Genomic DNA, 103,581 nt, shown 5'->3' with positions numbered 1-103,581 from the left:
TGCGGGCACGCGCGCGACTCGAAAGAAAATGGTGTCGCCGTCAGCAGGCGATCCACCCACGGTAATGGCCGGCGTCTCCGATGTCACGTACAGGCGGCTGGTAGTGCCGCCTGTGTCTGCAATCTGCTGGGCGGTTCCGTAGGCCACGGCGATGGCCTCGTTGTCGCTCACGGCCACGGCCTGCAGGCTCCACACCACGCCGAAATTGGTGGTAGTCGCGGGGTGGCTCCAACGAAAGCGCGCGGTGATCGTGCCCCGGTCCCAGCGCTTGGGGAGCGGGATGGCGAATTGTGCGAACTGCTGGGTGGTCTGGCTGAAGTTCAGCGACACGATGTCGGGCTGATTGGCCGCACTGGCGATGGTGGCCAGCGGAGAACAGCCACCTGTCTGGCTGGGGCCCATGGACCCCGCCGTCACGGGGATCATGTGCTTGCCGGCCGTGCCGCCACCACCGCCACCGGCTGCAGGCGCCCAGGCGGTCCCGTTCCATGTCACTACCTGGCCAGTCGTGGCCCCGCCTTGAGCCAGCAGACTGAGCGCGACAGAGCCCGTGGTCAGGATATCCTGCTTCGCGTCGATCTGCGCCTTGGTAGCGACATCCGTGCTCGCAGAATAGAGGCCAAGGTGCTTCACTGGTTACCCCACCACGGTCACGCGGTACTGGCCGGTGGTCGGGGCCGTGCCGAACGTGACCTGGGCGGTGTTCACGCCGTTGGCCACCCAATCCGCAATCACAGCCTCGTTCGTGCTGGTCACACGCACACCCAGGATGATGTCCACGGTGTTCAGGTTGTGGGTGACGGTGAGCGTGGTGCTCACGTTGTCGCCGATGGTGGCGCTGTACTTGCGGGCGGTCACGGCAGGATCCACCGCGATCACGCCGCTGCTGATGGTGATGCCGTTGCCTGCCGTGTAGCTGGAGCCGCCACCGATCTGCGTCCACACCAGCGCGGTCGAGCCCACGGTGATGGGGCCGTCGGTGCTCATCAGCCACACCGTATTCCCCAGGGTCGTGCCTTCGGAAACGAACGCAGCCGCACCCAGGAATTCCGCAGCCACATCCATGTCCGTGGCGCGCGCCCAGGCGCCCGATGCGGCCACGTAGATGCCGTTGGCGCTGCCCGTGCTCTGGTTCTTCACCAGCACGCGGTCCCCTGCAATCACGCTCACGCCATCGATGGTCTGCGCACCGGACAGGGTGATGTTGGCCGTGGTGGCTGCGCGCACCGGGGCTTTCCATGCGTAGCCTTGCACTGCCGAATTGAGCTGCGCCAGCGTGACCGCGTCCTGCGGGTTGGTCCCGTCAGCGAGCTGCGTGAGCTTGAAGCCGCCAGCGTCGAGGGTGTTCGTGAATTTCATGGTCGGTCCTCAGTTGCAGTAGGCAAAGCCAGTCATGGCGGCGCCGTGGGTGATTTGCACGATGTTGGTGTCGATGTACTGGGTGTCGGCAATCACCAGGTTGCCGAGGTGGTCCGTGACGGCCACAGTGGGATGGCGGCCCAGGTTGTGGGGAACGGTCCACACGGCCGCCGCAATGGTCTGGGGGTGCTCGTAGTTGCCGCCGCCGGCTGGCCCCGGTGGTCCTTGCTCTGCATCGGTGATGATCTCGGTGACCTCGATCTGCTCCAGGATCACATCGTCCGAGCCCTCGACCGTGAGGACTTCGATCTCTTCGACCACCACCAGATCAGTCACGGGTGACCTCCGGCGAGACGGAGACGGAGCCCTGCGCCAGGCGCGTGACCTCGCCGCCTGGATGCACTATCTCCAGGTCCCACACCCCGCCGTCCCACGTCATATCGGAGGTCTCGTCCTCTGCCGATAGGAGGTCGATGGTCCCTGCTGTGCCACCGAGCGTGATGCCGCCGTTTTCGGTGGTGAGATTGAGCAGCACTGTGGCCGACTCAATTTCGGCGCGCACCTGCATGCGGGCCGTGCAGCCGGTCAGGTCCACAGGAACAGCCGGCGTGCCAGCCTTCCACGTCAGCCGCTTGCGGAACGTGGCGCCCTGGTAGATGGTGAGTTTGAGCTTGGCCGGCTTGGTCATGCCCTGCAGTGTTCAGCTTGCAGGGCCAGCGCTGAAACCCTACCGGGGGGCCTAGAACGGCGCCCGCGACCTCAGGACCACCACCGGCGCCGGGCCCTGGTAGATCACCTCGTTCGTCGCCAGCAGGTAGACCGTCGCCAGGGTGCCGTGCTCCTGCACCTCGTAGTGGTCGGGCGGCAGCGGTAGGACGCGCTCGCCCCGGTTCTTGGTGCGCAGCAAGGTCGGGTTGCTCGGCAGCAGCGGCCCGGGGGCGAAGGGAACCCGCGCCACGATCTCCACCGGCCCGGCGCCGTCGTACATCAGGGTGCCCGTGCGGGCGAGCGTGACGATCCAGCGCGCGCCCTCCTGGCGGATCAGGTACTCGCCGGCTTTGCATCGCAGTTTCGTCTCCTGCCGCGCGCCGTGCCCAGGTAGCGGGGGCGAGAGCAGGATCGCAGGGCATGGCCCGATTGCGCCGGACTGGTGTCCGTGCAGGTCGAACTCGCAAGGTTGATCCAGGACCTTTGCCTCTTCGCGCGAGCCCTCGATGCGTACCCCGCCTGGAATGCGCTGCGCCGCCTCTTCCTCGGTCAAGGCCAACGGGTAGGCGTACGTGCTGGCGCGCCCCGTGCGCGTCTTCTTCGGCACGCGCCACCGATACCTGATTTCCAACTTCACGATGACCCCGCATCCATATCAAACACTGGATGAATTTACAGTGTTTTGGGCTTGAAAGGCGTTACATCGGGGCCGGAGAGCGGTGCGGACCGGCCCCCTCGGGCTGCACAGCTACGGTTTTGCGAGCAGGAAACCCGAGTGCGGCTGAAGGGCTTCGGGCAAGAAAAAGCCCGCTCGGGGCGGGCTGGTGGTCAGAACGGGCATTCGTCATCAGAACGGTAGCGCAGGTACCGGGGCCGCTTGAGCGGGTCATCCCCCTGCGGGTGCGCCTCCCACAGTTCGCGGTACCGGCGCACCAGCGAGGGCTCGCCGTGGTGCATGAAGCATTGGCCGAAGTACATGCGCGCCTCGCGGTGGGCCTGGCGGTACTTGGCGCGGGTCCAGCGGAAGCGGCGGCGGGCCATCATGCGCCGCCTTTCTCGATCACCACCGCCATCCCCTTGTCGCCGATCTGCAGGCACAGCCGGGACACGCCCACAGGGTCCTCGCTGTCGTAGATCGCGCGCCATGCGTTCCCCGGGTCTGGAATGCCATGCAGGCGCACCGCGGTGAAGGTCTGGCCGCTGACCGGGTGCCACATGCGGTCGCCGTGGTGGATGGGGTTGCCGTTGAAGTCCGGCCAGGGGCACAGGTCGGGGTCGGTCATCACACGCCTCCCTTGCGCAGGTTCTCGGCCAACCGGCGCGCCATTCGAGGAGCGATTTCGCGCTCAAGGATGCGAGCCAGATCGCGAGGTCTCCCGCCCATGCTGCGCAGCGCAGGACCAGACATGCAATAGGCGGTTTCTCCGCTGGCCAGACGCACATAGCAGTGCATCTCATCGCGCGCCCGGTCGATTTCCACGCGCGCGAGCAACTCGTACATGCGGGCTACGTTCATCTTGGCCGTTGACCGTCGATCCATGTTCTGCAGAAGCTCAAACGAAATGGGTTCCGGTGGGGCGAAATCGAAGTCACCGCCCTTCTGGTGCGGGTGGGCGCCGGTGACCAGAGGCGGCAGCGCAGGATGGTTGCCCAGCAGATGCCGCGCCTCAGTCAAAGTGTCCCGGTAGGCATCACGCTGCTCTCTCACGTCCTGCAGCAGGCCCAGGGTCATTGCGTTGGCCTGCTTCAGCGCCTCGACCTCGGCGAAGCTGGCCGCCAGCGCTTGTCGCGCCCGGCGTCGCTGGAGCCGCAGGGCGAAGGAAAAAGGGCCGGCGGGCCGCGTCACAGCCACCTGGCGCCGCAGCGCATCCCGCCAGTCCTCGCCCGGGCGTGGCGCTATGGCGGTATTGAAGATCACGGCGCGCATGCGCTCCTTGGACTCAGCGCTCAGGGTTGGCAACATGGCTCAGCCCTCCCCGCCAGGCACGGTATGCAGAAACGTCAGCTGGTTGGCGGCGCAATACCGGCGGAACGCTTCCTCGTGCATTTCCCCCGGCAGCATCTCGATGCCATGGCCCAGCGTGCCGCCCTTCCAAGATCCTTTACGCCGGCCCACCTCTTTCGTGAATGTGAGGTCCAGAGACGTGCGCACGCGCGGCCGGCGGAAGAAGCTCAGCCACTTGCACCAGCCCGTGCCGAAGCGCCATTCGCGTTCTTCGATGTGGGTCTTGGCGTGGATCACCTCGCCATCGAAGTCCTTGAACTCGAAAACCACTTTGGGCAGGGTCTTTTCGAACTCCCAACGCCAGTCGCGCTGGGCCTTGGCCACCTCGCGGTGACTGGTGTCGAACAACTCTCCCAGCACTTCACCCCCTGGGCCGTACCAGCTTTGGCGGACGTGCCGCCACTGCGTCCACGGAAGGAAGCAACTCCAGCTCTGGGTGGTTGTGCTGTCATTCGTCTGCGCACCGAGGTAAGCGTAAAAATGCCCTTCCCAGATGTAGAACCCGTAGGCCCTTGGCGAGAACGATTCGTAGTAGTTGCGGCCGAGGCGCGCGACAGTGGCCGCGTCCCAGTTTGCTTGGTGGCGTTCACTGTACGGTTTGAGCCAGGCCGGGAAGTGCACGCGCAGCAGCCACTTGGAGACCTGCAGGTGCAGCACGTTGAACTTGGCGTCGCTATCCTCGTCGGTGCAGGCCTCGAAATAAGCAGCAGCAGTGCGTTCCCCGCCGGACTTGGCCCACAGGAAAGGGCCCCAGATGTGGTCGTTGTCGGTGTAGCGTTCGCGGCGGGTCATGACTGCACCTCCACGCCCAGCAGCCGCTTCAGGTCCGCCACTGGCCAGGCCAGCCGGCCCCCCACACGCAGAGGCTTGATGGGCCCGGTGTCCTTGCAAGCCCAGAGCTGCAGGGTCTTGGTGGAGCGGTTCAGGTGGTGGGCCGCCGCCGCTGTGGGCACGGCAGTTCGGGTCTCTTGGGCCAAGGGGGTGATGGGAGGGGAAGCCATGCGATGCACCTTCGGGTGGTTGGACATGGAAGCCCATTCTTCGCATATGCCGCATTTCACCTATCCCTACTGGGGGTCGCCGTGCATTGCCCTTCTTTGCCCCGCCCTGCTACAGTGCTCTGCAGGAGGAGATATGCAACACCTGCCCCACACCCTCGCAGCGCTGGTCCTGGCCGCCGCCTGCATCCCGGCCACGGCCCAGAACGACTGGCAGTCGCGCAAAGACCGCGAGAACGCGGCAACGTCGGCCGGCAGCATCACCCGGAACGGCGGGCGCTTCGACGCGAATGCCGAAGCCGCGCGAGCGCAGGAAAGGCGCAACGCTGCGCGCCAGCTGGAAGCCCAGCAGTCGGCACCGTCCATGATCACGCACTGCAATGGTGGGGCGTGCTACGACAATATGGGCGGGGTCTACCACCGCCAGGGCGACAACCTCACAGGGCCACAGGGCCAGGTGTGCACAAGGCAAGGCCCGAACTGGCGCTGCTAAGCCAGAAACAACAAAGCCCGCCGAAGCGGGCCGTGTGAGCGGACGGGTGCTACTTTCGGTCGTGCCAGATCAGCACTGCCACTACAAAGGCGACGACAGCCACGATGGGCCCGGCCACCGCCGCCACGCCCAGCAGCCCGAGCACCGCGCCGCCAATGGCCACGATCACCAGGGCCAGTATGCCGAAATCGGCCGCCCACCCGCGCTTGGTCGCCTCCCAGTTGTCAGCGCTGCGTAGCAGGTTCTCGGACTCGCCGAGCGACATGGGGCGTTGGTAGGGGTCGTGTGCCATGGGCGGAATGTAGCAGTTATCGGGGTTGGACGGCAAACCCGCCGGGCACCGGCACGACCACGCCGCCGGAGGCACGGGCAGCGGCGCCAGCCTGCAGGCGGTTGCGGAACTGCGGCTGCTCATCGGGCTGCCCTGCCCGGCTGGCGACACCCGCAGCGATGGCGGCCGGCGCTTCTGGCGTGCGGCGCAGCTCGGTACCGGCGTTGCGGATGGCTAAGCGTTGAATGGGACCAGATAGCAGGCCGGCGCGCACAGCTGGGCGCGCGGCCACGGCAGCCAGAGGCAAAACGTTGCCCGTGCCGGCAGCCGCAGCGGTGCCACCGAACCAGTCCAATGGGCTGGTGGCATTGGGCGCCTCCTTCAAGAACTGGTTCGCCCGGGGGAACGCCTGCGCCACCTCCGCCACAGTTCGTAGTTCGCCATTCAGCGGCTTGCCCTTGGCAAGATCGGCGCCCAGCTTGATCGCGTTGATGTTCCCGGTTTGGGGGTTCAGGGCGCCCTGCACGGTGTAGGTCTTGGCGATGGTCTGCCGGGCGTTGCGGAAGTTCTTCAGCAGCTCGCCACCGGGCTGGCCCAGGCCCTTGAGGTGCCCCTCTATGGCGTCTTCGAGCGCACCGGCCGCGCCCTTGTAGGCCTTGCCGGCCTGGTTCTCGCCGGCCCGGTAGGCGATGTCCGCCGACTCGCGCATGCTGCGCACCATGTTCAAGGCGTCCCCAGCATCGAACTGGCCCGTGCGCAAAGCGTTGATGTCGTCCACCACCTTCGGCACGCGCGCGCCGGGGAATGATCCGGCCTGGCTGGTGAATGGGCTCAACACCTGGTCGAGTGCGGCGGTGTAGGACTTACCGGGCGTCACCACGCCAGAGCCCGCCACCGGAGCGTATGCCTGCGAGGCGGTGCGCCGGATCCCTTCGAGCGTGTCCACGTTCAGGTCGACGTCATCGCCAAGGCCCAGTGCCTTGCGCGCCAAGCTGTTGGACACGGTCTGATTTCGCGCACTGGCAACCTGTGGCGTCTTCAACTTCCCGCTGAATCCCGACAGGCCTTCCAGCACGCCCCCGGGGCTGAGGTCGACCGGCGGGATGACATACCCCGCCTCGTTGGCCATTTGCGCGCTGGCACGAGTCTGGCGACCAGCATCGGTCAACACGCGACGCGGCGCTACGACGCCAGGGAGAATCGCTCCGGCCACGCCTGCAGCGAGTTGCGCCGCCTCACCGCCGCCTGCCTCCCGGGTCGCGCCTGCCGCGCCTGCACTGCTTGCCCCCGCAGTGAGTTGCGCACCAGGGCCCTTGGCGAGTGCCTCGCCGACCTCCTTGGTGATGGATGGCGCGGCGTTCTTCGCCAAAGCCTGACCGACTTTGACAACGCCAGCGCCGCCAGCAAGCGCCGAAGTCGCATCCCCCACCACGCGCTCCTGGGCCGTCTCGGGCTTGGGCAGGCCGATATTGGTCAGGGTGCCGTCCAGTGCCTTGGCGCTGCTGCCGAAGCGCGGGCCGGTGCCCTGCCCTACCGTGGCGTCAAGGCCAGCATTCACTACGCCGGTGACTGCATCGGCGGCCATGGCCGGGATGGCGGCCACGCCGTTGATGCCGTGGCGCACGGTCAGCCCGACCTGGCGGCCCAACTCTGCGCCCATGGAGCGCTGCGGCTGCGCAGGTGCGACGGCCGCGCGCGGTGTCAGCCCCGACAGCAACTCGTCGTCGCTCATCTTGGAATAGTCGGGAGCCGCCGATGGCGTTGGGCTGGCTGCGGCGGCTGCAGGTGCTGGAGCGCGCGGCTTGACCTGGGCCAGCAGGTCATCGTCGCTCATGGCCGAGTAGTCGGTCGTGGCCATCTCAATACCCCATCTCTTTCAGGCGCGCGGCCAGCGCGGGATTGTTGGCGGCGCGGCGCTGCAGCTCTGCGATTTGCGGGGGTGCTGCAGGCGCTGCTGCCGTTGTCGCACCAGGCGCCGAGTTGGCGTTGGCAGCGGTCAGCACCTGGCCCACTCGCTTTTCGCTGTCCGGCACTTCGGCCAGAATGCCCGCCGTGGCGATCTCGCGGTTGCGCCGCTTCTGCGCCTGCACCTCTGGCGAGTCACCTGGCTGGATGAAGTACTGCTTGTTGGCGTTGGAAAACTCGCTGTCGGCGATGGCCGCACCGGACTCGCGGCGCAGCACGGCGTTGATGAAGTCGCGCTGGGCTTGCTCGACCTGCTGCTGTTCCGGGCTCTGCGTGAAGTTGGCCACGCCGCCAAGACCGATCGCATCGGCGCCGCGCTTGATCAGGCCGGACTGCGTGACGCCGGCTGTAGCAAGCTTGTCGATGATCGAACCAGCCTCCTGCATGCGGGTGCCGAACTGCAGCGCTTTGCTTTGCACGTCATTCAGCGGCGCCTTGTTCCCGCGCACGCTCGGGTCGGCCGGGCCGCCAGGGATGTGCGTCAGCCCACCACCTGGTGCCCACTGGTAGCCGGCGGGCGGTTGCTGCCCACGTGCCGCCGTGATTGCCGCGCGCTGGTTCTGGCCGCGCTCACCAATCAGCGCACGCTGCGTTGCCCCGGCATCTGCTGCTGCGGCTCGGCGGCTCGCGCCAGTCTCCTGCATGGCCGCCAGGTCGGCGCCAGTTTGCGCACCACGCGCAGCAGCATCGGCGCGCAGCAGAACATTGAGCTCGGCCTGGTCGGGGTTGTTCTCTGCACCCCTGCCGCCCCATCGACGGGTGTTCGTGATGCTGCTGGCCGACGTGCGCGCGTTCTCCAGCTCTTTGCGCAGGGCCCAGTCGTTGGTGCTGTTGCGAACAGTTGGTGCCTGGAAGCCTGCGGGCGCGGCCGGCATTTGGCCCAGCACCCGCGCCGCGGACTCCTGCGCCTGACGGCCGGCCAGGGAATCGGCGGCTGCCATGTTCTGCGCACTGATCTGCCCGCCGTTGCGCGGGGCGGCGCCATTGATGGACACGTCCCCAGCAATATTGGCCGGGCCGCTGTAGCTGTTGCCGTCGCGCGTGACCATGCCAGTCGGGGCGGGCATCTGGCTCATTGCTGCGGCGGCCGGCGCTGGGCCTTGGGCGGGCGCAGCCAGCGCGTTCGGCGCGAAGCCAGCCGGCTGGGTGGGCATGGCCCCAGTCTCACCAGTCGCGCCTGCCAGCATGGCGGTGGCGCCCAGGCCTGCTGCCCCTGCCGCGTAGCGGCCGAGGTTGGAACCACCGGCACTGGCGGCCTGACCAGCACCAGCAGCGGCTGGGGCGACTTCGGCCATCTGCGCTGCCCCACGGCTGGCCAGGCCCACGGGCTGCGCGCCCAGAGTGGCCACCTGTCCACCTGGTGCTGCGAGAGCCGGGGCGGCCTGCTGCGGGGCCATAGTCGCTGCGCGCGCCAGTGGGCCGCCGGCAGCGCCCGGCAGCTGGCCGAGTTGCTGCGCGGCGGGTGCTGCTGCTCGGCTGGCCAGCGCCCCGCCCTCCTGCACGACTTCCCAGGTCGCAGGGATCGCGCGCTCGGTGTTGGCTACCGCGCCGCCAGCACGCGCAGCGGTTGCCCCAGCTCGGGCCGGTGCGCCGACGCCTGGCAGTGCGGACAGGGTGTTCGTGACGTTGCGGCCCAGGTCTGTGTTCAGCGGGTTGGACTGGCTGCCGTCCGCTGCGGGTGCCATCTGTCCACCGGTGGGGATCTGCGCCAGACGGCGGCGCTCATCTTCGACGCTGCCGCCGTCGGCGTAGCTGCGCACGGGCAGGCCTGCAGGTGCTGGCATTTGGCCCAGCCGCTGCTGCGCCGCCGCGCGCTCGGGGCTGGCCATGATCGAGGAAGCCGTGACCTCCAGATTGCGCTGGTCGTTGCGAGCCTGCCAGCCCATAGGCGCGGCGGCTGGTGGCGGAGCGCTGGCCAGGGCCGTCGCCGCCAGCCCGGGGCGCGTGGCCACCTGGGTCGTGTTTGGGTCCACCGTGGCCGCTGTTGCATCCCCGAAGCTGTTGCGCGCAGTGAGCGGTGCGGGTGCAGGCGGCTGGCCCATTTCCACGATGCCCCTGCTGCCCTGTTGGCCGGCAAACCCGGCTTGCAGCGCGCTGTTGCCGGCGGCGTAGGGGTTCGCGCTGTAGGTGGTGCTGCGTGGGTCGGTGGCGGCTGTCATGCGGCCCATGGCGCTGGGCTGGTATGGGGCCGGTCGTGGCGCGGGGGCCGGGGCGGGCCGGCCGTAGGGGTCTGCGCGACCGGTGTTGACCTGCATCACGCCAGGGTCGCGAGCCACCGCAGCGGCGTCGCCGAAGCTGTTGGGGCGGCGGGTTGGGTCCACCAGGCCGCCGTCGGCAAAGCGCTGCTCGGGCGGCGCGGCCAGTTGCTCCTGTGCCGATGGCGCGAAGCCTGCAGGCTCGGCCAACTCGGCATCCGACTGCCCACCGTCCATGCCGTTCACGGGCGCGTGCGTGGCGTCCTTCATCAGTTTCAGCACTGCCTCACCGATGGCCATCACCTGTTCCGGGGGCATCTGGTACTCGCCATCGCTCAGCCGCACGGGCATCGTGCCCATCTGCTCGAGCGCGCTGGGGCCGATTGCCTCGGTGCTGTCGGCCGGCATGATGAAGGTGCCGGGCTCGGCCTCGGTCTCGATGCTGTCGCTGGTGCCGGTACCGGGCCCGCGCACCACGCCGCCCCGAGCGAAGTATTGCGGCGCCGGGGCGCTGGCCTGCTTGTAGCCCATCGCCTCGACCTGCGGGATCATCGCGCGCAGGCCGGCCGCGCCACGTGGGTCAGCTGCAGGTGCTGGGGCCGGTGCGGCAGCCTGGGGGTAGCCCATGGCGGCCATCTTGGGCACCAGGTCACGGAGGCCGGCAAGGCCACGGGCGCCGAAGCCCACGGGCCCGCCGTCTGCCAGGTGTTGCGGGGAGTTGGGGAGTTGCGCGAGACGGTGCGCTGCGGACGGGAAGCCTTGCATGGATGGCCTTTCGGGTATCAATGCAGGCAGTCTTCCCGCGCGCGCGGCGGGTGCCAAACCTTACTGGGGGTTGGACTCAGGAGAGGCGCTCTTCCCAATCGGTCTTGTCGCGCTCGCTGCCCTGGTAGCTGCCGCTGGCCCGGACCTGGTTCAACAGGGTGGTGACCATGTTGCCGAACAGGTCGACCACCTCCTGGCCGTTGGCCACCTTCATGCGGCCCATCTCCATGTCCTTGTCGTAGGCCTGGTAGCCTTTCACCACGGTGCCGTGGCGGCGCGCTGCGGTCGTGCGCAGCAGCTCCACCAGGCGGGAATCGAACTGGGCGCTCATGACGTAGCGCTGCGCATCGGTTTCGAGTACAGCGTCTTGGTCTCCAATCCAGAGCCCGCGCGCGCGCACCTTCTGTTTGAATGCTTCGGCGGCCTGCTGGTGCAGCTTGCGGATGCGCTGCAGGTGCGTGCCCAGGCTGGCGGCCACAAGGCGGATCTTCTGGCTGCGCTCTTCGGCTGCGCGTGCTGCGAAGGTGGCGGCCAGTTGGTCGGTGGATGGCTTCACGCTGTCGGCATGCATGCGGGCCAGGCCTTCAAGCACCACCCCAGGGGCGAAGCGGTGGCCGGCAGCAGCCGTGGCGTCCAGCGCGGTGCGCTCCTGCGCGAAGGCGTCCTTGCGGGCCAGCAGGAATGCGGCGGCGGCTGGCTGGTAGTCCACAAACTCGATGTACGACACACCCATGGACGATGCCAGCGCGTTCTGCACGAACGCATCGGCGTCCGCGCCGGCGGCGCCCAGGCCGGGAAACAGGCGGTTCAGCTCGGTGGTGTAGTCGGCGAAGAACGATCCGATGGTCTGGTCCAGGATGGCGGGCAGCGTGGGCACCTTGGGGTTTTCCCCTTCCAGGTTCGCATCGGCAAGCGCTTTTTGTGCCGCCGTGAGGCTGTCCACGTATTGGGACTTCATCATCTCGGGCTGGTTGCTGATGTCGTTCAGCGGCTTGTTGATGTTCGGGCCCAGCTGCGCGGCCATGTTGGCATCGGCCTCTACCAGCATGTCGCTGATTTTGGTGATGGCCTGGTACACGATGGCAGCGCTGATGCCCTGCTGCGCGGTACCGCCGGTTGGGTAGGTGGTTGCCATGGCTGGTTACCCTTCTGCGTCGATTTCGTTGGATTCTTGGGCGCTCGAATTGACCGACACGCCCGCGCTGTTGATGGCCGAGGCCGCGCGCGAAGAGTACCGGCGGAGCATCTTGATCTGCGCCTCGGCCTCCATCTCCAGCTTGGCCACCTGGCGCTTGTTGAATTCCTCGCTGCGCTGGACGGTGGCCTGGCGGCGGTCGTCCAACTGCTGCACGCGCGCCTCCCAATCGGAAAGCTCGGCGCCGCGCACGGCCATGCGGTTGCGCATCGCCCCCACATCGCGCTGCAGCTTCGTCAGGTAGTTGTTGTTGCGGCCGAACACGTCGAACATCAGCGTCATCTCGGTGAACAGGTAGTCCAGCGTGGCGTCCAGGGCATCATCGCGGGCCTTGATCAGCGCCTCGGCCGCGTCAATGCGCAGGCGCTGGGCCTCCTGCAGCGCCGTGGCCGTCATGGCGTTGTTCAAGTTGCCGTAGTGGGTGGACATCACGCTGATGCCGGTGGCGCGCAGCGCGGCCATGGCGCCGGGCGGCGTGGGCAGGCCGCGCTCGTTCAGGCCGGCGTCGATGGCAATGCCGTAGTTCAACGCCTGCTGGCTGCGGTGGTCCTGGCCGATGTAGCCCAGGCCGTCACCACCGTTGACCACGGTGCGCAGCCACTCCACGGCGTTCAGGAAACCGGGGCCGATGGGGGCCACGATGTCGATCAGGCCCTTGAACTCCGCGGCCCAGTCGTCGGCCAGCGCCTGCAGTTGCCGGTTCAGCGCCTGGTCGTGCGCCTGCACCAGGGCCGCCGACTCGTCGCCCTCGTACTTGCTCAGGAATTTGGCTATCGCGTAGCTGCCATCTGCCACGCCGGGGTCGTACACCAGGTTCTCCGGGCCCAGAGTGTTGGCGTTGGCCTGGCTGACAAGGGCGAGGCTCCACGCCCGGCCCAAGAGCCAGTCGTAGAGCAGAGCGGAAGGTAGTGCGCGTCCGTTTGGCATGGTCAGATCCTCCGCGTGCTGGCGGCCAGGTGGAAGGTGATGTTGTCCAGCTCGAATTGCTGGCCGTCCTGTGCAAGCAGCTCGAAGGTGAAGTAGTTCGCGCGCAGGCCCTTGCCGGGGTCGAAGCGCTGCACCTTCATGCGGTCGTCGGCCCGCCGGGCGCGGTAGTCGTAGCTGTTCACGCCATCGCTGACCCGCAGCACCAGGTTGCCGGTGCTAGTCACCCCTGCGTAAACCGCCTCGATGCGCTTGAACACCTGGGTGCCGAAGTCGTTCTTTCCCAAGGAAACGCCGGCCTGCGTGGCCACTCCGGCGTCGGTGCCACCCTCCAACAGGTACACGCCCTGCGGCTTCACGCCGAACGGCTTGCCCTTGATGGTCATCAGGCTGTTGAACAGGTAGTTGTCGTAGCGCGTGGAGCCGTTCGTTTCAGCGTTCACGGCCCAGGCCTCGCCGGGCTCCACGGGCGTGATGACCTGGCCCGGCCCGCTGCCCGTCACCCGGTAGACCAGGGTGGTGTACTTCTCGAAAACACCCAGTTGCTCCACCAGGGTGGCCAGGATGCGCGCCACCACACTGGTCTCGTCCTCCACCCCGATGGTTTCCGATGCGTCGGCCAGCACGGCCACGGCGTCGATGGTGATGGTGCCCGCGGCGCTCAACGTCTCAGCGATCACCACGGCGATGTACTGCAGGCCCTGCAGCGTGGGCACGGCGCCCAGCAGCTCCTGGGACTTCAGCACGTTCGTGACCGTCTCCATGTCGCCCACGCCGGTGATTGGCAGCATGGCCAGGCGGGATTCGCCATAGGCGCTCTGCGATGCCATCAGGTCCAGGGCTCGCAGCTGCAGCTCGTAGTGGTGGTTCTGGCCGCCCAGTACGGCGCCCACGCCCACCACCGGCAGGAAGCCCATGGCGCCGATGGAGTATTTGGGGATCCAAGCGTCATCGCCGCCGCCCATGTAGCCCAGGGCCTCCATGCGGCGCATCACCGGGCGGGCGAAACCGTTCTGGCGCTGCTCGGCCGCGCTCACGTACAGCCCGCGCAGCTTTGCGCCGCGCATCTCGCCGTTGCCGCGCTCCACGGGCACACGCAGGGGCCGCATCACCAGATTGCCCTGGCAGATCGCGTCCTCGCTGGCCAGCATCTTCATGGCGCCCATGCGGTTGGTGAAGTTCCACTGGCTGCCCATGGCGGCGTTCAGTTTCAGGGCGGCCATCATCAGGTGCGCGCCGTCGGGCTCCGCCTCCACCTCGTCGGTCAGGATGGGGTTGGCCACCTCGTCGTTGCCGGCATAGAGCACGGCGTCCAGGTAGTAGGCACTCTCCATCACGAAGGGCCCGCGATAGAGCAACGTGTCGTTGCGGTACCACTCGATGGTTCGGCCGAACACCATGGCCTTGATCTGGTCGGCGCCCGTCATGCTGCCCAGCGTCTGCAGCGTCTGGCCGTCCTCGCGCAGGCGGATGATGCCGTCGCCGAAAACCAGGCCGAACTTGATGTGGTAGCTGCTGCTGCGCTCGGCAGTGGGGGTGACGGCCACGGGGGCGAAGCCCACCACCGCACCCACGGGCTTGCCGATGTCGAACTGTGCGGTGCCCAGCCAGTCCGCTGGCAGCAGGTCCAAGCTGTGTGCGCCCGCGTTCCACCCGAAATGAAAGTCGTACACCGCGCGCGCGGGCCGTGCGGCTGTCGGAGGGCGTGGCGGGATGGCGGGCTTGGCGGGTTCCTCTACCTTCACCTTCACGGTCTGCATGATCCAGGCGCTGGTCCAGGACGCAGGGGCGCGGAAGGTCCGGCCCCCGAATGAGGCGGTTCCCCACGAATCGGAGTAGTGCGCAGCCGTCGCGGTCAGCCCAGGATTGCCCACCAGGTTGCGCAGCACGTCCAGCGGCGTCATCCACTCAATTTGCACGCTCGACCGGGAGGCTGGCGGCACGTTGGAGAAGGAATCGGCAGACATGGTCACGCCGTTCACGCTGTAGTAAAACACCGGCTGCATGCTGGATGCAGGGGCCTCCACGCGCTGCTCGACCGTGCGGTAGGTGGTGCGCGCGGGCACAGCTGGGGAGCCAGGGTAGCCAGGGTCTGCCGGCGTGCCCGGCGTGTAGCTGAGCAGATCGCGGTCTTTGATGAGGGTGTTTGGCATCAGGGCGCCTCCTTGCGCGCGTCGGCAATCCAGGGCCGACCGGGGTTCATGGGCAGCACGTCACCGCGCGGGCCGCGCACGGCCACCAGGGGGAAAAGCTCGCCGCGGTTGTAGTCAAAGCGGAAGTCGTCAATGTCGTATTCGGGCTCATCGGGCAGCAGCTGGCCATCGGTGTTGGCCTGCCAGGGCAAGGTGAACCGGAAGGTCTTGGCCTTCCAGGTGGTGCCGCCGTCCTTGGACTCGTGCAGCTTGAAGGACACCGGCTGCAGATAGCCCTCGTCGTCCACACGCCGGGGGGCAGAGACGGGCACCAGCATGGTGGTCTGGTCCCAGGACACCGTGAACCCGGCGCGCTGCTGCCACTCCACCGGCAGGAATCGGCGGCTCCAGGTCACGCCGCCATCGTCGGACACCATGAGCATCGGCCGCGCATTGGGATACGCCAGGCTGCCCGGGTTGCCCTCGGCCTGCACTGCAAAGGGGTCGAATTGCATCCACAGGCGCTGCACAGGCACCTCGCCCACCCGGATGCGCACGCCGCCGCCGAAGCCCACGGGGTAGTACTTCGGGTAGTAGCGCACGCCGCTGATCAGGTTGCCCTCGTCCAGCCCCGCGCTGAACACTGAGCCGTTGATTGTGCCGATGGTGCTGGGCCCGGCCGCCGTCAGCTCGTGCACCACGACCATTGCGGTGTCGCGCGCCTCGGCCAGGTCGGTGCCGCTGGTGAACAGAAGAGCCTTGCCGGTGCCGGTGGCCATCATGCCAGTGGGGCGCTGCAGTATGGTCAGGTGGAACTCAATGGAGGACAGGTCCAGCAGGCCCCACGTGATGCCGCTGTCCGCGCTCCAGTAGAAGGCATAGGCGTTGCCGCCCTGCGTTCCGCCCAACTGCGTGCCGGGCTTGAGCACCCCGGCCATCAGCACGCGCAGCAGCAGAGCCGTGGGCGACACGCGCAGCAGCTCCACCTCGCACACCGACCAGTCATTTTTCTCGTCGCCGTGGGCTGGCAGGCTGATGGTGCTGGTAGCGGGCTCGTCGCTCTTGCGCGTGCGGGTGCAGGTCAGCGTGCGGATGATGGAGGATTGCGGGTTGGGGTTGTCGGATGGCCGCGCGTGCACCACCACCAGCGACAGGAACCCATCCGGGTGCCACGCTGGCTCGGCCACAGCATAGGTGGCGCTGGGGTCCATGCGCAGGCCTGCGTTGGTATACCGGCCCCAGGTGTGCCCTGCTCGGCCGGTGAACACGTTGCTCGCGTCGAACAGGGCTTCGCTGCCGGTGCCGTCCACCACCTGGATGGCGCGCGTACCCGGGTCGAAGCCCAGGCCGCTGAAGGTGTCGAAGGAAAGCAGCGTGTCGCGCACCTTGCCCGTCTCGCCCACCACGCGCACCAGATCCACGCTGCTGAGGCGCGTGCGTCGGGTCGTGAAGCCTGCAGCCGTCACGCCCATGAAGTAGCGGGGGTCGCTCTCGGTGAAGTTCTCGCGCACCACCAGCAGGCTTTCGCCGTCGCCCAGGTGCCAGAATCGCCCGCGCCCGGCCTGCGTGGTGTGGTCAACGTCGTGCACACGCTCGGGCAGTTTCGTGAATCGGGGCTGCCGCACGTTCTGGCGCTTTCCACTGACCAGGTCGGGACCGCGCGTGCCGCCCGTTTCATCGAAAAAGCCATCGAACAGGCGGGTTCGGGTGAATGGCTTGTAACCGCCGGAGCGGTCCACGTTGTCGGCCAGCACGGTGGTGTTGCCGGCCTCGTCCACAGAACGCGCATCGGCCAGCTCGAAAAGCGCGCACAACTGCAGCGTCTCGCCAGTGGGGATGCGGCGCATGCTGGCGAACTCGCCGGAAACCTGCACTTCGCTATCGGCATCGCGCTCGGTTATGAACTCGTTGCCGGTGCGCAGCATGCCGTTCAGGATGGTGTTTTCCTTGCCGTCACCCTGACCGTTCAGGTCTTTGTAGAGGAGCATCAAGCCTCCTCGGATGCAAGGTAGAAATCAGTCCAGAAGGTGGAGGCGCCGGCCAGGCCATCGTAGATCACGTCGATCATCGCATCGCCGCCGTCGGTGTGTGCAGCAGATTCGTTGCCGGTGGCGATGGTCGTAGCGGCAAAGCCCAGCGGGGCCATGACATCGGGGTCATACACCACCGGTGTGCTGTCGGCCCACAGGTTGTCATTGGCGTCGATGTGGTCCTGCAGCATCGTGGGCGTGATGTCCACCTGCACAACTCCCAGTGCATCCACCAACTGGTAGCTGCCGGCCGACACGCGCATGGACAGCGGCTCGACCATGGCGCCACCCGGTAGCTCAACTTGCATCAGCCCACCAGCCAAGCGCAGGGCCATGCGGGGTGAACCGGCTCCTGGCTCGGGCACGTAGGTGAAGCGTATCTGCATCACCTTCGCATCCATGCCGCTCAGCAGGTTGGACCAGCCGGTGATGATGGAGGCGCTCACCGTGCCCGCCTCAAAAATCATCTGGCAGTTCGGGGCTGGGTCGATGGGGTAGCTTGGCGGTACCGGTGTGCCGGCGTCACTGCCCGCCCCGATGGCGAACGGGTCTTCGCCGGGAGTCTCGTAGTTCACCAGCAGGATGCCCAGGGGGGACAGCTCTGCGGGAACTGGGAGGGAGCCTTGCAGCGTCCCGCCTTGGATCAGGTACACCGCCATGGCAGATTAGAAGCTCGGGAGCTGCAGCGTGTAGTAGTTCACTGCCTGGGGCGCGGCCGCCACCAGATCCACGTCGGACAGGTTCAGCTCTGCGCCGGCGCGGGCCACGGTGCCTTGCAGGCGCGGCTGGGTGGTGGACAGGGCGCCGGTGTCAGCGCTGCCGACGTGGCGGAACCAGGCGGCCGTGCCCGTGGCAAGCACAGGGCCGCCCCAGGTTTCGCTGCCCAGTTTCTCGATGAAGCCATCAGCCGCTGCAGCGGCCAGGTTCAGCCCGTCGCTCACGTTGTCGCCGTAGACGGTAAGCAGCAGGGTGGCGCCGCCAATCGCGGCATCGGCCGTGGCCGGCTCGGCGCCCGAATAGATGTGGATGAAACCATCGGCCAGCGCGGCCTTGGCAGAGCCAGTGGCCAGCATGTAGTTGCGCAGCCCGGTAGATGCTTTGAGGGTCATGGTGATGGTTCCTTACATGGAAACGAGTTGAAAGGCGGCGAGGGCATCCATGTAGATGGAGTTGTCCACCGACCGGGCCGTGGGGAAGCGCACGATGGAATACAGGATGCCGGTGCTGCCGCCCTTGGCCGACGTGGTGCTGATGAAAGCGCCGTTGACGGTCAGGGTGGCGTTGAACTGGTAGCGGGCCATGGCGTCGGCATTGGACAGGCCGCCATCGGTCACGCTGCCCAGCGTCACGGCCTTGCGCGTGGCGCCGTCGTAGCCGGTCACCTCGGTGACGATGGACTGCAGGGTGGCCGCCGTCTCGGTGCCGTCGGGCACGTGCGCACCGGACCACAGGCCCATGTACAGGTTGGCCGGGCCGGTGCCGGCCTTGAAGAACTGCGCAATGGCGTTCAGGCCTTCCATCGGCACGCGGTTCTTGAGGGAGTCGCGCCACGCCTTCATGCCGGTGTGGCGGTCGCGTGCCGTCATCTCGTAGACGAAGCCGCAAGGCAGGAATGCGTTCATGGGGTAGCCTTTCGGTGAATGGTTGCCTCGATGTAGGAGCCGACACCGGCACCTGCACTACTGGGGGTGGAGAGCGCGGACAGGATGGTTTTCATGCCATCCGTCTCGCGGAAGAGAGTGGAGGCTGCGCCTTCGACCTCGATGGCCACATGCGCCTCCTGCAGGTTGGCCAGCTCGCCGGCCGCGTTGCTGCCCATCAGTCCGCGCAGGGACATCCAGTGCGCGGCCCCGTCATTCTGGTAGCTGGGCTGCTGCAGCGGGCCGCCGTATTCCTTGACCGCGCGCAGGGCCTGGGCAGGCAATCCGCCAGGCAGCCAGTACGTTTTGTCGGACAGCACGAACACGCCAGCCTCCACGGCGATGATGGCCGTGATGGGCATGGGGAAGATCGCCCAGTTCTTGGCCTCGTCGCGCAGGCCCGGCGTGAATGGTTCGCTGTACAGCAAGTAGCGGCCCACGGCCACCAGCAGCCGGGCGCCCTGGTGCGCAATGCAGGCGCCTGGTGGCATCTGGGCCAGCTGCACGTCGCCCACCATGCGGGGGGCAGCATCCAGCCAGCGTGGGGTTGGGCCGCCTGCTACAGGATGGTAGGAGCCGACCCGAATGCCGTCCGTGAAGTAGATGGCCTCGTTCACCTCGCAATACACCACGGGGGTCACGCGGCCGTAGCCAGTGGCGACCTGGGTGCGCGCCGTGGTTCCATCAGCGGCCACGTCGATACGGTAGATGTCGCCACTGTCGCAATACAGGCCATAGGCCCCGCTGCGTGGGCTCCAGCCAGAATGGCAGTCCAGCCCGGATTCGCTCAATGCGTAGCCGGGGCGGGTCTTGATGACGCCCTGCTGGGTGACATCCACATTCACCGCGTCGCGCAGAAGGTGGCCGCCGTCAGGCAGCGCCAGGGCGAAGTCTGGGGCGCGGTTGTCCATGCCCAAGGGGAAGGGACCGATGCGGGGAGGTTTTGCGGGCGTCGTAGCCATGGCGGCCAGTGTTCCTGCGGGCAGGGTTCAGGGCGAACCCTACCGGGGGGCGAGAATTACCAGCTGCAGCGCACGATTGGTGGCCGCTTGTCGCGCTGCTTGCGCTGCACGTTGGCGTCCGGCCGGGCGCCGAAGGATGCTTCAAACAGGGCCCCGTACTCTGCTGCCTTGACCGGGTTCAAGGTTTCAGGGTCTGCTTTGAGGCAGGCGCAGCGATACACCCAGTTCTTCAAGGCCTCATGGAAGCGCTCGGGCAGCTCGGGCTTCTGGGTGTCGAGGTCGGCGCTAAGCTTCTTGAGGGCCCCGCGGTACACGGTGAGGGTCAGGGTGCCGTTCTCTGGCGGCACGCGCACCAGGCGGATGGCAGCCGGGTTGGAACCGCTGGCCTGCTGGAAGATGTACTCGCGGGCCGTGCCGGTGCGAGTCTCCCAGCCGCTGGGGCCGCAGGCGTCCAGGGCCTCCACGCTGGTTTCCTCGATCTTGCGGCCGTTGAGGGCCACGCGCTTGACCTGGAAGACCGACGGGTGCAGCGGGTAGACAGCGGTACCGGCCACCACGGCGATGGTGCACACCGATGCGGTGGTGCTGTCCTCGGTCAGCTTGGCCCGCTCGTTGGCCTCCTGCACCGCCGCGTTCAGCCATCCAACGATCTCGGCGTCGGACCACAGTGGTGGATCCTCGGCGTCCGAGAGGTCGGAGCGGAAGTCGGCGATGAAGTCGGCAACGTTCATGGCAATCAGGCGCCGGTAGCGCCGCCTTCGGTCTTCTCGCCGCCGGCGTCCAAGTTCTTGGAGACTTCGGCCCAGACAGCGTCCACTTCCTCGCGGGATGCCTGAAATCCGATTCGGGCGTTCACCTCGCGAAGGTTCGGCTTGCCATCCTTGTTGAAGTCTTCCTCATTGGCACCTTCCAGCATGGCGTTCATGGCGCCCGCAATCAGGGCTTTCCGGTCGAAACCGGTCGCCAGCACTGGCTTCTCGTCTTCGGTGATCGATCCAGGGATCGCGCCGCGCGAAATGGCTTCGCGGTGGAAAATCTGGTCGATCTCAGCGCCTTCAGGAGGCACCACACAGGTGTGGCCGGTCGTCAGAGCCACGTGCAGCGGCTGGGCAGTGGGAGAGCGGAATTTCATGATCGTGTCCTTCAAAAAACCCGGCGGTGATCAGGCCGCCGGGTGCAAAAGGCCATCGCTGGCCTGACCACTGAGAAAGGATTTAGCCCTGGGTGAAGGCTGCGCGGCCGTCCACGATGTACAGGACGGTCAAGCGGCCCGCGCCAGCCGATGGGGCCGTGCCGGCGCCAGTCCAAACCACGCCGACCGTGCTGGCCTCGGTGGACTTCTTGCCGGTTGGGACGATGGGTACCGCGCCCACGGCAGTGATGTCTGCGGACTGGGCCGCATAGGTGGTATTGCCTGCCGAAGCTGCGCCCACCTTGTCACCAATGGAGAACTGGTCCGTGGTGGCAGAGTTGAACAACGTGGTGATGGCCAGGTGACCACCCACGACGATGGCGCCGCCTGGCAGGTCAACCGCTGCAGCGTAGGTGCCGCTGACGAGGTCGGAGTAGACGAAGTCGGCAGTGGCCGCGATGACTTCCTGGCGGCCGGATTTCTTGGTGATAGGCATGATGAGATTCCTTCAACATCAGGGGAAAGAGGAAGGACGGCGCCCGAAGGCCCCGCCCCGAAGCGCTGCTTACTGCAGGTAGTGGTCGATGGAAACCACCGAGAAGTCTTCGACCGACTTGTCGTAGATGCTGTAGAACTTGGGCTTGAGGAAGCCCAGCATCTTGTCGATGTTGATACCGACGCTGGAGTCGTACTGGAACTTCTTCTCCACCCAGTCGCCGTCACCGATTTCGGCCATGCCCAGGGCTTGAGCACCGCACAGCAGGGTGCGCGAGCCGTCCACCAGGCCACCGGAACCCCACTTGGCGCCAGAGGCTGCGCCCTTCGTGTTGTAGACCAGGTTGTGCTCGTGGATCACGGCACCGTCCACGGTCACGGTCGCACCGGTGAACCATGGGGAGTCCATGCCGGCCTTCGTGGCGACGGCCACCACAGCGCGCTGGTAGTCGGGATCCTTCTTGAGGGCCGCCAGCGTCTGGGGGTGCACGAACATCACGTAGTACTCCTTGCCACCGGCCCGGATAGGCTTGACGTAGTGCGACTTCGCGTAGGCGATGGCGTCCACGATCATGGTGTACTTGGGCACGTAGGCCGTGGTGATCGAGCCGGTGGCCGAGATCTGCAGGCTGGTGCCGTCGAACATCAGCGAGCGCTTGGCCGAGGGGGCCGACACGTCGGAGGCGAACTCCAGGTTTGGGAACGGAGAGTTCACGCGGGCGGCGCCGTTGTTCTCGAAGGCGTAGCTGATGCCCGAGAGCGTCAGGAATGCCAACTGATCCATACGGGAGCCCAGCCACTGCGCCAGCTTGTCGCGGCCCTGGTCGCGGAAGTTGATGACCGAGCGCTGATCCGACAGCTTGCCCTTGTTGCGCACGCTGTTGGTCATCAGATCAATCGAGATGATCTGCTCGTAGTTCTTCATCGTTTCTTCGTTGCCTTCGCGCTCGTTGTCCCCGATCACGCCATCGCTGGTGAGGTCGGCCACGAGTTGGAACAGGCACTGGTCGCCCTTTTCAGTGGCGGTCAGTTCGGTGATGCGATGGATCACGTTGTTGTCACCGGTGCCGGTGAACTTGGTGATGAAAGCCTGGTCGCGGGCGGCTTTCCATACGACGCGACTCCACAGCACTTTCTGCTGCGAGTTGAGTTCGGAAAAGGCGGTAAATGCCATGTCATGCTCCTTGGATTGCGGTCTCGGGACATGACGCCGCCCAGCTGCGAGGAACATGACTTTTGAGGCGGTCAAGAGCGCCGGGGCTTAACGTCCCCCAGACGGAATCACCTGTTTACTGAGCCTGCGGGGCGGTGGTTCCCCGCAGGACTTGGCTTACTCAGGCGTTACCCAGAGCCTTGCGCAGTTCGTCTTTGGGCACTGCTGCGAACTGGTCGTCATCCAGTGCTTTCCAGTCAATGCGGTTGGGCGTTGCGCGGTTGCCGATCCCAGCCTGCACAGCGGGTGGCTGCCGATCTGCATCTGCAGTGCCACGGGCGATTGCTGCTGGTGTGCGCAAGTCTTTCGCAGGTGCCGGCTTCTCAGAAACCCTACTGGGGGTGTCCGGGTCAGGCGCGAACTTCGGGGCGATCTTTGCGGCCGCTTGCTGCAGGGCGAGGTGCAGCGGCACCCCTTCGCGGTGGAGCTTGTCGCGGTATGCCACGATCATGCTGGTGGCCTCGGCGCCCTCAGGCTCGTTCAGCCATGGGTATGCGGCCATGGTGGTATCAACGGCCGCCTTCAGCAGGGTCTTTGTTTCGCGGGTGGTGAACTCGGTAGCCGCAACTTCGCGGGCCCGGGTGGTGGCTTGGTCCACCAAGTGCGCGTTGATCTCGCGGCGAATGGCGGCGGCCTTCTTGCCGTCACCTGCGTACAGGGCCTCGGCGTATTCCTCCTCCTTGGCGTCCACATCCATCGCATCCTGGGCGGCCTTTGCCGCTGCCGGGGCTGCGGCCGGGTTCGCGGCAGTGCGCAGGCGCTCGATTTCTTCCTGGGCTTCCTGCAGCTTGCGGAGTGCTTCCTTCTTCTCCTCGTTCACCTCATTGAAGCGGGCCTTGGGGATGCCTACGGTACGGCGCCCGCCTTGCCCATCGGCGCCTTCTTCGCCTTCGGCCTCGGTGGCACTGCCTGCTGGTGGGTCGCCGCCGTCGCCACCGGCCCCGCCAGCGTCTGCGGCATCGGCCTGGGCTCCAGATGGCTCTGGATCGGGGTCGTTGCCGAAGTCGGGCTTCTCTTCGACGGCAGCACCGCCGCTATCGGCCCCGCCATCTTCGGCGGGCTTCATGTAGCCGCTGTAGGGTTGCAGGCGGCGCTTGAGTTCTCGGATGTTCATGGTGGTTGCTTTCTCAGTGGTGGTGGGAAATCAGCGGGTTTGCTCGCGGGCAATGGCGTGCACGACCCCATGGAAGACATAGGCCGCCGCGCGCTGGCTGGCCGACAGCGTGGCCACCATGGGCCCGTGCTGCGCGGTGGGGTGCAAGTCGGGGTTGTTCAGGAATGCCGAGACCTTGGCCCGGGCGTGCGCGCGCTCCTTCTCGGGCAAGCGCTCCCAGGGCGGGGCCGTGTAGTCGCCGTAAGCCGAGTTGTGGGCGGCGACCGTTTCGTGTGCCACGCGGGCGATGGCCAGCACGAGGCCGTCGTCAGCGCTATTCGGTCCGGCCGGTTCCTCCGTTTCAGCCTCGGCAGCCAGGCGGTCCTTCCGCCAGCATTCGGCGCATTGGTGCATGCCGCCCTGCCCTTCCTGGCCGCAAATGTCGGCTTCGCCGTGGCCCGTTGTCCTTCGATCTCCGCAATAGGTGGTCATGGTCTTCTTTCTCTCGGTGGTGGTCATTGGTGCCGGGCCTTGTCCTTGGCCACGGCTGCGCGCCAGATGGCTCGGGCATCCTCCAGCGCGTTGTGCGGAATGGCCGACGCCTCGCTGTCCAGGTCGCGGCGCACCTCCATGCTCAGCGGCGGGGTGTCGATGCGCATGCCGGGTCCGGTGATCAACGCTCGGCAGAAGTGCGCGATGTCCTCAGGCCAGTCGGCCACGATGAGCACACACCGGTAAACGGCAAGCCAGGCTTCCATGCGGGTCTGAAGCATGCGCAGTGATGCGTGGGGGCGGCCCAGCACCGGCATGACGTTGGCAGCCACCCACGGCGAGGGGTTGGGGCAGTTCAGGACCGCGTAGAACTCGCGGCCGTTCTCGTCCACCATGGCCAGGGAGATCAACTCCCCGCCGAAGTCGTTGAACTCGGTGTCGATGTAGATGTTCATGCCACTACTCCGTCCACTGCGGGCGTCTCGATCCCGGCCTCAAACCCCAGTGCCGGGCTGGTGGGCGTGAGCGGGTCGGTGTTGTTGGGCACGCCGTCGTCGGCCTGGGCGCCGACAACCGCAGCGGGGTCGGGCATGTCGACGTATGGCGCGGCGTCCTGGTCCTGGAACCCGATGGTCCCCAGCAGCTGGTCGGCCGTGGGCGTCACCAGCGGATTGGCGGCCACAACCTGGGCGCTCTGCATCGTGCTGTACACCGTGCGGCCGCGCACCTCGGTGGTTTCGGCGCGGGTCTTGTCGGCCTTGGCCAGGGTGAGCTCGGCATCGGCCTCTGCCTTCGGGTCGGGCGCTGGTGCACCGGCCCCGGCCATCTCTTCGAGGATGGCCTGCTTGTCCGTGAGGTTGGAGTAGCGCACGACCGTGGTGTCCGGCAGGCGAACGCCCTCGCGGCGCATCTCGATGGCCTGCTTGAACTGGCTGTTCTCGAAGGTCACCTGCATCGGCTGCTCGGAGATCACCACGTCATAGGTGCCCACCGTCACATCGTTGATGTAGGCGCCGGTTTCGGGGTCGAACTTGTTGATCTCCAGCACCTCGACCTTCTTCTTACCAGTCATCGGGTCCGTCTCGGTGATGCGGAAGATCCGGTAGCTGTCGTAGTACCGCTGGATCAGTTTCAGGACGCGAATGGCCAGAAGCTTGCGGGTGTAGGCCAGGTTGTCCAAGGGCGTGGCCAGCTGCTGCTGGCTGGCGAACTGCTTGGACTGGATTGCCACCCCGGCTTCGTCGTTGCCCCCCATGCCGCGCATGGCCTCGGGCACCGTAACGTCCTTGAGCGCCTGGGTGGAGCGGTCGATCAGGCGGTCCACGCCGGTGGGTACCTGGTTGGGCTGGATCTTTTGGGGTGGTTTGGAGCCGACCTTGTACTCCAGCACCAGCCCAGTCTGGGCCCCGACCTCCTGCAACTCGTCGGTGTCCATGTTGGTCAGCGAGTTCTCCTCCACGACCCATCCGCTGTTCGCGCTGGTGTTGATGATGTGGACGAACTGGCTCACGCCCTTGTTCAAGGCTTCCTGCGGCCCGATGGCGTTGTCGACCATGCCCCGGGTTTTGCCTCGGCGGAAGTAGGCAAAGTACGGCACCACGGTGAAATGCTCGTAGGGGCTGAACTCGTCGTGCAGCGTCTTGCTGAAGGTGGACACGGTCCACTTCACGCGGCGGCGCATGCGGCGGGTTTGGATCGCCCCCTTCTCCAGTGCATCCTTGATGGAGTCGGCCGCCATGTGTTCCATCACGTGGATGTCGCCGGTGTCCGGAAATACCAGGCAATCGGTCATCGTGTATTCCCACCGCTGGCGGTCGATCACGCGGTAGCGATTGCGGCCATCACCTTCAGCGCCGTAGGCGTCGTACAGGGCGGTGTCGTTGTTGCCGAACTTGTTGCGCCGGCCGTCATCGTCGGCATCGCCAAAGTCCTGGCCCTGGTCGTTGGATTCCTCGGCCTTGATCCGGGCGGGCTTCTTGTACAGCTGCTCGATCTCGTCCAGCGTGAGCCAGCGCGTGATGATCACATCGCTCCACTTGTCGGGGTCGTAGCTCTTGGCGTCGGGGTCCGGGATCACATCGCGGGGGTCCAAGTCGCTGACCGCCACCTCGCCCTTGATGTTGTTGTCGAAATCCATGCGGACGTCGTAGTAGCCGCGCTGCTCGATCAGCCCGTCGCTGAAGACCTTCGTCTCCACCCAGTGGAGGCTCGACGAGTCGGCGATCTGCATTGCCACCTTCTGCAGGATGGTGGCCACCTCCATATCGCCCTTCGCCCCGCGCGGCTTGAACGCGATGTCCATGCGGTTCTGGATCTGGTAGCCGATGGCACTGTTGACGCTCGGCAGGATCTCGTTGAACTCGTAGAACGGGCGCTTCTGCGCGGTCAGGATGTCTTTGTCGGCCGCGCTCCACTGCTCGCCGCCGCCCAGGTACATGCCTTCGCACCGGGCGGCCTGCTCGGTGTAGTCAACGTGACCACGGTCTTTCCCGTGGCAGTACCGTTGCCAGTTCTCGCGCGCTGCCTGGTCTTCGGATGTGGAAGAGGTTGCCATGGTTGTCATGCGGCCTGGGCCGATCCCTGTGTTTTGTTACGGACGCCGAGGCGGTCGCGCCAGCTCTTGGCCGGGGTCGCGGTGGTGGATGCGATGGGGCTGGCGAAGGTCAGCAGCAGCGAGTCGGCGCAGTCCGGGCTGGACAGGCCGCGCGACTTCATGTCGTCCTTGCTCTCGATCACGATGCGCATGCGGTTGTCGTAGCCGTATTGCGGGCCCGTGAGGTCCGTTTCCATCTCGGGGTCTTCCGGCAGGCATCCGCCCTCGCTGAGCCAGTCGCGGCCCAAGCTCCACAGCTCGGAGCGCTTGTTCCAGTACCTGTTCTCGCTGACAGCCTTCTCGCCGACCTGCACGGGGAAGATGAGCTTGCCGAAGCCCATCTGGCGCAAGCGGTCGATCAGGCCCCAGCCCAGGCCTGTGGCGTCAATGAACACGGCGTCGGGCTTGAACTCGTGGATTTCGCCAGCCACAACGTCGGCCAGCTCCATCAAGTCCTTGATCCGGTACTTGCGTTGGGGCCACACGTGCTTGCCCTGGCGGCGGGTGATCACGCTTTGGTCATCACCATGGCGAGCAACGTCCACGCCCATGGTCTTGGCGAAGTGCTGGTAGCCCTCTGCCTTGCGGCGCATGGCGGCGGCCACCACGTCCAGGCCGATGAACTGCAGGTTGCCGGCGCGTGGGAAGACTCCACGGACGCGCACGCGCACGAAATCGTGGTCTTCGCCGTAGTCGTCGATCCACTTCTGGATCTGCGCCTTGTTGGCCATCTTGGCCGTGCGGCTGTCAATCTGACGGGTGGCCCAACGGTGCTTGAACTTGCCGAAGCACTGGGCAAAGCGGCCAGTGGTCTGGGTGGGGTTGCCGAAGGCCAGCCACATCGCGCCAGGCGTGGTCATGGCGCCCTCGGTCACTTCCCAAATCTTGTCGGCGATGGCGGATGCCTCATCGAACACCACCAACACGTGCTTTTCATGGGTTCCGGCGAAGGCTTCGCTGTTGTGCTCGGTCCAGGGGATGGCGGCAGCGAACCAGACTTCGGGGTACAGGACGTGGGCGAACTTCGTGGCTGTCCAAGTGAACCAGTCCTTGTTGATGCTCAGGTTGTGCCACTTCGACAGCTCGCGCCAAGTCTTGGTGGTCAGCTGTGTCTTGGTGTTGGCAGTCACCACCACCTGCGGGAACTCCCGCGTGCTCATGAACCACAGGATGATCCAGGCCACGAAGCCGGTCTTGCCGATGCCGTGGCCGCTGGATACCGCGATCTGGATGGCGGTCTGCAGCGCAGCGTCAGCAGACTGCCCAGCCAGCAGAGCCTTGCGGATCTCGCCCATGACATCGCACTGCCAGACGTCGGGGCCCGTCTCATTCGCCAGAGGCGTTCCAGCCTGCCCCCAAGGGAAGACGTAGCGCACGAACCCCTCGGGGTCGTTGTAAAAGGCGGCGATGTCCTCGATCAGCTCGATGTCGAGCTTCGTGAGGCTGGAGAGCCGGCCCTTACCGCTTGGCTGCGCGTGCGCGGGCATTGAGCATGGCCTCCAGGAATGTTGCGTCAGGGCGGTTCTGCTCGTTGTCCTTCTCGTACATGCCCAGGATCTTGGAAGCCTGGTCGAGGGCCACGTTCTTGTTGGCGATCTTGTATTTCTTGACGTAGCCGCGCAGCACTCGGGACTCGCCCACGCCGTCCCACTCTTCCAGAACATCCAGGCCCACGATGCACGAGGCGGTGTCGTCGTCCAGCTCAGTGACTTCCTTGGGCCGGCCGTCCGGGTGAAACATCTTGCGGGGGTCGAAGAAGGCGATACGGGCGATCTCGCGCTCCACCCGATCCTTGGTCAGCTCCATGGCGGCCAAGCGCTCATCCTGGCGCGCAGCGATCTCCGAGTGCTTTTGTTCCAGCAGGGAAGCGATCTGAGGTTTCCGGAGGTTCTCGGCCCCGATCTTGTAGGCCGTCTTGGCGCTGTAACCCGCAGCCAGAGCGGCTTGCGTGGCATTTCCCGAAATCAGGTATTCCGCTACGAACTTCGCCTGTTTCGGCAGCAAACCATCCACGCGCAGGGGCGCGGAGTCCACCTTTTTGGCGGGCTTGGAAGTCTTTGGGGTGGTTGCGGCAGCTTTTGCTACCTTTTTTGCTGGCATGCCCGGCAGTCTTCCGGGTGCGGGTGTGTAGGTCTAACCCTACTGGGGGGGGCGCATCTACCCGCCTGCAGCCATGGCAGCCCACCAATGGAAACGGGCCCGAAGGCCCGTGGTGTGGTCAGCGCGGTGGCTCAGATGGCTCGAAGATGGGGCCGCCCTGCATGACGCGCGCCTGTATCTCGTCGACCCGTGCATGGAGATGCGCGTGTAGGCGGTCGTTCATTTCTTGGCCTATCAAGGTGTAGAGCTCGTCCAGCATCCGCCGCAGGTGCTGGCGCGCGATGCGGGCGCCCCTTACCCGTTGCTCGCTGGAGCCGTCGTGCTCGCAGCGGACGATGTGCCGCCAGATCTTTCCGCCTGGCAGGGTGGCGGTGCCCATGACCTCTGTCCACTTCCGGCGGGGCCCGAGGGGGATGTGGGTGCTGAAGGTGATGGATTCACCGGGCATAGCGGCCTCTCTTGGATGGTGGGTATGGCAACGGCTGGGCGCCGGGGACCGCGGGCCGGTGTCTCCGGTCATGCTCTTCCAGCAGGCGCAGCGCCGGGTGCACCGCGATTGGAATCGGCTCCAACAGGCCAGGCACGTCTTCAGGGGCGAACCCGTATTTCGCCAGCACGGCGTCCCGCAACTCCTTGCAAACCACCAGCACCCAGCGGTCGGGGCCGACCATGGCCAGGATTTCGTTGCGCTCGTCCTCGAAGGACATTTCGCGCAAGGGCTGCTCGATCATGCATCGCTCCCCAGCAGATCCATCTGCGCATGCGGGTCAGGCTTTCCCTGCAGGCGGCGCACCTCGCCTTCCAGCGCCCGGTTTGCACGCTGCAGCTTGCGCAGTTCGGCCAGCATCTCGGCCAGGGCCACGCTGGTTTCCCGGCCGTATTCGATGTTGCTGAACTGCACGACGTCGCCAGAGAGGCGCTTGGCCAGGGCGCGGCGCTCCTGGGGCCACATCCGCATTTCGTGGTCGCCGAGCTCCACGATGGTCATGCCGTCGGGCAGGTCGGTGATGGACAGCGGGCGCGGCGGTGGGAGCTGGTCGATGATCTCCACCACGCCAGGCACGGGCCGGCGCAGCTTGCCGTCGTCCACCCAGCGGTTCACGTGGTCGTCGATGGTGGTCAGCTTGAAGCCGGTCACGTCGGCCAGGACCTGGCGGCTGGCGATCTGTGCCTGGGCCCGGAGGTCCACCAGGGCGCCCCAGATGATCTGGCCGGTGTTGCGTTTCTCGTCGGGTGCGGTGCTCATCATTCCCCTTTCGGCCAGCGCGGCGTGGCGTTCTTGGTCGCTGCGACGTGGGCCGCGAACTCGCTGATTGCCTCACGGTGCTCCGGCCGTGTCTCGGGGCCCGTGGCCTTGTAGCGACGGGAATAGGCTGCCTCGCATGCCCGGCACTTGCCGCAGCGGCCGTCCTTCATGCGCCGCGCCGCACGGTAGTCTTCGGCGGGCTTCTCTTGCTTGCAGCTGATGCAGGTTTTCATCATCAATCCCCCTTTCCTTGCAATGCCCGTAGCCGGGCGTGTTCTGCCTTGATCTCTCGGTGCGCCTCTGCTGCGCCTTCGGCTCCAAATGCGGCCGCCAGTTCCGCCCGGTAGGCGCCGGTGAGGGCGCCGGCCTGGTGCGATGCCCAGAACTGCGGCCCGGTGGCCAGGGCCCGCACCTTGCACCCGCGGCAGTTGGCGTGGTACAGCGGGCTGTGGGGGCGGGTCTGGGCGGCCTGGCAGGAGGTGCAGGTGCTGCTCAGATCAACCTCCGCAGCGTTTCCATCTGGCGCGTGGACCACAACGCTGCACGGTCTGCAATGCCGTGGCGGTCCATGGCGATCAGGGCGTCCATCACGTCGGCGGCGTTCAGGGCGATCTGCAGCTCGGCGCCGCTGAGCCCTGCCCGGCCGGTCTTGCGGTACCGCGCGCAGACTGCCGGGTAGGTGTCCAACTGGCGCACCAGAGCGGCCTCGGCCTCGGGCGTGAACTGCTCGCCGTCCTCGTGCAGGAGCCGCATCATCTGGCTGTATGTGAAGCCTGTTTCCATCCAGTCCCAGAGGGATTCCCGGTCGGCTGTGCCGTCAGCGAAGCGGCTCACCAGATCGCGGTGCACGATCTGGCAGTCCCGCAGCTGCGCACCAACGACTTTGGGCCGCCAGAACTTCGGCAGGTTGGACGTGTTCACCGGCTGGCGCTGGGCCATGTGGAAGCGGATCATGCTGCTGCCCTCGCCTGTTCCTCTGGCAGTCGCCAGGTGGTGTGCACATCTGGGCGCACGGCGCGCGCGGCAGCCAGCAGCGCCGGGTCGGGCTTGTGCCGCCATGGCGATGGTGTTGGGGGTTGCGGAGGCGCTGGCGTCCCGTGGAGCGCCATGTGCCCCAGGCCGCGTAGCTTCTCGTTGCGGGCCTCGATGTACTGGGCGAACCGCTCGCGCCAGTCCGGCACCACGGAGTAGATCGCCGGGCGGACGGTTGTGTCGATAGCCATGACCCCGATGGGCATCAGCCGCTTGATCCAGTCGCCCACGCCCTGCGTGGTCTTTCCCCAGGCGGTGGCTAGGCCGCGCCGGCTCGCGCCGCCCATGTCCTCCAGTCGTTCCAGGGCGGCGAAGCGGTTGGCGTCGCCGGTGTAGCGGATTGGGCTCTTGCTCACGGTGCTTCTCCTGTCGGTGTTGCGTTCAGCCGCTCCAGGGCCCATTGCGCGGCGGCGCGGTCCTTGGGTGCGCTGCGGGTGTCGAATGCGATGGCGCGCCAGGCTCGGACCTGCGCCAGGTGCGCGGTCATGAATGCCATCTCGCGCTGGGCGGCGCTGCCCTTGCCCTGGTCGAGCCAGCGGTGATGCTCGTCGCCCAGCCAAGCGCTGTAAAAATCGTCTGCCTTGCGGGACATGCCTTTGCCATGGCAGCCCAAGTTGGAATGCGCGGCCACGGTGCTGCCGGGCGTGCACAGGGCAACCCCATGCTCTTGGCACAGAAGGCAGGGCTTGCCCTTGGCCATGGCCAGGAGGTGGGGATTGCGGTGGGCCTCGGTCTTGGGGGCCGGCACCGGCCGGGCAGTCACCGCCCTCGGCGCGCGGAACTCGCCGGGCACTGCGGTGGGCGTGGCGCGCACGCGGTCAGGGTCGCGGTCCACGTGGCGGGGCGCGCGGGAGCGGAAGCCAGTGCGCTTCATGGCAACACCTCCAGGCGCGACACGTGCCAGGTCATCGCGTCGTACCACTTGAGGCTGCGACTGAAGGCTGCCCAGCCCTTGCCCATGTGTAGATGGGTGTTCTTGACGGAACGATCTTCCACGCACATGGCGTACTGGTGGGCGATCATGGCCTTGAAAGCGCCCCTCTTCGTCGCGTGCAGGCTCACCAGGCGCGGCGCCGACTCGTGATAGCAGTCGTTGTGAAAGAAGCCGTAGACGTTCATGCCCGGCTCCCCTCTTCCCGGTCAGCAAGCACGCTCTCCAGCATGGCGGCGCGGCCTCCGGCATCCAGGTGCGGCCACAGGAACCGCTGCGCGTGCGGCGTGTGCAGGAACGCCACCATGGCCTCGTGCACCTCCCGCATTTCATCGTCGCTGCAGGCGTCGTAGCTGGTGCTGCGCGGCGTGGCCACGATGCCGCCCTTCTTGCAGGGGTGCCACTCCACCCAGCCGGCGCCCGTTTTCAGCCAGTCCCGCATGGCGGTCTGGGAGATCCAGCGCTCCTGGTGGTCGAACAGGCGCTGCTCCAGCGCCATGTGGCGGCGGTGGAACGGCGCGGAGCGCTGTACCACGCTGTCCAACTGGAACACCTCGCCCGGCTCGGCCTGCAACAGGCGGTTGATGAAGCGGCGCCACCGGCTGTTGTGGGTGCTGTCCAGGCCGCCCACGGCGTCGAGCATGACGTGGCGCACGGTGGCGCGCTGCGGCTCGGGCAGCAGGGCCAGGGATGCGCGCTTGGTGATGAGGATGGGGCTGGCCTTGGTCATGTGGACACTTCCGCTGTTGTGCGCTGGGCATGGCCAGCCTCCAGAATCTCCAGGCCCAGACCCACGGCGATCTGGTGCTCCAGGCACGCGCCGCGCGACTTCGACCAGCCCTGCAGCAGGTGGATGGCGTCGCAGGTCACCAGGCGGGCAATGTCCTTGCGCATGCAGTCCTGCCAGCCGGCCGTGGGGTCGGCGTTGATCTCGGCCGGGTTCTCGACGTGGTGGCCAGCAGAGCGCAGCACGGCCGCCGCGGCGTGGAAGGCTGGAAAGTTCAGTTCGGGCAGCCCTGTCATGGGCCCGGCGACGTAGATGCGCTTCTGCATGGCTGGCGGCGTCCTCAGTCTTCGGTACTGGCGTCGAAAAGCGGGCGGGTGTCCGGCTCGCCGGCCAGCTCCGCATCGGGGATGGCCAGCAGCTCGTCCAGCGATTCGATTACCACGGTGACGAAGCCGCCGGCCATGTCTGCCAGGGCGTGAGTCTCGGGGCCGCTCACCAGCTTCAGCGTGGCCTTGATGTCGCTCGGTCCCTTGAACTGCACGGAGTCGACCTCGGCCCGGAATGTGACGCGGCCATTCGCGGAGATGATGCGAACGGCGGTCTTGATCTCTTCCTTGAGGTCGTCATGCAAGCCAGACAGCAGGCGGCCCTGCTCCTGCTCGCTCAGCTTGTTGAAGGGTTCCACCAGGTTGGCGAAGCGGCGCTTGCACACCCGCATCAGGTTGCCCAGCATGAAAGCTTCTGCATGGCCCGCAGTGCCCCACTCTGGGTCCTCAGACACCAGGGTTTGAGGGTCGGCAGCTTCGGTGCCTTGTTGCAGCGCGGCGGTAGTGTTGTCGGTCATCTATCTCTCCAGGGTGTGGTTGGGTTCCGCGCTCACGGCGCGCGGCTTGGCCGGCTCACAGTGAGCGGATGCAGACCTCGACGCCGGGCGTCGCGGAGTAGCGCTTGCGCTTGTTGACGCTGACCACCTGGACGTCGTCCTTCCAGGTGATGCCGTTCAGGCCGTCGAAGATCGCCTTCTCGACGTTGTCGATGTCGGGTTTCGTGGTGGGCCGTACGTTGCCTGCCAGGGCCTGGTCGCGTTTGCGCTGCGACCAGCTGGCGGGGATCGGCACGCAGATATCGAGATCCACGTGCACGGCGTCCAGCACCAGGACTCGGCCTTCCATGGCCCGGTGCCCGGCCAGCTTCACAAGGCTTTCGTAGCTGGCGGTCTTTTCCGGGGTGTAGAGCTGGGCGAAGCGGCCACGGGTGGCAACGCGGGGCCTGCCTTTGCCTACAGGGTTGCCGGGCACAACGAAATGGATGGCGGCGCGGGTGGGCGGTACCACTGGCGCGGGGAGGCTGGCGAGCTCAAGCATGGGCACCTCCGAAAGCGGTGGCGCGCGCTGGCGCCGTCAGGCGGTACCGGCACCGGAAGTGCTTGGGACCGCCCGGCATCTGCAGCTCGCCGGCTCTTTTCAGTTCCGCGATAGCCTGCAGTACGTGCAGCCGGTGGCCGCCCATCACCTCGAAGATCTCATCGGGGTACAGCGGCTCAACGGCCAGCAACTTGCGAAGGGCTGGGGCGCGGCTCATACACCGGACTCCTTGCGGGCGCGCAACCGATAGCTCTCGCCCTCGAAGGTCACGATCCGGCCGGTTTCAGTCAGGCGGTCGTACACCCGCTCGCCCAGTACCTCGCGCAGGCCTGCGGGGTCTTCCGCCTTCTCGCGCTTGAGCTTCAGGTTGGCCAACAGGATCGTGGGCATCATGTCCCGGTAGCGGCGGTCCAGCACCTCGAACAGGATGTTCTGCTCGCTGTCGGTGCCGTACTGCACCCCGACCTCATCGATGACCAACAGCGGAACCTCCGCCAGCATGGCCAGCACCTGTCCTTCGGAGCGCTCGGCGTCCTTGCGCCACGTGTTGCGCACGGAGCGGATCAACCCGGAGCAGGTGATGTACAGGCCGCAGTGCTTCGGCATGATCGCCTGCAGGATGGCGGCCGCCAGATGGCTTTTGCCGGTGCCCGGGGCGCCCAGCAGGATCAACGACTCGCCGCGGCGTCGGCGCTCATCGAAGTCCAGCGCGAAATCGGCGGCCACCTTGAGGGCGCGTACCTGTTCGGGCGTCTCGGCATTGAAGCTGGCCAGCGTCCGGCCGGCGAAGCGCGCGGGGATGGCCGCCTCGTTCAGCATGGCCTCCAGGCGCTGGCGGGCCATGGCTGCGGCCTTCTCTGCCTCGGCCTGGCGCTCGGCGGACAGGCGGGCCTCTTCGCAGTCGGGGCATGGGGTCCACACCTCCTTTTGCATGCGGCCGATGTTGTAGCGGACGCCGGTGGACGTGTAGGTGCCGTGCAGCTCGCAGGTGCTGACGACTTCGCCCAGGCCCTCGCGGGACGACTTGAGCAGGTTGCCCACGGGCTGAGCCGTGGTGTTTTCAGGCGAATGATCCATCTGCGTTGACTCCCTCGGAGTAGTTCAGGTTTGCCAGGCCGGCATGGCGGCTGGGTTTGGGTTGCGGTGGCGCGGAGCCACCGGGCGGAAGAGCGGCAGCGAGCCACTCCAGCGGCTGCAGCGGCTTGGCCTTGGCGCATTCGCGCAGCTTGTCGATGAGGGCGGAATCGCCGTGGTGCTTGCGCAGGCCACCGAGGAACGACCGGGCTTGCTTCTCCGCTGTGCCGGCGTTGGTGAGCAGCGCCAGCCCGTAGCCAAAAATGATTTCGTTGGGGTCCGTGATGAGCGGCGGCTTGCCGCCCGTTCCGGTAGGAACGGAATTAAGGTCTCCCTGTCCCTGTCCCTGTCCCTCTCTCTTGGAGTCAATGTCACGGTCCAAATCACCCGATGTCACGCGTGACTGCTGCGTGACGTGGATTGACGGAGTTGCGGGACAACCTGCAGCAATCCATGCGTCAAAGGACGGGGTGTCACGCTTGTCATTGGGGTTGCGTTCGTTGTGCTTTCGGACGGCTGCGCCGAATGTGCGGTGCCGCTGGTGCAGCTTGCTGTCCCATGCGGCCAGCACCTGCTCGGCCACCACCGGGTGGTACAGACGCTCGTCGCTGCACTTCACCCAGCCGCGCATCGCCCCGCCCTTGTGCTTGCGGAACGTCTTGATGTCACGGCCCAGGCCCAACAACTTCGCCAGCACCACATCGTTGTCAGGAAGACTGCCAGCCGGCAACTGGTGCCAAGACGCCGACCACAGAAGAACTGCGTACCAGCAGGCTTCCGGATCTTCTTCCGCTGCCAGGTCGCTGTCGCGCAACCGCGCAACATGCAAAGGCATGAACGGAAAGTCCTGCAGGTCGCAGTTGCCCGGGGTCATGGGGGCAACGCTGGCTTCGGTCATGCAGCCCCCGTTTCCGTTGCTTCTGCTGCCTCAATGGACAACTTCACGAGGGCCGCAGAGCCCTTCCTGGTGCGGGCAAATCGAAGGTGGATGCCACGCTTCTCGATGAAGCCCTTGGTGATCAGGAAGTTGACGTGCGTATCAGCCGCGTTCGGGCTGCGCCAGCCGAAATGCGCGGCGATGTCCGTGCGGGTCGGCAGTCGGTCTTCCTCAATGAAGAAGCGACGCATGAAGGCCAGCACGGCCCACTGGCGATGCGTGGGGGCGCGCGCGGCCCGGGTGGCGGTGGAGACGGATGTGTGCATTACGCTGCCTCCGCAAACAGGTCCACGGTCTTGCGCTTCACGGCCGCCACGTTCGCCACCATCTGGCGGTAGTAGCTGTCCTTGAGCTCCACGGCCACGGCGCGGCGTCCCATCTCCAGGGCCACGTATGGCTCGCTGCCGATGCCACCAAAGGGCGTCAGCACGATATCGCCGGGGTTCGTCCACAGCATCACGCCGCGGCGGATCACCTCCAGCTGCAGCGGGCAGATGTGGCGCTCGTCGTCGTGATCGCGCGCGGATCGGAACTGCAGGGTGTCCGAGGGGTTGATATCCATCCATACCGGGCTGGCGATCTGCTGCCACAGCGACACGGGGAATTCCTCGGCGGTGTGGGTGACGTGCTCGGATTCACCTGGTGCACGCACGGTGATGAGGTAGTCGGGGATGCCCATGCGGGTCATTTCCGAGCGCTCGCGGATGCTCTTGTGCAGCAGGCCCAGGGCCTTGGTGCGCGTCATGGCCGTGACGGGGTCCTTCCAGATCGTGGCTTTGGCGTGGAAGATGAAGCCATGGCGCTGGAAGGCGCGCAGCAGATCTCCGGGGAAGTCTTTGAGGCCGATCACGCCGTCCCGCTCCTTGCTGCTGGGCATGTCCATGCAGTGGAACGAGACGTTGCGGCCGGGCTTCATCACGCGGCGCAGCTCGGCGATCAGGTAGTCGAAATGCTCGAAGAACTCGGCGTCGTTGCGCACGTTGCCCATGTCGCGCGGGCTGTTCGAGTAGGTGTACAGGCTGGCGAATGGCGGGGAGAAGATGGAGTAGCCCACCGATGCGTCGGGCAGCCCGCGCAGCACCTCCACGCAATCGCCGTGGTACAGGGCGTAGTCGTCGGTGACGACCTGGTCGATGCAGTTCATGCGGCCTCCAGGAATGCCGGCACGGTGACGCGCTGGCTGTTGTTGTGGGAGTTGGTCTCGCGCGTGGTGCCGATCACCTCGGCCATCACGGCGGACTGGGTTTCAGCGCTCAGGGCGTCGGCCATGGCTCCGGCCTCGCGCTCCTTGCGCTTGAGGTTGGCCACCACGGCGCCCTCGGCCTTGCTGGCGAAGATGTGCACATGCACGTCACGGCTCTGGCCGAAGCGCCAGCAGCGGCGCACGGCCTGGTAATAGGCTTCGTAGCTGTCGGTGACGCCCACGAAGGCCATGCGCGCGGCGTGTTGCCAGTTCAGGCCCCAGCCGGCAATGGATGGCTTCGTGACCAGCACGCGGGTGCGGCCTTCGGCGAAGTCGGCCAGGCGCTTTTCCTTCACGTCGGTGCTGTCGGCGCCAGCGATCTGCACGGCGCCGTTGATGGCCGCCGTCAGGGCGTCGCCTTCGGAGTTCAGGTCACACCACACCACCCATGGCTCGGCCGCATCGGCGTTCACCAAGGCGGCGCAGGCGCTGACCCGTTCCTCGATGGATGCGCGGCGGGCGTCTCGGCGCTCGCTCAGGCTCTGCGCCTCTGCCGCGAACAGCATGCCGTTCAAGGGCAGTTCGTAGGCAACGTGGTGCTCCTGCAGGTGCAGGGCCGGCAGGTTGTAAGCGCCGTCGTCAAAGCCCAGGTTCGAGGGTTTGCGGATCATTGCGCCCCAGGTGGCCACCCAGCGCCAGAAGATCTCCTTGGCGTGGCCCTTGAGGCGCCACACGCTGGTGTCGCCGCCGTCGTGAGTGAAGAACTCGGCCAGCATTTCGGCGCGAGTGCAGACGCCCAGGAACTCGGCATGCGTGCCCAGTTCGGTCCAGTCGTTCGGGGCCGGCGTGGCCGTGCCCGGCAGCTTGAAAGGGGTGTGCTCGTATGCGGCGGTCAGCGCCTGGAACGTGCGGGTGTCGTGGTGCTTGATGCAGCCGGACTCGTCCAGCGCCACGCCGCCAAAGATCGAACTGTCGAATTTGTGCAGGCGCTCGTAGTTTGCGATGTTGATGCCGGGCGTGACGTCGGAGGCTTCGCGGCAGACCGTGGCGGTGATGCCCATCTTGGCCGCCTCGGCCGCAAGTTGCGATGCCACAGCCAGCGGCGTGTGGATCATCACAGGCATGCCGGTGTACTTGTTGACCACGTCCGACCACACCAGCTCCATGCGCATCTTGCCCAGGCCGGTGTCCGCGAAGATGGCGGCGCGCCCGCGGCGCAGGGCCCAGCGGGTCAGCGCAGCCTGGTGGGGGAACAGGGACTCGGGCAGCACCAGGTCGCCGGTCACGCCCGTGGGCGGCACCGTGCTCAGCTTCGTTGCCACGAAGTCGTCGTAAGCACCCATCACGCCACCTCAGCCTGCAGCGCCGCACGATAGAACCCGTCGAACTGCTCCCGCAGCGTCGAGTCGTGCGCCAGGTGGGCGTGCGCTTCTTCCAGCGGAACGCCCTGCTCTGCTGCCTCGCGCGCCTGCTGCTGCAGCACGGCGGTGGTCAGGGGGAATATGGTGGTGGCCATCAGTCGGCTCCTAGTGCAATGCGGCGGCGCTTGTTGCGGTTCGCCGCGCTCTCCACCTGGCCTTCGATGTGGTGGAGCTGGTTGGTGGTGCGTGGGGCCAGGCCCACGGTGGGGCGGCCGTTGCGGTCCAGGGCCATCCGCTCGGGCATCACCGTCATGGGGACGCCATGGCCGGCCTTCTTGCGTGCAGGCTTGGCGGGGATGTCGAGGTCTGGGCCGCGTGGCTTCACGGACTCGAATGCGTTCTGCGCGCTCATGCCGAAGCCTTCAGCGATGCCATCGCAGTGGACAGTTCTTCGGCCAAGCGCTCCACCTTCGACAGCACGCGGGCTTTGCGGGCATCAGGGCTGTCCATGAACTTGGCGGCCAGGTACTCGATGACGGCCGGCGCATCACCGGTCGATTCAAGGAAGGCCTCCATGTCGTCCAGGTTGAAGCGCTGGGTGTCGCCGTCGGACGGATTCAGCTTGCGGCTCAGGGTGGACGGGCTCATGTCCATGTCGGCCGCGATCACCTTGGCCGGCTTGTTCAGCAGCGGCGTGCGGTGCGCGATGTAGGCCCGCAGCGTGGGGAAACGCTCGGGCAACGAGGGCTCAAAACTGAGCGTGAGCTGGGAGGGCGCAATAGATGGCATGTCGTGTTGCGGTCTGTTGCCGTCTCAAAAAAGGGCAAAAAAAGGAGACTGCTTTCCATGGCTGAAAAACACATCACCGAGAGAAAAGCGCTCCCGACCGGAGCCGGGAGCAAAGGCCGCGCTGGCTGTAACAGCGCGGCAGGAGAACTGGGAAAAGAAGCCCCTGGCGGTGAGGCCAGGGGCAAAGCCCGCGCCGCTCTTGGGAGCGCGGTAGGAAGTGCTGTTGATGTGTCCGCTCTGGACTGGGACGGCTGGCTGGCCGATAAGGCTCTGCAGCGCGCCGCCTGGCGGGCACGGGGTGGGTGAGCGATGAAAGGCGCCCGCCCTCTTCCGGCACAAAATGGAAGCTCCTACACAACCATTGCCGGAAGGGGCAGACATGCAGTTCAAAGGATTGGACATAGCAGGGGAAATCGTTCAGACGGAGGTCAAACACATCGACGCGGGAGATCCGCCGACTCGGTTTCTGGCTCTTCGGTTGACGACAGAGGACCAGAAGGGGATTCAGACGCAGGGGGAGTGGATGGTTCTTGCGACTCCGCTGGGCCAGCAATTCGTTGCAGGGTTGCGAACCAGCTTGGAGTCCCCTTCGCAATCCGCGACTTGGACCACGAAGGTCCACTGAGGGGCGCTGCGCTCAGCGCGAGCAAGGCCGGGGTGGGTGAGGTGGGCATGTCAGGCCGCCTCAACGAAAGGCGCGCGGCTCAGGACGACCGCGATAGCCCTGACCTCTTCACATGTCAGGGCCATCGTTTGATAGCCGAGGTTCAGCAGGGCGCCGCCGTCTGCCAACCACGTGACGGAGACTGTTTGCTCCGTGCCGGCCATCTCCACAAGGCGCAAACCAAGGCTGTAGGCAGGATCCGAGGTCTCACCCCTCGCCAGCGAACTGATGTTCTGCTGGGTCACACCACACAGCGAGGCGATCTGCGTCTGGGTCAAGCCGCGTGCCATGACTCGGCTGATCACGAGGGGCCAATTGGTTTGGGACTTCGCCACGGCTCAGCCCCCCGCCTTCGGCTCGGCCGCGTGGCAGAACAGGCATTCGCGGCCGCGACCAATGCCGATAAAGTCCCGGCTCTTCGCGTAAACGTGCCCGATCCCGCCGCACTGGCGTTGGATATCGTCGCGCTTGGCGTCCAGCTCCGCCTTGGCAGCGTTGTAGGTGGCGAGGTACTGCGGAGACAGGCGCTCGATGGCATCAACGATCTCTTGGTGAGTCGTTGCCACTGGCGCGACTTCCGCCTGTTCGGTGACGCCGAAGGCCGCAGCCTCCATGTTCTGCAGCAGTTCGCGCATCGCCACGACTTGCTCAGTCATCGCGACGATCCGCTCGCTTTGCTGCCCGAGGTGGTCCAGTGCCGACTTCAGCATGGACTCGACGGTGATCCTTGGGGTGCCGTAGAGGTTTGTCATGGCTCAGCCCTCTGCCTTGGCTGGCTCAGCGGCGGCTGGCGTGCGGTCCTGAACGAGCGACTCCAAGGGCACTTCTCCCTTGGTGTAGTCGCGGATCGCCAGCATGTACTTAGGCGGGACACCGTCGTCAGCCATCTGGCTGATGCGGCCCAGCGTAAGTTTGAGATGGGCGGCCAGGGAGGTGGCGCGCCCCCGTTCTGCCGAAAGCCAAGTTTTGAGGTCCATGCCTCTACTTTAGATCATTCTAAAGATAAAGGTCAAGATATTTCTAAAGTCACATTCTTTACCATGCTCTAAACATGGACGAGATGACACTGCACAGGAAGCGCCGCTTGCGCGCGCTGATCGAGGCTGCCCCGTACAACGGCAGTCAGCTTGCCTTCGCCCAGGCCGCCAAACTTAGCGAGGGGCGGGTGTCCCAACTGGTGGACCCAAAACACAGCTTTGGGGAAAGGTCTGCCAGAAACATAGCGAATGAGCTCCGCTTGGACGGGCGGTACTTTGAGCAGGGCTACTCCGCAGATGCCGAATCCATCACCATCCCTCGGCTCGATGTCATCGTGGCGGCCGGCGACGGACGGGTCACTACATCAGAGGAAGTCGTCGAAGGCCTAGCCTTTCGGGCGGACTTCTTGCGCGAGTGTGGGATCTATGCCGCCGAAGACGGCGTCGTCCTGAATGTGCGCGGTGAAAGCATGGGCCTAACCGTGCCAGACGGTGCCGTGCTTCTGGTCAACAAAAAGGGGCGCGAGCCGCTGAAGAAGAAAGTCTTCGTGTTTCTCAGCGGCGAAGGCCCTGTGGTTAAGCGTGTGCTGTATGAGGGTGGGCGTTGGATGGCCAGGTCTGACAATGAGGACAAGTCCACTTACCCCGATTTCCCATTTGACGATGGCCATGCGCTAATAGGGCGAGCGGTTTGGATGGGCGCAAAGCTTTAGGAAAAAGAAACCACAACAATCATTGGGAGGGAGCATGGCGCCAAACATTGAAGACGCTGAAGTTCGCGAAATAATTCAGGACTCGAATGCCAAGCACGTCAGTTATGAAACTGCAATCGGAAAACGCTCGACTGCGTACTACTCCGAAATTTTCCGGCTTTTCGACGAAAACCCTTCCTTTATAAACACCTCGTTCAACTGGGCGGCATTTTTCTTTAGCGCCTACTGGGCTTTTTATCGAAAGCTTTACGGCCCGGCATGCCTAGGACTGGCGGTTCTGATCCTCGTGCCAAGCGCGTTCGGCGAGGGAACTTTGCCCATCACCTATCTGGTGGTCATGATCGTGTTCGGTGTACTTGGCAACTCGCTGTACCACCGCAAGGTAAAGCGGCTCCTGTCCTTGGCACGGATCCGGCATCGGTCGGAAGAGTCGCAAGAGTTGATGGTGCGCCTGAAAGGCGGGGTGAACATGTGGGTGCCTGTGTCGCTCACTAGCATCATTGGGATTGGTGTAGTAGCGGCTGTCGTCTTGCCAATGTATGAGGCTCAGCAGAAGCAAAGGACCGCGTTTGTTAGCACGCCGCCGGCACCCGCACCGAAGGTTATCAGCGCGCCCAGCAACGAACCGAAAACGGTTCCCGGCGCCACGACAAACGATCTTGGTAGTGTTTACTATCAGCGCGTTGACCGTATTAAAAAAGCTGCTCTGTCAAAGGCAATACCAATTACGAACGGGGCAATTGCCACGACAGCAAGACCTGGGGAGTCTTACTGGCTCCCCAATGAAGTAGCAGCCTTGGAGCGGAATCAGACCTGGTGGATGGAGGAGGGATTTACATACATCCACATAAACAATATTTCCAGCAAAAAGATATCCACACTGTCATTCCGGTACTCCGTTGGAAGGTGCGGGAATGGTGCTGCCGAAGACGAGTACACGGTCCAGTTTCAGCACTTCATTTCACCTGGTCACGAAGGCGTTGTGGAGATAAGCGGATCTTTGGCAACACCGGGCTGTCTGACTATTTTCCAAGCTTGGGGATAGTACGAAGTACCTCCCTCTACTCTCGATTTCGGTCGCGCTGCTACTGGCAACAGGAGCAGAAGCCCGCATCCCGCGCGACCGTGCCCAGGTGCGCGCCTTCCGCGCCGAGAACCCCTGCCCTGCCACCGGCTTGGTGCGCGGCCCGTGCGCTGGCTGGCATGTGGACCACATTCGCGCCCTATGCGACGGGGGCGCGGACCACCCGACGAACATGCAATGGATCACGAAAGAGGACCACCGGTTTAAGACCCTGGTGGATGTGAAGGAGTGCCGGCGCGCCCGGCGGCAGGCAGTGCGACCACGCTCAGCACTGCACCTGAATCCAGAGCCATTGACTGGACCGCAGGCGGATTGAACCCTGGCGACTCCATCAGGCGCAGATAGAACCGCAGTGCCTCTGCGATCACTGGCGCGAGAGGTTCGTCAGATAGGGTCGGGTGGCTCAAGTGGAACAGCACCGTGCGCCCCTCTGCCCTGGCGAAGCCATCTCTTTGGTACAGGTGATTCCCGTTGCCGTCGAACCCAGGCGGCGCAGGCACGGGTGCGACCACCGCTGCAGCCTGCATTGCCCCGTAGATCGCAGCCCTGGAAGGAAGCGACGATGCGGCAAGAACCTGTGCATCGCGCACGTTGAGCAGCCGCTGCCCTACTTGCGCATGGATCAGTGGAAGGGCCTGGTTGTACACGGTGGTTCCCTCGGGAAACCCCGAGCAAGTCCCGTCCAGTGCCAACGTCCAGACCTGACCATCAGGGCCCCGCAGCTCAAACAGCACCTGGTCGATCTGCGGAGAAGATCGTTCGGCGCGTACCTGTGCGATAGCCGCTTCCAACTCGTGATCGGGCTTGCCCCCATCGCCGAGAGGCAGGCCCAGGTCCTCCGACAGCCCCACCAGCATCTCGGCGCGCGCACGCAGCGCCTCAGGGGTTCGTTCAGGGTTCAGTGATTCCGACATAGAGACCTTTCCAGCCACCCACGGGTGGTTTTTTGTTGCCCGCCCAGGTCGGGCGTACAAAAAGTGTAGCCGAAACTTTAGAATTTTCTTGACTTGTCACTTTAGAATGATCTAAAGTACTCCAACGCCGCAAACGCGGTAACCAGTTGGAGAGATCAAGATGAACGAGACGATGGGATACGCACTGGCCGCCGTGATTGGCCTGTCTTCCATGGTGGCCACCGGTGCCATGTTCTTCGCCCCGATGGGCATTGCGCTGGGCCTGATGACCGTCGAAGGCTCTCTGGCCACGGTTCTCGGTGGCTTCGGTATCGCGGCAGCTGCAGGTCTGGTGCTGAGCCGGGTGGAGGTCTGAGCCATGTCAACCCACGCTGCAATCCCAGCTGCCTACGCGGCGCCCCGCCCTGTAAAGGGCGAGCACGAAATCACGCTCTACCCCGAGTGGTCCGACGACGAGCCAGTGGTGTGCCACTTCGAGCACATCCCGGGCGAAGAGCAGACCCGCGACTACCCCGGCTGCCCCGAGGAAATCAACCTCACGTGCGCCTATGTGCGCGGGTGGGACTGCTACCGCCTGCTGGATGACAAGCAGATCGCTGACCTTGAGCAGCGCATTGCCGAAGAACCGCGCGAACCCGAGTTCGACGACATCGACCGCCCCGAACTGGAGTACCTGCCATGAACGATGAGCTGTTCACGAAGCTGGAAATTCCAGCCGGCAAGGTGATCGCCGAATGCCCTTGCTGCTCTTCGGATGGCGAGCTGTACCAGTTCCAGAAGGACAAGGACGGCCCGGCCTCGAAGGTGGTGATGTGCGCCAACGGGACCGCCTTCGGCCCGCAGATCGGCGTCGCCAACGAGGGATGCCCGCTCTACATGCCCGGCGATGACCACTATCGCGCAACGATCCGCGAGGCCATCGCCTATTGGAACGACTACAGCAAGGAGCTGCAGGCCATCAGGCGCAAGAACTCTTGGGCTCGCCATTCTGCACTCCGCGCCCAGGAAGGCGGTGCAGCATGAGCGCCGCCCACACTCCAGGCCCATGGGTTGCCGATGGTGTCCGCGTTGATGCCGAGAACGGCAACGTGCAGCGCATCGCGGTCTGCCACTTCGCAGAGGTGGGGAGCAACTGGGCCGGGACTGACTTCTCGCAGCGCCAAGCCGCCAATGCCCGGCTGATCTCTGCCGCGCCCGAGCTGCTGGATCTGGCTAAGCGCTGGGATGCCCTTGATTCGGGCGCTTGGCATGCCGACCGCCATGAAGCCGAGAGGCGGGAGCTGATAGCCGACACGCGCGCCCTCATAGCCAAGGCCACCGGGGGCGCCGCATGAGCCGCCTCGTCCAAGACCTCGCAGCAGCCCAGCGCGCGAGCACTGCGGCACAGGCTGCGGCCAAGGCCGAGAGCGATGCCTACACGCGCGGCACCTGGTCCCTTGGACCTACCAAATCTCGCAGCGCCTGGATCGTGAGCACCGAGCTAGTCGTCGGCGGCGTGCGCGGGACGGATGACGTCGGTTACTACGGCGGCCACCTGATCGCCGAAACAGTCACGGCCGCCAACGCGCGCCGCATCGTGGCCTGCGTGAACGCCTGCGCCGGCATCCCCACTGCTGCACTTGAGCTGTGCGGCACATGCATTGATACCCCCGAACAAGGAGATGCCCATGGCTGACCGAAAGAAGAACTGGAGCGTGGCCGATGCGGCCCGGAGCATCCACGGCCTGATGGTCTGCTCCTGCTGCAGCAAGCCCATTTCTGAAGGTCTGTACCGGGTCCGCGATGCGGGCGACCGGTTCATCACCCACCACCAGCAATGCACGCGGGACTGGGCTGGCTGGAAAGGCGTGAGCACCCAGACCCCCGACGAGTTCGACGACATCAACTACACGGAGATCGGCGATGGCTCAAGCAACGACTAGCCCCAACCTGAGCACCGCCGTGTGCGTCATCGCAATCCTGAGCGCGTTCCTGTGGGTCCAGCACGACGATGCGCGGGCCAAGAAGGAAGACGCCGCGCGCCGCCCCGCTGCCCAGGAACGCCGCGCCACGGGTGCTGAGCGTGCCTGCGGGCCCAACGCGGAGCCCGTGTGGGTTGACTCGACCACGGTGCAGTGCCTGCGCCGGGTGGATTCCGCCACTGTGGCGGGGACCACCCTGTGAAGCGCCCGCTCTCTGGCCGCGCGTGGTTCGAGGCGCAGGGCCGCCGCGCCGCTTCCACAGGCCTGCCGCGCACGCCCCTGTCGCAGATGTGGCGCAACTGGCCGGCCTGGGCGCGCGATGCGTGGTCGCAGGGCTGGGCCGATCAGCAGGGCTTTCGGCCATGACCTACCTCGACCTCTTCCGCCTCGCCTTCCTTGGCCTGGCCACCTCCGCTGCCACCGGCCTGCTGGCCGGGATTCTTTACCCACTGTTCCGTTGAGGACCACCCCATGAGCGCTATCACGCCCCAAGAAAACACCGCCCTGACCGCCCCGCGCGGCATGGGATTCGACCTGTCGCCGCAGACCTTCGAACAGGCGATGAAGTTCAGCCACATGCTGGCCGAATCTGACCTGGTGCCCAAGGACTTCAAGGGCAAACCCGGGAACTGCCTCATCGCAATGCAGTGGGGTTCCGAGCTGGGCCTCAAGCCGCTGCAGGCCCTGTCCAACATCGCAGTCGTGAACGGCCGCGCCGCACTGTGGGGCGACGCTGTGATCGCTCTGGTACGCAGTAGCCCGCTGTGCGAGTACGTGCAGGAGTCGGACGATGGCCACACCGCCACGTGCCGCGCGAAGCGCCGGGGTGAGCCCGAGCAGGTCGTGACGTTCAGCATGGACGACGCCAAGCAGGCCGGGCTGTCGGGCAAGCAAGGGCCCTGGACGCAGTACCCGAAGCGGATGCGCCAGATGCGCGCCCGCGCCTTCGCCCTGCGCGACGTGTTCCCCGACGTGCTGCGCGGCATGCCCGTGGCCGAAGAAGTTCAGGACATGCCCACCGAGCGCCACATGGGCGAGGTAGAGCGCGTGGACCCAGCCCGCACGCAGGGGCCAGCTGCATTCCCTGTCGAGCGCTTCACGAAGAACCTGCCCGAGTGGCGCAAGGCAATTGCCCTGGGCAAAGCAACGGCCGACAGCGTGATTGGCAAGGCCCTGACCATCGGCACCCTTACGCCGGAGCAGGAAGAGGCCGTGCGTGCGCCGTTGACCGATGCCGAGAAGGCCCCGGCGGCCAAACCAGCAGCCGCCCAGCCCGTGGGCCAACAAGTCACGGATGTGCAGCCCAAGGGAGAAGCCCCAGCGGCCGATCGCCAAAAGTTCACCTTCGCGCAGGTGTCGGAGTTCCTGCACAGCGCAACGGACCTGGCGGCACTTGGCGTGGCGGCCGAGTTGATCGGCGCCGTCGATGACCCGCAACACCGTGCCGAGCTTGTTGCCCTGTTCGAAGAACGCCAGTTCGCCTTCGAAGCTGAGTAATTGCATCGGAGATGGCCAAGGACAACGGCCAGTTTCGGCCCTAACGAAAACCACGGAGAAAATCATGACGCCACTTATCGACGCACCACAAGGCAGCAGCGCCTGGCACGCAGCACGAGCAAAGCACTTTTGCGCATCCGAGGCCGCCGCCGCTGTGGGCTTGTCAAAGTACACCACTCGCGACGAGCTCATGCGCCAGAAGGCCACGGGCCTGATTGAGCAAGTCAGCCCCGCAAAACAGCGTCTCTTTGATTCTGGCCACGACGCGGAAGCGAAGGCCCGCCCGATCGCCGAAGGCATCGCAGGAACCGAGTTCTACCCGGTAGTCGCCACGCACGAAGTGGAGGGAATGCAGCTGCTGGCCAGCTTTGACGGCATCGACTTGCTGGACGAGGTGATCTGGGAAAATAAGTTGCTGAACCAGTCTTTGGTACAGCAGGTGCAAGCGGGCGACTTGGAGCCGCACTACTACCTGCAGCTGGAGCACCAGCTTCTGGTCAGCGGTGCCCAGCGCGCGCTCTTCACGACCAGCGACGGTACTCCCGATGGCACGTATTCGCTGTGGTACGAATCGAAGCCCGAGCGCCGCGCGGAACTGATCGCCGGATGGAAGCAGTTCGCAGTCGATCTCGCCGCTTATGTGGCGCCCGACGCCGCCCCGCAGAAGGTGGTGGCCGAATCGGTCACGACGCTGCCCGTGGTGTCCTGCCACGTGTCCGGCGATCTCGCCGTGAAGCACAGCCTGCCAGCCTTCGAGATCGCATGGAAGGACTTCCTGGCAAACAAGCTGGTGCGCGAGCCCGAGACGGACCAGGACTTCGCCAACCTGGAACAGCAGGTCAAGGCCATGGAGGCGGCAGAAGCCCAACTCGACGCCGCCGAGGAATCTGCGCTGTCCGAAACCGAGGTGCTCTCGCAGTTCATCGTGCTGAAGCGCGCCCTGCGGGACATGGTTTGCGAACAGCGCAAGGCTTCGAAGAAGCAACTCTCCGAGAAAAAGGAAAGCATCAAGCTGGCACAGGTGCAACGTGGACAGAAGGCTTTCGCCGAGCACATGGCCAGCCTGAACACGCGCCTGGGCAAGCCGTACATGCCCCAGGTGCCCACCGATTTCCCCGGCGTCATCAAGGGCAAGCGCACCGTGGACAGCCTGCGCGGTGCCGTGAACGACGAACTGGCCCGCGCCAAGATCGCGGCCAACGAGATCGCCGACCGCATCCAGCTGAACCTGAACACACTGCGCGAGCAGGCCACGGCCCATGCCTTCCTGTTCGCCGATGCGCCCACCCTGGTGATGAAGGCCAACGACGACCTGCAGGTGCTGATCAAGTCGCGCATCGGCGAGCACGAGGCCAAGGAGGCCAAGCGCCTGGATGACGAGCGTGCGCGCATCCGCCAGGAAGAGCAAGCCCGCGCCGACAGCGAGGCCCGCGAGAAGCTGCTGCAGGAGGAACGCGACGCACAGGCCGCCATCGCCCAGGCCAAGGCCGCCGAGCAGCTGGCCGCCCCGCTGGCCGACGACCTGAGCACCCTGGCGCGCGAGAAGACCCAGGAAGCCGTGGCCGGTATCGACGCCGGCCAGGCCATCAGCCAGGCACAGCGCGCGGCAGCTGCAGGCCCTGCTGTGGTGCCCCTGCGCGCCGCGCCAGCGCCAACCACCCAGCCCACGCTGAAGTTGGGCGCCATCGCCGAGAGCCTGGGCTTCAACCTGACCGCCGACTTCCTGCGCTCGCTTGGCTTCGAGCCCGCCGGCAAACAAGGCGCCCACGGCGTCTACCACGAGGCTCAGTTCCCCCAAATGCTGGCCGCCCTGGTGCGCCACATCGAGGGCGTGCAGGCCAAGGCCGCCGCCTGATCAATTTACGGGGCGGCGGCAGTGGTCCTTGACTGCCGGTAATCGCGTTTGACGAAGCTGGCGGCAGGCATGTGTACGAGCCAACTCACGCGGGCGACTGCGAGCAGGTGTGGCGCGCGATGGTCAAAGCGGCGCCCAAGTTCACCCCACAAGACCCACCTATCGCGGCACCGAGCCGCCAGGAGCCATAGATGCCCGCAATCACGACTGACCTGCAGCCCAGCATGGAGTTATGCACCGGCGCTGTGGAATCGCTGCACCCCGAAACCAGTGACCGGCTGACCGGCCCTCTGCTGTTCGGCTTCTATCCCGACGAAGCCAGCCCCGAGTTGTGGATTGAACAGGAGGGCAAGCGCGTGCAGTTCTTCGCCGACGCCCTGCCAGCAGTCATCAAGCAACTCAAGCGCGCGGCACTGGCCGCCAAGGAGACGACATGAGCTGTGGATACACAGGACGCCACTTCGGCGCCACCTACCCGGACGCAGCCTGCATCGACGGCGAACTGTGGGACCTCGATTCCTGCGACGAGCCGGGCGGCGCTTTGCACAGTGGCGGCGACATCCCTTGCCCCCGTTGCAACACCCGCGAATACGTGGGCTGTCTCATGGACGGCTACGACGCTTCGGGCAATGCCCGCCAACGCCGCCGCGCACGCCGCACGCTGATGCGCAAGGTACGCACCCGGGCCACCTGCCCCCCTAAGGAGACGACATGACCAATTCAGTAACCCGCGAAGAGTGGGTGGCCGCGTGCGCTGATCGCTACCTGGAACGTTCGGACATTGACGCCGAATCTGCCGCATCTTTCGCCGAAACCTGCGCCGACCAACAGGAAGAAATCGAAGGCCCATACAGCGCTGAGTGGGAATCGCCCAGCGATGCAGCCGACGAGGACATGACCTATTGGGATGCCGAATGACCCGCCAAGGAGACAACATGAGCAACCCTGACCTGAAAAGCATCCTCACCGCAGCGCTGCGCTCTGGCATTGCACACAACAACGGCGCGGGCGGCCAATACCTGCTGTGCGCGACCGAAGCCCAGCTGTGCGCCTTCGCCGCAGCCCTCGCCCCCACTGAGGCCGCTGCAATGGCGGCAACGGTGCCGGCAGCCGAGCCGATGTTCTGGGTGCGCCTGCGCAGCGACGGCGGATATGAAGGCCCGATCCACAACGACGCCATCGAACGCGTGCGCAAGGAATCTGGCGGATGGACGCCTCTCTACCCCGATGTCTCCCCCACTGAGGCGGCGGCGGAACTGGCCGGGTGGCAGTCCATGGAATCAGCGCCTCGCGATGGGACGCATATTTTGGCGTGGCTGCCAGATTCTGAAACGTGTTACGTGGTGTGCTGGGCCGATGCTTCAAACGGCATTCGCAAGGAGCTAGGTAGCACACGGCCTGGGTGGCATCTGGCGTGGGACGGCTATCGATTCGACGCGCCGGCCCCCGACTATTGGCACCCTCTGCCAGACGGCCCAGAACTGGACGCATGGAAGTGCGACCGCTGTCATGGGAAAGGGTGGCACTGGGAGGCTGTAAGCATCAATCATGGCAAGGAAATAGGCGTGGAGAACGTTGACCTAAAGACATCCTGCGATGACTGCGAGGGTGTTGGTTGGTGTGGGCCAGACGCAGACCGTGCCGCCCCCAAGGGAGATAGCAATGGCTGATGCACCCAAACCGAAGCGCCACATGCTGCACATGGAAGTGCCAGGAAAGAACTGCATCGTGGGCTATTGGTCCGATGATGCGCTGGCGCCTGACGGCTACCCACCACTGCCCGCGCCGTATGCGAGGGCCGTTGTTGGTGGTCTGTCGCGCGGCGTAGAGTACCCCGATATTCCAGCCACCTACACGGCCGACCAGATGCGCGCGTTCGTGGACGCTGATCGCGCTGCCAGGGCCACCCCCTCGCCACCAGTAGCAGCACCACCAGCCACGCCCGTGACGCAGAGCGATTGGCAGTGGGTGCCAAAGGCCAGCACGGCAGCCATGCAATGGGCGTTCGACCGGGCGAATGTCCGGTTCGCTGACGGGACGGGGCGCACGCACCCCATGGACCCGGCGTCCGAGTTCAAGGCACGGTATGCGGCGTTGCTTGCTGCCGCCGCGCAGCCCCAGCCCCAACCAGCCCAGCCGCTCACGGATGAACAGGTGGCATACCTGTGCGGCGAGGCGAATCGCGGGTACTGCATCGACCGCGAGGACTACTTCAAGGCCTTCCGTGACGCAGAAGAAGCCCACGGCATCACCGCCCCCAGCACCCCTACCCCACCCGAGGTTGCCCCATGAACACGACACCGACACTGCTGCCCTGCCCGTTTTGCGGCAATTCCAAGAACCTTGCAATCTTGAACGAGAGGCCAGACCACAGCGGTGGCTACTTCATCGCGTGCCACGCATGCGAAGCAAGCACAGGGTTGCGCTTCGCATGCGGTGATGACCCAAAGCCTTTGCTGACCGAGCAATGGAACCGCCGCGCCGCACTCACCCAGGGCGCTGGGGCAGTCGAGCCAGTGGCGTGGATGGACGACGGGCAGACACGTTACGGAGGTACGGGGGATGCCGAACAGCGCGTTGTGACGACTGCCGTGAAGGCGCTATTGCCGCCTGGCCGACGAGCGCACTACATCCACCCTCTCTACGCTGCACCGCCCGCCCAGCAGCTCCAGCAGGCAGTGGCGCGCGCCCTGGAGCCGATCCAGCAGGCCATCCGTGACTACCACTATGCGCTGGACACCCGGCAGCACGGCGGCATGGCGCAGATCAACGCCTTTGACGCCATCTGCGGGCATCTGGATATGGACTGGCAACCGGGCCAGGAAGCCGCCATCCGCTTGAAAGGAACCCATCCATGACCGCAGGGCAAATTCAGATCGGCTGGGCCATCCTCGACCGCGATGCCCGCTACATGTTCTTCCCCATGGACTCCTACAAGGAGGCATGCGGCTACTGCGAGGACGGGGCGCAGCCAGTGCCGGTGCTTGCCGACAAAGCAGTGCTAGACCAACACGAGAAGGACCAAGGACTATGACTGAAACCATCACCATCGTGTACCGCGACATCACACCCGCTGAGGCGGTTGTCCTGGCCGAGCACCCCAAAGCTCGCGCGAGCGCCTGGAGCGACCTCATGCACGAACGAGACGACGCAAAGGCCGCCCTTGCCGCAGCCGAGGCGAGGAATGCCACGCTGACGGACGATGCGGCTCGGTATCGCTTCCTGCGCAACTGGACCCGAGGCGTGCGCTCGGTTGAATTTGGGTGTGCCGACTTCGCGTTTCCGAAGATTCGAGTCGCTGCCGGCGTCAATGTCATGCGCGGGGCCGTCTGCCAACACCTCGACGCCGCCATTGACGCCGAGCTGGCCCGCGCTGCTGCCTCTATCAGCACCAAGGGGGATGGACATGGCTGAAATCATGACCGAGACAGCGCTGGTCTTCGCCAAGCTGAGCGAAGTGGCCATCACCAACGACGACCCAATGCGCCAAACCAAGCGCGAGCTCAAGGCCGCCGCAGAAGCTGCGCTGCGCGAAGGTGTGCGCCAGGCTAACGCGCTGCTGAACTGCATCGAGCAGACGGGCTGGGACTTCGAGCGCGCCACCAAGGAAGGAGATACCCATGCTGACCCCCGCTGAAATTCGCGACATGAACATCGCCGCGCAGGACCAAGCCATCACAGGCGTCCACCCAGCGCTGCACCTCGCCCGCGCAGTCGAGGCCGCCACGCTCGCCACAGTCACCCCTCTGGTGCAGCAGCTGTCGGAATGGAAGGAAGGCGACCGTGTGACCGGCGACTTCCACCACGGCCAGGCCGCGACCATCACCAAGGTGTTCGTCGGCTTCCACTACGAACTGGACGAGCCCCACGACCTGGGCCCGCGTCACGGGACGATCAAGTCCGGCACCGTCTACGACACTTCGGGCTGGCGGAAATTGCCAGTTGCTTCAGATGCTGCCGCCCAGCCAGCGCAGGCAGGGGCGGACAGGGCGGGAGGGTGAGATGGCACTACCCTACGAAAACGCAACCAGCGGCGGCGCAGCGCTGGAGGAAATCCGCAAGGTGCTGACGAAGTTCGGCTGCGCGCGCTTCGGCACCATGACCGACACCGAGGCCGGCGAACTCATCGTGCAGTTCAGCTTTCGCGGCCGGGACGTGACGGCCAAGGCCAGCTATCGGGGCTATGCCGCCGCCTGGATGAAGGAGCACCCCTTCACGCACCGCACGCGCGGCAGCCGGACCGACCACGAAAAGAAGGCGCTTAAGCAGGCCGAAATCAGCGTCTGCAGCGTGCTGCGGGACTGGATCAAAGGCCAGGTAGTCGCCATCGAAACGGGCGTGCTGACGTTCGAAGGCGCATTCCTTGGCCAGATTCTGCTGCCCACCGGCAAGACCGTGCTTGAGCAGATCGACAACCAGGGCCTGCTGCCCGCGCTGGGAGGTCCAAATGGCCAGCCGACGTAGCCGCCAGCGCCGCGACAAGCGCGCACCTGTACCTGACTTTGATGATTTGCCCGACAGCGGGCAGGAAGGAGTGACACGATGACGACGCCAGACCTGCAAGACGACGAGATCGACAGCATCTGCGCTGGCCTGACGCAGAACGCCGCGAAGGTGCGCTACCTGCGCGGCCTGGGCCTGCGTGTGGACCAGCGCCCCAACGGCCGGCCCCTGGTGGCCCGCGCCGAGTGGGAGCGCCACTACGCCGCCCGGCAGCCGCTGGTCGACGCCACGGCACAACCCGCCATGGCGCCCAGCAATGGACCGCGCTGGCGCACTGCGGCGGCGGGGTAAGGGATGGGCCGCAAGAGAGACAGAGCAAGCGGTATGGGCCTTCTGCAGCGCATGGAGGCGCGCCCCTGGGCCGACGGGAAGACCATCACCTACCGCTACCACCCCGTGGGTGCGGCAAAGCCGATCAACCTGGGCACCGACCGGGCCGCCGCTCTGCGCAAGGTGCTGGACATGAACGGCCAGCCGAGCGGGCAGACCGCGGTGGGCACGCTGCGCTGGGTGTGGGACAGGTTCACCAGCGACAGCCCACGCTGGAAGAAGTACAGCCAGGCCACCAGGGACGACTACACCGACGCCTGGAAGCAACTGGGGGAGCGGCTGGGCGACATGCACGTCGGCGAGATCAACACTGCCATCGTGGCCCGGTACGTGCACGTCGAGCGGGCATCGGCGCCCCGGCGCGCGGACATCGAGAAGAGCCTGCTGTCCCGGCTGTTCGGGTACGGGATCATCCTGGGGGTGTGCACTGAGAACGCCACCAACGATGTGGAACCCCACGGTGGCGAGGCGCGCACCAAGGCGGCCAAGCCCGAGGTGCTGGCCAAGTTCCTGACGTGGCTCGAGTCGCAAACGCCACAGATGCGCATCATCGGCATGGCGGCCGAGTACTGCAGCCTGGCCGGAAACCGCCAGGTGGAATTCCTGCCGCTAACCTGGGACATGGTGGACGATGCCGCCAAGGAGGTGCGCACTGTGCGCGCCAAGCAGCGCGGCAAGAAGCGCGGGACCGTGATCGAGGTGGTGGAGGTCACGCCGAAGCTGGCGGCCTTGCTGGGCCGGCTACGCGCGCTCAGGGGCACACGCGGCACCGATTGCGTCTTTGTGTTTCCGACGCGGGACAACAACCAGTATTCGGCCAGGGGGTTCAAGTCGCTGTGGCAGCGGTCCGTTCAGAAGGCCCTGCAGGAGGGCGTGCTGACCAAGGAGGTCCGCTTCACCTTCAACGACCTGCGGGCTTACTACGTCACCGAGCACAAAACCAGCCGTGGCCACCTGCCTGATTTGCACAAAAACAAGGCAACGACCGCCGGCGTTTATGACCGCAATACTGAGGTTCCGCGCGAAGCCTTGTAGTACGAATATTCCCACCGTGGGAATAAAAAGCAAAACGCGCTAGGGCTTTGATAGCACTAGCGCGTTTGTTTATCTGGGGTGGCTGATGGGGCTCGAACCCACGACAACAGGAATCACAATCCTGGACTCTACCAACTGAGCTACAGCCACCGTTTGAGATTCAAATTATAACCCGGGTTTTTACCCTCCGGGCCCAATTTTCAATTTTCTGTCTGGCTGATGGTGAACTCGGAGGGGCGGGTCACCTTGATCTCGGTCTTGAAGCGCTCCTTGAGCATCTCGTAATAGGCCACGCCCTCGGCGGAGCTCCACCACTGCATGAGCTGCATGCGCTCTTGCTGGGCGCGCTGGGCTTCGGGCTTGTCGCGGGGGACGATGCGGTTGACCTTGATCACCGCGTAGCCCTGGCCTGCGCCCAGGTCGACGCTGGTCCAGGCGGGCAGCTTGTCGGCGTTGGCGCGCAGGGCGGCGTCGATCAGGGGGCGCGGGTAGTTCATGGGCGTGTCGCGGGCGATCACGGCGGGGGCCGTGAGGCCGCTGGCGGTGTCGGGCTTGGCGGTGTACTCGGCCAGCTTGGCCTCGCCTTCCTTGCGCGCCAGCTCGGCAGCCTTTTCGGCCACATACAGGGTGCGCACCTTGTCGCGGACCTTGTCCAGCGGCAGGGTTTCGGCCGGGGTGTACGAGACGATGCGGCCAGACGCCATCTGGCTCGGGCCCACTTCGACGGCTTCGGTGTTGCGCTTGTTCTGCACCGAATCCGAGGAGAACAGGGCTTCGAGGAACTTGGCGTTGGCAAACGCGCCGGTGGCGCCGGGCACGGGGGTGCGGGTCACGCCGTTGGCAGTCTGCACCTTGAGCTTGAGCTTCTCGGCCACGGGGGCCAGGCTGTCGGCCTGCTCGTACACGCCGTTGGCAAACGCCTCGGCCACTTCGGCGTACTTGCGCTGGGCCTGCTGGGCCTTGAGCTCCTTCTCCATGGAGGGGCGCAGTTCTTCGAAGGTGGGCTGGCGCGGCGTCTTGATGTCGGTGACCTGGATGATGTGGTAGCCGAAGTCGGACTCCACCACGTCGCTGATGTCACCCTTCTTCAGGGCAAAGGCGGCGTCTTCGAACGGCTTGACCATGGCTTCGCGGGCGAAGAAGTTCAGGTCGCCACCCAGCGCGGCAGAGCCCGTGTCTTCCGACGACTTCTTGGCCACGTCGGCAAACGTGGCGGGCGCCTTGCGCACCTGGGCCAGCAGCTCGGTGGCGCGGGCCTTGGCCTTTTCGCGGTCGGCGGCGGACATGTCCTTCCCTGCCTTGATCAGGATGTGGCTTGCGCGGCGCTCTTCCTTGCCGGCCAGGCGGGCCACGTTTTCCTTGTAGTAGGTGCGCAGGTCGTCTTCGTTGAGCGTGATGCCGTCGCGCACGGAGTCGAGCGTGAGCAGCAGGTACTCGACGTTGGCCGATTCGAGCTGCTTGAACTGGTTGGGGTGGGCCTTGTAATAGGTTTCCAGGTCGGCATCGGTGGGCGACACCTTGGCGGCGAAGTCGGCGGCGTTGAAGCGGGCGACCTGGATCTCGCGGCGCTGGTACAGCGCGTCGAGCGCCTGGCCGGTCTGCGCGTCGGTCACAAAGGCCGAGCCCACCACGCCACCCAGGATCTGGTTGACCGAGAGGTCGTTGCGCACGCGCGCCTCAAAGCCGGCGGGCGTGAGGCCCTGGCTGGCGACGAGGGTGCGGTAGCCTTCGGTGTCCATGGTGCCGTCGGGGCGCTTGAGCGCGGCGATCTGGGGAATCTCGGCCAGGCTGCGGGCCAGGCGGGCGTCGCTGGTCACCATGTGCATCTTCTGCGCGGCGGCGGCCAGCACGCGCTCGCGCACCATGCGCTCCAGCGTGGCGTAGCGCGCTGCGGGCGAGTCGAGCATCTTCGCGTCCATGGTGGGCTGCTGCGCACGGATGCGGTCGCTCTCCGCGCGGTGGGCATTTTCCCAGTCGGACTGGGTGATCTTGTTGCCATCAACGCGGGCGACCACTTCGCTCTTTTCAGAGAAGTACTTGCTGTCGATGCCCACCAACACGAAGGAGGGAATGACCAGCAAGAACAACAAGATCATGACGATCTTGGAGTGCTTGCGGATGGATTCAAACATGATCAAACTTTCAGTGACAAAAAAACAAAAGGCGAACTTGCGTTCGCCTTTTGGTCCGGTGGGGGTGGTGGGTCCTGACGGTCTCGAACCGCCGACCTACTCCGTGTAAAGGAGCCGCTCTACCAACTGAGCTAAGGACCCCACCTAAACGGGTCTTCAGTTCAAGGCGTCTTTCAAAGCCTTGCCTGGACGAAACTTCGGCACTTTAGCAGCTTTGATCTTGATCGTATCGCCCGTACGGGGATTACGGCCGGTGCGGGCAGCGCGCTTGCCCACGGCAAAGGTGCCAAAACCGACGAGCGAAACGGTACCACCCTTTTTCAGGGTCTTCTTGACGGCCTCGATCGTGGATTCCAGGGCACGCGCTGCAGCGGCCTTGGAGATGTCGGCGTTGTTAGCGATGTGCTCGATCAGTTCGGTTTTGTTCACAAGAAGCCTCTCGGGAAAAGCGTTGATGAATGAAGTGTGTCTTGGGGTATCTGGTCTTCACACGTCAGAAGGCTCAACCGAGTGAGGCTGGATGTCTGCAGACGGGGGAATGACTGGCGTACACAGCAGGGGCTGCTGCATCAGATTAAAGCCATCGACTTTCAAGGTGTCAATACAACACGCCGTATTGCAACAGCGTTGGGCTGAATTCTAGTCGTATTTCACGCCCTGGCCGGGCTTGCGGCGCGCTTTTGTCTCAAACGCGCCGTATGCGCGCGATTCCCGATTGACAGCCTTGCCAAGCCTGCGCTTGCAGGCTTTGGGTGCCCCAACACGGGGCACAAAAAGAGCATAGCAGCCATGCCGATGCGCAATTTCAGAGCAAGCTTATACACAAAGAATTGATCGGCCCACAAAACTCAGCGCAGCGGTTCTGGCTAGGCGCTGCGTCGCAGGCAGTACCAGCGGCACGACAAGACGCAGCAACGACGCCAGAAGAGTTTTTTTGGTCGATCTACTTCACACGGGCGCGAATTTCGGGCAACGCCTTCTGCAGGTAGTACACCATGGACCATACCGTGAGCACAGCAGAGGCCCAGATCAGCCAGGTGCCCCACACGCCCGTATCGATCACGCCGAGGATGCGTCCGTCGTACAGCAAAAAGGGGATGGCCACCATCTGCACCGTGGTCTTGACCTTGCCGATCATGTGCACGGCCACGCTCTTGCTGGCCCCGATCTGCGCCATCCACTCGCGCAGGGCCGAGATGGCGATCTCGCGCCCGATGATGATCAGCGCCACGAACACGTCGGCGCGCTGCAGGTGCACCAGCACCAGCAGCGACGCGCACACCAGGAACTTGTCGGCCACCGGGTCGAGGAAGGCGCCGAAGGACGAGGTCTGGTTGAGCTTGCGCGCCAGGTAGCCGTCGAGCCAGTCGGTGGCGGCGAACACCACGAACATCACCGTGGCGATGAGGTTGCGCATGCCGGGGTCGATCGGCGCATAGAACACCCCCACGATCAAAGGTATCGCGACGATGCGCGTCCACGTCATCAGGGTGGGGATAGTCCAGAACATGGCCGCGATTGTGCACCACTGGTGGATAGCCTTCAGGCCTGAACTGACGCTCCGCCTGAACCGCGCACCGCGCTGGCACAAGCCCCCTGCAGCCGATGGCCATGGCGGGGCGCCTGCCAGCGCGGTTGCGGCATGCAGGCGCCAAGATGACGCCCCCTACCTCAGCGCCTTGTAGATTTCCTCGGCCAGGTCGCGCGATATGCCATCCACCGTGATCAGATCCTCCACGCTGGCGCTGGCCACGCCGCGCACGCCGCCAAAGCGCTGCAGCAGGCGGGCGCGCTTCTTGGGGCCCACGCCGGGGATCTCTTCGAGCTGGCCGCCGCCCACGCGCACCTTGGCGCGCGCGGCGCGCATGCCGGTGATGGCAAAGCGGTGGGCCTCGTCGCGGATCTGGGCCACCAGCATCAGTGCAGCCGAGTCCTTGCCCAGGTAGACCTTCTCTCGGCCATCGGCAAACACCAGTTCCTCCAGGCCCACCTTGCGGCCCTCGCCCTTTTCCACGCCGACAATGCGCGTCAGGTCCAGCCCCAGGGCGGTGAACACCTCGCGCGCCACGCCCACCTGGCCCTTGCCGCCGTCGATCAGTACCAAGTCGGGCAGGCGCGCCACGCCCTTGGGCTTGACCGCCCCCTCGGCGTTGGCGGTATCCGGCGGCGGCGCGGCGGCAAAGTCGATGCCACCGGCCTCGCGTGCGGCCTCCACCACCTTGCTGTAGCGGCGCGTGAGCACCTGGCGCATGGCGGCATAGTCGTCGCCGCCGGTGATGCCCTCGATCTTGTAGCGGCGGTACTCGCTGCTCTGCATCTTGTGGTGGTGGAACACCACGCACGAGGCCTGCGTCGATTCGCCCGCCGTGTGCGAGATGTCGAAGCACTCGATGGTGAGCTGGTCCAGGTCCTCGGGCGGCAGGTCCAGCGCCTCCACCAGGGCGCGGGTGCGCGCCTGCTGCGAGCCCTCTTCGGCCAGCAGGCGGGCCAGTTGCAGGTCGGCATTTTTTTGCGCCATGTCCAGCCAGGCGCGGCGCTGCTCGCGCGGCTGGTGGATGGCATTCACACGCACGCCGGTCTGCTCCGACAGGGCCTCCATCAGCGCCTTGTCCACCGGCTCGCTGCACACCAGCACCGGCGGCACGGGCACGCCGATGTAGTGCTGGGCGATGAAGGCTTCAAGCACCAGCGCCTCGACGCGGCGCTTGCGCGCTGGGGAGGCAGGGGCAGTATCGGCGCCGCCCTCCCCTTCGGCTAGCGCTGGCACTGCGGCATCCTCTTCCTCTTCATGGATGGCCGCGGCGTCTTCCACATGCACCGGAAAGTACGGCCGGTCGCCCAGGTGCCGCCCGCCGCGCACCATGGCCAGGTTCACGCAGGCACGGCCGCCCTGCACGCGCACGGCCAGGATGTCCACGTCCTTGTCGTCCGTGGTCTCGATGGACTGCTGGTGCAGCACGCGCGACAGCGCCTGCATCTGGTTGCGCACGTCGGCCGCCTGCTCGAACTCGAGCTTGTCCGAGTGCGCCATCATGCGCACCTCCATGGCTTTTAGCACCTCCTGCGTCTCGCCGCGCAGCAGCGCCTCGGCGTGCTGCACGTCGGCCGCATAGGCCTCGGGCGACACCAGGTCCACGCAGGGGCCCGAGCAGCGCTTGATCTGGAACAACAGACAGGGCCGCGTGCGGTTGGCAAACACCGTGTCCTCGCAGGTGCGCAGGCGAAACACCTTCTGCAGCAGCTGAATCGACTCCTTCACCGCCCAGGCGCTCGGGTACGGCCCGAAGTAGCGGTGCTTCTTGTCCACCGAGCCCCGGTAGTACGCCATGCGCGGAAACACCTGCGAAGGCGAGCCCTGCCCCACTGGCGCCCCCGGTGCGCCGGTGATCTTGAGGTAGGGGTAGCTCTTGTCGTCGCGGAACAGGATGTTGAACTTGGGGTTCTGCGTCTTGATCAGGTTGTTTTCAAGCAGCAGCGCCTCGGCCTCGGAGCGCACCACCGTGGTCTCCATGCGCGCGATCTTGCTCACCATGTGGCCGATGCGCGTGCCGCCATGGTTCTTGGTGAAATAGCTCGACACCCGGCGCTTCAGGTGCCGCGCCTTGCCCACGTAGAGCAGCGCGCCCTGCGCGTCGAAATAGCGGTACACGCCCGGCAGGGGCGGCAGCGCGGCCACCTGGGCCAGCAGTTCTTCGGAATGCACTTCTTCTTCGGACATGGGGGCTATTGTCGCGGCAACGCAGGCAGGGCTTACAGACCACGCGGCCCGGCTGCAGATGGGCAGGGGCCGGGCAGGTAACGGGCAGGTGAGGGGCAGGCGCCATCGCGTGAGCGCAGTTACGGGTGCGGTATTCTCAAGCCAACTGGCACTCTATCCCCCGGATTCTTCATGATCATTCAACCCCGCATACGCGGCTTCATCTGCGTCACGGCGCACCCCCTGGGCTGCGAGGCCAACGTTCGCCAGCAGATCGATTACGTCAAGGCGCGCGGCCCCCTCGGCGGCCCAGGCGGGGCACCCAAGCGCGTGCTGGTGATCGGCGCATCCACCGGCTACGGCCTGGCCGCCCGCATCACCGCTGCCTTTGCGGGCGGCGCGGGCACGCTCGGCGTCTTCTTCGAGCGCCCCGGCACGCCGGACAAGCCAGGCTCCGCCGGCTGGTACAACACCGCCGCCTTCCACCAGCAGGCGGCAGCCGAGGGCCTGTACGCGGCCAGCATCAACGGAGACGGCTTCTCCGACGAGGTCAAGCAGCAGACCATCGAGACCATCCGGCGCGACTGGGGCCAGGTCGACCTGGTGGTCTACAGCCTTGCCGCACCCAGGCGCAAGCACCCCGGCACCGGTGAAGTCTTCAACTCCACGCTCAAGCCCATCGGCCAGGCCATCCAGGTGCGCAGCCTCGACACCGACAGCGCCGTGATCAAGGAGACCTCCCTGCAGCCTGCGACACAGAAGGAAATCGACGACACCGTCGCGGTGATGGGCGGTGAGGACTGGCAGATGTGGATCGACGCCCTGCAGGCCGCTGGCGTGCTGGCCGACGGCGCCAAGACCACCGCCTTCACCTACCTGGGCGAGCAGATCACCCGCGACATCTACTGGAACGGCTCCATCGGCGCCGCCAAGAAAGACCTGGACCGCCGGGTCATCGGCATCCGCAGCCAACTGGCCGCCCACGGCGGCGATGCGCGCGTATCGGTGCTCAAGGCCGTGGTCACCCAGGCCAGCTCCGCCATCCCCATGATGCCGCTGTACCTGTCGCTGCTGTTCAAGGTCATGAAGGCGCAGGGCACCCACGAAGGCTGCATCGAACAGGTCGACGGGCTCTTTCGCGACAGCCTGTATGGCGCGGCGCCCCACCTGGACGAAGAGGGCCGACTCAGGGCCGACGAGAAGGAGCTGGAAGAAAAAGTCCAGACCCCCGTCGGCCAGGCCTGGCACCAGGTGACGACAGAGAACCTGCGCGAGACCACGGATTTCGCAGGCTACCAATCGGAGTTCCTGCGCCTGTTCGGATTCGGGGTCGAAGGCGTCGACTACGGGGCCGATGTGGCGACCGATGTGCAGATACCCGGCGTCGTGAGCGTCTGAACGAAGTCTGGCGCCTGCCAGTCTGCAGGCTTTGCGCCTATGGACTGGATCAGGGAGCCTGCGGGCCGGTGCCCCATATCACCACACCGCATAGACACATGCGGTTTTCGCGCTTGGCGGCCCTGCGGGGGATGCTACCTTGGCGGTGACGTGTCACGCCACGTTTCACCCCTGCCCACCAGCCACGCAGGACCTACACCCCCACCTACCTGCAGGCCCGCTACGGCGCCCAGGCCGCCACCTGGCCCGTGCGCCGCCACCCCGTGGTCGAGCACATCCTGTCGCACCGCTCGGTGCGCAACTTTCTGCCCGACGCCCTGCCGCCCGACACGGTGCAGACCCGAGTCCACTGAAGCGGGGAAATCAGCTGTGCGTGAGGGTCTGGCAGGGCCGCAATCTAGGCGCCAGGCGCAGCCGGGTTGGATACCCGGCGAGCACGGCAACGACAAGTGCGGCCCTGCCAGACCCTCACCCTTCGGGCCGGGTGGCAGCGGGCGCATCACGGCGTTGCGGACTTTGACAAGGCGTGCACTTTGCAAGCGCGGGCAACGCCGCAGACGGCTCCCAGGCCAGGCAACGCGATCCCTGAAAACAGGGTTAACAGGCCCTGGCGACCTGGTGCTGCAGCGCCTGGCCAATGCCGATGCGCTCAAAGGCCGGCACCGGCTGGTGGAGGCGCTCAAGGGCGCGGGGTTGGCGCTGCGGTGAATGGCCCTGAACAATCACTTGCTTTTGCACGCCACCCAAGCGGTGTAAATTCCCTCCCATCAAAAAAGAGAGGGAATCGACTCATGAGGAAACTCACCACACGCTGGGCGGCCGCGGCTGCCCTGGCTTTGCCATTGTTCATTGCCCCTGCCGGCTCAGCCCACGCCGGCGATGCCGAAGAGCGCGGCGAAATCGCCGTGCTGTTCATCAAGAATTATTCGTCGGGCGACTACGCCAAGCTGGACGCCTGGTACACCAAGGCGCTGCGCGAGGACGCGCGCATGCCCTCCGGCGTCTACCGCGCCAACCGCATGGTGCGCTCCATCGCCAGCGGATTCGGCGGGGCTTCACCCCCGCCCCCGTGCGCCAAGGAGCCTTGCCCGCGCGTGAACGACGCCTTCTGGGTCGAGCACCAGCAACGGACCCAGGCCTGGCTGAAGCAGAACCCCCAGTCCACCCTGGCCGCGATCACCCTGGCCAGCGCCTACAGCAAGCAGGCCTGGGCGCACCGCGGCGGCGGCTACGCCAACACCGTGCGTGACGAGGACATGAAAAAATTCCAGGAGCTCAACCAGCAGGCCTTGCGCACCTTGTTCGCGAGTGCCGAATACGGCCGCAAGGACCCCAACTGGTGGTCCGAGTTGCTGACCTACGCGCAGTACGGCCAGGCCAGCCGCCAGGACTATGCCAAGCTGGCCCAGGACGCGATCGCTGCCTTCCCCCGCAACCACGACGTCTACTTCACCATCTCGCAAAGCCTGCTGCCGCAATGGGGCGGCAGCTACAAGGCGATTGCCGACCTGGCGGCGCAGGCGGTGGAGAACACCAAGGCCGAACAAGGCCAGACTTTCTACGCCCGCATCTACTGGAACGTGTACTACGGCCTGAACCACCAGGGCGCCGCGGTCTTCGCCCGCCCCGACGTGGACTGGCCGCGCATCCGCGCAGGCTTCGAGGACTTGGTCAAGCGCTACCCCGACAACTACAACCTCAACTCGTACGCCCGCATGGCCTGCGTGGCCGCCCAGGACAAGAAGACCACGGCCGAGGTGCTGCAGCGCATCGCCCAGGACGTGGTGCCCGACGCCTGGGAAGGCCGCAACGAGTACGTGCGCTGCAAGAGCTGGTCGCAGGGCAACGCCTCGTGATGCGGCGCCCATCGCTGGCGGTAGCCACCGCCTTGCTCCTGTATCTCGGCATGGCCGGCACGGGACTGGCCCAGCCGACCTTTCGCGACTACATGGGCGCCTACCAACTGCTTGAACGACAGGCGTTCTCCCAGGTGGAGAGCCTGTACGCCGCAGCGTCGGAGCAGCCCGCCACCAACTCCAGCCGCAATGGTGCCGAGTCCTTCTTCAGCGCCCTGCGGGCGCGCAGCGGCGGCGTGGGCGGCAACACGCCCGAAGCCACAGCCGCCTGGGACGTGGCCAGGCAGTGGGTGCAGGCATCGCCCACCAGCGTGCCGGCTGCCATCTTCCTGGGCCGGCTGGCGGTGCGCGATGCCCCCGCCAACCGCGACTGGGCTGCGCAGGAACGCCAGACATCAGAGGCCATCCAGGCGCTGGACAAGGTGAAGGAGCAAGGCCGCAAGGACCCGATGTGGAACGCCACCTACATCGCCCTCAAGACCATGGGCGGCGCCACTCCCGCGCAGACGGTGGCCCTGGTCAAGGCCCACCTGCCCGCCATGTCGGAGCCAGGGGAAATGTTCTTCGAGGAAGTGGTGACCGCGCTCGACCTCAAGAGCACCGACGCCCTGCCCCAGTTGCGGGAGCTGGCGGACATGGCCGTGCAGCGCACGGCCAAGACCCGGGGCAAGGGCATGCACGCGGTCATCTACCTGTCGGCCTTCTTCCACGCGCCGGCCCTGCGGCTGGCACCCTTCAAGCCCGGGGTGACCGACTGGAACACCATGGACACAGCACTCACTGACCTGGTCAGCCACCGCCCCAGCAGCACCGACCTGGTCCAGCACGCCGCCATGGCCTGCGTGGCCCAGGACAGGAAGCGCACCACCGAGCTCATGGGCCGGGCCCCTGGCCCCAACGGCCCGGAGGCCGCCTTCTGGCGGGCCTGGGGCGGCGAGCCCTTCTACGAGCGGTGCAAGGCCTGGGCGTTCGGGCGGCAGGTGCCGGCCTGAATGGCGCCGGCAGCCCGCTCAGGCTGCCTTTGCACCCGCACCAACCGGAGACTCACCCGGCACTCGCCTTCGCACTCGCGCAACCGGAGCCGCCGCCAGCCGGTGCAGCACTTCCCGCAACGCCAGCGCCGCAACCCCCAAGGCCCGGTCCGTGCGCCAGGCCAGGTAGGTCTGCGTCTGCGCCACGCCCTGCGGGCCCAGGGCCGTGGCGGGCAGGGGCAGCAGGTGCCCTTCGGCCAGCTCGCGCTCCACCGCCCATTGCGGCAGGCGGCCCCAGCCCACGCCGGCCAATATCAGGGCGCGCTTGGCGTCCTGGGTGCCTACGCGCAGGGTCTGGGGTGAGAGGACGCCAAAGTCGCGCCCTTCGGACAGGTCGCTCGGGTCCTCCAGCACGATCTGCAGGTGGTCGGCCAGGTCCGCGCCCGCCAGGGTCTTGGCGCGGCGCTGGGCCAAGGGGTGTGCCCGGGCCGCCACCGCCACGATGGGCACCGCCTGCAATGCCTCGGTCTCGATGCGCGGGTCGCGGAAATCCTCGCCCGCCATGATGGCCAGGTCGCAGGCCTCGTCGCGCAGTGCCTGCAGCGTGCCGCCCAGCGGTGCGGTGGCCAGGCGCAACCGCACCGATGGCAGTGCGGCGCGCAACTCGCCCAGCGCTGCAGCCGCCAGGGGCAGCGGGTAGAGCGTGTCCACCATCAGGGCCAGCTCGGTCTCCACGCCCTCGCCCAGGCCGCGCGCACGCGCCCGCAAGAAGTCCACCTTGAGCAGCACGGCGCGCGCGTCCTCCAGCAGGGCGGCGCCCGCCGCCGTGAGCGTGGGCCGATGCCCACTGCGGTCGAACACCGCCACGCCCAGCTGGTTCTCGAGGTTGGCAATCGCGTGGCTCACGGCCGACTGCGCGCGCAGCAGGCGCGCGGCCCCGGCGCGAAAGCTGCCGGCCTCGGCCACAGTGACGAACATGCGGATCTGATCGAGGGTGAGGGCGTCGAGCATGAAGGGCCTTGTTGATCTGTTTCATAGATCAAGATGGCCTGAATTTTATGGCTTCCGTAGATCAATCCATGTGCCGATACTTGGACTCATCCCGATCACAGAAAGACGTTGGCGCCACCATGACCCAGGTTCTCGTTCCCTCCTATCCCTCCTGCGGTCACACCACACCCACGTCCCAAGGCATGCGCAGCCCGGGTAGCGGCACCGAGGCGCTCGGGTTTGCGCAGGGGGTGGCGTGATGCACGCAAACGAAATTGCACGACCACTACCCGCCCCGCCACCCACCGACTGGCGCGCCGTGGCCGTGGTGGTGGCCGCCGGCGTGGCCTCGTCCTTCCACCTGGGCAAGGTGGCCATTGCGGCACCGCAGCTGCAGTCCGGCCTGGGGCTCAGCCTGGCCATGCTGGGCGCCCTGGGCGGCACCTTCGCCGTGCTTGGCGCGCTGGGTGGCGTGGCTGCGGGCTCTGTCATCGCCCGTGCGGGAGACCGCCGCATGCTGGCCCTGGGCCTGGTGGCCACGGTGCTTGGCGCGCTGCTCGCCGTACTGTCCGGCAGCTATGCGGCGCTGCTCGCCTCGCGCGGGGTGGAGGGGCTGGGCTTTGTGCTCATCACCGTGGGCGGGCCCACCGTGCTGGCGCGGCTGGTGCAGGCCGCCGACCGCAGCCGCGCCATGGCGCTGTGGAGCTGCTTCATGCCCACCGGCATCGCGCTGGCCATGCTCACTGGGCCGTGGTTTGGTGGCTGGCGCAGTCTGTGGGTTGCCGTAGCGCTGGCCTCGGGCCTCATTGCAGCGCTGGTGCTGTGGGCGGTTCCCCGCGCCACCGGCGCGCATGCCACGGCCGCATCGCCGCCCGCGCGCATCGCCGAGGTATGGCGCGGCCCCGCACTGGCGCTGGCCACCACCTTTCTGCTCTACAGCCTGATGTTCTTCGCGCTCTTCAGCTTTCTGCCCGTGCTGCTGCAGCAGCGCATGCAGGTGGGACCCAGCGCGGTGGGCCTGCTCGCAGCCCTGGCCAGCGCCGCCAACATCGCGGGCAACCTGGCCGCAGGCGCGCTGCTGCCCCGGGTGGGCCGCACCGTGCTGGGCACGGCCGCCGCCGCCGCGATGGCGCTTTGCGCCCTGGGCATCTTCGTGCCGGTGTTGCCCCCGTGGGCCGCCTTTGCGCTGTGCCTGGTGTTCTCGGCCATGGGCGGCCTGGTGCCGTCCAGCCTGCTGTCGTCGGTGCCGCAGGTCACAGCGACCCCCGCCCACGCCGCGCTGGCCGTGGGCCTGCTCATGCAGGGCAGCAACCTGGGGCAGGCGCTCGGGCCGCTGCTGGTCGGCAATGCGGTGGACCGCCATGGCTGGCCGGCAGCCGCGGTGTGCGTGGTGGTGGCAGCGCTGACGATGGGGTGCGCGGTGCGGTGGCGGGCGGGCGCTGGGGCCTCATAGGCGCACGTCAGCCCGTCCCTTCCAGGGTCGCAAGCACCCGCTGCGCCACGTGCGCGAATTCCACCGGCCGGTCCTTGAGCCAGGCATGCAGGTGGTGGCCCGCGCCGTCGAGCCGAAGCACCTCCACATGGCTGGCCTTGCGGGCACGCCGGATGTACTGGTCCTCCACCTGCCGTGGGATCACCGCATCCTCGGCGCCCAGCACCAGCAGCAAGCGCCCCTCGAAGCGTTCGAGCGCATCGAATGCGGGTGAAGCAGCAAAGTCGCTCGTCGCGCGGATCACCTGCTGGAACGCCGGCCCGAAGGGCACTTCCAGTGCCGCAGCCTCATAGGCGGCTGGGCAGTACAGCACCAGAGCGGGCGGGGCCAGCGCGTCGATCAGCGAACAGGCGATATGCCCGCCCATGCTCGACGCGATCAGCGACACGGGCCGGGGCATCTGGAGGAAGTCCACCACCGCCAGGGCCTGCTGCGCCCGGTCGCGCAGGCCAGAGTCGGCCATGCGGCCCATGCTCTCGCCCTGGCCCATGAAGTCGAAGGCCACACTGGAATGGCCCTGCCCGGCCAGAAAGTCCAGCAAGGGCTGGTACCCCAGGCGCGACGAGGCGCCGCCGCCATGCAGGGCCAGGGTGCGTGGCGCGTCGCCAGCGCTTGCATGAACGGTTCCGCGCAATGGCAGGTCACGGAAAGGCAGCTGAAACGGCCGGCGGCCCGCACTCTGTCCTTCGCCAGCACTCATGGCCACAGCCGCGCAAAGTCGAACGACAGCTGCCGGTGGTGGCGGATGGACAGCATGTAGACCATCTCGCGCTCGTCCACCGGCACATACAGCACCAGGTAGTCACCGTGCAGGTACTCGCGCAGTGCGGTGGCCGCACCGGGCGGCAAACGCGCGAACTGCGCTAGGGCCTCGGCCGACTGCGGGGGATGGTCGAGGTAGCGCCGGCCGATGCGCGGAAAACGTGCCAGGTTCGGAATGACCGTGGCACGCAGCTCTGCCAGCAGCCTGTCGAATGCGAACGTTGCATCCGCCTCGGCCAGGAATGCCTCGATGGCATCAAGCCGCTCCAAAAAGCTCGCCGTCAGCTCCACCCGGTAGAGGGCAGGGCTGTCCTCCTGCTCAGGCACGGCGCTTCGTGCCCTTGCCGGTGGCAGCCGCAGCCCTGCGCTGCTGCAGCCTGGCAATCGCAGCATCCGCCTCGTGCGTGCGCCCGGCTGCGATATCGGCCAGCCCGCGCGCGACGTCTTCTGCCACCAGCAGGTGGATGCGCTCACGCTCGAGCTGGTGGTAGTAGTCGAGCCGCTGGGCATCGATCAGCGCCACATAGCTCTCGCCATTCTTGGTGATGATCTTCTCGGCGCCGGCCTTGGCCTGTTCGGCCAGTTCCGACAGGTTGGCGCGGGCCTGGGTGAATGGCACCACATCGCTGGCAGAAAAACCCATCGCGTCACCTCCAGACAAAACTGAGCAGAATTCTGTGCATTTTACGCCCGGTGGGCCCATCCCATGCACACCCAATGCACCTCCGGCGCTGGGTCCCTCACCGGGTTGACCCGCAATTGCGCCCACAGAGGCAGAGAGTTTTTGGGCGGTGACCCAGTGGAGCGCCAAAACGGGAAGTGCGCTGGTGGAGCGGGCACCCCCCCCGCCGGCGCCACTACACCGCCAAAGACTCCAGATCCAGCTCGCACTCCGCCCGCACACCCAGCGGCAGCACACACAGCCTGACACCATCGAGCGTCAACACCAGGCCCAGCTGCCCGCCCACCTGCACGATGCCGCAGGTGGTCGTGGCGGAGGTGGCCGCATGCGCCGAAGCCGGGCCACCCGATGCCGACATGGCCCGCAAAGTCGAACGCCACGCTGGAATGGCCCTGCCCGGCCAGAAAGTCCAGCAAGGGCTGGTACCCCAGGCGCGATGAGGCGCCACCGCCGTGCAGGGCCAGGGTGTGTGGCCCGCTGTGGTATGGGCTGTGGGTGGTGGTTCCGTGCAATTGAATGTCGCGGAACGGGAGCTGAAATGCTCGACGGTTGGCATGCTTTCGGATGGTTGCGGTGCGCCCTTAGCGCAAAGGTCAGGCCTCGGCCGGTCGCCCTGCTGCAAACAGTTGGGAGGCTTGCAGCGCAAGTTCATCGTCATAGTGCGGCGACTTCTCTACATGCGACAACACATCCAGCCCCAGCAATGGATCCGGATCCACCGCCGCCAGTTGCAGCAGGAGTGAAAGATTCCGCTTGTCCGGGTTCTTGCGTAGCCACCAATGGAACGCTCCATTGCGGTCATGCTCCGCCCCCTCTTCATGGCCTGGCGCTTAGCCCGCAAGCTGCCAGACGAACAAGTCGTCAACATACATGCCGGACGACAGCCACTCGTTCGAGAATCTCATCAACTGCAAGAATTCGGTCTTGTTCATGGGTACTCAAGGCACGCCCGCCGGCCTTCTGAGGCATCGCACCGATGCCCGATAGCTCAAGTCTAGCTTGCTGCAAGAATGCGCACCGCAACGCAAACGGGACAGTCCACGCCCACCAAACTGGAGTAGCCGATGATCGCTCGCCGCGCTATTGCATCCGACATGGACGCCGTGCTCGCCCTGTACCGCGAGCTGCGGCCGCACGACCCGCCGGTGACCCCTGACCGGGCCCTGGAGCTGTGGAACAACGTCCACGACAGCCCCCACTCCTTCATCGCGGTGTGCGAACACGAAGGCCAGGTAGGCGCAACCTGCATGTTGGCCCTGGTGGCCAACCTGGCCAGCGAAGGCCGTCCCATCGGCTTCATCGAGCACGTGGTCACCGCATCGGCCGCGCGGCGCCAGGGGCTGGCCGAGGCATGCTTGGCGTTTGCTGTGGGCGAGGCCTGGCGCTTCGGCTGCTGCAAGGTGGTGCTGCTGTCGGGTGCGCAGCGGCCGCAGGCGCACCGCCTCTACGAAAAACTGGGGTTCGACGGGGATACGGAGCGAGGGTTCGTCATCAAGCGACCACGGGCGTAAGGGGCGGCATCCGAGGGCGGGGCAATCCATTCACGCGCCCTCCTCCTGCATCGTCCGCAAGACCCGCCTTGCAGGCGCGCGCTGGTAGCATGGCGGCACCGTCCCCCGTGCCGACCTTGGAGCATTGCGATGATCGATCAAGCCCGTGCATCACTCCTCGCAAGCCAGGCTTTCGACCTATGGCAGTCCGGCAAGGGAGCAGAGGCCGTCCCGCTCTACGAGCAGAGTCTCACCCTGGCAGACCCCGGCCACTGCGATTTGCCGAGCTACCACGGTGAGTTCGCGGCCGTGCTGTCGGAACTGGGCCGCTTCCCGCAAGCCCGCAGCCAGTTGGAGCAGTCTTTGCGCGTTGCTCGGGAACAGGGTTCTGCAGAGGGCAGCATCGGTGTGGTCATCGCGCGGTATTTTCTGGCCGATCACCTGCTGCGCCAGCAGCAGCCGCAAGAGGCGCTGCAAGTGATCGAACCCTCCCTGGTCACGGGGATCGACTGTGAATGGCTGCTGCGCCTCACCAAGGCGACAGCGCTGCACGCACTGGGACGCGTCGATGAAGCCCGCCCGGAAGCGGCCATTGCACTGGAGACCGCGCCGTCCAGCCAGAAACGGCAACAGCTCGCGGAATTGCTGGCCAATCTCCAGCTGCCGTAGTTGCGGCAATGATGGCCGCCCATCCAATCTCGGCGGGAGGACGGGTGATCGATGTCTCTGCCGCGGCGGCTACACCGCCAAAGACTCCAGATCCAGCGCGCACACCGAGCGCACACCCAGCGGCAGCACACACAGCCTGACGCCATCGAGCGTCAACACCAGGCCCAGCTGCCCGCCCACCTGCACGATGCCGCAGGTGGTCGTGGCGGCGGTGGCCGCATACGCCGAAGCCGGGCCGCCCGATGCCGACAGGGCCCGCACCACCGCACGCACCGGCGGCTGGCCCAGCATGGCCCACAGCGCCTGCGGGTCGCGCAGCTGCAGCGCCTGCAGATAGACGCGAAATGCGGCCTCTTCACGCTCGCCCGGTTCAGGCGGTGCAAGGGGCTCGGCAGTGCCACCCCCATCGGCTTGCCGCAACCGCAGCAGCGCCCGCCGCAGCTGCTGGCGGCTGCCGGCCTCGGTCTTGCCGCCGGCCTGGGCCAATTCAGCATGGCTGGCTTCGAACACCTCGTACAGCAGCACTGCGGCCCCATCGTCTGGCGCCAAACGGGCCGCGAGCATGCGAAGGGCGTGCGTGGCCTGCTGCGCCAGCAACGCCTCGGACTCGGCCGAGGGCGACGACGCCCGCTCCGTGCCGCCATCGCGGCCGGCCACTTCGGCCAGCCACTGCTGCATCCACTGCCGGCGCCGCAGCCGGTCGATGGCCAGGTTGCGCACCACCGTGTGCAGCCAGGCCTGCGCGGCACCAAGCCCGCGCATGGTGGCGGCATCGGCCTCCAGCACGCGCACATAGGCATCCTGCACGGCATCCTCGGCCTCCGCCGGGCCCAGCAGGCGCGCGGCGGCACGCACCAGGCTGCGGCGGTAGGATGGGTCTGTCAGGGGCAGGTGGTGGCGGTCATCAAGCATCCACAAATCTTGCCATAGCACCGCGCACTCTGCTGGCGCGGCCACACGGGCCATGTCACGAAACCGCAGGCTCATTCGTCAAGGCAGTTCATCTCCATCCAAGGACCCCTCCATGTACTACGCCGCAGACGACACCCCTCCCCCACCCTCCAGCGCCACCGAGCCGCGCACCTCCTACCTGGAGGAAAAGGCCTTCAAGGCGCGCACCCTGCTGATCTTCGGCACCGTGACCGACGTGACCGCCGCCGACGTCACGCGCCGCCTCATCGCCCTGGATGCCGAGGGCCCCGAGCCCATCGACATCATCGTCAGCTCGCCCGGCGGCCACCTCGAATCGGGCGACGCCATCCACGACATCGTGCGCTTCATCGCCGCGCCGGTGAACATGATCGGCACCGGCTGGGTCGGCAGCGCTGCCACCCACCTGTACCTCGCGGCCCCGCGCGAGCGGCGCTACTGCCTGCCCAACACGCGCTTTCTGATCCACCAGCCCAGCGGCGGCGCCGGCGGCCAGGCCACCGACATCGCCGTGCAGGCGCGCGAAATCGTCAAGGCCCGCGAGCGCATCGCCCGCACCATCGCCCGCGAGACCGGCAAGCCCATCGAGGTGGTGCTGGCCGACATCGAACGCGACCACTGGCTCTCGGCCGAGGAGGCGGTGGAGTACGGGCTGGTGTCGCGGGTCATCGAGCGCAAGACCGAGCTGGGCAGGGCCTGAAGCCAGCGCTGGCCTCAATGGGCGCACGCGGCGAGCGACCGGGGAGCGCCCTGCGGCCCGACTGCACGCAGTGACGCAAGCCCCTGCGGCGTATTCGGCCCCAACTGCCTTGCTGCGCCTGAAGCCTGCTTACATCGCCCAATCTGCACAACCTGTATGCTCCGCAGATTCATCCACCCACCCATCCGGCCCCCGCATGTCAACAGCGCTTATCGTGATCTTTGTGATCGTTGCCGCCCTGGCAGCCTGCGGCGCACTCAGCTGGAAGCTGTACGAAATCAACGAAGGCACGGCCTTCAACAGAGTCCGCTACGAGCAGCATGTGGGGCAGTTGCGGGTGGCGCTTCAGGCGTCGGAGGCCAAGCTTGCGCTGATCCGCGAAGCGTTCGAATCCCCCACGGGCGTCGCCGCCCGGGTCGGCGCCCAGCAAGAGCTGGCGACGGCCATCCGCACCTACGCGCCCCACCTGCCCACCAGGTACCGGCACACCCTGAGCTCCCTGCAGGCGAACGAGAAGTTCTTTCTCAGCCTGCACAAGGCGGTGCCCGATTTATTTTCTGACGCGATCAAGACGCGGCTCGACAAGCACAAGCCCATCCGCGACGACTTTTTCGAGATCGACAAAACTGATCTGATCGCTGAGGCCGGGGTGCTGCTGCTGCGGGCCAGGGATGTCCTCAGCGCCGCAGACGCGCCCCCCAGCCTGGACCTGGGGGCCAAGCACATCGTCGCCGCGATATCGCAAGGCCTGCAGATCGGCACCAAGCGCAGCCCCAAGCTGGCAGAAATCGTGGACGCCTGGAACGTGCAGATGGAGCCCGACGCGGCGTAGCGACCATCGGCGTCGCAGATGCGGTGATCGATGCCAAGGCTGCAGTGCGGTTGCGCGCCCTTTCGCAGACCGCAGGAGCCAGATAGGTGCAGCCCGCTTTTACTGGGCATGGAGAAAGCAAAAGTCCAACGTGTGCAAGCCGATGACGGAGCCCACCGATGCCGCCGGGTCCACATGAAACTCCGGCTTGCTGCCCCACCCTGCCAACACCTCCACCACACATGCCCCCTGCACCAGGCCAGACAGCCGGTTGTGCGTGGATGAAAACTGCAGGAATTTCGACACCCGGATGCCCTCCACCAGATCCGCGAGGGTGCAATGCTCGTCCACCGAGTAAACGACTTGCAGTGGCCCCGCCTGGTCGTCGGCAGAGCAGCAGGCCTGCCGGGTGACCTGGATATCCATGGTTGTGGATTTCTCGGCGCCGGGGCCCCTATGCATGGGGAACTTCATTGCAGAAAAGCGCGATCTTGTTCCCCACCGGGTCCCTGACATACGCGACAAAGAAGTTCTTGCTGTACGCAGCACGAAACCCCGGCGGGCCCTCATCGGTGCCACCGGCGGCAACCGCCGCCGCGTGCACCTGCCGAACCAGGTCGTGCGAGCCGGTGCGAAACGCCGCCATCGAACCATTGCCCACGGTCGCCGGCTTCCCGTCGAAAGGCGGTTTGACATAAACGACGCAGGGGCCGCCGGCATGGCTGGCATGCTCGGGTAGCGAGAACGCCAGGCCTTCGCTGTCAACCTGCTTGCGGTAACCCAGCGGCTCCAGCAACGCAGAGTAAAAGCGGTCCGACGCGTTCATGTCGTTCGCGCCGAGGGTGATATAGCTCAGCATGGCGGCGGGGCCCCCCAAAGATCGGACACCCAGCATAAACGAAGGCCTGGGCCACCTGGGGCACCACCCCACCAACGCGCGCAGCAGCCCGGAGCACGGCAACGGCTGTTGCCACCTCCCCCATTTGGGTGCCTGCCAAGACCGACCCCCGCTTCTACAATCGTTAACAAAGAAGAGAGGAAGTAGGGAGAGGGCCCGCAAGGGCCCAGTGGCTTGCCGGTTTGTCCCCGGGTTTGCCTGCGTGTTTCACCCACCAGTGGGATGCGGCAAGGCAGGCCCGGGGCGCATTTCCACCCCGGTCAAGGCCGCTGAGAAGCGCTGCCGGCAATGAACATGGGGTTGCTCGGCAAGGGCGCTCTTGACGGGCATGCCATGCGTCACACTGGCGCCATTCGCCAAGGCGTTGCCGCTCCTTGCGTCACTCATGACTGCGGGGTCGACCAGCCACCCCCCAGCGCCTTGTACAAGGTGACGCCATTGCTCAACCGTGCCAGGCGCGTGCCGATCAGAGCCTGGCGCGCGCTGTACCAGGTGCGCTGCGCGTCCAGCACGTCCAGATAGCTGTCCACCCCCCGGTCAAAGCGGGCCTGCGACATCTGCAGCACCTCGCCACCGGCTTGCACCAACGCAGTTTGCGCGTGCAGTTGATCGCCGACGGCGCTGCGTTGCGCCAGCGCGTCCGCCACCTCGCGAAACGCAGTCTGGATGGCCTTCTCGTACTGCGCCACCGCGATGTCGCGCGCAGCCACGGCGCTGTCCAGATTGGCCTGGTTGGCCCCGCCGTCAAAAATGGGCAGGCTGATCTGCGGGACGAAGCTCCAGCTGCCCGAGCCCGCCTTGAACAGGCCCGACAGGTCTGCACTGCCGCTGCCGGCCGTGGCCGTCAGGCTGATGCGTGGATAGAACGCCGCCCGCGCAGCGCCGATGTTGGCGGTGGCGGCCTTGAGCTGGTACTCCGATTGAAGCAGGTCGGGCCGGCGCAGCAACAGGTCCGACGGCACGCCCGCTGGCAACTCGGGCAAGGCATTCAGTGTGTCGCCCAGAGCGTCGGGCTCCAGCGCCTGGGGCACCTGCGCGCCCAGCAGCAGCGCCAGGGCGTTGCGGTCTTGCGCCACCTGGCCGGTATAGCGGGCCAGGTCCACGCGGGCGCTCTCCACACTGGTCTGCAGCTGGCGCAGCGTCAGGGCAGACGCCGCGCCCAGTTCAAAGCGCGTCTGCGTCAGCCGGTACGACTCGCCCTGGCTGCGCAAGGTCTCGCGGGCCAGGGCCAGCCGCTCCAGGTCGGCTGCCCAGGTCAGGTAGGCGGTGGTCACCTCGCCCACCAGGCTGATCTGGGTGGCGTGGCGCGCCTGCTCAGTGGCCAGAAACTGCTGCAGCGCCTGATCACTCAGGTTGCGCACGCGGCCAAACAGGTCCAGCTCATAGGCGCTCACCCCCAGATTGGCGCTGTACTGGTGGCTGGTGACCGCCGCGCCCGTGCCCGACAGGCCGGGCGGCGTGCGCGCCGCAGTGCCGCTGCCCGCAGCGTTGATGCTGGGCAGCATCTGCGCGTCCTGCACACGGTACTGCGCGCGGGCCTGCTCGATGTTGAGGATGGCCACGCGCAGATCGCGGTTGTTGGCCAGTGCCAGCTCGATCAGGCGGCGCAGTTTGGCATCTGCAAAAAAATCGCCCCAGGCCAGGCTGGCCATGGCCGGTACATCAGCCGGACCATCGGCCGACGCGGCGGGGTACACCGCCGGCACCACGGCAGCGGGCCGCTCGTAATGCGGTGCCAGGTTGGCGCAACCGCTCAGCAGCAGCGCTGCAGCCACAAGGGTCAGGGTCAGGGAACGAGGCATGTCAGTGGCCCTCCGAAAGAACAGGTGCACCAGCGTGCGGAGCATCCGAGGGGGCCTGGTTTTTGCGCCCGACAAGCCGTTGCACGACCACGAAGAAAAGCGGCACGAAGAAGATGGCCAGCACCGTGCCAGACACCATGCCCCCCACCACGGCAGTACCCAGCGCGTTCTGCGCACCGGCGCCCGCGCCCTTGCTCAGCATGAGGGGCAGCACCCCCAGGATGAACGCCAGCGAGGTCATCAGGATGGGTCGCAACCGCATGCGCGCGGCGGTGATGGCCGACTCGACCAGCGGCATGCCCTTGGCATACAACTCCTTGGCGAACTCGACGATCAGGATCGCGTTCTTGGACGCCAGTCCCACCGTGGTCAGCAGGCCGACCTGAAAGTACACGTCGTTCATCTTCCAGGTCAGCACTGCGGCGACCAGGGTGCCCAGCACCCCGAGCGGCACCACCAGCAGCACCGAAAACGGAATCGACCAGCTCTCGTACAGTGCCGCAAGGCACAGGAACACGACCAGGATGGACACCGCATACAGCAGCGAAGCCTTGCCACCGGCCTCCCGCTCCTGGCGCGACACGCCGGTCCACTCAAAGCCGATGCCAGCGGGCAAATCGGCCGCATGGCGCTCCACCAGGTCCAGAGCCTGACCGCTGGACATGGCGCCGGGCATCGCCATGCCCATGATTTCCACCGATGGCACGCCGTTGTAACGCTCCAGCCGGGGCGAGCCACTGATCCAGCCCGAGGTCGAGAACGCGCTGAACGGAACCATCGTGCCGCTGCTGTTGCGCACGTACCATTTGTCGATGTCCGAAGGCGACATGCGATGGGCTGCATCGGCCTGCAGAAAGACCTTTTTCACACGGCCCTTGTCGATGAAGTCATTGACGTAGCTGCTGCCCCAGGCGGCGGAGAAGGTGTTGTTGATGTCGCCCATCGACAGCCCCAGCGCGCCCGCCTTGTGCTCATCGATCTCCAGGCGGAACTCGGGTGCGTCCTCCATGCCGTTGGGCCGCACGGCCACCAGGCCGGGCTCTTTCATCAAGGCCCCCAAGAGCTGGTTGCGCGCCTGCATGAGTGCCGCGTGGCCCAGGTTGCCCCGGTCCTGCAGCATCAGATCGAAACCGCTGGCATTGCCCAGCTCGGACACAGCAGGGGGCGCAAATGCAAAGACCGAGGCATTGCGGATCTGCGACAGTGCGCCCATGGCCTTGTTGGCCACGGCCTGTGCCTTCAGGCCAGGCGCCGTGCGCTCATCCCAGGCCTTGAGCTTGATGAACGCGAAGCCCGTGTTCTGCCCGCTGCCCGCAAAGCTGAAGCCAGCCACCGTGAAGATGGCGTCGACGGCGTCCTTTTGCTCTTCCAGAAAATGGTGCTGCACCTGCTCAAGCACCTTCTGCGTGTTCTTCTGCGTGGCGCCGGGTGGCAATTGCACGATGGCGAACAAGGTACCCTGGTCTTCGTCGGGCAAGAATCCGGCCGGGATCTTGGTGAACACAAAGCCCACGGCCACCACCACGATGGCGTAGCCCACCATCCAGCGCCCGCCGCGTTTGAGCATGCGCTGCACCACGCCCTGATAGCCCCGGTTGCTGCGGTCGAACGCGCGGTTGAAGGCGCCAAAGAACCCCTTGTCCGTCAGCGCATGGCCCTTGGGCACCGGCTTGAGCAGCGTGGCGCACAAGGCCGGCGTGAGCACCATGGCCACCAGCACCGACAGCGTCATTGCCGAGACGATGGTGACGGTGAACTGGCGGTAGATGACGCCCGTGGAACCACCGAAAAACGCCATCGGCACGAACACGGCGGCCAGCACCAGCGCCACGCCCACCAGGGCGCCCGTGATCTGCCCCATGGATTTGCGGGTCGCCTCCAGCGGCGAGAGCCCCTCTTCGCCCATCACCCGCTCGACGTTCTCGACCACCACGATGGCATCGTCCACCAGCAAGCCGATGGCCAGCACCATCGCCAGCATGGTCAGGGTGTTGAGCGAATAGCCAAACGCAGCCAGCACGCCAAACGTGCCCAGCAGCACCACCGGCACGGCGATGGTGGGGATGAGCGTGGCGCGCCAGTTCTGCAGGAACAGGTACATCACCACGAATACCAGCACCACGGCCTCCACCAGCGTCTTGATCACTTCCTGGATGGAGATGCGCACGAACGGGGTGGTGTCATACGGCTTGATGACCTTGACACCGGGGGGGAAGAACCTGGACAGCTCTTCCAGCTTGGCATCCACCGCCTTGACGGTGTTCAGTGCGTTGGCGCCCGTGGCCAGCTTGATGGCCAGGCCAGCGGCGGGCTTGCCGTTGAAGTGGGCCACCGTGGCGTAGTTCTCACTGCCCAGCTCGATCCGTGCCACGTCGCTCAGCCGCACGGCTGCGCCGTTGGCCTGCGTGCGCAGCAAGATGGCGGCAAACTCATCGGCCGTCTTCAGGCGCGTTTGGGCGGTGATGGTGGCATTGAGTTCCTGATTGGCGGCCGATGGCAGGCCTCCCAGTTGGCCGGCAGACACCTGCGCGTTCTGGGCCTGTATGGCGGCCTTCACATCCAGCGGGGTCAGGTTGAAGCTGTTGAGCTTGCTGGGGTCCAGCCAGATGCGCATGGCGTACTGCGAGCCGAACAGCGTGGTGTCACCCACGCCCTCCACGCGGCTGATGGGGTCCTGCACGTTGGCGGCCACATAGTCCGACAGGTCGGAGCCATTGAGCTTGCCATCCTCCGACACGAACGCCAGCACGTTCAGGAAGTTGTTCGCCGACTTGGTGACCTGCACGCCCTGCTGCTGCACCTCTTGCGGCAGCAGGGGCGTGGCCAGTGCCAGCTTGTTCTGCACCTGCACCTGGGCGGTGTCCGGGTTGGTGCCATTCTCGAAGGTCAGCGTGATGGTCACGTTGCCCGACGACTCGCTGTTCGACGCGATGTAGGACAGCCGGTCCAGCCCCTTCATCTTCTGCTCGATGACCTGGGTGACGGTGTCTTCCAGCGTCTTGGACGACGCCCCAGGGTAGGACGCCGATATGGCGATGGCAGGGGGCGCGATGGAGGGGTATTGGGCGATGGGCAGCGTGAGCACTGCCATCACGCCCGCCAGCATCGTGATGATGGCGAGCACCCATGCAAAGATGGGGCGGTCTATGAAAAAACGGGCCATGGTGGTCTCTGTTGGCGGTGCTCAATGGGCCGCGGCGGTGGCAGCGGTAGCGCCGGGGGCGGCAGCAGCGGTGCTGGTGGTCGCCACCTTCTGGGTGGCAGCCGGCTTGTGCGATGGGGCAGGCGCGTAGGGCTGCGGCTGCACCGGCTGGCCGGCGCGCACTTTTTGCTGGCCCTCGACCACGACCACGTCGCCTGCCTTGAGCCCGTCGCGCACCAGCCACTGCTCGCCCACCGCACGGTCGGTGACCAGGGCACGCTGCTCCAGCTTGCCATCGCTGCCCAGCACGAAGGCATAGGGCTGGCCCGTGGCATCGCGGCCCACGGCCGGTTGCGGCACCAGCAAGGCCTGCTCCAGCACGCCCTCTTCCAGCACGGCGCGCGCATACATGCCGGGCAGCAGCTCGGCACGCGGGTTGGGGAACTCGGCGCGCAAGGTCACCGCCCCGGTGGCCTGGTCCACCGTCACGTCGGAAAACTGCAGCGTTCCGGCCTGCGCATAGACACTGCCGTCCTCCAGCACCAGCCGTACCTTGGCCGTCCCGCTCTTGAGAGTGCCCGCATCCATGGACCGCCTGAGCGCCAGCAGTGCGGTCGTGGACTGGGTCACATCCACATAGATCGGGTTCAGCTGCTGCACCGTGGCCAGGGCGTTGGCCTGGTTCGCCGTCACCAGCGCACCCGGCGTCACCGCCGAGCGCCCGATGCGCCCACTGATGGGCGACGTGATGCGGGTGTAGTCCAGGTTGATGCGCTGCGTTTGCAACGCCGACTTGGCGGAGCTGACCTCCGCCTCGGCCTGCAGCAGCGCAGCAGCAGCATCGTCCGCATCCTGCTGGCTCACCGCCTTGATGGCAGCCAACTCCTTGAACCGCCCCGCCTTGAGCCGCACCGTGACCAGATTGGCTTCGGACTTGGACAGCGTGGCCTGGGCGCTGTCCACATTGGCGCGGTACACCGCAGGATCGATCTGGTACAGCACATCGCCCGCCTTCACGTCGCTGCCCTCCTTGAAGCGGCGCTGCAGCACCAGCCCCGTGATCTGGGGCCGCACCTCGGCAATCAGGGCGGGGGCGACACGGCCCGGCAACTCGGTCGTCAGCGGCAGGCGCTGGGGCTGCACGGTGACCACGCTGACCTGGGGGACGCCCTGGCCCCCCGCGGCAGGGGGCTGGGGTGCTTCGCCACAGGCCGCCAGCGCCAGGGCTGAAACGGCAGCCATCCAGGCCACGGGTCGTTGAATAGCGGTATGCATGCGCATGGGAAGAGCTCCTGGCTGGGCCCAGGCATCTCGCAATGCCAGGCAGACACAAAAAGGTCAAAAATGAAGGTTGTAACTGTACCGAACGGTACGGTATTGTTAATTATCGAATTGACACAGCCCGCCTGTCAAGCAAAAATGGACCCATCGGTACACTTAAGGAGACAACATGAAGGTCCGGACGGAAGCGCGCCGCGAGGCGATCCTGGAGGTCGCCTCGGAGGTTTTTCTGGAACTTGGCTTCGAGCGCGCCTCCATCGCCGAGATCGTTCGCCGCATCGGGGGCTCCAAATCCACCATCTACGGCTACTACCCGTCCAAGGAGGCCCTTTTTCAGGCGGTTACCCTGGCAGCGGGCGAGAGGCACATCCGCACCGCCTTCGATGAACTGGCGGCCCACGACATTCGCAGCGGCATCCATGGGGTGCTGGGCAGCTTCTGCAACAAGCTGGTGCAGTTTCTGTGCAGCCCGCAAATGCTGGCCACCCACCGCATGGTGCTGGCCGAGGCGGGGCACTCGAACATGGGCGAGCTGTTCTACGAGGCAGGGCCCCAACGGGGCGCTTGCGAACTGGCGGAGTTCTTGCGCGCTGCCATGGACAACGGCCACCTGCGCACGGAGAACCCACATGTGGCGGCGCTGCAGCTTTTCTCGCTGCTCAACGCAGAAACCCAGCTGCGCTGGTACTACCGCAACCCACCGCCCCTGACGGAGCAGGAGATGCAAGGTGTAGCCGAGCGTGCGCTGGCCACTTTTGCCAGGGCGTATGCGCCGCCATCGGCAACAAAGCACTGCAACGATGATGCTGAGAGATAGCAAAATTCAGCGGCGACCAGGGTCACACTGCACACCCGGCCCCTCAGCACGGTGACCCTGCAAACAGACGAAAATATTCTCCGTTTATTGACAAGGACTCCCGATGACAGGTGTGGTGCTGGGTAAACCCAACTTCGAGGCGATGACCACCGCCGAATTCAAGAGCTTGCTGAACGCGCTGATCAGCGCAGGCTACGTGTCCCTCGACATCCTGCGCCCCGAGATCGATGCCTTCTTCCAGAGCGACCTGACCAACACCCCGCGGGTGGACCCCGACATCGTCGGCGACCATTTCTACGACCTGTTCCAGACCATCACCTTCGGCTCGGCAGACGAGGTCGTTGCGCACTACCAGACCTACCAGAACCGCTCCCTGCCCTTCACGGACAAGCTCTACGACTGGTCCACCATCGAGGGCGACTACGGCTACAGGCTCGTCCTGCCCGACGGCCACCCGGTGCGTACGCTGATGGAGCTGGTCATCGACGCGGCCCGCGAAGGCAATGCGCTGCTCAAATGGGACAACGCGCCCATGCCCGAGGTGTCGTTCATGTGCCTGTGCCAGTTCGGCATCTTCATCAACCTGCGGCCCTGCCCGCCGCGCATGGCGGAGCTCATTCCCAGGCAGCCCCGCTATGCGCAGGTCCGCGACGTGCTGGCGGGGGTGTTCGGCGTGGCGCCGCAGATCTATGCGCAGGATGAACAGTGAGCTGCCGGCAGTGAACCGCGCATTGCGGTGATGGGGCCGCGCGAAGCCGATGGGCCAGTTACCAGTGCCTTGCCCTACCGGACATCCTTGACCTTGTTGGAGCACACCCGCTTGTGGACGCGGTCAAAGATCCCCTGCAACATGGCCTCCCCCGGCGTTGCCCCTGGGCCCGCATGGGGGTCGAACATCGAGTCCAGGGTGTCCTCGACCAAAAAGCGCCTGAACCCCATGGACCTGCCCGCTCGCTCCTTGCCGTTGATCTCGCCACACAGCGTGATTTTGGAATCACCATGCTCCGACAGGAACAAACCGCGAAACCGCACGCTCTTGGGATCGGGCAGGGCGTCTGCTGCCGCCTGCTTGGCCTCGCTCACGACAAGGTAGTCGTTGTATGTCCGCGCGGCAGCCGTGGCAGATGCCATGGCCGCCGCGACGAGGATGGTGCACTGTAGTTGGGTTGTTGGCATGGGGTGAATTTTGCATTCGATGCGGAACCTGCGCAGTGAAGTACCAGAGGCGCAAGCTCACGGCACCCGCACCCCATCCCGTATCTGCGCCACCACCCCGTTCTGCAGCCGCACCACCGACATGAAGTTGCCTGCGCCGCGGTGGTAGGTCCACTCGTCCACGTACTCGCATGTCTCCGTCACATACTGGCGCGGCGCCTCGCGTGGGTGCAGGGGTACGGTCCACACCACGCGCGGGACGCGGATGCATACGGTGTCGGTGGCAAACGGCTGGCCGCACTTCATGACCAGGCTGGCGCGCGAATCGCCCACGCCCACCAGTAGGCCGCCGCAGCCCAGGCCTTGGGCACGGGCTTCCTTCCCAGGGGTCAGGGTGCCGACGATGATGGCGATGGCCGCCAGTGGCAGCAAGGCGCCAAGTAGCACCAGTGATCGGCGGATGCAGTGGACCATGGCATGGCCGAGAGAGTGGGCGTGGGTCAGCGGCATGGTCGTTTGGATGCGAAACAGATGCGGAAGTTTGACGCTGAAAGACACCCCCATGACAAAGGCCCGCACGCGGCGGGCCCTTCTGGCGCTTGCAGCCTGCCTGCTCAACGGGTGAGCCTGCAGACGCGTTGACCAAGCCGTCTTACTCGGCTTCGATCTTGGATGTCTTCACCACCGTCGCCCAGTTCGCCAGCTCCACCTTGGCCTTGTCGCCCAGCTGCTGGGGCGTCTGGTAGTCGGCGGTGGCGCCCTGCTCCTGGGCCTTTTGCTTGAAAGCCGCGCTCTGCACCACGGTGCGGATATCGGCCGCGAGCTTGTCGATCACGGGCTTGGGCACGGCGGCGGGGGCGAACACGGCGAACCAGGAGGTGGCGTCCACCTTGGGGTAGCCGGCCTCGGCGGTGGTGGGCGCATCGGGCAGGCTGGGCAGGCGCTCCTTGCCGGTCACGGCCAGCACGCGCAGCTTGCCGGCGGCGATGTGGGGCATGAAGGGCGGCGCGGTGCCGAAGGTCAGGTCCACCTGGCCGCCCAGCAGGTCCTGCAGCGCGGGGCCGGTGCCCTTGTAAGGCACGTGCACCATCTTCACGCCGCCCTGCTGCTCCAGCATGGCGCCGGTCACGTGCTGCAGCGAGCCGTTGCCCGACGAGGCGTAGTTGAGCTTGCCGGGGTTGGCCTTGGCGTAGGCAATCAGCTCGGCCAGGGTCTTCACCGGCAGGTCGTTGCGCACCACGATGATCTGCGGGGCCGAGATCACGTTGGCCACGGGCTGGAAGTCGCTCTGCTCCCACTGCTTTTGCCGGGTGAGGTGGGGCGAGATGACGTGGTAGCCCGAGTACTGCATGAGCAGGGTGTAGCCATCAGGCTCGGCGCGCTTGACGGCGCTGGCCGCGATGGAGCCGTTGCCGCCGCCCTTGTTGTCGGCGATGACCGACTGGCCCAGCACCGGGCCCAGCGCCTGCGCCAGCATGCGCGCCGACAGGTCGGTGGTGCCGCCTGCCGCCGTGGGCACGACCAGGGTGACGGGCTTGGCGGGGTAGGTGCTGCCGCCCTGGGCAAAGGCGCTGCCGCCAAGGCTTGCGGCCAGTGCGGCCACGGCCAGAAGGGTGAATTGTTTGCGGGTCGTTGTCATGAGGGATGTGTCTCCGTTATCTCAGTTGTTTCAGTTGCCAATGAATCTCGAAGGGGGTGCTGCTCGGGCGTCAGTCGACCTTTGCGCCCGTGTCCTGAACCACCTTGTGCCAGCGCGCCAGGTCGTCCTTGACCAGCATGCCGAGCTGGGTCGATGTGCCCTTGAACGGCTCGCAGCCCACGTTGGCCAGTTTGTCGATCACGTCCTTGTGGTCCAGGGCCTTGGCCACCTCGGCCTGCAGCAGGGCCACCACGGCGGGCGGCGTGCCTGCGGGGGCGAACATGCCGTACCAGGGCGTTTGCCCAAAGCCCTTGAGCGTTTCGCCCATGGTGGGTGCGTCGGGCAGCGCGGCCACGCGCTTTTCGTTGACGACGCCCAGCACCTTGAGCTTGCCGGCCTTGATGAAGGCGATGGACGACGGCAGGCTCTGCACCGACAGCGGCACCTGCCCACCCACCACGTCGGTGGCTGCTGCCGCCGAGCCCTTGTAGGGAATGTGCTGCAGCTCGATGCCAGCGGCCTTTTGCAGCATCTCGCCGATCAGGTGGTTGAGCGTGCCGTTGCCGGCCGAGGCGATTGCGTACTTGCCCGGGCTGGCCTTGGCCACGGCGATCAGCTCAGCCATGTTCTTGGCCGGGAAGGACGGGTGGGCCACCAGCACGTAGCCCGCCGTGGCCAGGGGCGCCACAGGCTCGAAGTCTTTCACCGGGTCGAACCCGGTGCTCTTGTACAGCCAGGGGTTGATGACCTGAGCGCTGTCCGCCGTCACCAGCAGGGTGTAGCCATCGGCCTTGGTTTTGGCGGTGTAGGCCGTGCCCACATTGCCGCCCGCGCCGGGCCGGTTCTCCACCACCACCGACTGGCCCAGCTGCTCGCCGAGCTTTTGCGCCAGCACGCGGGCAATCGCATCGTTGGCACCGCCCGCAGCCTGGGGCACGACCACGGTGATGGGCTTGCCGGGGAATTTGGCTGCATCCTGCGCGGCGGCGTTGAATGCGGCCCCGCACAGCAGCGCGGCGAGCAGCAGCCTGCGCGGCAGGCTGAAATGGGGTCTCGAATCGCTCATGGTCTTGTCTCCTGTCTATCGTTTTCTTTGAATGAACCAGAACAGCGTGGTAACGGGTGGGGGGCCTGGCTATGCGGCGCGCCCTCCCCCCAGCAGCTCTTTATCGCGCGCCAGCGCCCTTTCCTTGATCGCCTCGAAGTCCCCCGGCACCGGGTGCAGCGCCAGGCGCGGCCCGGCCTTGGCGATCTGGCTGGGGATGTCGTGGCCGATCAGCGCGGGCAGGCGCTGCGCGGCGGCCAGCAGCAGGGCCAAGTCCACCCCGGTGGCGTAGCCCATGCAGTCGAGCGCGTGCACGATCTCTTCGCTGCACACATTGCCGCTGGCGCCGGGCGCATAGGGGCAGCCGCCCAGGCCGCCCAGCGAGGCGTCGAACCGGTCGGCCCCGGCGCTGATGCCCGCCAGCACATTGGCCAGGCCCATGCCGCGCGTGTTGTGAAAATGCAGGGTGAATTCCACGCCCGGCCAGCTCGCCCGCGCCGCCGAAGTGAGGGCGGCCACCTGCGTGGGGTAGGCCATGCCCGTGGTGTCGCACAGCGTGACGCCGCCCACGCCCAGGTCGACGAAGCGTTGCACCCAGCCGAACACGGCCTCGGGGGCGACCTCGCCCTCCATCGGGCAGCCAAACACGCACGACAGCGACACGTTGACCGCCACGCGCGCCGCCTGCGCCGTGGCCACCACCTGGGCCAGTGCGGCGAACGAATGCTCCTGCGTCATGCGCAGGTTGGCGATGTTGTGCGTGGCACTGGCCGACATGACCAGGTTGAGCTCGTCCGCACGCGATTCGATGGCGCGCTCGGCCCCGCGCACATTGGGCACCAGGGCGGTGTACACGGTGCCAGGGCGGCGCGTGATCTCGCGCATCACCACCTCGGCATCCTTGAGCGCAGGGATGGCCGTGGGCGACGTGAACGAGGTCACCTCGATCTTGGAGAGGCCCGCATCCGAGAGCGCATTGGCCAGCGCGATCTTGTCCTCGGTGGGCACAAAGGTGGCCTCCATCTGCAGGCCGTCGCGCAGGCCCACCTCCTGCATGTGGATGCGCCGGCCATTTCCGGTCCACACGCTGGCTTCTTGCATTGCGGCAGTCATTGGATCACCCCCTTGCTGCGCAGCAGCGCAATCTGATCGGCGGTCAGGCCCGCCTCGGCCAGCACCGCATCGGTGTCGTCGCCCAGGTGCGGCGCACTGCTGCGGATGGAACCCGGCGTGGCCGAGAGCTTGGGCACGATGCCCGGCACCTGCACGCTGTAGCCGTCGCGCGTCTCCTGCGTGAGCAGCATGTCGCGGGCGCGGTAGTGCGGGTCTTCGGCGATGTCGCGCGCGGTGTAGACCTTGCCGGCCGGCACGCGGGCCGTGCCCAGGGCGTCGAGCACCTGCTGCACGGTGAGCGGTGCGCTCCAGGCGCCGATGGCGGCGTCGATCTCGTCCACGCGCGCGACGCGGCCGGCGTTGTCGGCCAGATCAGGGGCCGCGCCCAAGTCGGGCCGGCCGATGGCCTGCATCAGCCGCTTGAAGATGCTGTCGCCATTGCCCGCCACCAGCACCCAGCCATCGGTGCAGGGGTAGGCGTTGGACGGCGCGATACCCGGCAGCGCGCTGCCCGCCGCCTCGCGCACCGCGCCAAAGGCGCTGTACTCGGGGATCAGGCTTTCCATCACGTTGAACACGGCCTCGTGCAGCGCCACGTCGATCACCTGGCCCTGGCCGCCGTTGACCTTGCGGTGGTACAGCGCCGTGAGCACGCCGATGGCGCCGTGCAGCGCGGCCAGCGTGTCGCCAATCGACACGCCCACACGCACCGGCACGCGGCCGGGCTCGCCCGTCAGGTGGCGCAGGCCGCCCATGGCCTCGCCGATGGCGCCAAAGCCCGGCAAGTCGCGGTAGGGCCCCGTCTGCCCGTAGCCCGAGATGCGCAGCATCACCAGCCCAGGGTTGATGCGGTGCAGCTCTTCGGGCGACATGCCCCAGCCTTCCAGCGTGCCGGGGCGAAAGTTCTCGATCAGCACGTCGGCCTCGGCGATCAGCTGGCGAGCGATGTCCTGGCCCTCCTTCTGCCGCAGGTCCAGCGCCACCGAGCGCTTGTTGCGCGACTGCACCTGCCACCAGACGGAGGTGCCCTCCTTGATCAGGCGCCAGTTGCGCAGCGGGTCGCCCGATTCTGGCGCTTCGATCTTGATGACCTCGGCGCCAAAGTCGCCCAGCGTCTTGCCGCAAAAGGGGCCGGCGATGAGTTGGCCCATCTCGATCACGCGCACGCCCTGCAGGGCGGCGGCGGTAGGGGTTGGTGTGGCACCCATCGTGTTCTTGTCTCCAATGTCGCAGCCTGCGGGATGAGGTCTGCTGCGTTGAGCCGCATGATGCGCACAGTTGGCGCTGGCGCAAAACGCTGATGCAACAACCCACCATCGCAAACGGGCATGGCAGAACGCGGGCGTTGTTACCATTGCCCCATGAAGCTCGACCCCGTCTCCCTGCGCCTGTTCGTTGCCGTGATGGAAGAGAGCACCATTGCCGCCGCCGCCGCGCGCGAGCACCTGGCCGCGTCGGCCGTGAGCCGGCGCCTGGCCGACCTGGAAGATGCCCTGCACGTCACCCTGTTCACCCGCAGCAACAAGGGCACCGAACCCACGGCTGCGGCCTATGCCCTGCTGAACCTGGCGCGCGGCGTGCTCAACGACCTGGACGGCATCGCCACGCAGATGCGCGACTACGGCGCCGGCCTGCGCGGCCACGTGCGCGTGGTGGCCAACATCTCGGCCATCAGCCAGTTCTTGCCGGCGCAGCTGCAAAGCTTCATGGCCCTGCACCCGCAGGTGGATGTGCGCCTGCAGGAGCAGATCAGCACCGCCATCGCCCAGTCGGTGGCCGAGAACGCGGCCGACATCGGCATCCTCAACCACGGCCACTATGGCGACCGCGTGGTGCAACTGCCCTACCGCACCGACGAGCTGGCCCTGGTGGTGCCACGCGACCACGCCCTGGCGCGGCGCAAATCCGTGCGCCTGGCCGATGCCCTGCCCTACGACTTCGTGGGCGCGCACCCCGGCAGCGCCATCAACAACCAGCTCACCAAGGCCGCTGCCGAAACCGGGCTGCCGCTGCGCCTGCGCATGCAGGTCACCAGCTACGACGCACTGTGCCTCATGGTCGCGGCGGGCCTGGGCGTGGGCGTCATGCCGCGCGGCAGTGCTGCGCTGTACAAGGGCAGCCAGCCCATCCGCGTGGTCACCTTGAACGAGCCCTGGGCCCACCGCCAGCTGGTGCTGTGCGTGCGCTCGGAAGAGTCGCTGTCGAGCGTGGCGCGCCTGTTGGTGGACCACCTGCGCGCCCCCGCCGAAGGGCCTGCCGCATGACGGCCCCGGCCCTGCCCCCGCTGCAGTGGGACGTGTTCTGCCAGGTCATCGACAACTACGGCGACATCGGCGTGTGCTGGCGCCTGGCCAGCCAGTTGGCGGCGCGCGGCCAGCGCGTGCGCCTGTGGGTGGACGATGCCTCGGCCCTGGCGTGGATGGCGCCTGCGGGATGCCCCGGCGTGGAGCTGCGCCCCTGGGGCGGCGAGGTGCCCGCCGCGCACGAGGCCGCGCCCGATGTGGTGGTCGAGGCCTTCGGCTGCGAAATCCCCCAGCCCTTCCTGGCCTGGGCAGTGCAGCGTGCGTCGACGCGGGAACCTGTGTGGATCAACCTCGAATACCTCTCGGCCGAGGGCTATGTGGAGCGCAACCACCGCCTGCCCTCGCTCATCATGTCGGGCCCGGCCCGGGGCTGGACGCGCTGGTTCTTCTACCCCGGCTTCACCCCCGCCACCGGCGGCCTGCTGCGCGAGCCCGGCCTGCTGGACCAGCGCCCGCCCGGCTTTGCCGCCGCCTGGCGCGCGGGCCAGCCGCCGGCCACGCATCAGCCCCAGCGCTGGATGTCGCTGTTCTGCTACGAGCCCGCCGCCCTGCCCGCGCTGCTGGCCCAGGCCATGCAGCCCGGCGCCGTACCCACCCGCCTGCTGGTCACGCCTGGCCGTGCCACCCAGGCGGTGCGGTCCGCATTGGCCACCTTGCCGGCAGAGCATGGCCCGCTGCAATTGCAGTTTCTGGCCCCCACAGACCAGCAGGGTTTCGATGACCTGCTCTGGGCCAGCGACTTCAACGCCGTGCGCGGCGAGGACTCGCTGGTGCGGGCCCTGTGGGCCGGCCGCGCCCTGGTGTGGCACATCTACCCGCAGGACGATGGCGCCCACCACGCCAAGCTGGCGGCGTTTCTCGACTGGCTGCAGGCCCCGGCCTCGCTGCGCGACTTTCACGCGGCGTGGAACGGCATCCCCGGCCACGGCCCGCTGACCATTCCAGATGATGAAACCCTGGCCGAGTGGAGCGCCTGCGTGCAGGCGGCGCGCGCACGGCTGGCGCAACAAACCGACCTGGTGGGCCAGTTGGTAGGATTTATCGCGGAAAAAAGGTAAAATCCGAGGCTTTGCGCAAATTGAGGCGCGGCACCATGGTGCCCGTACCCCGCGCAATCCCGCCGCGGAACATGCGCCGGCCAGTTGCACAGCCCACCGGGGCTTGCGGCCAGCGCGTTGAGCGGCCCCCAACCCAAGCAACCAAACTGCTATGAAAATCGCTCAAGAAATCCGCGCCGGCAACGTCATCATGCACGGCAAGGACCCCATGGTCGTCCTCAAGACCGAATACGCCCGTGGCGGCCGCGGTGCAGCCACCGTGCGCATGAAGCTCAAGAGCCTGATCGGCAACTTCGGCACCGAAAACGTGTTCAAGGCCGACGACAAGATCGACAACGTGATCCTGGACAAGAAGGACTGCACGTACTCCTACTTCGCCGACCCCATGTACGTCTGCATGGACACAGACTACAACCAGTACGAAGTCGAAGCCGAAAACATGGGCGACGCGCTGAACTACCTCGAAGACGGGATGGCCCTCGAAGTGGTGTTCTATGACGGCAAGGCCATCTCGGTCGAACTGCCCACCAGCGTCGAGCGCGAAATCACCTGGACGGAACCTGCCGTCAAGGGCGACACCTCCGGCAAGGTTCTGAAGCCCGCAAAGATCGCCACCGGCTTCGAAGTGCCCGTGCCCCTGTTCGTCTCGCAAGGCGACAAGATCGAAATCGACACCCGCACCGGCGAATACCGCAAGCGCGTTTAAGGTTCTGCAGGCCCACCTGCAAGACCTCCGAAAAAGGCTTCCTCCGGGAAGCCTTTTTTGTTGGTGCCCCTGCACGGCGCGGGCCTTGCGGCCCGATCCACCGCAGGCGCAGCGATTTCTTGCGAGCGTCACAGGCCTCGCGCACAATCATTGCCATGGACCCCACCGCCGACCTCGCCACCGACCTCACCGCACTCCTCCCCCGCTGGCGCATCGATGGGGTCGACATGCTGCCGCCCGGCGATCCTGCGCAGGTCCAGGCGCTGTTTGCCCAACTGGGCCAGCCCGCCACCCCCGAAGTGCTCACCCTGTACGCCACCCTGGGCGGCATGGTCACCATGGACGGCGAGTTCTGGCGCCTGTGGTCGCTGGACGAAGTCAGCCGCGCCAACCAGGGCCCGCCCTCCGAATGGGGCGTGCAGTTTGCAGATTTTCTGACCCACAGCCAGGTGTTTCGCCTGCGCACGGCGGCGGATGGCCGCTCGGAAGTCTTCGCCGGCCCGTTGAGTGCAGACAGCCCCCCCGTGCGGGTAGCGGGCTCGCTCAACGAATTCTTTGCGCTGTACCGCAGCGACCCGGACCAGGTGCTGGCACCACGCTGACCGGCACTCGGACGCGGGCCTCGGACCGCCACAGCTTGCGCCACCGGCGCTCCCTCAGGGAAAAAACTCTTGGGAGAAATTGTCAGTTTCTGATAAAACGCTCTCAAGTTTTACGCCTCGAGGGAGGCCACGTCTTCTCCTTGCAGGTGCATGGCCACGATTGCTCCTTCCGACTCCGCCTGCCTAGCCCGGACCGACGCCCAGGCAAGGTAGCGCATCGCCCTCACGCCCTCCTGCCCCATCACGCCCAGAATCACCAAGCCTATGGAACAAACCACACTCCCAGCCATCGCCGGATCCAACCAGGTTCTCTTCATTCTGGACAATCTGCCCGATTGGCAATCGCTGGCCTCGGTAGCGCCTGCCGGCTCCCAGGTGGTGCGCCTGGATGCCGGCACCGACGCGCTGGCGCAGATGGCCCACTACCTGGAAGGCCGCCAGGGCATCGATGCCATCCACATGGTGACCCATGGCGCGCCCGGTGCGCTGCATCTAGGCACGACCACTGTGACCAACGCCAATCTGGATGTCCACCAAGCGCAATGGGAAGCCATCGGCCGATCTCTGGCTGCGGACGGCGATCTGCTGCTCTACGGCTGCGACGTGGCTGCGGGTGTGGAGGGCCAAGCCTTCGTGCAGGCCCTGTCCGAACTTACGGGCGCCGACGTGGCCGCGTCCACCGACCTGACCGGCAATGCGGCCCAGGGCGGCAACTGGGTGCTGGAAAGCCAGACGGGTGCGGTGCAGGCTTCGGCGGACTGGGCAAAGTACACGCAGTTCTCGTCGGTGCTGGCGGACCAGACCATCAACTTGGCTGGTGCAATTACGGCCGGCTCGCTGGCCAGCGGCGATTTCACCATTGATGGCGTGCGCTTTGTTGTATCAGCGCCCAGCGGCGTTACTGTGACCCAGACCGGGGGTGGCTTGTTGTTAGAGGAGACCGCTGCTGCCGGGGATTTCGTGCTCACCATTACCGACACGGGCGCCAACCCCCAGTTCACCCCCTCCTCCACCTATATCGATCACACCAGCACTGGCGGCCATCCTACCAACGGTGCGTATCTCAGTTTCGCTTATGGAAACGCGAGTACCACCGCAGGATTGAGCCAATTTTCCGGCAATAGCATTGACTTCAAGTTGGGCGGCGCACAGATCGCCAACCAAATCGTAGTCACTGACTTGGAGAATTCGGACCCCGCAATCAAGACGAAGTTTTTCATCAAGGACTTCGTCGTCGATCTCGCCGCCACCAACTCCCCCAGCGACACCACGCCCCCCACCGTCACCAGCATCGTGCGGCAGACACCGGCTGGCGCCACCACCAATGCAGACAGCCTGGTCTACCGCGTCACCTTCAACGAAGGTGTCACCGGAATCGACACCGCCGACTTCGCCGCAACAGGCTCCACGGCCACGGTCACGAACATGGCTTCAGCGGGCAGCAATGCCTACGACGTGACGGTATCCGGAGGCAATCTAGCGGGATACAACGGCACAGTCACCCTAGGCTTTGCCGCTGGCCAGAACATCCTGGACACTGCGGGCAACGCGCTGGCCAGCACCACCCCCACCGGTACCAACAACAACAGCTACACGCTGGACAACACGCCACCCACGCTGGCCATCACCAGCAGCGCGAGCACGCTGAAGGCCGGGCAGACGGCCACCATCACCTTCACCTTCAGCGAAGACCCCGGCGCCACCTTCACCTGGGATGGCTCCACCGGCGACGTGGTGGTCTCAGGCGGCACGCTCGGCGCCATCAGCGGCTCGGGCCTCACGCGCACCGCCACCTTCACCCCCACTGCCAGCACCAACAGCGGCACCGCCAGCATCACGGTGGCGTCGGGCACATATACGGACACGGCAGGCAACAACGGCGGCGCGGGCACCACCCCGTCGATCAACTTCGACACGCTCGCGCCTGCGACCCCGCCCACGCCGGTGCTTAGCGCCGGCAGCGACTCGGGCGCCTCCAATTCCGACCGCATCACCAACATCACAACACCCACCTTCACCGGCACGGCCGAGGCTGGCTCCACCGTCACCCTGTACGACACCGATGGCACCACCGTGCTGGGCTCGGGTGCTGCAACGGGCGGCAACTGGTCCATCACCAGCAGCACCCTCGCAAACGGATCGCATGGCCTTACCGTCAAGGCCAGCGATAGTGCCGGCAATGTCAGCACGGCATCCAGCGGGCTCTCGGTCACCGTCGACACCACCACGCCCACACTGTCGATCACCAGCAGCGCGAGCACGCTGAAGGCCGGGCAGACGGCCACCATCACCTTCACCTTCAGCGAAGACCCCGGCGCCACCTTCACCTGGGATGGCTCCACCGGCGACGTGGTGGTCTCAGGCGGCACGCTCGGCGCCATCAGCGGCTCGGGCCTCACGCGCACCGCCACCTTCACCCCCACTGCCAGCACCAACAGCGGCACCGCCAGCATCACGGTGGCGTCGGGCACATATACGGACACGGCAGGCAACAACGGCGGCGCGGGCACCACCCCGTCGATCAACTTCGACACGCTCGCGCCTGCGACCCCGCCCACGCCGGTGCTTAGCGCCGGCAGCGACTCGGGCGCCTCCAATTCCGACCGCATCACCAACATCACAACACCCACCTTCACCGGCACGGCCGAGGCTGGCTCCACCGTCACCCTGTACGACACCGATGGCACCACCGTGCTGGGCTCGGGTGCTGCAACGGGCGGCAACTGGTCCATCACCAGCAGCACCCTCGCAAACGGATCGCATGGCCTTACCGTCAAGGCCAGCGATAGTGCCGGCAATGTCAGCACGGCATCCAGCGGGCTCTCGGTCACCGTCGACACCACCACGCCCACACTGTCGATCACCAGCAGCGCGAGCACGCTGAAGGCCGGGCAGACGGCCACCATCACCTTCACCTTCAGCGAAGACCCCGGCGCCACCTTCACCTGGGATGGCTCCACCGGCGACGTGGTGGTCTCAGGCGGCACGCTCGGCGCCATCAGCGGCTCGGGCCTCACGCGCACCGCCACCTTCACCCCCACTGCCAGCACCAACAGCGGCACCGCCAGCATCACGGTGGCGTCGGGCACATATACGGACACGGCAGGCAACAACGGCGGCGCGGGCACCACCCCGTCGATCAACTTCGACACGCTCGCGCCTGCGACCCCGCCCACGCCGGTGCTTAGCGCCGGCAGCGACTCGGGCGCCTCCAATTCCGACCGCATCACCAACATCACAACACCCACCTTCACCGGCACGGCCGAGGCTGGCTCCACCGTCACCCTGTACGACACCGATGGCACCACCGTGCTGGGCTCGGGTGCTGCAACGGGCGGCAACTGGTCCATCACCAGCAGCGCACTGGCTGCGGGTGTGCACACCATCAAGGCCACTTCGACAGACACGGCCGGCAATGCAAGCCCGCTGTCTGCCGGCGTGGACGTGACCATCGACACCCATGCACCGGTGTTCGCATCGGCCACGGTCACCGGCAATAAGCTGGTGATGACCTATGTCGAAGCAGGTATGCTGGATACCGCCAACCCGCCTCTGGCGGGCGCCTTCACCGTGCTGGTGGGTGCCACACCCAATGTCGCTACGCTAGTCGCCGTCGACGCTGCGGCCAAGACCATCACGCTGACGCTCACCACCGCGGTCTCCAGCGGCCAGTCGATCACCGTGGCATACGCCGATCCCACCGGGGGCGATGATCTCCAGGCGATCCAGAACACCGTGGGCAACGATGCCGCCACCCTGGCCGCGACGGCAGTGACCAACAGCACGCCCGCACCTGACTCAGGCACCCCGCCGGGCACCCCCATCGACGGCGTGCCCGTCACCACCGAACCCGGCCCCGGCGGCTCGACCATCATCACCATTCCCGTGGTGCTGCCCACCCGGCCCGACACCCCCGGCACACCCTCTCCCCTGGCCGACATCCCGCTGGTCACCTCCCCCAGCGGTACCCCCATCGTCTCGGTGGGCGTGCCCACCGGGGTCGGGCTGCAGGCCGAGGGCCTGACCACCACGACCCTGGGTTCTGCGGCCCTGGCCGAACTCGGCTTCCGCATCGAGCGCATTGCCGGCGACAGCCCCGAGCTGACCAACGCCGGGCAGGTGTTCTATGCCACGCTGGCGCCCAATGAGCCCTTGAGCGTGCAGATCCTGAAGCCCACCATCGGTGCCGGCTACGACGGATCTCAGCCCCTGGTCATCACCGGCAGCAACAACCCGGCCGACGGCAAGCAGGCCGTGATCCTGGATGCCCGCTCCCTGCCTTCTGGCACTGTGATCCAGGTGGACAACATCGAGTTCATCGCCGTGGTGGGCAATGTGCGCCTGATCGGCGGCGCGGGCCAGAACGCGGCCAGCGGCGACAGCGGTGCCCAATGGATCGTGCTCGGCCCCGATGACGACATCATCCATGGCGGTGGCGGCAACGATGTGGTCGGCAGCGAGGCCGGCGATGACCAGGTCTTTGGCGATGCCGGGGACGACATCGTGTTTGGCGGCGCCGGCAATGACCTGCTCTCGGGTGGCACCGGCAGTGACCGCCTGAACGGGGGCACCGGGTTTGACGTGGCGATCCAGGAGGGCACACGCGCCGACTACACCGTGACTCTCGAAGGCGCAGGCATCAAGCTCACGCACACCGCCACCGGTGTCTCCGATTGGCTGGTGGATGTCGAGCAGGTGCGCTTTGCGACGGGCCCAAGCCTCACGGTGGCGCACAGCGCCGCCGAAGAAGCCGGGGCCTATCTGTTCCAGAAGTGGATTGGCCGCGATCTGAACCAGGGCGAAGGGGCCATCATCCAGAGCCTGACGGGCAAGACGGCGCTGGAAGTGGCGACCCTATTCGCCCAAGTGTTCCCCGAGCAGAGTGCGGGCAAGACGCCGGCGCAGTTGCTGGAAGGCATGGGTGCAGCGGGAGCCATCCGCGTGGATGCCGTGCGGGATGTGACCGTGACCGGCGATGCGGGCAACAACACCATCAGCCCCACGCTGGGCCTGGCGCGGTATGTGGATGGAGGGGCAGGCATCGACACCGTGGTCATCCCGGCAACCCTCTCACAGACCTATGTGCAATCGCAGAACAATGGCAGCTTCACCCTGCAGCGCCTGACGGATGGGGCGATGCTGGATGTGACGCGGGTGGAGCGGGTCACGTTCAATGACACCAAGCTGGCCTTGGACCTGAACGGCCATGCGGGCGAAGCGGCCAAGCTGCTGGGTGCCCTGGGCGGGCCGGCTTTGCTGACCAACAAGGGCGTGGTGGGCGAAGTGATCCGCCTGCTGGATGCCGGGGCCACGGGCCAGACCATCGCGGGGCTGGGGCTGCAGCTCTTGGGAGCGAGCACGCCCACGCAGATTGCGCAGACGCTGTGGACCAATGTGGTGGGCCGCGCGGGTACGGATGGGGAGCTCAAGCTGCTGACCGACATCATGGCGGGTGGGGTGTCGGCCAGTGAGCTGACGGTGATGGCGGCGAATCTGGAGATGAACGCGGTGCGGATTGATCTGGTGGGGCTGACGGCCAAGGGGATTGAGTTCGCCTGACGCCAGCCTGGCTTGCATCAAAGGCAGGGCCCTGCCCTGCCCCAGCCCCCCCGGGCTGGCCGGCCCGCAAAGGCCGGCAAATACCCTTACAGCGAAGTTGCAATATGATACAAATCGTGGGCACTGCAGCGATGGCGCTGCAGGTGCTGGGGGCGCAGCTTCTAGGGCCATGATGGCCCGCTCGAGACCCGCGCGACCTCAATCGAATGCATTGCCACCATGAAGTGCTTCCCTATGAAAGTGGCAAACGCGCATGAGCACCGACTGGATTCCCTGTGAACTGACCACTGCCGGCCAGCGCAGCCTTGTTCGATGGATCCACCCGGGCGCCAAGCCGCTGTTCACAGAACCCTTCTTTCGCCAGACCATCGACGCGCTGGTCCAGGCGAACGCCGTGCAGAAGCTCACGCCCCTGGAGGCGCTGGCAGAGGTGGCGCCGGCCAAGGCACCGGCGGGCTTCATCTTCCATGTGTCGCGCTGCGGGTCCACCCTGGTGAGCCGCAGCCTGGCCGGCATACCCCGCCACCGCGTGGTATCGGAGCCTGCGCCCGTGAACCAGTGGCTACTGGCCCATGGCCGGGACCCACAGGCAAAGTGGCCGCAGCTCAAAGGGCTGATACATGCCCTGTGCGGCACGGCAGCCGGTGTGGACTGCTTCATCAAATTCACCAGCTGGAACCTGTTGCACCTGCAGCAACTGCTGGCGCTCTTTCCCGCCACCCCCTGGGTCTTCGTCTACCGGGACCCGGTCGACGTGCTGCAATCCCTGGTGGCGCGGCCGCCGCGCTGGGCGGCCCTCTCGCAACTGGCCCCTGCCCTGGGCGGCCACCAGGCCGATGGCCTTCAAGCGCTGGCGCAGGTTCTGCAGCGCCTGTTTGCCGCCCCGCTGCCGCATTGGAGCGGGCGGGCTCTGGCGATCAACTATGCCCAGTTGCCGGGCGCCATGGCGGACATTGCCGAGCACTTCGGCCTGCGCCTGGACGCAGCGGAGCAGGCAAGCATGGTGCACGTGGCGCAATACGATGCCAAGCAGGCCGGTGAAGTCCCCTTTCGCCCGCGTGAGCGGGCCCCTGTGTCGGATACCATGGCCAGCGCCATGGCGCCATTGAACCTGCTGTGGGATCAATGGGAGGCGATGCGCGCCCCATCGGAGGCACTGCATGCCCACTGAAGCCACGGCACACCGCGCGCCGCTGTCACCCGATGCGCGCGACCAGCGCCTGCTGGAGTTGATCGGGGCGGGCAAGATCGCCGCGCCAGACAACGAAGTGCTGGCAGACATCCACCGGCGCCGGGGCGACCTGGCCGCAGCGGCGGCGGAGTACCGGCGCCTGCATGCCCGAAAGGCCGGAGCGCCTCGCATCGACCTGCTGAACGCCATTTTCAATGGCGGCAATGCGCCAGCACGCCTGCCGCAATCCGATTTTGCGCCTGCCCCGTTCGTGCAGTTCGATGGCTTCTTCGGCCATGCGCTGAACCAGCACCTGCTCGACTACGCGATCTCGCGCCAGGACATCTTCAGGCCGACGGAGCTGCAGGCGGCAGACCAGTACGAAAAGCAGCGCAGCACGCTGGTCACCTACGAGGTGGGCTCCCCGGGCGAGGCGATGCGCGCCGCGGTCAGCGAGCGTCTGCCCCTGCTGTGCGAGCGGCTGGGCATGCCGGTGTTCGACATCGATTTCATCCAGCTCAAGATCGCGGCGTATGCGGCCGGCGACTTCTTCAAGGCCCACCAGGACAACGGGCTCAGCCATACGGGCAGGCGGATCAGTTTCGTCTACTACTTCCACCGCGAGCCCAAGCCCTACCGCGGTGGCGACCTGCTGCTGTACGACAGCCGCTTCGACCCGCGCGCCTATGTGCGCACCCTGTTCACACGCATCGTTCCGCACAACGACAGCATCGTGTTCTTCCCCAGCGAGTATTTCCACGAGGTGCTGCCCGTGGAAACCGCCCCGCAAGACTTCAGCGCCAGCCGTTTCACCATGGCCGGCCATATCGGTTGACAGTGCCACGCCACCGCTTCATCTTCTGCCCCTGCAAGCCATCGGCACCGCTCACGGTGCCATCGCTGCAGCCATCCCTTTTTCTGACCACAAGGCACCGCCATGTCCACCACCCCCGCCACCCGTGAAGTCATCGCCATCGATGCCGGTATCGCAGACTGGGAGACACTGGTTGCCAGCCTGGACCCTGCCATGCCGATCATCCTGCTGCCCGCAGGCGGCAACGGCCTGGAAGCCCTGGCACTGGCGCTGGCCGACTACGGCACGCTGGACGCGCTGCACCTGGTCACCCACGGCTCCGAAGGCCAGCTGCACCTGGGCGAGTTGCGCCTGAACACCGCCAACCTGGGTGAGCAGGCCCCTGCGCTCGCACAGATCGCCAGCCACCTGGCACCGGGTGCGGACCTGCTGCTGTACGGTTGCTCGGTGGCCCAGGGCGAAGGCGGGCAGGCATTCGTCAACAGCCTGTCCAGCGCGCTGCATGGCGCCGATGTCGCAGCGTCCACTGATCGCACTGGCGCGTTGGCGCTGGACGGCGACTGGGACCTGGAGTATTGGGCGGGGCAGATCGAGACGATGCTGCCGTTCGATGCGCAGGACATCGTAGAGTACAGGGCGGCGTTTGTGGGGGATGACACCGGCCTACCCACGGTGTCTTCGATCAACCGCGTCTCCACCGCGATCACCAACGCTACCAGCGTCAATTTCACCGTCAAGTTCTCTGAAAGCGTCAGCGGGGTCGATACTTCAGACTTCTCCCTGACCAAAAGCAATACTGCCAACGGCACTATCTCCAGCGTGACGGGGAGCGGAGACACCTACACCGTGACGGTGAACAGCATCTCCGGTGATGGCACTGTGCGCCTGGACCTCAAGAGTTCAGGGACCGGCATCCAAAACACGGCCGGCAACGCCATCCCCGGCGGCTACACCGCAGGCCAGCTGTACACCATCGACAACACGGGGCCCGCAGTCGGGTCGGTCAATTCCAGCGCTGCCAACGTCACTTACAAGGCGGGCGACACCGTCGGCATTCGGGTCATCTTCAGCGAAACAGTGATCGTCACGGGTACCCCGCAACTGACGCTGGAAACCGGCGCCACCGACCAGGTGGTGAACTACGCAAGCGGCAGCAGCACCAACACCCTGACGTTCAAATACACCGTGCAGGCCGGCGACACCACGGCAGACCTGGACTACCTGGGAATCACGGCATTGGCGTTGAATGGCGGCACCATCAAGGATACGGCAGGCAACGCCAGCACCCTTACGCTGGCGGCGCCCGGCGCGGCCAACTCGCTCGGCAACAACAAAGCCATCGTGATCGACGGCGTGTCCCCCCAGGTCACCAGCGTCAACTCCAGCGCCGCCAACGGCACCTACAAGGAGGGCGACACCGTCAGCCTGCAGGTCAATTTCAGCGAAACCGTCACCGTCACGGGCACGCCCCAACTGACGCTCGAGACCGGCACCACCGACCGTGCAGTGAACTACACCAGTGGCAGCGGCACCAGTGAACTGACCTTCACGTACACCGTGCAGGCCGGCGACACCGCGGCAGACCTGGACTACCTGGGAATCACCGCATTGGCGTTGAATGGCGGCACCATCAAGGATACGGCAGGCAACGCCAGCACCCTTACGCTGGCGGCGCCCGGTGCGGCCAACTCGCTGGGCAACAACAAAGCCATCGTGATAGATACCACCGCGCCCACGGTCGCATCGGTCAATTCCAGCGCCGCCAACGGCACCTACAAGGTGGGCAACACCGTCAGCCTGCAGGTCAACTTCAGCGAGGCCGTCACCGTCACGGGCACGCCCCAGCTGACGCTGGAAACCGGCACCACCGACCGTGCAGTGAACTACACCAGCGGCAGCGGCACCAGTGCACTGACCTTCACGTACACCGTGCAAGCGGGCGACACCACGGCAGACCTGGACTACCTGGGAATCACGGCACTGGCGCTGAATGGCGGCACCATCAAGGATGCGGCGGGCAATGCCAGCACGCTGACGCTGGCGGCACCGGGTGCGGCCAACTCGCTGGGCAACAACAAGGCCCTGGCCATCGACGGCGTGGTGCCGGTGCTGTCCTCCAGCACGCCGCTGGACAATGCTGCCGGCGTCAGCACCACCGCCAACCTCATGCTGACCTTCTCCGAAAACGTGGTGGCAGGAGAAGGCCTGGTGCTGCTCAAGAACGGCGCCGGCACGCTGATCGAGCAGTTCGATGTCACATCCGGCGAGGGCAGCCTGAACGGCAGCCTGAGCATCACCGGCGCTGCGGTCACCATCGATCCCCATGCCGACCTGGCCTACGGCACCGCCTACTACCTGCAGGTGGAGAGCCTGGCCTTCAAGGACGGCGCAGGCAACGCCTTTGCCGGCATCTCCGACGCCGAAGGCCTGAACTTCACCACGGTGGCCGCTCCAGCCCCCGCGCCCGCCCCGGACCCGGCGCCACCTGCGCCGTCACCGGCACCGACCGTGGTGGACGGAACTCCCGTACAGACCAGCACCGTGCAGAACGCGGATGGCTCGACCACGACCACGCAGAGCATTGCACCGGTCAGCAGCGGCCGGCCCGAAAATGCAGGCACGCCCAACCCGCAGCTGGCCGACATACCGCTGGCCACCAGCAATGGTGAGACCCTGCTGCAGATAGGCTTGCCCACGGGGGTGGGCGCCACATCGCAAGGCTCCGAGCCGGCCACCAGCCCTGCGGCGCTGCGCCTGCAGCTCGTCACCGCCGCCGGGGCCGCTGGAGCGGGTGGGCAAGTGGACGCTATCGACAACTACCTGGCCACCGTGCCCAATGCGGGCCAGGTCGTCGTGCGCACCATCACCCTGGCAACCACCCCAGGCATCGCACCGGGCCAGCCCATCGCCATTACCGGTGCCGACGGCACGGGCGAAGGCAGCACCACGCACCCCGACCGCCAGGAAGCCCTGGTGATCGACGCGCGAGGCCTGCCGCCGGGCTCCGTGATCCAGCTGGACAAGGTGGAGTTCGCTCTCATCATCGGAGCCGTCAGGGTCATCGGCGGCGCCGGCCAGAACATCGCCAGCGGCGATGGATCGGCCCAGTGGATCGTGCTCGGCCCCGATGACGACATCATCCATGGCGGTGGCGGCAACGATGTGGTCGGCAGCGAGGCCGGCGATGACCAGGTCTACGGCGATGCCGGGGATGACATCGTGTTTGGCGGGGCGGGCAATGACCTGCTATCCGGTGGCACGGGCAGCGACAAGCTCAATGGCGGTACCGGCTTCGATGTGGCCGTGCAGGAGGGAGCTCGCAGCGACTACACGGTCACCCTGGAGGGTGCCGGTATCAAGCTGACCCATACCGCCACCGGTGTCTCCGACTGGCTGGTGGATGTCGAGCAGGTGCGGTTTGCAACGGGCCCGAGCCTCACGGTGGCGCACAGCGCCGCCGAAGAAGCCGGGGCCTATCTGTTCCAGAAGTGGATTGGGCGCGATCTGAACCAGGGCGAGGGGGCCATCATCCAGAGCCTGACGGGCAAGACGGCGCTGGAAGTGGCGACGCTGTTCGCGCAGGTCTTCCCCGAGCAGAGTGCGGGCAAGACGCCTGCCCAACTGCTGGAAGGCATGGGTGCAGCGGGAGCCGTGCGCGTGGATGCCGTGCGGGATGTGACCGTGACCGGTGATGCAGGCAACAACACCATCACCCCGACCTTGGGCCTGGCGCGGTATGTGGATGGGGGTGCTGGCATCGACACCGTGGTCATCCCTGCAACCCTGGGCCAGACCTATGTGCAATCCCAGAACAATGGCACCTTCACCCTGCAGCGCCTGACCGATGGGGCGATGCTGGATGTGACGCGGGTGGAGCGGGTCACGTTCAATGACACCAAGCTGGCCTTGGACCTGAACGGCCATGCGGGCGAAGCGGCCAAGCTGCTCGGTGCCCTGGGGGGGCCGGCCCTGCTCACCAACAAGGGAGTCGTCGGCGAGGTGATCCGGCTGCTGGATGCGGGGGCCACCAGCCAGACCATCGCGGGGCTGGGGCTGCAGTTGCTGGGAGCGAGCACGCCTACGCAGATTGCGCAGACGCTGTGGACGAATGTGGTGGGCCGGGCGGGCACGGATGGTGAGCTCAAGCTGCTGACCGACATCATGGCTGGGGGGGTGTCGGCCCCCGATCTGGTGGTGATGGCGGGCAACCTGGAGGCCACGGCCGTGCGCATCGACCTGGTGGGCCTCACGGCCAAGGGGATTGAGTTCGCCTGAGTGTCAGATGGTTCCCGCCAGGGTGAGCCACTGTCGCACCTGGCCCGGGTGCGGGCTGCATTGCCCGCGTCCGAACCAGGGGCCCCAGCCGTGCAGGATCTTGCGCGAGAACCAGCCGCCCTCGGTGCTGTAGACCTTGATCGACGCGGCCAGGGTGCCTGTCTTGCCGTCCAGGTAGTCCACCTGCTGGATGCTGATGGGAATCAGCCGGCCCGGCACCGTATCGCGCTGCTGGAACACCTCGAGCAGGTCGCGCGGGTGCGCGACCTTGAAGTGCACCTTGATCGCGTTCTCCGGCCGGCACAGCGCCTCGAACTGCCGGGCCCCGGCGATCTCATCGGCCATGGGGGCCACCAACAGCAGGGGCGTGGCCACGAACCACAGCGCCGCCCGCCATCCAGTGGCCACGGGGATGCGCCTGACCAGCTTGAACACCAATGCCGACGCGACCGCCCCCCAGAACAGGACGACCAGCAAAAACAGAAGGGCGGACATGGGGGCAGCAAGGGGAGGAAGGGCTGAACGAATCTACCACCAGCCCCCAGGGCTTCACCGCCCTTCTGTCACCCCACCCGGCCCGGCCGGCAGTGCCGGCTCATATGTCCATCGCCGGTCGGTGCTCCTCGGGTGGCACAAACTTCCACTGCCCCACCAGCAGCGAGAACACGAAGGCCCCCACCGCAA

The 103,581-nt window shown here is 66.2% G+C and carries 123 protein-coding genes and 2 tRNA genes (2 of these 125 running past the window's edge); 44 read left to right on the top strand and 81 right to left on the bottom strand.

The genetic code is table 11. The annotated features are described in order from the left end of the window. The 10 genes from ACSQ3Y_RS14270 to ACSQ3Y_RS14225 all read right to left on the bottom strand — a co-directional run. Positions 1 to 495 carry the 5' portion of a hypothetical protein gene (locus ACSQ3Y_RS14270; RefSeq protein WP_436177759.1) on the bottom strand. 84 nt of this gene lie to the left of the window's left edge, so the window shows 495 of its 579 coding nt (coding positions 1-495); its start codon is at positions 493 to 495; the stop codon falls past the left edge of the window. Between the two features lie 141 nt (positions 496 to 636). After that, positions 637 to 1,359: a head decoration protein gene (locus ACSQ3Y_RS14265; protein ID WP_436177758.1), complete on the bottom strand. Its 723-nt coding sequence runs from the start codon at positions 1,357 to 1,359 to the stop codon at positions 637 to 639. Between the two features lie 9 nt (positions 1,360 to 1,368). Next, positions 1,369 to 1,695 carry a hypothetical protein gene (locus tag ACSQ3Y_RS14260; RefSeq protein ID WP_436177757.1) on the bottom strand — a complete coding sequence of 109 codons (327 nt, stop codon included), beginning with the start codon at positions 1,693 to 1,695 and terminating at the stop codon, positions 1,369 to 1,371. After that, the gene (locus ACSQ3Y_RS14255; RefSeq protein ID WP_436177756.1) at positions 1,688 to 2,047 is read right to left on the bottom strand and encodes a hypothetical protein; all 360 of its coding nucleotides are present in this window, start codon (positions 2,045 to 2,047) and stop codon (positions 1,688 to 1,690) included. The genes ACSQ3Y_RS14260 and ACSQ3Y_RS14255 overlap by 8 nt, the downstream gene beginning before the upstream one ends. A gap of 51 nt (positions 2,048 to 2,098) precedes the next feature. Then, positions 2,099 to 2,704 (bottom strand): hypothetical protein, encoded by a 606-nt coding sequence (locus ACSQ3Y_RS14250; RefSeq protein ID WP_436177755.1) that lies wholly within the window; start codon positions 2,702 to 2,704, stop codon positions 2,099 to 2,101. A gap of 191 nt (positions 2,705 to 2,895) precedes the next feature. Further along, positions 2,896 to 3,111 (bottom strand): hypothetical protein, encoded by a 216-nt coding sequence (locus tag ACSQ3Y_RS14245; RefSeq protein ID WP_436177754.1) that lies wholly within the window; start codon positions 3,109 to 3,111, stop codon positions 2,896 to 2,898. Then, positions 3,108 to 3,350 carry a hypothetical protein gene (locus tag ACSQ3Y_RS14240; protein ID WP_436177753.1) on the bottom strand — a complete coding sequence of 81 codons (243 nt, stop codon included), beginning with the start codon at positions 3,348 to 3,350 and terminating at the stop codon, positions 3,108 to 3,110. Before ACSQ3Y_RS14240 ends, ACSQ3Y_RS14245 begins: the two co-directional genes overlap by 4 nt. Next, on the bottom strand, positions 3,350 to 4,030 hold the full coding sequence (locus ACSQ3Y_RS14235; RefSeq protein WP_436177752.1) for a hypothetical protein: 681 nt from the start codon (positions 4,028 to 4,030) through the stop codon (positions 3,350 to 3,352). The genes ACSQ3Y_RS14240 and ACSQ3Y_RS14235 overlap by 1 nt, the downstream gene beginning before the upstream one ends. Positions 4,031 to 4,033: 3 nt before the next feature. Further along, on the bottom strand, positions 4,034 to 4,864 hold the full coding sequence (locus tag ACSQ3Y_RS14230) for a hypothetical protein (protein ID WP_436177751.1): 831 nt from the start codon (positions 4,862 to 4,864) through the stop codon (positions 4,034 to 4,036). Then, positions 4,861 to 5,073, bottom strand: coding sequence for a DNA-binding protein (locus tag ACSQ3Y_RS14225; protein ID WP_436177750.1), 213 nt, complete (start codon positions 5,071 to 5,073; stop codon positions 4,861 to 4,863). Before ACSQ3Y_RS14225 ends, ACSQ3Y_RS14230 begins: the two co-directional genes overlap by 4 nt. Positions 5,074 to 5,206: 133 nt before the next feature. Here ACSQ3Y_RS14225 and ACSQ3Y_RS14220 point away from each other — a divergent pair, with 133 nt between their 5' ends. Continuing rightward, a complete protein-coding gene (locus ACSQ3Y_RS14220) occupies positions 5,207 to 5,563 on the top strand; it encodes a hypothetical protein (protein WP_436177749.1) in 357 nt (118 codons plus the stop codon). A gap of 49 nt (positions 5,564 to 5,612) precedes the next feature. Here ACSQ3Y_RS14220 and ACSQ3Y_RS14215 read toward each other — a convergent pair whose 3' ends face one another. The 45 genes from ACSQ3Y_RS14215 to ACSQ3Y_RS13995 all read right to left on the bottom strand — a co-directional run bounded on the left by ACSQ3Y_RS14215 (position 5,613) and on the right by ACSQ3Y_RS13995 (position 41,045). Then, a complete protein-coding gene (locus ACSQ3Y_RS14215; RefSeq protein WP_436177748.1) occupies positions 5,613 to 5,855 on the bottom strand; it encodes a hypothetical protein in 243 nt (80 codons plus the stop codon). A gap of 16 nt (positions 5,856 to 5,871) precedes the next feature. Continuing rightward, positions 5,872 to 7,692, bottom strand: a complete 1,821-nt coding sequence (locus ACSQ3Y_RS14210) for a hypothetical protein (protein ID WP_436177747.1) — start codon at positions 7,690 to 7,692, stop codon at positions 5,872 to 5,874. A gap of 1 nt (position 7,693) precedes the next feature. After that, the gene (locus ACSQ3Y_RS14205; protein ID WP_436177746.1) at positions 7,694 to 10,759 is read right to left on the bottom strand and encodes a hypothetical protein; all 3,066 of its coding nucleotides are present in this window, start codon (positions 10,757 to 10,759) and stop codon (positions 7,694 to 7,696) included. 76 nt (positions 10,760 to 10,835) lie between these two features. Beyond that, positions 10,836 to 11,894 (bottom strand): hypothetical protein, encoded by a 1,059-nt coding sequence (locus tag ACSQ3Y_RS14200; RefSeq protein WP_436177745.1) that lies wholly within the window; start codon positions 11,892 to 11,894, stop codon positions 10,836 to 10,838. Between the two features lie 6 nt (positions 11,895 to 11,900). Next, positions 11,901 to 12,881, bottom strand: a complete 981-nt coding sequence (locus tag ACSQ3Y_RS14195; RefSeq protein ID WP_436177744.1) for a hypothetical protein — start codon at positions 12,879 to 12,881, stop codon at positions 11,901 to 11,903. A 2-nt stretch (positions 12,882 to 12,883) separates the two neighbouring features. Further along, positions 12,884 to 15,031: a hypothetical protein gene (locus tag ACSQ3Y_RS14190; RefSeq protein WP_436177743.1), complete on the bottom strand. Its 2,148-nt coding sequence runs from the start codon at positions 15,029 to 15,031 to the stop codon at positions 12,884 to 12,886. Then, positions 15,031 to 16,998, bottom strand: a complete 1,968-nt coding sequence (locus ACSQ3Y_RS14185; protein ID WP_436177742.1) for a hypothetical protein — start codon at positions 16,996 to 16,998, stop codon at positions 15,031 to 15,033. Before ACSQ3Y_RS14185 ends, ACSQ3Y_RS14190 begins: the two co-directional genes overlap by 1 nt. Next, positions 16,998 to 17,693 (bottom strand): hypothetical protein, encoded by a 696-nt coding sequence (locus ACSQ3Y_RS14180; RefSeq protein ID WP_436177741.1) that lies wholly within the window; start codon positions 17,691 to 17,693, stop codon positions 16,998 to 17,000. The genes ACSQ3Y_RS14185 and ACSQ3Y_RS14180 overlap by 1 nt, the downstream gene beginning before the upstream one ends. A gap of 12 nt (positions 17,694 to 17,705) precedes the next feature. After that, positions 17,706 to 18,149, bottom strand: coding sequence for a hypothetical protein (locus ACSQ3Y_RS14175; protein ID WP_436177740.1), 444 nt, complete (start codon positions 18,147 to 18,149; stop codon positions 17,706 to 17,708). A 12-nt stretch (positions 18,150 to 18,161) separates the two neighbouring features. Continuing rightward, positions 18,162 to 18,662 carry a hypothetical protein gene (locus ACSQ3Y_RS14170; RefSeq protein WP_436177739.1) on the bottom strand — a complete coding sequence of 167 codons (501 nt, stop codon included), beginning with the start codon at positions 18,660 to 18,662 and terminating at the stop codon, positions 18,162 to 18,164. Beyond that, positions 18,659 to 19,642: a hypothetical protein gene (locus tag ACSQ3Y_RS14165; protein ID WP_436177738.1), complete on the bottom strand. Its 984-nt coding sequence runs from the start codon at positions 19,640 to 19,642 to the stop codon at positions 18,659 to 18,661. Before ACSQ3Y_RS14165 ends, ACSQ3Y_RS14170 begins: the two co-directional genes overlap by 4 nt. 56 nt (positions 19,643 to 19,698) lie before the next feature. After that, positions 19,699 to 20,373: a phage adaptor protein gene (locus ACSQ3Y_RS14160; RefSeq protein ID WP_436177737.1), complete on the bottom strand. Its 675-nt coding sequence runs from the start codon at positions 20,371 to 20,373 to the stop codon at positions 19,699 to 19,701. Positions 20,374 to 20,378: 5 nt separating this feature from the next. Then, positions 20,379 to 20,774 carry a hypothetical protein gene (locus ACSQ3Y_RS14155; RefSeq protein WP_436177736.1) on the bottom strand — a complete coding sequence of 132 codons (396 nt, stop codon included), beginning with the start codon at positions 20,772 to 20,774 and terminating at the stop codon, positions 20,379 to 20,381. Between the two features lie 82 nt (positions 20,775 to 20,856). Then, positions 20,857 to 21,270 carry a hypothetical protein gene (locus ACSQ3Y_RS14150; protein WP_436177735.1) on the bottom strand — a complete coding sequence of 138 codons (414 nt, stop codon included), beginning with the start codon at positions 21,268 to 21,270 and terminating at the stop codon, positions 20,857 to 20,859. Between the two features lie 69 nt (positions 21,271 to 21,339). Then, positions 21,340 to 22,443 carry a N4-gp56 family major capsid protein gene (locus ACSQ3Y_RS14145; RefSeq protein WP_436177734.1) on the bottom strand — a complete coding sequence of 368 codons (1,104 nt, stop codon included), beginning with the start codon at positions 22,441 to 22,443 and terminating at the stop codon, positions 21,340 to 21,342. A gap of 160 nt (positions 22,444 to 22,603) precedes the next feature. Further along, the gene (locus tag ACSQ3Y_RS14140; RefSeq protein WP_436177733.1) at positions 22,604 to 23,596 is read right to left on the bottom strand and encodes a hypothetical protein; all 993 of its coding nucleotides are present in this window, start codon (positions 23,594 to 23,596) and stop codon (positions 22,604 to 22,606) included. Positions 23,597 to 23,626: 30 nt separating this feature from the next. Beyond that, on the bottom strand, positions 23,627 to 24,094 hold the full coding sequence (locus ACSQ3Y_RS14135; protein WP_436177732.1) for a hypothetical protein: 468 nt from the start codon (positions 24,092 to 24,094) through the stop codon (positions 23,627 to 23,629). After that, positions 24,091 to 24,522: a hypothetical protein gene (locus tag ACSQ3Y_RS14130; protein WP_436177731.1), complete on the bottom strand. Its 432-nt coding sequence runs from the start codon at positions 24,520 to 24,522 to the stop codon at positions 24,091 to 24,093. The genes ACSQ3Y_RS14135 and ACSQ3Y_RS14130 overlap by 4 nt, the downstream gene beginning before the upstream one ends. Beyond that, entirely contained in the window at positions 24,519 to 26,621 is a 2,103-nt protein-coding gene (locus ACSQ3Y_RS14125; RefSeq protein ID WP_436177730.1) for a genomic island protein, read from the bottom strand. The genes ACSQ3Y_RS14130 and ACSQ3Y_RS14125 overlap by 4 nt, the downstream gene beginning before the upstream one ends. Positions 26,622 to 26,626: 5 nt before the next feature. Continuing rightward, a complete protein-coding gene (locus ACSQ3Y_RS14120) occupies positions 26,627 to 28,147 on the bottom strand; it encodes a terminase (protein ID WP_436177729.1) in 1,521 nt (506 codons plus the stop codon). Beyond that, positions 28,119 to 28,694: a terminase small subunit gene (locus tag ACSQ3Y_RS14115; RefSeq protein ID WP_436177728.1), complete on the bottom strand. Its 576-nt coding sequence runs from the start codon at positions 28,692 to 28,694 to the stop codon at positions 28,119 to 28,121. Before ACSQ3Y_RS14115 ends, ACSQ3Y_RS14120 begins: the two co-directional genes overlap by 29 nt. Positions 28,695 to 28,878: 184 nt before the next feature. Beyond that, positions 28,879 to 29,139, bottom strand: coding sequence for a hypothetical protein (locus tag ACSQ3Y_RS14110; RefSeq protein ID WP_436177727.1), 261 nt, complete (start codon positions 29,137 to 29,139; stop codon positions 28,879 to 28,881). A 58-nt stretch (positions 29,140 to 29,197) separates the two neighbouring features. Beyond that, a complete protein-coding gene (locus ACSQ3Y_RS14105; RefSeq protein WP_436177726.1) occupies positions 29,198 to 29,491 on the bottom strand; it encodes a hypothetical protein in 294 nt (97 codons plus the stop codon). Next, positions 29,488 to 30,006, bottom strand: a complete 519-nt coding sequence (locus tag ACSQ3Y_RS14100) for a hypothetical protein (protein WP_436177725.1) — start codon at positions 30,004 to 30,006, stop codon at positions 29,488 to 29,490. Before ACSQ3Y_RS14100 ends, ACSQ3Y_RS14105 begins: the two co-directional genes overlap by 4 nt. Beyond that, complete coding sequence (locus tag ACSQ3Y_RS14095) at positions 30,006 to 30,245, bottom strand: hypothetical protein (protein ID WP_436177724.1); 240 nt, start codon at positions 30,243 to 30,245, stop codon at positions 30,006 to 30,008. The genes ACSQ3Y_RS14100 and ACSQ3Y_RS14095 overlap by 1 nt, the downstream gene beginning before the upstream one ends. Positions 30,246 to 30,498: 253 nt before the next feature. Beyond that, on the bottom strand, positions 30,499 to 30,960 hold the full coding sequence (locus tag ACSQ3Y_RS14090; protein ID WP_436177723.1) for a hypothetical protein: 462 nt from the start codon (positions 30,958 to 30,960) through the stop codon (positions 30,499 to 30,501). Continuing rightward, positions 30,957 to 31,394 (bottom strand): hypothetical protein, encoded by a 438-nt coding sequence (locus tag ACSQ3Y_RS14085; protein WP_436177722.1) that lies wholly within the window; start codon positions 31,392 to 31,394, stop codon positions 30,957 to 30,959. Before ACSQ3Y_RS14085 ends, ACSQ3Y_RS14090 begins: the two co-directional genes overlap by 4 nt. Next, on the bottom strand, positions 31,391 to 31,912 hold the full coding sequence (locus ACSQ3Y_RS14080; protein ID WP_436177721.1) for a nuclease domain-containing protein: 522 nt from the start codon (positions 31,910 to 31,912) through the stop codon (positions 31,391 to 31,393). The genes ACSQ3Y_RS14085 and ACSQ3Y_RS14080 overlap by 4 nt, the downstream gene beginning before the upstream one ends. After that, on the bottom strand, positions 31,909 to 32,157 hold the full coding sequence (locus tag ACSQ3Y_RS14075; protein WP_436177720.1) for a hypothetical protein: 249 nt from the start codon (positions 32,155 to 32,157) through the stop codon (positions 31,909 to 31,911). Before ACSQ3Y_RS14075 ends, ACSQ3Y_RS14080 begins: the two co-directional genes overlap by 4 nt. Further along, the gene (locus tag ACSQ3Y_RS14070; RefSeq protein WP_436177719.1) at positions 32,154 to 32,699 is read right to left on the bottom strand and encodes a hypothetical protein; all 546 of its coding nucleotides are present in this window, start codon (positions 32,697 to 32,699) and stop codon (positions 32,154 to 32,156) included. The genes ACSQ3Y_RS14075 and ACSQ3Y_RS14070 overlap by 4 nt, the downstream gene beginning before the upstream one ends. Then, on the bottom strand, positions 32,696 to 33,022 hold the full coding sequence (locus tag ACSQ3Y_RS14065) for a DUF4406 domain-containing protein (RefSeq protein ID WP_436177718.1): 327 nt from the start codon (positions 33,020 to 33,022) through the stop codon (positions 32,696 to 32,698). The genes ACSQ3Y_RS14070 and ACSQ3Y_RS14065 overlap by 4 nt, the downstream gene beginning before the upstream one ends. Positions 33,023 to 33,036: 14 nt before the next feature. After that, positions 33,037 to 33,540, bottom strand: a complete 504-nt coding sequence (locus ACSQ3Y_RS14060) for a hypothetical protein (RefSeq protein ID WP_436177717.1) — start codon at positions 33,538 to 33,540, stop codon at positions 33,037 to 33,039. Positions 33,541 to 33,595: 55 nt separating this feature from the next. Next, complete coding sequence (locus ACSQ3Y_RS14055) at positions 33,596 to 34,060, bottom strand: RusA family crossover junction endodeoxyribonuclease (RefSeq protein ID WP_436177716.1); 465 nt, start codon at positions 34,058 to 34,060, stop codon at positions 33,596 to 33,598. After that, the gene (locus ACSQ3Y_RS14050; protein ID WP_436177715.1) at positions 34,053 to 34,277 is read right to left on the bottom strand and encodes a hypothetical protein; all 225 of its coding nucleotides are present in this window, start codon (positions 34,275 to 34,277) and stop codon (positions 34,053 to 34,055) included. Before ACSQ3Y_RS14050 ends, ACSQ3Y_RS14055 begins: the two co-directional genes overlap by 8 nt. Then, a complete protein-coding gene (locus ACSQ3Y_RS14045) occupies positions 34,274 to 35,137 on the bottom strand; it encodes an ATP-binding protein (protein WP_436177714.1) in 864 nt (287 codons plus the stop codon). Before ACSQ3Y_RS14045 ends, ACSQ3Y_RS14050 begins: the two co-directional genes overlap by 4 nt. Next, positions 35,121 to 36,032 carry a DUF1376 domain-containing protein gene (locus tag ACSQ3Y_RS14040; protein WP_436177713.1) on the bottom strand — a complete coding sequence of 304 codons (912 nt, stop codon included), beginning with the start codon at positions 36,030 to 36,032 and terminating at the stop codon, positions 35,121 to 35,123. The genes ACSQ3Y_RS14045 and ACSQ3Y_RS14040 overlap by 17 nt, the downstream gene beginning before the upstream one ends. Next, complete coding sequence (locus ACSQ3Y_RS14035) at positions 36,029 to 36,337, bottom strand: hypothetical protein (protein WP_436177712.1); 309 nt, start codon at positions 36,335 to 36,337, stop codon at positions 36,029 to 36,031. The genes ACSQ3Y_RS14040 and ACSQ3Y_RS14035 overlap by 4 nt, the downstream gene beginning before the upstream one ends. Continuing rightward, on the bottom strand, positions 36,337 to 37,215 hold the full coding sequence (locus ACSQ3Y_RS14030) for a DNA-methyltransferase (protein WP_436177711.1): 879 nt from the start codon (positions 37,213 to 37,215) through the stop codon (positions 36,337 to 36,339). The genes ACSQ3Y_RS14035 and ACSQ3Y_RS14030 overlap by 1 nt, the downstream gene beginning before the upstream one ends. Continuing rightward, positions 37,212 to 38,597: a helicase-related protein gene (locus tag ACSQ3Y_RS14025; protein WP_436177710.1), complete on the bottom strand. Its 1,386-nt coding sequence runs from the start codon at positions 38,595 to 38,597 to the stop codon at positions 37,212 to 37,214. The genes ACSQ3Y_RS14030 and ACSQ3Y_RS14025 overlap by 4 nt, the downstream gene beginning before the upstream one ends. Continuing rightward, the gene (locus ACSQ3Y_RS14020; protein WP_436177709.1) at positions 38,597 to 38,770 is read right to left on the bottom strand and encodes a hypothetical protein; all 174 of its coding nucleotides are present in this window, start codon (positions 38,768 to 38,770) and stop codon (positions 38,597 to 38,599) included. The genes ACSQ3Y_RS14025 and ACSQ3Y_RS14020 overlap by 1 nt, the downstream gene beginning before the upstream one ends. Beyond that, on the bottom strand, positions 38,770 to 39,027 hold the full coding sequence (locus ACSQ3Y_RS14015; RefSeq protein ID WP_436177708.1) for a hypothetical protein: 258 nt from the start codon (positions 39,025 to 39,027) through the stop codon (positions 38,770 to 38,772). The genes ACSQ3Y_RS14020 and ACSQ3Y_RS14015 overlap by 1 nt, the downstream gene beginning before the upstream one ends. Next, positions 39,024 to 39,404 (bottom strand): hypothetical protein, encoded by a 381-nt coding sequence (locus tag ACSQ3Y_RS14010; RefSeq protein WP_436177707.1) that lies wholly within the window; start codon positions 39,402 to 39,404, stop codon positions 39,024 to 39,026. The genes ACSQ3Y_RS14015 and ACSQ3Y_RS14010 overlap by 4 nt, the downstream gene beginning before the upstream one ends. A gap of 675 nt (positions 39,405 to 40,079) precedes the next feature. Further along, positions 40,080 to 40,346, bottom strand: coding sequence for a hypothetical protein (locus tag ACSQ3Y_RS14005; protein ID WP_436177706.1), 267 nt, complete (start codon positions 40,344 to 40,346; stop codon positions 40,080 to 40,082). Positions 40,347 to 40,406: 60 nt separating this feature from the next. Further along, positions 40,407 to 40,820, bottom strand: a complete 414-nt coding sequence (locus ACSQ3Y_RS14000; protein WP_436177705.1) for a hypothetical protein — start codon at positions 40,818 to 40,820, stop codon at positions 40,407 to 40,409. A gap of 3 nt (positions 40,821 to 40,823) precedes the next feature. After that, positions 40,824 to 41,045, bottom strand: a complete 222-nt coding sequence (locus ACSQ3Y_RS13995) for a hypothetical protein (protein WP_436177704.1) — start codon at positions 41,043 to 41,045, stop codon at positions 40,824 to 40,826. A gap of 74 nt (positions 41,046 to 41,119) precedes the next feature. Between ACSQ3Y_RS13995 and ACSQ3Y_RS13990 the strand changes: the two genes are divergently transcribed. Continuing rightward, positions 41,120 to 41,758 (top strand): S24 family peptidase, encoded by a 639-nt coding sequence (locus ACSQ3Y_RS13990; RefSeq protein WP_436177703.1) that lies wholly within the window; start codon positions 41,120 to 41,122, stop codon positions 41,756 to 41,758. A gap of 34 nt (positions 41,759 to 41,792) precedes the next feature. Beyond that, a complete protein-coding gene (locus ACSQ3Y_RS13985; protein ID WP_436177702.1) occupies positions 41,793 to 42,803 on the top strand; it encodes a DUF2628 domain-containing protein in 1,011 nt (336 codons plus the stop codon). Positions 42,804 to 43,045: 242 nt separating this feature from the next. Here ACSQ3Y_RS13985 and ACSQ3Y_RS13980 read toward each other — a convergent pair whose 3' ends face one another. Next, positions 43,046 to 43,756 carry a hypothetical protein gene (locus tag ACSQ3Y_RS13980; protein ID WP_436177701.1) on the bottom strand — a complete coding sequence of 237 codons (711 nt, stop codon included), beginning with the start codon at positions 43,754 to 43,756 and terminating at the stop codon, positions 43,046 to 43,048. 160 nt (positions 43,757 to 43,916) lie between these two features. On the opposite strand from ACSQ3Y_RS13980, the gene ACSQ3Y_RS13975 reads away from it, so the two are divergent. The 23 genes from ACSQ3Y_RS13975 to ACSQ3Y_RS13865 all read left to right on the top strand — a co-directional run bounded on the left by ACSQ3Y_RS13975 (position 43,917) and on the right by ACSQ3Y_RS13865 (position 54,937). After that, positions 43,917 to 44,111, top strand: a complete 195-nt coding sequence (locus tag ACSQ3Y_RS13975) for a hypothetical protein (RefSeq protein WP_436177700.1) — start codon at positions 43,917 to 43,919, stop codon at positions 44,109 to 44,111. Between the two features lie 3 nt (positions 44,112 to 44,114). Continuing rightward, positions 44,115 to 44,438 carry a hypothetical protein gene (locus ACSQ3Y_RS13970; RefSeq protein WP_436177699.1) on the top strand — a complete coding sequence of 108 codons (324 nt, stop codon included), beginning with the start codon at positions 44,115 to 44,117 and terminating at the stop codon, positions 44,436 to 44,438. Beyond that, complete coding sequence (locus tag ACSQ3Y_RS13965; RefSeq protein WP_436177698.1) at positions 44,435 to 44,779, top strand: hypothetical protein; 345 nt, start codon at positions 44,435 to 44,437, stop codon at positions 44,777 to 44,779. The genes ACSQ3Y_RS13970 and ACSQ3Y_RS13965 overlap by 4 nt, the downstream gene beginning before the upstream one ends. Beyond that, positions 44,776 to 45,090, top strand: coding sequence for a hypothetical protein (locus ACSQ3Y_RS13960; protein ID WP_436177697.1), 315 nt, complete (start codon positions 44,776 to 44,778; stop codon positions 45,088 to 45,090). Before ACSQ3Y_RS13965 ends, ACSQ3Y_RS13960 begins: the two co-directional genes overlap by 4 nt. Then, positions 45,087 to 45,431 (top strand): hypothetical protein, encoded by a 345-nt coding sequence (locus ACSQ3Y_RS13955; RefSeq protein ID WP_436177696.1) that lies wholly within the window; start codon positions 45,087 to 45,089, stop codon positions 45,429 to 45,431. The genes ACSQ3Y_RS13960 and ACSQ3Y_RS13955 overlap by 4 nt, the downstream gene beginning before the upstream one ends. Then, complete coding sequence (locus tag ACSQ3Y_RS13950; RefSeq protein WP_436177695.1) at positions 45,424 to 45,678, top strand: hypothetical protein; 255 nt, start codon at positions 45,424 to 45,426, stop codon at positions 45,676 to 45,678. Before ACSQ3Y_RS13955 ends, ACSQ3Y_RS13950 begins: the two co-directional genes overlap by 8 nt. Before the next feature lie 19 nt (positions 45,679 to 45,697). Then, positions 45,698 to 45,919 (top strand): hypothetical protein, encoded by a 222-nt coding sequence (locus tag ACSQ3Y_RS13945; protein ID WP_436177694.1) that lies wholly within the window; start codon positions 45,698 to 45,700, stop codon positions 45,917 to 45,919. Then, the gene (locus ACSQ3Y_RS13940) at positions 45,916 to 46,083 is read left to right on the top strand and encodes a hypothetical protein (RefSeq protein ID WP_436177693.1); all 168 of its coding nucleotides are present in this window, start codon (positions 45,916 to 45,918) and stop codon (positions 46,081 to 46,083) included. Before ACSQ3Y_RS13945 ends, ACSQ3Y_RS13940 begins: the two co-directional genes overlap by 4 nt. A gap of 105 nt (positions 46,084 to 46,188) precedes the next feature. Continuing rightward, the gene (locus tag ACSQ3Y_RS13935; protein ID WP_436177692.1) at positions 46,189 to 47,214 is read left to right on the top strand and encodes a recombinase RecT; all 1,026 of its coding nucleotides are present in this window, start codon (positions 46,189 to 46,191) and stop codon (positions 47,212 to 47,214) included. After that, positions 47,144 to 49,069 (top strand): YqaJ viral recombinase family protein, encoded by a 1,926-nt coding sequence (locus tag ACSQ3Y_RS13930; RefSeq protein ID WP_436177691.1) that lies wholly within the window; start codon positions 47,144 to 47,146, stop codon positions 49,067 to 49,069. The genes ACSQ3Y_RS13935 and ACSQ3Y_RS13930 overlap by 71 nt, the downstream gene beginning before the upstream one ends. Before the next feature lie 191 nt (positions 49,070 to 49,260). Further along, entirely contained in the window at positions 49,261 to 49,506 is a 246-nt protein-coding gene (locus ACSQ3Y_RS13925) for a hypothetical protein (RefSeq protein WP_436177690.1), read from the top strand. Beyond that, the gene (locus ACSQ3Y_RS13920; protein ID WP_436177689.1) at positions 49,503 to 49,784 is read left to right on the top strand and encodes a hypothetical protein; all 282 of its coding nucleotides are present in this window, start codon (positions 49,503 to 49,505) and stop codon (positions 49,782 to 49,784) included. Before ACSQ3Y_RS13925 ends, ACSQ3Y_RS13920 begins: the two co-directional genes overlap by 4 nt. Then, the gene (locus ACSQ3Y_RS13915; RefSeq protein WP_436177688.1) at positions 49,781 to 49,987 is read left to right on the top strand and encodes a hypothetical protein; all 207 of its coding nucleotides are present in this window, start codon (positions 49,781 to 49,783) and stop codon (positions 49,985 to 49,987) included. The genes ACSQ3Y_RS13920 and ACSQ3Y_RS13915 overlap by 4 nt, the downstream gene beginning before the upstream one ends. Positions 49,988 to 50,004: 17 nt before the next feature. Then, entirely contained in the window at positions 50,005 to 50,739 is a 735-nt protein-coding gene (locus ACSQ3Y_RS13910) for a hypothetical protein (RefSeq protein WP_436177687.1), read from the top strand. Continuing rightward, entirely contained in the window at positions 50,732 to 51,361 is a 630-nt protein-coding gene (locus ACSQ3Y_RS13905; RefSeq protein ID WP_436177686.1) for a hypothetical protein, read from the top strand. Before ACSQ3Y_RS13910 ends, ACSQ3Y_RS13905 begins: the two co-directional genes overlap by 8 nt. After that, positions 51,358 to 51,927, top strand: a complete 570-nt coding sequence (locus tag ACSQ3Y_RS13900) for a Lar family restriction alleviation protein (RefSeq protein WP_436177685.1) — start codon at positions 51,358 to 51,360, stop codon at positions 51,925 to 51,927. The genes ACSQ3Y_RS13905 and ACSQ3Y_RS13900 overlap by 4 nt, the downstream gene beginning before the upstream one ends. Continuing rightward, on the top strand, positions 51,924 to 52,103 hold the full coding sequence (locus tag ACSQ3Y_RS13895) for a hypothetical protein (RefSeq protein WP_436177684.1): 180 nt from the start codon (positions 51,924 to 51,926) through the stop codon (positions 52,101 to 52,103). The genes ACSQ3Y_RS13900 and ACSQ3Y_RS13895 overlap by 4 nt, the downstream gene beginning before the upstream one ends. After that, positions 52,100 to 52,483 carry a hypothetical protein gene (locus ACSQ3Y_RS13890; protein WP_436177683.1) on the top strand — a complete coding sequence of 128 codons (384 nt, stop codon included), beginning with the start codon at positions 52,100 to 52,102 and terminating at the stop codon, positions 52,481 to 52,483. Before ACSQ3Y_RS13895 ends, ACSQ3Y_RS13890 begins: the two co-directional genes overlap by 4 nt. Continuing rightward, a complete protein-coding gene (locus ACSQ3Y_RS13885) occupies positions 52,476 to 52,706 on the top strand; it encodes a hypothetical protein (RefSeq protein WP_436177682.1) in 231 nt (76 codons plus the stop codon). Before ACSQ3Y_RS13890 ends, ACSQ3Y_RS13885 begins: the two co-directional genes overlap by 8 nt. Further along, positions 52,690 to 53,070 carry a hypothetical protein gene (locus tag ACSQ3Y_RS13880; RefSeq protein ID WP_436177681.1) on the top strand — a complete coding sequence of 127 codons (381 nt, stop codon included), beginning with the start codon at positions 52,690 to 52,692 and terminating at the stop codon, positions 53,068 to 53,070. Before ACSQ3Y_RS13885 ends, ACSQ3Y_RS13880 begins: the two co-directional genes overlap by 17 nt. A gap of 1 nt (position 53,071) precedes the next feature. After that, the gene (locus ACSQ3Y_RS13875; protein ID WP_436177680.1) at positions 53,072 to 53,533 is read left to right on the top strand and encodes a hypothetical protein; all 462 of its coding nucleotides are present in this window, start codon (positions 53,072 to 53,074) and stop codon (positions 53,531 to 53,533) included. 78 nt (positions 53,534 to 53,611) lie between these two features. After that, positions 53,612 to 53,863 carry a hypothetical protein gene (locus ACSQ3Y_RS13870; RefSeq protein WP_436177679.1) on the top strand — a complete coding sequence of 84 codons (252 nt, stop codon included), beginning with the start codon at positions 53,612 to 53,614 and terminating at the stop codon, positions 53,861 to 53,863. A 33-nt stretch (positions 53,864 to 53,896) separates the two neighbouring features. Further along, positions 53,897 to 54,937, top strand: a complete 1,041-nt coding sequence (locus ACSQ3Y_RS13865) for a site-specific integrase (RefSeq protein WP_436177678.1) — start codon at positions 53,897 to 53,899, stop codon at positions 54,935 to 54,937. A gap of 74 nt (positions 54,938 to 55,011) precedes the next feature. Here ACSQ3Y_RS13865 and ACSQ3Y_RS13860 read toward each other — a convergent pair. The 6 genes from ACSQ3Y_RS13860 to uvrC form a co-directional block, all read right to left on the bottom strand. Next, positions 55,012 to 55,087: transfer RNA gene (locus ACSQ3Y_RS13860), tRNA-His, on the bottom strand. Between the two features lie 50 nt (positions 55,088 to 55,137). Next, a complete protein-coding gene (locus ACSQ3Y_RS13855) occupies positions 55,138 to 57,069 on the bottom strand; it encodes a SurA N-terminal domain-containing protein (protein WP_436177677.1) in 1,932 nt (643 codons plus the stop codon). 65 nt (positions 57,070 to 57,134) lie between these two features. Then, positions 57,135 to 57,210, bottom strand: a tRNA-Val gene (locus ACSQ3Y_RS13850). 15 nt (positions 57,211 to 57,225) lie between these two features. Beyond that, positions 57,226 to 57,498: an HU family DNA-binding protein gene (locus ACSQ3Y_RS13845; RefSeq protein WP_007858657.1), complete on the bottom strand. Its 273-nt coding sequence runs from the start codon at positions 57,496 to 57,498 to the stop codon at positions 57,226 to 57,228. 514 nt (positions 57,499 to 58,012) lie between these two features. Then, a complete protein-coding gene (gene pgsA, locus ACSQ3Y_RS13840; RefSeq protein WP_057200909.1) occupies positions 58,013 to 58,579 on the bottom strand; it encodes a CDP-diacylglycerol--glycerol-3-phosphate 3-phosphatidyltransferase in 567 nt (188 codons plus the stop codon). 156 nt (positions 58,580 to 58,735) lie between these two features. After that, the gene (gene uvrC / locus ACSQ3Y_RS13835; RefSeq protein ID WP_436177676.1) at positions 58,736 to 60,787 is read right to left on the bottom strand and encodes an excinuclease ABC subunit UvrC; all 2,052 of its coding nucleotides are present in this window, start codon (positions 60,785 to 60,787) and stop codon (positions 58,736 to 58,738) included. A gap of 171 nt (positions 60,788 to 60,958) precedes the next feature. On the opposite strand from uvrC, the gene fabV reads away from it, so the two are divergent. From fabV to ACSQ3Y_RS13820, 3 genes are all read left to right on the top strand, one after another. Further along, positions 60,959 to 62,164, top strand: a complete 1,206-nt coding sequence (fabV, locus tag ACSQ3Y_RS13830) for an enoyl-ACP reductase FabV (RefSeq protein ID WP_436177675.1) — start codon at positions 60,959 to 60,961, stop codon at positions 62,162 to 62,164. 791 nt (positions 62,165 to 62,955) lie between these two features. After that, a complete protein-coding gene (locus tag ACSQ3Y_RS13825; protein WP_436177674.1) occupies positions 62,956 to 64,020 on the top strand; it encodes a hypothetical protein in 1,065 nt (354 codons plus the stop codon). Between the two features lie 32 nt (positions 64,021 to 64,052). Beyond that, entirely contained in the window at positions 64,053 to 65,012 is a 960-nt protein-coding gene (locus ACSQ3Y_RS13820) for a hypothetical protein (protein WP_436177673.1), read from the top strand. Between the two features lie 18 nt (positions 65,013 to 65,030). Here the strand turns inward: ACSQ3Y_RS13820 and ACSQ3Y_RS13815 are convergent, their stop codons facing one another. Beyond that, the gene (locus ACSQ3Y_RS13815) at positions 65,031 to 66,002 is read right to left on the bottom strand and encodes a LysR family transcriptional regulator (RefSeq protein ID WP_436177672.1); all 972 of its coding nucleotides are present in this window, start codon (positions 66,000 to 66,002) and stop codon (positions 65,031 to 65,033) included. A gap of 238 nt (positions 66,003 to 66,240) precedes the next feature. Between ACSQ3Y_RS13815 and ACSQ3Y_RS13810 the strand changes: the two genes are divergently transcribed. Next, a complete protein-coding gene (locus ACSQ3Y_RS13810) occupies positions 66,241 to 67,434 on the top strand; it encodes an MFS transporter (protein ID WP_436177671.1) in 1,194 nt (397 codons plus the stop codon). A 7-nt stretch (positions 67,435 to 67,441) separates the two neighbouring features. Here the strand turns inward: ACSQ3Y_RS13810 and ACSQ3Y_RS13805 are convergent, their stop codons facing one another. From ACSQ3Y_RS13805 to ACSQ3Y_RS13790, 4 genes are all read right to left on the bottom strand, one after another. Then, positions 67,442 to 68,107: an alpha/beta fold hydrolase gene (locus tag ACSQ3Y_RS13805; protein ID WP_436177670.1), complete on the bottom strand. Its 666-nt coding sequence runs from the start codon at positions 68,105 to 68,107 to the stop codon at positions 67,442 to 67,444. 62 nt (positions 68,108 to 68,169) lie between these two features. Then, the gene (locus ACSQ3Y_RS13800; RefSeq protein ID WP_436177669.1) at positions 68,170 to 68,562 is read right to left on the bottom strand and encodes a type II toxin-antitoxin system RelE/ParE family toxin; all 393 of its coding nucleotides are present in this window, start codon (positions 68,560 to 68,562) and stop codon (positions 68,170 to 68,172) included. After that, positions 68,555 to 68,878 carry a type II toxin-antitoxin system Phd/YefM family antitoxin gene (locus tag ACSQ3Y_RS13795; protein ID WP_436177668.1) on the bottom strand — a complete coding sequence of 108 codons (324 nt, stop codon included), beginning with the start codon at positions 68,876 to 68,878 and terminating at the stop codon, positions 68,555 to 68,557. The genes ACSQ3Y_RS13800 and ACSQ3Y_RS13795 overlap by 8 nt, the downstream gene beginning before the upstream one ends. Before the next feature lie 214 nt (positions 68,879 to 69,092). After that, on the bottom strand, positions 69,093 to 69,275 hold the full coding sequence (locus ACSQ3Y_RS13790; protein ID WP_436177667.1) for a hypothetical protein: 183 nt from the start codon (positions 69,273 to 69,275) through the stop codon (positions 69,093 to 69,095). A gap of 706 nt (positions 69,276 to 69,981) precedes the next feature. Here ACSQ3Y_RS13790 and ACSQ3Y_RS13785 point away from each other — a divergent pair. Together ACSQ3Y_RS13785 and ACSQ3Y_RS13780 are read left to right on the top strand one after the other, a co-directional pair. Further along, entirely contained in the window at positions 69,982 to 70,428 is a 447-nt protein-coding gene (locus tag ACSQ3Y_RS13785) for an N-acetyltransferase family protein (protein ID WP_436177666.1), read from the top strand. A gap of 129 nt (positions 70,429 to 70,557) precedes the next feature. Further along, positions 70,558 to 71,076 (top strand): tetratricopeptide repeat protein, encoded by a 519-nt coding sequence (locus tag ACSQ3Y_RS13780; RefSeq protein ID WP_436177665.1) that lies wholly within the window; start codon positions 70,558 to 70,560, stop codon positions 71,074 to 71,076. 69 nt (positions 71,077 to 71,145) lie between these two features. Here ACSQ3Y_RS13780 and ACSQ3Y_RS13775 read toward each other — a convergent pair whose 3' ends face one another. Then, entirely contained in the window at positions 71,146 to 71,988 is an 843-nt protein-coding gene (locus tag ACSQ3Y_RS13775; protein WP_436177664.1) for a sigma-70 family RNA polymerase sigma factor, read from the bottom strand. Between the two features lie 112 nt (positions 71,989 to 72,100). Between ACSQ3Y_RS13775 and ACSQ3Y_RS13770 the strand changes: the two genes are divergently transcribed. Next, a complete protein-coding gene (locus ACSQ3Y_RS13770) occupies positions 72,101 to 72,706 on the top strand; it encodes an ATP-dependent Clp protease proteolytic subunit (RefSeq protein WP_179680681.1) in 606 nt (201 codons plus the stop codon). A 196-nt stretch (positions 72,707 to 72,902) separates the two neighbouring features. Next, complete coding sequence (locus ACSQ3Y_RS13765) at positions 72,903 to 73,538, top strand: hypothetical protein (RefSeq protein ID WP_157422138.1); 636 nt, start codon at positions 72,903 to 72,905, stop codon at positions 73,536 to 73,538. Between the two features lie 99 nt (positions 73,539 to 73,637). Here the strand turns inward: ACSQ3Y_RS13765 and ACSQ3Y_RS13760 are convergent, their stop codons facing one another. The 5 genes from ACSQ3Y_RS13760 to ACSQ3Y_RS13740 all read right to left on the bottom strand — a co-directional run bounded on the left by ACSQ3Y_RS13760 (position 73,638) and on the right by ACSQ3Y_RS13740 (position 80,640). Then, positions 73,638 to 73,943 (bottom strand): hypothetical protein, encoded by a 306-nt coding sequence (locus ACSQ3Y_RS13760; RefSeq protein ID WP_436177663.1) that lies wholly within the window; start codon positions 73,941 to 73,943, stop codon positions 73,638 to 73,640. 28 nt (positions 73,944 to 73,971) lie between these two features. Beyond that, entirely contained in the window at positions 73,972 to 74,376 is a 405-nt protein-coding gene (locus ACSQ3Y_RS13755; protein ID WP_436177662.1) for a VOC family protein, read from the bottom strand. 422 nt (positions 74,377 to 74,798) lie between these two features. Continuing rightward, entirely contained in the window at positions 74,799 to 76,217 is a 1,419-nt protein-coding gene (gene adeC / locus ACSQ3Y_RS13750; protein ID WP_436177661.1) for an AdeC/AdeK/OprM family multidrug efflux complex outer membrane factor, read from the bottom strand. Position 76,218: 1 nt separating this feature from the next. Beyond that, positions 76,219 to 79,380: an efflux RND transporter permease subunit gene (locus ACSQ3Y_RS13745; RefSeq protein WP_436177660.1), complete on the bottom strand. Its 3,162-nt coding sequence runs from the start codon at positions 79,378 to 79,380 to the stop codon at positions 76,219 to 76,221. Between the two features lie 21 nt (positions 79,381 to 79,401). Next, positions 79,402 to 80,640 (bottom strand): efflux RND transporter periplasmic adaptor subunit, encoded by a 1,239-nt coding sequence (locus ACSQ3Y_RS13740; RefSeq protein WP_436177659.1) that lies wholly within the window; start codon positions 80,638 to 80,640, stop codon positions 79,402 to 79,404. A gap of 169 nt (positions 80,641 to 80,809) precedes the next feature. Between ACSQ3Y_RS13740 and ACSQ3Y_RS13735 the strand changes: the two genes are divergently transcribed. Together ACSQ3Y_RS13735 and ACSQ3Y_RS13730 are read left to right on the top strand one after the other, a co-directional pair. Further along, a complete protein-coding gene (locus tag ACSQ3Y_RS13735; protein ID WP_436177658.1) occupies positions 80,810 to 81,457 on the top strand; it encodes a TetR/AcrR family transcriptional regulator in 648 nt (215 codons plus the stop codon). 103 nt (positions 81,458 to 81,560) lie between these two features. Then, positions 81,561 to 82,166: a hypothetical protein gene (locus ACSQ3Y_RS13730; RefSeq protein ID WP_436177657.1), complete on the top strand. Its 606-nt coding sequence runs from the start codon at positions 81,561 to 81,563 to the stop codon at positions 82,164 to 82,166. Between the two features lie 74 nt (positions 82,167 to 82,240). Here the strand turns inward: ACSQ3Y_RS13730 and ACSQ3Y_RS13725 are convergent, their stop codons facing one another. The 6 genes from ACSQ3Y_RS13725 to ACSQ3Y_RS13700 form a co-directional block, all read right to left on the bottom strand. Then, positions 82,241 to 82,633: a hypothetical protein gene (locus ACSQ3Y_RS13725; protein WP_436177656.1), complete on the bottom strand. Its 393-nt coding sequence runs from the start codon at positions 82,631 to 82,633 to the stop codon at positions 82,241 to 82,243. A 57-nt stretch (positions 82,634 to 82,690) separates the two neighbouring features. Next, on the bottom strand, positions 82,691 to 83,122 hold the full coding sequence (locus tag ACSQ3Y_RS13720; protein ID WP_436177655.1) for a DUF2845 domain-containing protein: 432 nt from the start codon (positions 83,120 to 83,122) through the stop codon (positions 82,691 to 82,693). Between the two features lie 142 nt (positions 83,123 to 83,264). Then, positions 83,265 to 84,251 (bottom strand): Bug family tripartite tricarboxylate transporter substrate binding protein, encoded by a 987-nt coding sequence (locus ACSQ3Y_RS13715; protein ID WP_436177654.1) that lies wholly within the window; start codon positions 84,249 to 84,251, stop codon positions 83,265 to 83,267. A 70-nt stretch (positions 84,252 to 84,321) separates the two neighbouring features. Beyond that, the gene (locus ACSQ3Y_RS13710) at positions 84,322 to 85,317 is read right to left on the bottom strand and encodes a Bug family tripartite tricarboxylate transporter substrate binding protein (RefSeq protein WP_436177653.1); all 996 of its coding nucleotides are present in this window, start codon (positions 85,315 to 85,317) and stop codon (positions 84,322 to 84,324) included. 69 nt (positions 85,318 to 85,386) lie between these two features. Next, positions 85,387 to 86,409: a hydroxymethylglutaryl-CoA lyase gene (locus tag ACSQ3Y_RS13705; RefSeq protein ID WP_436177652.1), complete on the bottom strand. Its 1,023-nt coding sequence runs from the start codon at positions 86,407 to 86,409 to the stop codon at positions 85,387 to 85,389. Continuing rightward, positions 86,406 to 87,617, bottom strand: coding sequence for a CaiB/BaiF CoA transferase family protein (locus tag ACSQ3Y_RS13700; RefSeq protein ID WP_436177651.1), 1,212 nt, complete (start codon positions 87,615 to 87,617; stop codon positions 86,406 to 86,408). Before ACSQ3Y_RS13700 ends, ACSQ3Y_RS13705 begins: the two co-directional genes overlap by 4 nt. A 153-nt stretch (positions 87,618 to 87,770) precedes the next feature. Here ACSQ3Y_RS13700 and ACSQ3Y_RS13695 point away from each other — a divergent pair, with 153 nt between their 5' ends. From ACSQ3Y_RS13695 to ACSQ3Y_RS13660, 8 genes are all read left to right on the top strand, one after another. Next, positions 87,771 to 88,673, top strand: a complete 903-nt coding sequence (locus tag ACSQ3Y_RS13695; protein WP_436177650.1) for a LysR family transcriptional regulator — start codon at positions 87,771 to 87,773, stop codon at positions 88,671 to 88,673. Continuing rightward, entirely contained in the window at positions 88,670 to 89,770 is a 1,101-nt protein-coding gene (gene earP / locus ACSQ3Y_RS13690; RefSeq protein WP_436177649.1) for an elongation factor P maturation arginine rhamnosyltransferase EarP, read from the top strand. Before ACSQ3Y_RS13695 ends, earP begins: the two co-directional genes overlap by 4 nt. Before the next feature lie 151 nt (positions 89,771 to 89,921). Continuing rightward, positions 89,922 to 90,476, top strand: a complete 555-nt coding sequence (efp, locus tag ACSQ3Y_RS13685) for an elongation factor P (RefSeq protein WP_007852467.1) — start codon at positions 89,922 to 89,924, stop codon at positions 90,474 to 90,476. Between the two features lie 155 nt (positions 90,477 to 90,631). Then, the gene (locus ACSQ3Y_RS13680) at positions 90,632 to 91,078 is read left to right on the top strand and encodes a hypothetical protein (protein ID WP_436177648.1); all 447 of its coding nucleotides are present in this window, start codon (positions 90,632 to 90,634) and stop codon (positions 91,076 to 91,078) included. Positions 91,079 to 91,342: 264 nt separating this feature from the next. Beyond that, positions 91,343 to 96,637, top strand: coding sequence for an Ig-like domain-containing protein (locus tag ACSQ3Y_RS13675; protein ID WP_436177647.1), 5,295 nt, complete (start codon positions 91,343 to 91,345; stop codon positions 96,635 to 96,637). Positions 96,638 to 96,890: 253 nt separating this feature from the next. After that, positions 96,891 to 97,808 carry a sulfotransferase gene (locus ACSQ3Y_RS13670; protein ID WP_436177646.1) on the top strand — a complete coding sequence of 306 codons (918 nt, stop codon included), beginning with the start codon at positions 96,891 to 96,893 and terminating at the stop codon, positions 97,806 to 97,808. Continuing rightward, positions 97,798 to 98,643 (top strand): 2OG-Fe(II) oxygenase, encoded by an 846-nt coding sequence (locus ACSQ3Y_RS13665; RefSeq protein WP_057269347.1) that lies wholly within the window; start codon positions 97,798 to 97,800, stop codon positions 98,641 to 98,643. Before ACSQ3Y_RS13670 ends, ACSQ3Y_RS13665 begins: the two co-directional genes overlap by 11 nt. Positions 98,644 to 98,745: 102 nt before the next feature. Beyond that, a complete protein-coding gene (locus ACSQ3Y_RS13660) occupies positions 98,746 to 102,897 on the top strand; it encodes a DUF4347 domain-containing protein (RefSeq protein ID WP_436177645.1) in 4,152 nt (1,383 codons plus the stop codon). A 3-nt stretch (positions 102,898 to 102,900) separates the two neighbouring features. Here ACSQ3Y_RS13660 and ACSQ3Y_RS13655 read toward each other — a convergent pair whose 3' ends face one another. Together ACSQ3Y_RS13655 and ACSQ3Y_RS13650 are read right to left on the bottom strand one after the other, a co-directional pair. Continuing rightward, on the bottom strand, positions 102,901 to 103,392 hold the full coding sequence (locus ACSQ3Y_RS13655; RefSeq protein WP_428001458.1) for a hypothetical protein: 492 nt from the start codon (positions 103,390 to 103,392) through the stop codon (positions 102,901 to 102,903). Between the two features lie 100 nt (positions 103,393 to 103,492). Next, positions 103,493 to 103,581 carry the 3' portion of a YhgE/Pip family protein gene (locus ACSQ3Y_RS13650; protein WP_436177644.1) on the bottom strand. The gene runs 1,843 nt beyond the window's last position, so 89 of the gene's 1,932 nt are visible here — the last part of the coding sequence; its start codon lies beyond the right edge, outside the window; the stop codon is at positions 103,493 to 103,495.

Origin of the sequence: Acidovorax sp. LjRoot66 (assembly GCF_964253305.1) — a bacterium.
Lineage (GTDB): Bacteria > Pseudomonadota > Gammaproteobacteria > Burkholderiales > Burkholderiaceae_C > Acidovorax.
The sequence above is the reverse complement of the archived record's forward strand: the minus strand, read 5'-3'. Positions and strand labels throughout refer to the sequence as shown.

Bases quoted from the DNA above. Each gene is read 5' to 3' on its own strand.
- ACSQ3Y_RS13935 (WP_436177692.1), top strand. From the start codon at position 46,189: ATGAGCGCTATCACGCCCCAAGAAAACACCGCCCTGACCGCCCCGCGC.
- ACSQ3Y_RS14230 (WP_436177751.1), bottom strand. From the start codon at position 4,864: ATGACCCGCCGCGAACGCTACACCGACAACGACCACATCTGGGGCCCT.
- adeC (WP_436177661.1), bottom strand. From the start codon at position 76,217: ATGCCTCGTTCCCTGACCCTGACCCTTGTGGCTGCAGCGCTGCTGCTG.
- ACSQ3Y_RS13725 (WP_436177656.1), bottom strand. From the start codon at position 82,633: ATGCCAACAACCCAACTACAGTGCACCATCCTCGTCGCGGCGGCCATG.
- ACSQ3Y_RS14020 (WP_436177709.1), bottom strand. From the start codon at position 38,770: ATGGCCACCACCATATTCCCCCTGACCACCGCCGTGCTGCAGCAGCAG.
- ACSQ3Y_RS14245 (WP_436177754.1), bottom strand. From the start codon at position 3,111: ATGATGGCCCGCCGCCGCTTCCGCTGGACCCGCGCCAAGTACCGCCAG.
- ACSQ3Y_RS13925 (WP_436177690.1), top strand. From the start codon at position 49,261: ATGCCCGCAATCACGACTGACCTGCAGCCCAGCATGGAGTTATGCACC.
- ACSQ3Y_RS13825 (WP_436177674.1), top strand. From the start codon at position 62,956: ATGAGGAAACTCACCACACGCTGGGCGGCCGCGGCTGCCCTGGCTTTG.
- ACSQ3Y_RS14130 (WP_436177731.1), bottom strand. From the start codon at position 24,522: ATGAACATCTACATCGACACCGAGTTCAACGACTTCGGCGGGGAGTTG.
- pgsA (WP_057200909.1), bottom strand. From the start codon at position 58,579: ATGTTCTGGACTATCCCCACCCTGATGACGTGGACGCGCATCGTCGCG.
- ACSQ3Y_RS13755 (WP_436177662.1), bottom strand. From the start codon at position 74,376: ATGCTGAGCTATATCACCCTCGGCGCGAACGACATGAACGCGTCGGAC.
- ACSQ3Y_RS14265 (WP_436177758.1), bottom strand. From the start codon at position 1,359: ATGAAATTCACGAACACCCTCGACGCTGGCGGCTTCAAGCTCACGCAG.
- ACSQ3Y_RS13810 (WP_436177671.1), top strand. From the start codon at position 66,241: ATGCACGCAAACGAAATTGCACGACCACTACCCGCCCCGCCACCCACC.
- ACSQ3Y_RS14185 (WP_436177742.1), bottom strand. From the start codon at position 16,998: ATGCTCCTCTACAAAGACCTGAACGGTCAGGGTGACGGCAAGGAAAAC.
- ACSQ3Y_RS14075 (WP_436177720.1), bottom strand. From the start codon at position 32,157: ATGAACGTCTACGGCTTCTTTCACAACGACTGCTATCACGAGTCGGCG.
- ACSQ3Y_RS14000 (WP_436177705.1), bottom strand. From the start codon at position 40,820: ATGACAAACCTCTACGGCACCCCAAGGATCACCGTCGAGTCCATGCTG.
- ACSQ3Y_RS14140 (WP_436177733.1), bottom strand. From the start codon at position 23,596: ATGAACATCCGAGAACTCAAGCGCCGCCTGCAACCCTACAGCGGCTAC.
- ACSQ3Y_RS13675 (WP_436177647.1), top strand. From the start codon at position 91,343: ATGGAACAAACCACACTCCCAGCCATCGCCGGATCCAACCAGGTTCTC.
- ACSQ3Y_RS14015 (WP_436177708.1), bottom strand. From the start codon at position 39,027: ATGAGCGCGCAGAACGCATTCGAGTCCGTGAAGCCACGCGGCCCAGAC.
- ACSQ3Y_RS13950 (WP_436177695.1), top strand. From the start codon at position 45,424: ATGGCTGACCGAAAGAAGAACTGGAGCGTGGCCGATGCGGCCCGGAGC.
- ACSQ3Y_RS13660 (WP_436177645.1), top strand. From the start codon at position 98,746: ATGTCCACCACCCCCGCCACCCGTGAAGTCATCGCCATCGATGCCGGT.
- ACSQ3Y_RS14190 (WP_436177743.1), bottom strand. From the start codon at position 15,031: ATGCCAAACACCCTCATCAAAGACCGCGATCTGCTCAGCTACACGCCG.
- fabV (WP_436177675.1), top strand. From the start codon at position 60,959: ATGATCATTCAACCCCGCATACGCGGCTTCATCTGCGTCACGGCGCAC.
- ACSQ3Y_RS13700 (WP_436177651.1), bottom strand. From the start codon at position 87,617: ATGGGTGCCACACCAACCCCTACCGCCGCCGCCCTGCAGGGCGTGCGC.
- ACSQ3Y_RS13655 (WP_428001458.1), bottom strand. From the start codon at position 103,392: ATGTCCGCCCTTCTGTTTTTGCTGGTCGTCCTGTTCTGGGGGGCGGTC.
- ACSQ3Y_RS13740 (WP_436177659.1), bottom strand. From the start codon at position 80,640: ATGCGCATGCATACCGCTATTCAACGACCCGTGGCCTGGATGGCTGCC.
- ACSQ3Y_RS13795 (WP_436177668.1), bottom strand. From the start codon at position 68,878: ATGGGTTTTTCTGCCAGCGATGTGGTGCCATTCACCCAGGCCCGCGCC.
- ACSQ3Y_RS13735 (WP_436177658.1), top strand. From the start codon at position 80,810: ATGAAGGTCCGGACGGAAGCGCGCCGCGAGGCGATCCTGGAGGTCGCC.
- earP (WP_436177649.1), top strand. From the start codon at position 88,670: ATGACGGCCCCGGCCCTGCCCCCGCTGCAGTGGGACGTGTTCTGCCAG.
- ACSQ3Y_RS14090 (WP_436177723.1), bottom strand. From the start codon at position 30,960: ATGATCCGCTTCCACATGGCCCAGCGCCAGCCGGTGAACACGTCCAAC.
- ACSQ3Y_RS13865 (WP_436177678.1), top strand. From the start codon at position 53,897: ATGGGCCTTCTGCAGCGCATGGAGGCGCGCCCCTGGGCCGACGGGAAG.
- ACSQ3Y_RS13985 (WP_436177702.1), top strand. From the start codon at position 41,793: ATGGCGCCAAACATTGAAGACGCTGAAGTTCGCGAAATAATTCAGGAC.
- ACSQ3Y_RS13930 (WP_436177691.1), top strand. From the start codon at position 47,144: ATGACCCGCAACACCGTGCCGAGCTTGTTGCCCTGTTCGAAGAACGCC.
- ACSQ3Y_RS13995 (WP_436177704.1), bottom strand. From the start codon at position 41,045: ATGGACCTCAAAACTTGGCTTTCGGCAGAACGGGGGCGCGCCACCTCC.
- ACSQ3Y_RS13715 (WP_436177654.1), bottom strand. From the start codon at position 84,251: ATGACAACGACCCGCAAACAATTCACCCTTCTGGCCGTGGCCGCACTG.
- ACSQ3Y_RS13990 (WP_436177703.1), top strand. From the start codon at position 41,120: ATGGACGAGATGACACTGCACAGGAAGCGCCGCTTGCGCGCGCTGATC.
- ACSQ3Y_RS14050 (WP_436177715.1), bottom strand. From the start codon at position 34,277: ATGAGCCGCGCCCCAGCCCTTCGCAAGTTGCTGGCCGTTGAGCCGCTG.
- ACSQ3Y_RS14165 (WP_436177738.1), bottom strand. From the start codon at position 19,642: ATGGCTACGACGCCCGCAAAACCTCCCCGCATCGGTCCCTTCCCCTTG.
- ACSQ3Y_RS13965 (WP_436177698.1), top strand. From the start codon at position 44,435: ATGAACGATGAGCTGTTCACGAAGCTGGAAATTCCAGCCGGCAAGGTG.
- efp (WP_007852467.1), top strand. From the start codon at position 89,922: ATGAAAATCGCTCAAGAAATCCGCGCCGGCAACGTCATCATGCACGGC.
- ACSQ3Y_RS13975 (WP_436177700.1), top strand. From the start codon at position 43,917: ATGAACGAGACGATGGGATACGCACTGGCCGCCGTGATTGGCCTGTCT.
- ACSQ3Y_RS14200 (WP_436177745.1), bottom strand. From the start codon at position 11,894: ATGGCAACCACCTACCCAACCGGCGGTACCGCGCAGCAGGGCATCAGC.
- ACSQ3Y_RS14110 (WP_436177727.1), bottom strand. From the start codon at position 29,139: ATGGGCACCGCCACCCTGCCAGGCGGAAAGATCTGGCGGCACATCGTC.
- ACSQ3Y_RS14105 (WP_436177726.1), bottom strand. From the start codon at position 29,491: ATGATCGAGCAGCCCTTGCGCGAAATGTCCTTCGAGGACGAGCGCAAC.
- ACSQ3Y_RS13710 (WP_436177653.1), bottom strand. From the start codon at position 85,317: ATGAGCGATTCGAGACCCCATTTCAGCCTGCCGCGCAGGCTGCTGCTC.
- ACSQ3Y_RS13880 (WP_436177681.1), top strand. From the start codon at position 52,690: ATGCTGACCCCCGCTGAAATTCGCGACATGAACATCGCCGCGCAGGAC.
- ACSQ3Y_RS14080 (WP_436177721.1), bottom strand. From the start codon at position 31,912: ATGAAGCGCACTGGCTTCCGCTCCCGCGCGCCCCGCCACGTGGACCGC.
- ACSQ3Y_RS13775 (WP_436177664.1), bottom strand. From the start codon at position 71,988: ATGCTTGATGACCGCCACCACCTGCCCCTGACAGACCCATCCTACCGC.
- ACSQ3Y_RS14010 (WP_436177707.1), bottom strand. From the start codon at position 39,404: ATGCCATCTATTGCGCCCTCCCAGCTCACGCTCAGTTTTGAGCCCTCG.
- ACSQ3Y_RS13770 (WP_179680681.1), top strand. From the start codon at position 72,101: ATGTACTACGCCGCAGACGACACCCCTCCCCCACCCTCCAGCGCCACC.
- ACSQ3Y_RS13905 (WP_436177686.1), top strand. From the start codon at position 50,732: ATGGCTGATGCACCCAAACCGAAGCGCCACATGCTGCACATGGAAGTG.
- ACSQ3Y_RS13870 (WP_436177679.1), top strand. From the start codon at position 53,612: ATGACGACGCCAGACCTGCAAGACGACGAGATCGACAGCATCTGCGCT.
- ACSQ3Y_RS14255 (WP_436177756.1), bottom strand. From the start codon at position 2,047: ATGACCAAGCCGGCCAAGCTCAAACTCACCATCTACCAGGGCGCCACG.
- ACSQ3Y_RS13920 (WP_436177689.1), top strand. From the start codon at position 49,503: ATGAGCTGTGGATACACAGGACGCCACTTCGGCGCCACCTACCCGGAC.
- ACSQ3Y_RS14100 (WP_436177725.1), bottom strand. From the start codon at position 30,006: ATGAGCACCGCACCCGACGAGAAACGCAACACCGGCCAGATCATCTGG.
- ACSQ3Y_RS14135 (WP_436177732.1), bottom strand. From the start codon at position 24,094: ATGACCACCACCGAGAGAAAGAAGACCATGACCACCTATTGCGGAGAT.
- ACSQ3Y_RS14125 (WP_436177730.1), bottom strand. From the start codon at position 26,621: ATGGCAACCTCTTCCACATCCGAAGACCAGGCAGCGCGCGAGAACTGG.
- ACSQ3Y_RS13730 (WP_436177657.1), top strand. From the start codon at position 81,561: ATGACAGGTGTGGTGCTGGGTAAACCCAACTTCGAGGCGATGACCACC.
- ACSQ3Y_RS13695 (WP_436177650.1), top strand. From the start codon at position 87,771: ATGAAGCTCGACCCCGTCTCCCTGCGCCTGTTCGTTGCCGTGATGGAA.
- ACSQ3Y_RS13960 (WP_436177697.1), top strand. From the start codon at position 44,776: ATGAGCGCCGCCCACACTCCAGGCCCATGGGTTGCCGATGGTGTCCGC.
- ACSQ3Y_RS14055 (WP_436177716.1), bottom strand. From the start codon at position 34,060: ATGCTTGAGCTCGCCAGCCTCCCCGCGCCAGTGGTACCGCCCACCCGC.
- ACSQ3Y_RS13885 (WP_436177682.1), top strand. From the start codon at position 52,476: ATGGCTGAAATCATGACCGAGACAGCGCTGGTCTTCGCCAAGCTGAGC.
- ACSQ3Y_RS13780 (WP_436177665.1), top strand. From the start codon at position 70,558: ATGATCGATCAAGCCCGTGCATCACTCCTCGCAAGCCAGGCTTTCGAC.
- ACSQ3Y_RS14205 (WP_436177746.1), bottom strand. From the start codon at position 10,759: ATGCAAGGCTTCCCGTCCGCAGCGCACCGTCTCGCGCAACTCCCCAAC.
- ACSQ3Y_RS13900 (WP_436177685.1), top strand. From the start codon at position 51,358: ATGAACACGACACCGACACTGCTGCCCTGCCCGTTTTGCGGCAATTCC.
- ACSQ3Y_RS14160 (WP_436177737.1), bottom strand. From the start codon at position 20,373: ATGAACGTTGCCGACTTCATCGCCGACTTCCGCTCCGACCTCTCGGAC.
- ACSQ3Y_RS14035 (WP_436177712.1), bottom strand. From the start codon at position 36,337: ATGCACACATCCGTCTCCACCGCCACCCGGGCCGCGCGCGCCCCCACG.
- ACSQ3Y_RS14030 (WP_436177711.1), bottom strand. From the start codon at position 37,215: ATGAACTGCATCGACCAGGTCGTCACCGACGACTACGCCCTGTACCAC.
- ACSQ3Y_RS14215 (WP_436177748.1), bottom strand. From the start codon at position 5,855: ATGGCACACGACCCCTACCAACGCCCCATGTCGCTCGGCGAGTCCGAG.
- ACSQ3Y_RS13705 (WP_436177652.1), bottom strand. From the start codon at position 86,409: ATGACTGCCGCAATGCAAGAAGCCAGCGTGTGGACCGGAAATGGCCGG.
- ACSQ3Y_RS13915 (WP_436177688.1), top strand. From the start codon at position 49,781: ATGACCAATTCAGTAACCCGCGAAGAGTGGGTGGCCGCGTGCGCTGAT.
- ACSQ3Y_RS14210 (WP_436177747.1), bottom strand. From the start codon at position 7,692: ATGGCCACGACCGACTACTCGGCCATGAGCGACGATGACCTGCTGGCC.
- ACSQ3Y_RS13815 (WP_436177672.1), bottom strand. From the start codon at position 66,002: ATGCTCGACGCCCTCACCCTCGATCAGATCCGCATGTTCGTCACTGTG.
- ACSQ3Y_RS13790 (WP_436177667.1), bottom strand. From the start codon at position 69,275: ATGTCGGCATCGGGTGGCCCGGCTTCGGCGCATGCGGCCACCTCCGCC.
- ACSQ3Y_RS13955 (WP_436177696.1), top strand. From the start codon at position 45,087: ATGAGCCGCCTCGTCCAAGACCTCGCAGCAGCCCAGCGCGCGAGCACT.
- ACSQ3Y_RS13855 (WP_436177677.1), bottom strand. From the start codon at position 57,069: ATGTTTGAATCCATCCGCAAGCACTCCAAGATCGTCATGATCTTGTTG.
- ACSQ3Y_RS13895 (WP_436177684.1), top strand. From the start codon at position 51,924: ATGACCGCAGGGCAAATTCAGATCGGCTGGGCCATCCTCGACCGCGAT.
- ACSQ3Y_RS13665 (WP_057269347.1), top strand. From the start codon at position 97,798: ATGCCCACTGAAGCCACGGCACACCGCGCGCCGCTGTCACCCGATGCG.
- ACSQ3Y_RS14065 (WP_436177718.1), bottom strand. From the start codon at position 33,022: ATGCAGAAGCGCATCTACGTCGCCGGGCCCATGACAGGGCTGCCCGAA.
- ACSQ3Y_RS13980 (WP_436177701.1), bottom strand. From the start codon at position 43,756: ATGTCGGAATCACTGAACCCTGAACGAACCCCTGAGGCGCTGCGTGCG.
- ACSQ3Y_RS14040 (WP_436177713.1), bottom strand. From the start codon at position 36,032: ATGACCGAAGCCAGCGTTGCCCCCATGACCCCGGGCAACTGCGACCTG.
- ACSQ3Y_RS13890 (WP_436177683.1), top strand. From the start codon at position 52,100: ATGACTGAAACCATCACCATCGTGTACCGCGACATCACACCCGCTGAG.
- ACSQ3Y_RS14155 (WP_436177736.1), bottom strand. From the start codon at position 20,774: ATGAAATTCCGCTCTCCCACTGCCCAGCCGCTGCACGTGGCTCTGACG.
- ACSQ3Y_RS14120 (WP_436177729.1), bottom strand. From the start codon at position 28,147: ATGCCCGCGCACGCGCAGCCAAGCGGTAAGGGCCGGCTCTCCAGCCTC.
- ACSQ3Y_RS13745 (WP_436177660.1), bottom strand. From the start codon at position 79,380: ATGGCCCGTTTTTTCATAGACCGCCCCATCTTTGCATGGGTGCTCGCC.
- ACSQ3Y_RS14235 (WP_436177752.1), bottom strand. From the start codon at position 4,030: ATGTTGCCAACCCTGAGCGCTGAGTCCAAGGAGCGCATGCGCGCCGTG.
- ACSQ3Y_RS14070 (WP_436177719.1), bottom strand. From the start codon at position 32,699: ATGACCAAGGCCAGCCCCATCCTCATCACCAAGCGCGCATCCCTGGCC.
- ACSQ3Y_RS13720 (WP_436177655.1), bottom strand. From the start codon at position 83,122: ATGCCGCTGACCCACGCCCACTCTCTCGGCCATGCCATGGTCCACTGC.
- ACSQ3Y_RS13910 (WP_436177687.1), top strand. From the start codon at position 50,005: ATGAGCAACCCTGACCTGAAAAGCATCCTCACCGCAGCGCTGCGCTCT.
- ACSQ3Y_RS14045 (WP_436177714.1), bottom strand. From the start codon at position 35,137: ATGGATCATTCGCCTGAAAACACCACGGCTCAGCCCGTGGGCAACCTG.
- ACSQ3Y_RS13785 (WP_436177666.1), top strand. From the start codon at position 69,982: ATGATCGCTCGCCGCGCTATTGCATCCGACATGGACGCCGTGCTCGCC.
- ACSQ3Y_RS14175 (WP_436177740.1), bottom strand. From the start codon at position 18,149: ATGACCCTCAAAGCATCTACCGGGCTGCGCAACTACATGCTGGCCACT.
- ACSQ3Y_RS13760 (WP_436177663.1), bottom strand. From the start codon at position 73,943: ATGGATATCCAGGTCACCCGGCAGGCCTGCTGCTCTGCCGACGACCAG.
- ACSQ3Y_RS14195 (WP_436177744.1), bottom strand. From the start codon at position 12,881: ATGCCAAACGGACGCGCACTACCTTCCGCTCTGCTCTACGACTGGCTC.
- ACSQ3Y_RS13765 (WP_157422138.1), top strand. From the start codon at position 72,903: ATGTCAACAGCGCTTATCGTGATCTTTGTGATCGTTGCCGCCCTGGCA.
- ACSQ3Y_RS13875 (WP_436177680.1), top strand. From the start codon at position 53,072: ATGGCACTACCCTACGAAAACGCAACCAGCGGCGGCGCAGCGCTGGAG.
- ACSQ3Y_RS14060 (WP_436177717.1), bottom strand. From the start codon at position 33,540: ATGACCGACAACACTACCGCCGCGCTGCAACAAGGCACCGAAGCTGCC.
- ACSQ3Y_RS14145 (WP_436177734.1), bottom strand. From the start codon at position 22,443: ATGGCATTTACCGCCTTTTCCGAACTCAACTCGCAGCAGAAAGTGCTG.
- ACSQ3Y_RS14225 (WP_436177750.1), bottom strand. From the start codon at position 5,073: ATGGCTTCCCCTCCCATCACCCCCTTGGCCCAAGAGACCCGAACTGCC.
- ACSQ3Y_RS14220 (WP_436177749.1), top strand. From the start codon at position 5,207: ATGCAACACCTGCCCCACACCCTCGCAGCGCTGGTCCTGGCCGCCGCC.
- ACSQ3Y_RS13670 (WP_436177646.1), top strand. From the start codon at position 96,891: ATGAGCACCGACTGGATTCCCTGTGAACTGACCACTGCCGGCCAGCGC.
- uvrC (WP_436177676.1), bottom strand. From the start codon at position 60,787: ATGTCCGAAGAAGAAGTGCATTCCGAAGAACTGCTGGCCCAGGTGGCC.
- ACSQ3Y_RS13970 (WP_436177699.1), top strand. From the start codon at position 44,115: ATGTCAACCCACGCTGCAATCCCAGCTGCCTACGCGGCGCCCCGCCCT.
- ACSQ3Y_RS14150 (WP_436177735.1), bottom strand. From the start codon at position 21,270: ATGCCTATCACCAAGAAATCCGGCCGCCAGGAAGTCATCGCGGCCACT.
- ACSQ3Y_RS13680 (WP_436177648.1), top strand. From the start codon at position 90,632: ATGGACCCCACCGCCGACCTCGCCACCGACCTCACCGCACTCCTCCCC.
- ACSQ3Y_RS14025 (WP_436177710.1), bottom strand. From the start codon at position 38,597: ATGGGTGCTTACGACGACTTCGTGGCAACGAAGCTGAGCACGGTGCCG.
- ACSQ3Y_RS14170 (WP_436177739.1), bottom strand. From the start codon at position 18,662: ATGAACGCATTCCTGCCTTGCGGCTTCGTCTACGAGATGACGGCACGC.
- ACSQ3Y_RS14240 (WP_436177753.1), bottom strand. From the start codon at position 3,350: ATGACCGACCCCGACCTGTGCCCCTGGCCGGACTTCAACGGCAACCCC.